The organism is Streptomyces sp. PTY087I2 (assembly GCF_001687325.1).
Classification (GTDB): Bacteria; Actinomycetota; Actinomycetes; order Streptomycetales; family Streptomycetaceae; genus Streptomyces.
In genome coordinates this window covers 57,672-169,168 of record NZ_LZRD01000015.1, presented here as the reverse complement: position 1 = coordinate 169,168, position 111,497 = coordinate 57,672, and the positions used below count along the sequence as shown (strand labels likewise).

106 protein-coding genes, 3 tRNA genes and 4 pseudogenes (2 of these 113 cut by a window edge) are annotated in these 111,497 nt (G+C 71.2%); 49 read left to right on the top strand and 64 right to left on the bottom strand.

All coding sequences use genetic code 11. The features are described 5' to 3' along the window. A protein-coding gene (locus A3Q37_RS18450; protein ID WP_176711450.1) for a glycosyltransferase family 8 protein crosses the window boundary here: on the bottom strand, window positions 1-465 show its 5' portion. It extends 426 nt beyond the left edge of the window; only the first 465 of its 891 coding nucleotides appear in the window; the start codon lies at window positions 463-465; its stop codon lies off the left edge, out of view. 203 nt (window positions 466-668) lie between these two features. On the opposite strand from A3Q37_RS18450, the gene A3Q37_RS18445 reads away from it, so the two are divergent. Beyond that, on the top strand, window positions 669-1,598 hold the full coding sequence (locus tag A3Q37_RS18445; protein ID WP_255311852.1) for an aminoglycoside phosphotransferase family protein: 930 nt from the start codon (window positions 669-671) through the stop codon (window positions 1,596-1,598). 53 nt (window positions 1,599-1,651) lie between these two features. Here A3Q37_RS18445 and A3Q37_RS18440 read toward each other — a convergent pair whose 3' ends face one another. Beyond that, window positions 1,652-2,596, bottom strand: coding sequence for a UDP-glucuronic acid decarboxylase family protein (locus A3Q37_RS18440; protein ID WP_065485823.1), 945 nt, complete (start codon window positions 2,594-2,596; stop codon window positions 1,652-1,654). 276 nt (window positions 2,597-2,872) lie between these two features. Between A3Q37_RS18440 and A3Q37_RS18435 the strand changes: the two genes are divergently transcribed. From A3Q37_RS18435 to A3Q37_RS18395, 9 genes are all read left to right on the top strand, one after another. Beyond that, complete coding sequence (locus tag A3Q37_RS18435; protein ID WP_079137855.1) at window positions 2,873-4,324, top strand: glycosyltransferase family A protein; 1,452 nt, start codon at window positions 2,873-2,875, stop codon at window positions 4,322-4,324. 73 nt (window positions 4,325-4,397) lie between these two features. Beyond that, the gene (locus tag A3Q37_RS18430) at window positions 4,398-5,603 is read left to right on the top strand and encodes a radical SAM protein (protein WP_065485818.1); all 1,206 of its coding nucleotides are present in this window, start codon (window positions 4,398-4,400) and stop codon (window positions 5,601-5,603) included. A gap of 9 nt (window positions 5,604-5,612) precedes the next feature. Continuing rightward, window positions 5,613-7,658 carry an aminotransferase class I/II-fold pyridoxal phosphate-dependent enzyme gene (locus tag A3Q37_RS18425; RefSeq protein WP_141693576.1) on the top strand — a complete coding sequence of 682 codons (2,046 nt, stop codon included), beginning with the start codon at window positions 5,613-5,615 and terminating at the stop codon, window positions 7,656-7,658. Window positions 7,659-7,696: 38 nt separating this feature from the next. Further along, window positions 7,697-9,175, top strand: coding sequence for a dTDP-4-amino-4,6-dideoxy-D-glucose ammonia-lyase (gene desII, locus A3Q37_RS18420; RefSeq protein ID WP_065485814.1), 1,479 nt, complete (start codon window positions 7,697-7,699; stop codon window positions 9,173-9,175). Beyond that, entirely contained in the window at window positions 9,172-10,065 is an 894-nt protein-coding gene (locus A3Q37_RS18415; RefSeq protein WP_065485812.1) for a phytanoyl-CoA dioxygenase family protein, read from the top strand. The genes desII and A3Q37_RS18415 overlap by 4 nt, the downstream gene beginning before the upstream one ends. A 15-nt stretch (window positions 10,066-10,080) precedes the next feature. After that, complete coding sequence (locus tag A3Q37_RS18410) at window positions 10,081-10,851, top strand: bifunctional 2-polyprenyl-6-hydroxyphenol methylase/3-demethylubiquinol 3-O-methyltransferase UbiG (RefSeq protein ID WP_065485807.1); 771 nt, start codon at window positions 10,081-10,083, stop codon at window positions 10,849-10,851. An 86-nt stretch (window positions 10,852-10,937) separates the two neighbouring features. Further along, window positions 10,938-11,735, top strand: a complete 798-nt coding sequence (locus A3Q37_RS18405; RefSeq protein WP_369691457.1) for an ABC transporter permease — start codon at window positions 10,938-10,940, stop codon at window positions 11,733-11,735. A gap of 45 nt (window positions 11,736-11,780) precedes the next feature. Further along, window positions 11,781-12,806, top strand: a complete 1,026-nt coding sequence (locus tag A3Q37_RS18400) for an ATP-binding cassette domain-containing protein (protein ID WP_065485903.1) — start codon at window positions 11,781-11,783, stop codon at window positions 12,804-12,806. 68 nt (window positions 12,807-12,874) lie between these two features. Further along, complete coding sequence (locus tag A3Q37_RS18395) at window positions 12,875-13,672, top strand: ABC-2 family transporter protein (RefSeq protein WP_065485805.1); 798 nt, start codon at window positions 12,875-12,877, stop codon at window positions 13,670-13,672. A gap of 146 nt (window positions 13,673-13,818) precedes the next feature. Here the strand turns inward: A3Q37_RS18395 and A3Q37_RS18390 are convergent. From A3Q37_RS18390 to A3Q37_RS18380, 3 genes are all read right to left on the bottom strand, one after another. Then, window positions 13,819-13,892: transfer RNA gene (locus tag A3Q37_RS18390), tRNA-Ile, on the bottom strand. A 235-nt stretch (window positions 13,893-14,127) separates the two neighbouring features. Next, window positions 14,128-14,200, bottom strand: a tRNA-Asn gene (locus tag A3Q37_RS18385). 5 nt (window positions 14,201-14,205) lie between these two features. Continuing rightward, window positions 14,206-14,278: transfer RNA gene (locus A3Q37_RS18380), tRNA-Asn, on the bottom strand. A 182-nt stretch (window positions 14,279-14,460) separates the two neighbouring features. Here A3Q37_RS18380 and A3Q37_RS18375 point away from each other — a divergent pair. The 4 genes from A3Q37_RS18375 to A3Q37_RS18360 all read left to right on the top strand — a co-directional run bounded on the left by A3Q37_RS18375 (window position 14,461) and on the right by A3Q37_RS18360 (window position 20,232). Continuing rightward, window positions 14,461-14,766: a hypothetical protein gene (locus tag A3Q37_RS18375; protein WP_006124242.1), complete on the top strand. Its 306-nt coding sequence runs from the start codon at window positions 14,461-14,463 to the stop codon at window positions 14,764-14,766. A gap of 59 nt (window positions 14,767-14,825) precedes the next feature. Further along, window positions 14,826-16,277 carry an FGGY family carbohydrate kinase gene (locus tag A3Q37_RS18370; RefSeq protein WP_065485803.1) on the top strand — a complete coding sequence of 484 codons (1,452 nt, stop codon included), beginning with the start codon at window positions 14,826-14,828 and terminating at the stop codon, window positions 16,275-16,277. 293 nt (window positions 16,278-16,570) lie between these two features. Further along, entirely contained in the window at window positions 16,571-18,304 is a 1,734-nt protein-coding gene (locus tag A3Q37_RS18365) for an ABC transporter ATP-binding protein (protein WP_065485802.1), read from the top strand. After that, window positions 18,304-20,232 carry an ABC transporter ATP-binding protein gene (locus tag A3Q37_RS18360; RefSeq protein ID WP_065485800.1) on the top strand — a complete coding sequence of 643 codons (1,929 nt, stop codon included), beginning with the start codon at window positions 18,304-18,306 and terminating at the stop codon, window positions 20,230-20,232. The genes A3Q37_RS18365 and A3Q37_RS18360 overlap by 1 nt, the downstream gene beginning before the upstream one ends. A 134-nt stretch (window positions 20,233-20,366) precedes the next feature. Here the strand turns inward: A3Q37_RS18360 and A3Q37_RS18355 are convergent, their stop codons facing one another. The 5 genes from A3Q37_RS18355 to A3Q37_RS18335 all read right to left on the bottom strand — a co-directional run bounded on the left by A3Q37_RS18355 (window position 20,367) and on the right by A3Q37_RS18335 (window position 27,432). Beyond that, window positions 20,367-21,458 (bottom strand): RNA polymerase sigma factor, encoded by a 1,092-nt coding sequence (locus A3Q37_RS18355; RefSeq protein ID WP_065485798.1) that lies wholly within the window; start codon window positions 21,456-21,458, stop codon window positions 20,367-20,369. Window positions 21,459-21,666: 208 nt separating this feature from the next. Continuing rightward, window positions 21,667-23,598: a DNA primase gene (dnaG, locus tag A3Q37_RS18350; protein WP_065485796.1), complete on the bottom strand. Its 1,932-nt coding sequence runs from the start codon at window positions 23,596-23,598 to the stop codon at window positions 21,667-21,669. Between the two features lie 93 nt (window positions 23,599-23,691). Then, entirely contained in the window at window positions 23,692-24,951 is a 1,260-nt protein-coding gene (locus A3Q37_RS18345; RefSeq protein ID WP_065485794.1) for an NAD(P)/FAD-dependent oxidoreductase, read from the bottom strand. Between the two features lie 145 nt (window positions 24,952-25,096). Then, complete coding sequence (locus A3Q37_RS18340; RefSeq protein WP_065485792.1) at window positions 25,097-26,455, bottom strand: deoxyguanosinetriphosphate triphosphohydrolase; 1,359 nt, start codon at window positions 26,453-26,455, stop codon at window positions 25,097-25,099. A 53-nt stretch (window positions 26,456-26,508) separates the two neighbouring features. Continuing rightward, complete coding sequence (locus A3Q37_RS18335) at window positions 26,509-27,432, bottom strand: sirohydrochlorin chelatase (RefSeq protein WP_065485790.1); 924 nt, start codon at window positions 27,430-27,432, stop codon at window positions 26,509-26,511. Between the two features lie 365 nt (window positions 27,433-27,797). On the opposite strand from A3Q37_RS18335, the gene A3Q37_RS18330 reads away from it, so the two are divergent. Continuing rightward, entirely contained in the window at window positions 27,798-28,484 is a 687-nt protein-coding gene (locus tag A3Q37_RS18330) for a vancomycin high temperature exclusion protein (protein ID WP_065485901.1), read from the top strand. A gap of 163 nt (window positions 28,485-28,647) precedes the next feature. Here the strand turns inward: A3Q37_RS18330 and A3Q37_RS18325 are convergent, their stop codons facing one another. From A3Q37_RS18325 to A3Q37_RS18315, 3 genes are all read right to left on the bottom strand, one after another. Continuing rightward, window positions 28,648-29,106: a gamma-glutamylcyclotransferase family protein gene (locus A3Q37_RS18325; RefSeq protein WP_065485899.1), complete on the bottom strand. Its 459-nt coding sequence runs from the start codon at window positions 29,104-29,106 to the stop codon at window positions 28,648-28,650. 11 nt (window positions 29,107-29,117) lie between these two features. After that, window positions 29,118-29,459 carry a divalent-cation tolerance protein CutA gene (gene cutA / locus A3Q37_RS18320; RefSeq protein WP_065485788.1) on the bottom strand — a complete coding sequence of 114 codons (342 nt, stop codon included), beginning with the start codon at window positions 29,457-29,459 and terminating at the stop codon, window positions 29,118-29,120. An 86-nt stretch (window positions 29,460-29,545) separates the two neighbouring features. Further along, complete coding sequence (locus A3Q37_RS18315) at window positions 29,546-30,196, bottom strand: NADPH-dependent FMN reductase (protein ID WP_065485785.1); 651 nt, start codon at window positions 30,194-30,196, stop codon at window positions 29,546-29,548. 75 nt (window positions 30,197-30,271) lie between these two features. On the opposite strand from A3Q37_RS18315, the gene A3Q37_RS18310 reads away from it, so the two are divergent. From A3Q37_RS18310 to A3Q37_RS18295, 4 genes are all read left to right on the top strand, one after another. Continuing rightward, window positions 30,272-31,075: an aminotransferase class IV family protein gene (locus tag A3Q37_RS18310; protein ID WP_065485783.1), complete on the top strand. Its 804-nt coding sequence runs from the start codon at window positions 30,272-30,274 to the stop codon at window positions 31,073-31,075. A gap of 42 nt (window positions 31,076-31,117) precedes the next feature. After that, the gene (locus A3Q37_RS18305) at window positions 31,118-31,582 is read left to right on the top strand and encodes a DUF5990 family protein (protein ID WP_065485781.1); all 465 of its coding nucleotides are present in this window, start codon (window positions 31,118-31,120) and stop codon (window positions 31,580-31,582) included. Between the two features lie 385 nt (window positions 31,583-31,967). Next, window positions 31,968-32,513, top strand: coding sequence for a hypothetical protein (locus A3Q37_RS18300; RefSeq protein ID WP_065485779.1), 546 nt, complete (start codon window positions 31,968-31,970; stop codon window positions 32,511-32,513). Between the two features lie 175 nt (window positions 32,514-32,688). After that, a complete protein-coding gene (locus A3Q37_RS18295) occupies window positions 32,689-33,321 on the top strand; it encodes a class F sortase (RefSeq protein WP_065485777.1) in 633 nt (210 codons plus the stop codon). 20 nt (window positions 33,322-33,341) lie between these two features. Here the strand turns inward: A3Q37_RS18295 and A3Q37_RS18290 are convergent, their stop codons facing one another. Continuing rightward, window positions 33,342-34,130 carry a TSUP family transporter gene (locus A3Q37_RS18290; RefSeq protein ID WP_065485775.1) on the bottom strand — a complete coding sequence of 263 codons (789 nt, stop codon included), beginning with the start codon at window positions 34,128-34,130 and terminating at the stop codon, window positions 33,342-33,344. Between the two features lie 167 nt (window positions 34,131-34,297). Between A3Q37_RS18290 and nirB the strand changes: the two genes are divergently transcribed. The 3 genes from nirB to A3Q37_RS18275 all read left to right on the top strand — a co-directional run bounded on the left by nirB (window position 34,298) and on the right by A3Q37_RS18275 (window position 38,649). Beyond that, window positions 34,298-36,925 carry a nitrite reductase large subunit NirB gene (nirB, locus tag A3Q37_RS18285; RefSeq protein ID WP_065485773.1) on the top strand — a complete coding sequence of 876 codons (2,628 nt, stop codon included), beginning with the start codon at window positions 34,298-34,300 and terminating at the stop codon, window positions 36,923-36,925. Beyond that, window positions 36,925-37,284, top strand: a complete 360-nt coding sequence (gene nirD / locus A3Q37_RS18280; RefSeq protein ID WP_065485771.1) for a nitrite reductase small subunit NirD — start codon at window positions 36,925-36,927, stop codon at window positions 37,282-37,284. Before nirB ends, nirD begins: the two co-directional genes overlap by 1 nt. A gap of 198 nt (window positions 37,285-37,482) precedes the next feature. Next, entirely contained in the window at window positions 37,483-38,649 is a 1,167-nt protein-coding gene (locus tag A3Q37_RS18275; RefSeq protein ID WP_065485897.1) for an alkaline phosphatase PhoX, read from the top strand. Window positions 38,650-38,747: 98 nt separating this feature from the next. Here the strand turns inward: A3Q37_RS18275 and A3Q37_RS18270 are convergent, their stop codons facing one another. From A3Q37_RS18270 to A3Q37_RS18235, 8 genes are all read right to left on the bottom strand, one after another. Then, the gene (locus tag A3Q37_RS18270; RefSeq protein WP_065485769.1) at window positions 38,748-39,158 is read right to left on the bottom strand and encodes a VOC family protein; all 411 of its coding nucleotides are present in this window, start codon (window positions 39,156-39,158) and stop codon (window positions 38,748-38,750) included. Window positions 39,159-39,308: 150 nt separating this feature from the next. Then, window positions 39,309-40,346: a helix-turn-helix transcriptional regulator gene (locus tag A3Q37_RS18265; protein WP_065485767.1), complete on the bottom strand. Its 1,038-nt coding sequence runs from the start codon at window positions 40,344-40,346 to the stop codon at window positions 39,309-39,311. Between the two features lie 704 nt (window positions 40,347-41,050). Continuing rightward, the gene (gene ppdK / locus A3Q37_RS18260; RefSeq protein WP_065485765.1) at window positions 41,051-43,762 is read right to left on the bottom strand and encodes a pyruvate, phosphate dikinase; all 2,712 of its coding nucleotides are present in this window, start codon (window positions 43,760-43,762) and stop codon (window positions 41,051-41,053) included. A gap of 365 nt (window positions 43,763-44,127) precedes the next feature. Next, the gene (locus tag A3Q37_RS18255; RefSeq protein WP_065485763.1) at window positions 44,128-44,805 is read right to left on the bottom strand and encodes an HAD family phosphatase; all 678 of its coding nucleotides are present in this window, start codon (window positions 44,803-44,805) and stop codon (window positions 44,128-44,130) included. Continuing rightward, window positions 44,802-45,980: an ABC transporter ATP-binding protein gene (locus A3Q37_RS18250; RefSeq protein WP_065485762.1), complete on the bottom strand. Its 1,179-nt coding sequence runs from the start codon at window positions 45,978-45,980 to the stop codon at window positions 44,802-44,804. The genes A3Q37_RS18255 and A3Q37_RS18250 overlap by 4 nt, the downstream gene beginning before the upstream one ends. 6 nt (window positions 45,981-45,986) lie before the next feature. Further along, window positions 45,987-46,988: an ABC transporter permease gene (locus A3Q37_RS18245; RefSeq protein ID WP_065485761.1), complete on the bottom strand. Its 1,002-nt coding sequence runs from the start codon at window positions 46,986-46,988 to the stop codon at window positions 45,987-45,989. After that, window positions 46,976-47,890, bottom strand: a complete 915-nt coding sequence (locus A3Q37_RS18240; RefSeq protein WP_065485759.1) for an ABC transporter permease subunit — start codon at window positions 47,888-47,890, stop codon at window positions 46,976-46,978. The genes A3Q37_RS18245 and A3Q37_RS18240 overlap by 13 nt, the downstream gene beginning before the upstream one ends. Then, a complete protein-coding gene (locus A3Q37_RS18235) occupies window positions 47,890-49,068 on the bottom strand; it encodes an ABC transporter substrate-binding protein (RefSeq protein ID WP_065485756.1) in 1,179 nt (392 codons plus the stop codon). Before A3Q37_RS18235 ends, A3Q37_RS18240 begins: the two co-directional genes overlap by 1 nt. 261 nt (window positions 49,069-49,329) lie before the next feature. On the opposite strand from A3Q37_RS18235, the gene A3Q37_RS18230 reads away from it, so the two are divergent. Next, window positions 49,330-50,085, top strand: a complete 756-nt coding sequence (locus tag A3Q37_RS18230; RefSeq protein WP_065485893.1) for a GntR family transcriptional regulator — start codon at window positions 49,330-49,332, stop codon at window positions 50,083-50,085. Window positions 50,086-50,184: 99 nt separating this feature from the next. Here A3Q37_RS18230 and dusB read toward each other — a convergent pair whose 3' ends face one another. Further along, the gene (gene dusB, locus A3Q37_RS18225; protein ID WP_065485751.1) at window positions 50,185-51,333 is read right to left on the bottom strand and encodes a tRNA dihydrouridine synthase DusB; all 1,149 of its coding nucleotides are present in this window, start codon (window positions 51,331-51,333) and stop codon (window positions 50,185-50,187) included. A 593-nt stretch (window positions 51,334-51,926) separates the two neighbouring features. On the opposite strand from dusB, the gene A3Q37_RS18215 reads away from it, so the two are divergent. Then, window positions 51,927-52,664 carry a class I SAM-dependent methyltransferase gene (locus A3Q37_RS18215; protein WP_065485745.1) on the top strand — a complete coding sequence of 246 codons (738 nt, stop codon included), beginning with the start codon at window positions 51,927-51,929 and terminating at the stop codon, window positions 52,662-52,664. A gap of 52 nt (window positions 52,665-52,716) precedes the next feature. Next, complete coding sequence (locus tag A3Q37_RS18210; protein WP_065485743.1) at window positions 52,717-53,250, top strand: pyridoxamine 5'-phosphate oxidase family protein; 534 nt, start codon at window positions 52,717-52,719, stop codon at window positions 53,248-53,250. Between the two features lie 222 nt (window positions 53,251-53,472). Here the strand turns inward: A3Q37_RS18210 and A3Q37_RS18205 are convergent, their stop codons facing one another. The 5 genes from A3Q37_RS18205 to A3Q37_RS18185 form a co-directional block, all read right to left on the bottom strand. Further along, complete coding sequence (locus A3Q37_RS18205; RefSeq protein ID WP_255311851.1) at window positions 53,473-55,866, bottom strand: ricin-type beta-trefoil lectin domain protein; 2,394 nt, start codon at window positions 55,864-55,866, stop codon at window positions 53,473-53,475. A 168-nt stretch (window positions 55,867-56,034) separates the two neighbouring features. Then, window positions 56,035-57,003, bottom strand: coding sequence for a glutaminase (locus A3Q37_RS18200; protein ID WP_065485737.1), 969 nt, complete (start codon window positions 57,001-57,003; stop codon window positions 56,035-56,037). A gap of 213 nt (window positions 57,004-57,216) precedes the next feature. Next, window positions 57,217-59,877 (bottom strand): rifamycin-inactivating phosphotransferase, encoded by a 2,661-nt coding sequence (gene rph / locus A3Q37_RS18195; RefSeq protein ID WP_065485887.1) that lies wholly within the window; start codon window positions 59,875-59,877, stop codon window positions 57,217-57,219. Window positions 59,878-60,120: 243 nt separating this feature from the next. Beyond that, window positions 60,121-61,143 (bottom strand): 3,4-dioxygenase subunit beta, encoded by a 1,023-nt coding sequence (locus A3Q37_RS18190; protein ID WP_255311850.1) that lies wholly within the window; start codon window positions 61,141-61,143, stop codon window positions 60,121-60,123. A 154-nt stretch (window positions 61,144-61,297) separates the two neighbouring features. Continuing rightward, window positions 61,298-62,098, bottom strand: coding sequence for an alpha/beta fold hydrolase (locus A3Q37_RS18185; protein ID WP_065485734.1), 801 nt, complete (start codon window positions 62,096-62,098; stop codon window positions 61,298-61,300). 191 nt (window positions 62,099-62,289) lie between these two features. Here A3Q37_RS18185 and A3Q37_RS18175 point away from each other — a divergent pair, with 191 nt between their 5' ends. After that, entirely contained in the window at window positions 62,290-63,054 is a 765-nt protein-coding gene (locus A3Q37_RS18175; RefSeq protein ID WP_176711448.1) for a hypothetical protein, read from the top strand. Window positions 63,055-63,139: 85 nt separating this feature from the next. Continuing rightward, window positions 63,140-63,541 (top strand): hypothetical protein, encoded by a 402-nt coding sequence (locus A3Q37_RS18170; protein ID WP_065485726.1) that lies wholly within the window; start codon window positions 63,140-63,142, stop codon window positions 63,539-63,541. Here the strand turns inward: A3Q37_RS18170 and A3Q37_RS18165 are convergent. The 3 genes from A3Q37_RS18165 to A3Q37_RS18155 form a co-directional block, all read right to left on the bottom strand. Continuing rightward, the gene (locus A3Q37_RS18165) at window positions 63,526-64,173 is read right to left on the bottom strand and encodes an ATP-binding protein (protein WP_255311849.1); all 648 of its coding nucleotides are present in this window, start codon (window positions 64,171-64,173) and stop codon (window positions 63,526-63,528) included. The genes A3Q37_RS18170 and A3Q37_RS18165 overlap by 16 nt on opposite strands. A gap of 505 nt (window positions 64,174-64,678) precedes the next feature. Beyond that, window positions 64,679-65,419 carry a HEAT repeat domain-containing protein gene (locus A3Q37_RS18160; protein WP_065485724.1) on the bottom strand — a complete coding sequence of 247 codons (741 nt, stop codon included), beginning with the start codon at window positions 65,417-65,419 and terminating at the stop codon, window positions 64,679-64,681. A 54-nt stretch (window positions 65,420-65,473) separates the two neighbouring features. Beyond that, entirely contained in the window at window positions 65,474-66,199 is a 726-nt protein-coding gene (locus A3Q37_RS18155; RefSeq protein ID WP_065485722.1) for a dienelactone hydrolase family protein, read from the bottom strand. Window positions 66,200-66,480: 281 nt separating this feature from the next. On the opposite strand from A3Q37_RS18155, the gene A3Q37_RS37855 reads away from it, so the two are divergent. After that, window positions 66,481-66,690 (top strand): hypothetical protein, encoded by a 210-nt coding sequence (locus tag A3Q37_RS37855; RefSeq protein ID WP_255311848.1) that lies wholly within the window; start codon window positions 66,481-66,483, stop codon window positions 66,688-66,690. Between the two features lie 108 nt (window positions 66,691-66,798). Further along, window positions 66,799-67,314: a hypothetical protein gene (locus tag A3Q37_RS18145; RefSeq protein ID WP_255311847.1), complete on the top strand. Its 516-nt coding sequence runs from the start codon at window positions 66,799-66,801 to the stop codon at window positions 67,312-67,314. Between the two features lie 133 nt (window positions 67,315-67,447). Here A3Q37_RS18145 and A3Q37_RS35785 read toward each other — a convergent pair. The 4 genes and pseudogenes from A3Q37_RS35785 to A3Q37_RS18130 all read right to left on the bottom strand — a co-directional run. Then, window positions 67,448-67,758: pseudogene (locus A3Q37_RS35785) on the bottom strand (UTRA domain-containing protein); the annotation flags it as partial. Beyond that, window positions 67,759-67,839: pseudogene (locus A3Q37_RS37850) on the bottom strand (dienelactone hydrolase family protein); the annotation flags it as partial. Window positions 67,840-67,882: 43 nt separating this feature from the next. Next, window positions 67,883-68,464, bottom strand: coding sequence for an HD family hydrolase (locus tag A3Q37_RS18135; protein WP_065485714.1), 582 nt, complete (start codon window positions 68,462-68,464; stop codon window positions 67,883-67,885). Window positions 68,465-68,484: 20 nt separating this feature from the next. Continuing rightward, the gene (locus tag A3Q37_RS18130; protein WP_255311846.1) at window positions 68,485-69,522 is read right to left on the bottom strand and encodes an XRE family transcriptional regulator; all 1,038 of its coding nucleotides are present in this window, start codon (window positions 69,520-69,522) and stop codon (window positions 68,485-68,487) included. 182 nt (window positions 69,523-69,704) lie between these two features. Here A3Q37_RS18130 and tgmA point away from each other — a divergent pair, with 182 nt between their 5' ends. The 3 genes and pseudogenes from tgmA (at window position 69,705) to tgmC (ending at window position 72,087) form a co-directional block, all read left to right on the top strand. Beyond that, window positions 69,705-69,959, top strand: a complete 255-nt coding sequence (gene tgmA, locus A3Q37_RS18125) for a putative ATP-grasp-modified RiPP (RefSeq protein ID WP_065485706.1) — start codon at window positions 69,705-69,707, stop codon at window positions 69,957-69,959. Window positions 69,960-69,962: 3 nt separating this feature from the next. After that, window positions 69,963-70,922 carry an ATP-grasp ribosomal peptide maturase gene (tgmB, locus tag A3Q37_RS18120; protein WP_065485704.1) on the top strand — a complete coding sequence of 320 codons (960 nt, stop codon included), beginning with the start codon at window positions 69,963-69,965 and terminating at the stop codon, window positions 70,920-70,922. Next, window positions 70,919-72,087: pseudogene (gene tgmC / locus A3Q37_RS18115) on the top strand (ATP-grasp peptide maturase system methyltransferase). Before tgmB ends, tgmC begins: the two are co-directional and overlap by 4 nt. A 55-nt stretch (window positions 72,088-72,142) precedes the next feature. Here tgmC and A3Q37_RS18110 read toward each other — a convergent pair. The 4 genes and pseudogenes from A3Q37_RS18110 to A3Q37_RS18095 form a co-directional block, all read right to left on the bottom strand. Next, window positions 72,143-72,352, bottom strand: a complete 210-nt coding sequence (locus A3Q37_RS18110; RefSeq protein WP_107471552.1) for a DUF397 domain-containing protein — start codon at window positions 72,350-72,352, stop codon at window positions 72,143-72,145. 80 nt (window positions 72,353-72,432) lie between these two features. Further along, window positions 72,433-72,960: pseudogene (locus A3Q37_RS18105) on the bottom strand (GntR family transcriptional regulator); the annotation flags it as partial. A gap of 109 nt (window positions 72,961-73,069) precedes the next feature. Then, window positions 73,070-73,279: a DUF397 domain-containing protein gene (locus A3Q37_RS18100; protein WP_065485690.1), complete on the bottom strand. Its 210-nt coding sequence runs from the start codon at window positions 73,277-73,279 to the stop codon at window positions 73,070-73,072. Further along, on the bottom strand, window positions 73,276-74,115 hold the full coding sequence (locus tag A3Q37_RS18095; RefSeq protein WP_065485878.1) for a helix-turn-helix transcriptional regulator: 840 nt from the start codon (window positions 74,113-74,115) through the stop codon (window positions 73,276-73,278). Before A3Q37_RS18095 ends, A3Q37_RS18100 begins: the two co-directional genes overlap by 4 nt. Window positions 74,116-74,208: 93 nt before the next feature. Between A3Q37_RS18095 and A3Q37_RS18090 the strand changes: the two genes are divergently transcribed. The 5 genes from A3Q37_RS18090 to A3Q37_RS18070 are packed head-to-tail and all read left to right on the top strand — an operon-like array spanning window position 74,209 to window position 75,862. Continuing rightward, window positions 74,209-74,469, top strand: coding sequence for a hypothetical protein (locus A3Q37_RS18090; protein ID WP_065485688.1), 261 nt, complete (start codon window positions 74,209-74,211; stop codon window positions 74,467-74,469). Beyond that, a complete protein-coding gene (locus A3Q37_RS18085; protein ID WP_065485687.1) occupies window positions 74,466-74,672 on the top strand; it encodes a hypothetical protein in 207 nt (68 codons plus the stop codon). The genes A3Q37_RS18090 and A3Q37_RS18085 overlap by 4 nt, the downstream gene beginning before the upstream one ends. Then, entirely contained in the window at window positions 74,669-75,052 is a 384-nt protein-coding gene (locus A3Q37_RS18080) for a hypothetical protein (protein ID WP_065485685.1), read from the top strand. Before A3Q37_RS18085 ends, A3Q37_RS18080 begins: the two co-directional genes overlap by 4 nt. A gap of 29 nt (window positions 75,053-75,081) precedes the next feature. Then, entirely contained in the window at window positions 75,082-75,480 is a 399-nt protein-coding gene (locus A3Q37_RS18075) for a hypothetical protein (protein WP_065485876.1), read from the top strand. A gap of 10 nt (window positions 75,481-75,490) precedes the next feature. Further along, on the top strand, window positions 75,491-75,862 hold the full coding sequence (locus A3Q37_RS18070) for a hypothetical protein (RefSeq protein ID WP_065485683.1): 372 nt from the start codon (window positions 75,491-75,493) through the stop codon (window positions 75,860-75,862). 30 nt (window positions 75,863-75,892) lie between these two features. On the opposite strand, the gene A3Q37_RS18065 is transcribed toward A3Q37_RS18070, so the two are convergent. Further along, the gene (locus A3Q37_RS18065; protein ID WP_255311845.1) at window positions 75,893-76,342 is read right to left on the bottom strand and encodes a hypothetical protein; all 450 of its coding nucleotides are present in this window, start codon (window positions 76,340-76,342) and stop codon (window positions 75,893-75,895) included. A 253-nt stretch (window positions 76,343-76,595) separates the two neighbouring features. Here A3Q37_RS18065 and A3Q37_RS18060 point away from each other — a divergent pair, with 253 nt between their 5' ends. Both A3Q37_RS18060 and A3Q37_RS18055 read left to right on the top strand, forming a co-directional pair. After that, window positions 76,596-77,363 carry a hypothetical protein gene (locus A3Q37_RS18060; protein ID WP_065485677.1) on the top strand — a complete coding sequence of 256 codons (768 nt, stop codon included), beginning with the start codon at window positions 76,596-76,598 and terminating at the stop codon, window positions 77,361-77,363. A gap of 112 nt (window positions 77,364-77,475) precedes the next feature. Then, window positions 77,476-78,762, top strand: a complete 1,287-nt coding sequence (locus A3Q37_RS18055) for a hypothetical protein (protein ID WP_107471551.1) — start codon at window positions 77,476-77,478, stop codon at window positions 78,760-78,762. 61 nt (window positions 78,763-78,823) lie between these two features. Here the strand turns inward: A3Q37_RS18055 and A3Q37_RS18050 are convergent, their stop codons facing one another. From A3Q37_RS18050 to A3Q37_RS18040, 3 genes are all read right to left on the bottom strand, one after another. Further along, window positions 78,824-79,051 (bottom strand): DUF6243 family protein, encoded by a 228-nt coding sequence (locus A3Q37_RS18050; protein ID WP_065485675.1) that lies wholly within the window; start codon window positions 79,049-79,051, stop codon window positions 78,824-78,826. A gap of 175 nt (window positions 79,052-79,226) precedes the next feature. Continuing rightward, window positions 79,227-79,430 carry a hypothetical protein gene (locus tag A3Q37_RS18045; protein WP_065485673.1) on the bottom strand — a complete coding sequence of 68 codons (204 nt, stop codon included), beginning with the start codon at window positions 79,428-79,430 and terminating at the stop codon, window positions 79,227-79,229. A 104-nt stretch (window positions 79,431-79,534) separates the two neighbouring features. Continuing rightward, complete coding sequence (locus A3Q37_RS18040) at window positions 79,535-80,917, bottom strand: glycine--tRNA ligase (protein WP_065485671.1); 1,383 nt, start codon at window positions 80,915-80,917, stop codon at window positions 79,535-79,537. Window positions 80,918-81,093: 176 nt separating this feature from the next. Between A3Q37_RS18040 and A3Q37_RS18035 the strand changes: the two genes are divergently transcribed. The 4 genes from A3Q37_RS18035 (at window position 81,094) to A3Q37_RS18020 (ending at window position 84,406) form a co-directional block, all read left to right on the top strand. Next, window positions 81,094-82,131 carry a metal ABC transporter substrate-binding protein gene (locus A3Q37_RS18035; RefSeq protein ID WP_065485669.1) on the top strand — a complete coding sequence of 346 codons (1,038 nt, stop codon included), beginning with the start codon at window positions 81,094-81,096 and terminating at the stop codon, window positions 82,129-82,131. 38 nt (window positions 82,132-82,169) lie between these two features. Next, complete coding sequence (locus A3Q37_RS18030) at window positions 82,170-82,952, top strand: metal ABC transporter ATP-binding protein (protein WP_065485872.1); 783 nt, start codon at window positions 82,170-82,172, stop codon at window positions 82,950-82,952. Next, window positions 82,952-83,851 (top strand): metal ABC transporter permease, encoded by a 900-nt coding sequence (locus A3Q37_RS18025; RefSeq protein ID WP_065485667.1) that lies wholly within the window; start codon window positions 82,952-82,954, stop codon window positions 83,849-83,851. Before A3Q37_RS18030 ends, A3Q37_RS18025 begins: the two co-directional genes overlap by 1 nt. Before the next feature lie 120 nt (window positions 83,852-83,971). Then, window positions 83,972-84,406 carry a Fur family transcriptional regulator gene (locus tag A3Q37_RS18020; RefSeq protein WP_006124317.1) on the top strand — a complete coding sequence of 145 codons (435 nt, stop codon included), beginning with the start codon at window positions 83,972-83,974 and terminating at the stop codon, window positions 84,404-84,406. Window positions 84,407-84,481: 75 nt separating this feature from the next. On the opposite strand, the gene A3Q37_RS18015 is transcribed toward A3Q37_RS18020, so the two are convergent. From A3Q37_RS18015 to leuA, 4 genes are all read right to left on the bottom strand, one after another. Next, complete coding sequence (locus tag A3Q37_RS18015) at window positions 84,482-85,297, bottom strand: isoprenyl transferase (protein WP_065485665.1); 816 nt, start codon at window positions 85,295-85,297, stop codon at window positions 84,482-84,484. Between the two features lie 21 nt (window positions 85,298-85,318). Next, window positions 85,319-86,065, bottom strand: coding sequence for a DNA repair protein RecO (gene recO / locus A3Q37_RS18010; protein ID WP_065485663.1), 747 nt, complete (start codon window positions 86,063-86,065; stop codon window positions 85,319-85,321). A gap of 98 nt (window positions 86,066-86,163) precedes the next feature. Beyond that, complete coding sequence (locus tag A3Q37_RS18005) at window positions 86,164-86,868, bottom strand: TerB family tellurite resistance protein (protein WP_065485657.1); 705 nt, start codon at window positions 86,866-86,868, stop codon at window positions 86,164-86,166. Window positions 86,869-87,032: 164 nt separating this feature from the next. Beyond that, entirely contained in the window at window positions 87,033-88,838 is a 1,806-nt protein-coding gene (leuA, locus tag A3Q37_RS18000; protein ID WP_065485655.1) for a 2-isopropylmalate synthase, read from the bottom strand. A 290-nt stretch (window positions 88,839-89,128) separates the two neighbouring features. On the opposite strand from leuA, the gene A3Q37_RS17995 reads away from it, so the two are divergent. Together A3Q37_RS17995 and A3Q37_RS17990 are read left to right on the top strand one after the other, a co-directional pair. Then, entirely contained in the window at window positions 89,129-90,205 is a 1,077-nt protein-coding gene (locus tag A3Q37_RS17995; RefSeq protein ID WP_065485653.1) for a M4 family metallopeptidase, read from the top strand. 101 nt (window positions 90,206-90,306) lie between these two features. Beyond that, window positions 90,307-90,573: a protealysin inhibitor emfourin gene (locus A3Q37_RS17990; protein ID WP_010070649.1), complete on the top strand. Its 267-nt coding sequence runs from the start codon at window positions 90,307-90,309 to the stop codon at window positions 90,571-90,573. Window positions 90,574-90,604: 31 nt separating this feature from the next. On the opposite strand, the gene era is transcribed toward A3Q37_RS17990, so the two are convergent. The 3 genes from era to A3Q37_RS17975 form a co-directional block, all read right to left on the bottom strand. Then, entirely contained in the window at window positions 90,605-91,579 is a 975-nt protein-coding gene (gene era / locus A3Q37_RS17985; RefSeq protein ID WP_175515969.1) for a GTPase Era, read from the bottom strand. Window positions 91,580-91,664: 85 nt separating this feature from the next. Beyond that, on the bottom strand, window positions 91,665-92,018 hold the full coding sequence (locus tag A3Q37_RS17980) for a cytidine deaminase (RefSeq protein WP_065485651.1): 354 nt from the start codon (window positions 92,016-92,018) through the stop codon (window positions 91,665-91,667). A gap of 83 nt (window positions 92,019-92,101) precedes the next feature. Next, a complete protein-coding gene (locus tag A3Q37_RS17975; protein WP_065485649.1) occupies window positions 92,102-92,995 on the bottom strand; it encodes a helix-turn-helix transcriptional regulator in 894 nt (297 codons plus the stop codon). A 101-nt stretch (window positions 92,996-93,096) separates the two neighbouring features. On the opposite strand from A3Q37_RS17975, the gene A3Q37_RS17970 reads away from it, so the two are divergent. Next, entirely contained in the window at window positions 93,097-94,533 is a 1,437-nt protein-coding gene (locus tag A3Q37_RS17970; RefSeq protein ID WP_065485647.1) for an MFS transporter, read from the top strand. Window positions 94,534-94,605: 72 nt separating this feature from the next. Here the strand turns inward: A3Q37_RS17970 and A3Q37_RS17965 are convergent, their stop codons facing one another. From A3Q37_RS17965 to A3Q37_RS17945, 5 genes are all read right to left on the bottom strand, one after another. Continuing rightward, window positions 94,606-94,959, bottom strand: coding sequence for an MmcQ/YjbR family DNA-binding protein (locus tag A3Q37_RS17965; RefSeq protein ID WP_006124328.1), 354 nt, complete (start codon window positions 94,957-94,959; stop codon window positions 94,606-94,608). Next, a complete protein-coding gene (locus A3Q37_RS17960) occupies window positions 94,956-96,254 on the bottom strand; it encodes a hemolysin family protein (RefSeq protein WP_065485645.1) in 1,299 nt (432 codons plus the stop codon). The genes A3Q37_RS17965 and A3Q37_RS17960 overlap by 4 nt, the downstream gene beginning before the upstream one ends. Beyond that, window positions 96,251-96,748, bottom strand: coding sequence for an rRNA maturation RNase YbeY (gene ybeY / locus A3Q37_RS17955; RefSeq protein ID WP_003969265.1), 498 nt, complete (start codon window positions 96,746-96,748; stop codon window positions 96,251-96,253). Before ybeY ends, A3Q37_RS17960 begins: the two co-directional genes overlap by 4 nt. A gap of 12 nt (window positions 96,749-96,760) precedes the next feature. Continuing rightward, window positions 96,761-97,825, bottom strand: coding sequence for a PhoH family protein (locus A3Q37_RS17950; protein ID WP_079134095.1), 1,065 nt, complete (start codon window positions 97,823-97,825; stop codon window positions 96,761-96,763). 188 nt (window positions 97,826-98,013) lie between these two features. Beyond that, window positions 98,014-99,156, bottom strand: a complete 1,143-nt coding sequence (locus A3Q37_RS17945; RefSeq protein WP_065485641.1) for a carbohydrate kinase family protein — start codon at window positions 99,154-99,156, stop codon at window positions 98,014-98,016. Between the two features lie 428 nt (window positions 99,157-99,584). On the opposite strand from A3Q37_RS17945, the gene A3Q37_RS17940 reads away from it, so the two are divergent. Then, window positions 99,585-100,940, top strand: coding sequence for an MFS transporter (locus A3Q37_RS17940; protein ID WP_065485638.1), 1,356 nt, complete (start codon window positions 99,585-99,587; stop codon window positions 100,938-100,940). Here the strand turns inward: A3Q37_RS17940 and A3Q37_RS17935 are convergent. From A3Q37_RS17935 to hrcA, 7 genes are all read right to left on the bottom strand, one after another. Then, window positions 100,904-101,896 (bottom strand): adenosine deaminase, encoded by a 993-nt coding sequence (locus A3Q37_RS17935; RefSeq protein WP_065485637.1) that lies wholly within the window; start codon window positions 101,894-101,896, stop codon window positions 100,904-100,906. The genes A3Q37_RS17940 and A3Q37_RS17935 overlap by 37 nt on opposite strands. A 50-nt stretch (window positions 101,897-101,946) precedes the next feature. Then, window positions 101,947-102,858 (bottom strand): ribonuclease Z, encoded by a 912-nt coding sequence (locus A3Q37_RS17930; RefSeq protein WP_065485632.1) that lies wholly within the window; start codon window positions 102,856-102,858, stop codon window positions 101,947-101,949. A 36-nt stretch (window positions 102,859-102,894) separates the two neighbouring features. Next, entirely contained in the window at window positions 102,895-103,254 is a 360-nt protein-coding gene (locus tag A3Q37_RS17925) for a histidine triad nucleotide-binding protein (protein ID WP_065485631.1), read from the bottom strand. A 150-nt stretch (window positions 103,255-103,404) separates the two neighbouring features. Continuing rightward, window positions 103,405-104,151 (bottom strand): 16S rRNA (uracil(1498)-N(3))-methyltransferase, encoded by a 747-nt coding sequence (locus A3Q37_RS17920; protein WP_065485629.1) that lies wholly within the window; start codon window positions 104,149-104,151, stop codon window positions 103,405-103,407. Then, a complete protein-coding gene (locus A3Q37_RS17915) occupies window positions 104,148-105,221 on the bottom strand; it encodes a nitronate monooxygenase (RefSeq protein ID WP_065485627.1) in 1,074 nt (357 codons plus the stop codon). The genes A3Q37_RS17920 and A3Q37_RS17915 overlap by 4 nt, the downstream gene beginning before the upstream one ends. Window positions 105,222-105,353: 132 nt before the next feature. Further along, window positions 105,354-106,496 carry a molecular chaperone DnaJ gene (dnaJ, locus tag A3Q37_RS17910; RefSeq protein ID WP_065485626.1) on the bottom strand — a complete coding sequence of 381 codons (1,143 nt, stop codon included), beginning with the start codon at window positions 106,494-106,496 and terminating at the stop codon, window positions 105,354-105,356. Continuing rightward, window positions 106,497-107,513, bottom strand: coding sequence for a heat-inducible transcriptional repressor HrcA (gene hrcA / locus A3Q37_RS17905; RefSeq protein ID WP_006124340.1), 1,017 nt, complete (start codon window positions 107,511-107,513; stop codon window positions 106,497-106,499). Between the two features lie 164 nt (window positions 107,514-107,677). On the opposite strand from hrcA, the gene A3Q37_RS17900 reads away from it, so the two are divergent. Continuing rightward, window positions 107,678-108,409, top strand: coding sequence for an MBL fold metallo-hydrolase (locus A3Q37_RS17900; protein WP_065485624.1), 732 nt, complete (start codon window positions 107,678-107,680; stop codon window positions 108,407-108,409). 76 nt (window positions 108,410-108,485) lie between these two features. Then, window positions 108,486-109,304, top strand: a complete 819-nt coding sequence (locus tag A3Q37_RS17895) for a DUF3097 domain-containing protein (RefSeq protein WP_065485623.1) — start codon at window positions 108,486-108,488, stop codon at window positions 109,302-109,304. Between the two features lie 54 nt (window positions 109,305-109,358). Here A3Q37_RS17895 and hemW read toward each other — a convergent pair whose 3' ends face one another. Next, on the bottom strand, window positions 109,359-110,600 hold the full coding sequence (gene hemW, locus A3Q37_RS17890; RefSeq protein ID WP_065485622.1) for a radical SAM family heme chaperone HemW: 1,242 nt from the start codon (window positions 110,598-110,600) through the stop codon (window positions 109,359-109,361). Window positions 110,601-110,695: 95 nt separating this feature from the next. Beyond that, window positions 110,696-111,497, bottom strand: the 3' portion of a protein-coding gene (locus tag A3Q37_RS17885) for an ATP-binding SpoIIE family protein phosphatase (protein ID WP_065485620.1). 1,220 nt of this gene lie beyond the right edge of the window; the window shows 802 of its 2,022 coding nt (coding positions 1,221-2,022); its start codon lies beyond the right edge, outside the window — the gene reads right to left on this strand; its stop codon occupies window positions 110,696-110,698.

The following is a 111,497-nucleotide window of genomic DNA, read 5'->3' as shown; positions in this document are numbered from 1 at the left end:
TTCCCGCTCCATGCCCAGGGCCGCCCAGTCCTGGATGCCGTGGTGGCTGGAGACGAACCGTATCTCGCGGTCCTGGACGGCGGCGACCGGTACGGTGCCGAGTTCGGTACCCCAGAGCGGGGCCAGCGAGGCGACCGTGAGCGTGTCGGCGTCGAGATACAGCACCCGGTCCCAGTCCGGCGGCAGCACCCGCGGCAGCAGGAGCCGCCCGTAGGTGGCCACCGTGGTGTACGGCGTGGCCCGCGAATTCTCCGGCAGTCCGGCGAGGAGGGGGGACCTTATGTCGACGAATCGGCACACGGCACCCCACTCCTCCCAGGAGCGGGTCAGCCGGTCGCGCGATTCTTCTGATATCCCGAAAGAGAGGACGTACAGCTCGACCTCGTCGAATGTGGAATTTTCCAGCAACGATCGCACCGATGCGGCCAGCGGCAGCACATATCTTTCATCGACCGCAAAGGCCACGCGAAGCGCTGTCGCCGAAAAATTACTCGAGGGTGGAAGATCCGTTCTGGGTCCGTTACGATGATCCTGATCCGCCATGACTCCCCACAGATGGGAATGAGATCTTGTCAGAAAACTCAAAGAATGACACCCCTGCCAACTCCGGGTCTTTACCTTCACAGATCGAATGGGTCTGCGCCGGATTCGGATTTCCCGACCAGGAGGTGTCCGTCACCCGGGCCGGCCGGGGTGCCATGGGCCAGATCTGGAGGATCGACACCGTTCGCGGCAGTTTCGCGGTCAAGGAGATGAGTTGGTCCGAAGGGTGGGAGCACGTCGAGACCGAGGTCGCTCTCCGTGACCTCGCCGCCGGGGCAGGGGTCACGGCCCCCGAGAACATCCCTACCGTCAACGGGGGGCACGTGCTGTCCGGACCGGACGGTGCCCGGCTCAGGGCGTACTCGTGGGTCGAGGGCAGCCCGGTCGCGGACGCGGAGACCCAGCGCGGGGCCGCGCGGTGGCTCGGCACCACGCTGGCCCGGCTGCACGGGCTGCGGGTGTCCGCGGCGGGCCTGCCCGTCGACCCCTGGTACGAGGCGGTGCCGGACGCCGGCGACTGGAAGGAACTGCTGTCGGCCGCCGCCGAGGCGAAGGCCCCGTGGTACGGCGAACTGGCCGCGAAGGCCGAGCAGATCTCGGCGCTCGGCGGATGGGTGGCCCCGGCCTCCCCGGACGCCATGATCCTCTGCCACCGGGACCTCCAGAGTTCCAACGTGCTGCGCCTCGGCGGCCAGGACCACGCCCTGCTCGACTGGGACGACGTGGGCCCCGCCGTGCCGGAGCGGGAGCTCGCGTCGGTTCTGCTGCGCTGGTACACGCACGGCTCGGACGTCGACAGCGGTGCCGTGTCCGAGGCTCTCGCCGCGTACGTCGCGCACGGTGGGAGCGTCGACCTGAGCGAGGAATCGATGAGCATGCAACTGGCCATCACCCTCAACCACATCTTCACCCAGGGCCATGTGGCGCTGGACGCGGACCACGCGTCGGATCTCCGCGACTTCGCGGGGGACCAGCTCGACACCACGCTCCGGTCGCTGCCGGAGCCGGAGGGCGTGCGCAAGGTCCTCGCCCTCGCCGCCGAAGCCGGGCGGTAGCGCGACGGAGGGTTCCGGCCGGCGGGCGCGGCGCCCGCCGGTCAGGACCCGCGTCATGCCGCAGGAGCCTGGGCCAGGTGGCGAAACCAGTCGATCGTCCGTCTGAGCCCGTCCTCTGCGGTGAATCTGGGCTCCCAGCCCAGCTCACCCCGCGCCTTCGAGATGTCCGGCCGACGGCGCTCGGGGTCGTCCGTCGGCCGGTCGACGAGTTCGATCCGCGACGTCGAGCGGGTCAGCTCGATGATCCGCCGGGCGATCTCGTCTATCCGGATCTCCTCGGGGTTGCCGAGGTTCACCGGCCCGACCAGTTTCGATTCGAGCATTCTGACGACGCCCTCGACCAGGTCGTCCACGTAGCAGAACGACCGGGTCTGACTGCCGTCCCCGGAGACGGTGATGGGGGCACCGGACAGCGCCTGGCTGATGAAGGTGGGCACGGCCCGGCCGTCGTCGTGACGCATGCGCGGGCCGAAGGTGTTGAAGATGCGGACGATGGCCACATCGGCATCGTGCTGCCGCCGGTAGGCCATGGTCAGCGCCTCACCGAACCTCTTCGCCTCGTCGTAGACGCTGCGGGGGCCGACCGGGTTCACATGCCCCCAGTAGCTCTCCTCCTGCGGGTGCACCTGCGGATCGCCGTACACCTCACTCGTCGACGCGAGCAGGAACCGCGCGCCCTTGCGGCGGGCCAGTTCGAGCGCGTTCAGCGTCCCCAGCGAGCCCGCCCGCATGGCGGCCAGCGGCGTCCGCAGGTAGTCGGCCGGGGAGGCCGGCGAGGCGAAGTGCAGTACCGCGTCGACCGGGCCCGCCACATCGCACTCGTCCGCGACATCGACAGGCTGGACTTCCAGTGCGCCGCTCCGTTGTGATTCCAGGTTCTCCCAGCGTCCTGAACTGAAATCGTCCAGGCAGACCACCCGGCTTCCGGAGCGCAGAAAATAATCCGCTAAATGAGATCCGACGAACCCGGCTCCGCCTGTGATGACCACGCACTTCATCGATACCTCTTGTCGAATCGACGATACGGATCGAACAAAGCCAGCACGCTAACAAGCGGCTCGCATAAGAGTCAAGGGTTTATAACGTGCACGCCAAGACCCCATAAAGCCTCCCTTTCACCCTATCAACCGGTCGATACCGGTCATCCCTGACATCGGGGCTTTCAATGACGCCCCGGGAGTCGAGCCCTTGACTGGATCTTCGGGCCGTGCCTAGGCTCACGACATCCCGAGAGAGCGCTATCTGGAATCGGGTCCTCAGCGACCCAGAACGAGATGCTGTGTCTGCTTGGAGGTATGCCCGAAGTGCCTGACGTCTCCGTCGTAATTCCGGCGCATAACCGACCCGATGAATTACTGAGGACTCTTCGGAGTCTCACATTCCAGTCTCTGCCCGCCGACGCATTCGAAGTCATCGTGGTGGACGACGGCTCACGCGACGACATGGCCGCACTCTGCGAGGCCGAGCGCGGCCTGGCCGACGCCATCGACCTGCGGGTCGTCAGGAATCCCGAGAGCCTCGGTGCGGCCGGCGCCAGGAACCGGGGTGCCGCGCTCGCCGCCGGAAAGGTGCTCGTCTTCCTGGACGTCGACTGCGTGGCGCACCCGGACCTCCTGACCGCTCACCTGGCGGCGCAGGCCACCCGGCCGATCGCCGCCTGCGGCTACACGTACGGACGTGAACTGACGCCCGAGACCTGGGCCCTGCGGGTCGGCGCCGCATGGGACTGGCACGCGATCGACGAGGTGTTCACCCGGGCGGAATCCCACGAGGTTCTGCGCGATCCCCTGGACGAGCTGCTGTCCCCGGACAGTCACGGCGCCTGGGCGTTCTTCTGGACGCACAACGTCAGCGTCCCGCGCGACGCCTTCCACACGGTCGGCGGCTTCGACGAAAGCTTCCCGGTCAAGGGCGTCGAGGACATGGAACTCGGCCTGCGGCTCGGGCTCGCGGGGCTTGCGACCCGGTTCGTCCCCACTGCCCGCGCCCTGCACCAGCCCCATGAGCGGGCCCGCCACCGCGACCTGCTGCGGGACCGCCGGAACGAGTTCCTGCTGTTCACCCGCCATCCGCTGTTCGAGGTCGAGGCCGTGTGCAGCTTCGACCTCCTGAACGCGCGGACCGTGATCCCGGCGCTCGACGCCTTCACCGCGCGGCTCGACCCCCGGTCGCTCGACACGGCGCGGCTGTCCGCGCTGCCCGCGGCGACGAAGGCCATCGCCGAGGCGGAGCGCACCGTTCTCATCGGCTCCTCGGCCGCCTGGCCCCGGGACCTGCCCCGGCCGGCCTGGACCGTCGGCCCCACCGAGGCGTCCTCGGCCGACACCTCCTACCGGCTGATCGGGACCCGGCTCCCACTGGCCGACCGGCAGGCCGACCTCGCCGTGATCACCGACTACTGGCGGGCGCTGCCGGAGGCCACGGCCTGCCGGGTTCTCGACGAGGCCCTGCGGTGCGCCGCCAGGGTGATGGTGCTCTGCGACGTCTCCACCGCACCCCACCGCTCGCCTGATCCCGAACTGTCGGCCGCTCTCGGCCCGGGAGACCGCCCGTACTGGGAACACACCGTCGCGGTGCCACGCGAGTTCCAGCAATTCCGCTTCATCGGGCTCGACCGCGCCGAACCACCGCAGGAACACGCCGGGGCATCCAGGTCCTTCGAGATCGAGGCGGTGGACTGGCCGCTGACCCGGCTGTCCGACCTCACCGCGCATCGCACGGAATGAAGGACAAAGACGAGCACGGACGGGAGAATGGTTTGACGTGCCCGAAACACAAGGCGGCGGCCGGGAAAATGCAATGCCTGAATTAACGTCTGCCTCGCGCAAGGCGAACCGCGAGCTGAATCTCCAAGAATTCGCAGCGGGCAGCACATCGCTCCTCAGCCGGCCTCGCGTACTCTTCGTCGAACTCACCGAGAACTGCAATCTTTCCTGCCCCATGTGCCGGTCGGGCGGTGCGTTCGACCGGTCGAAGAACATGTCCGTCGAGCTGTTCGACCACATCGCGGAAGAACTCTTCCCGACAGCCGAAATCGTCGACCTCCGCGGCTGGGGTGAGAGCACCGTACTGCGGAATTTTCCGGAGTACGTCGACAAGACGCTCGCGTACGGCTGCCGGGTCCGCCTGGTCACGAATCTGACGGTTCCGAACGAGCGGCTGTGGCGGCACCTCGTCCGCAACCGGTCCCTGATCACCGTGTCCTTCGACGCGGCGGAGGAGGCGACCTTCGCCGCCCTGCGAACGGGCGCGAAGCTCCGGACCATCCTCCGGAACCTCGAGATCCTCGCCGACGAGGCCCGTGTCAGCGGCGTCGGCACCGACGGCATCAACCTCAATGTGGTGGTGCAGGCCGCCGCGCTCGACGAACTCGACCGGATCATCGAGATCGCCGGAGGCCTCGGCTTCCGGGTGCACCTGGCACCGGTGACCCTCGGCTCCGACGACCCCGGCAACCTCCGCTTCCACCGGGAACGCCTCGCCCGTGCCGTACGGAAGGCCGCGGCCGTCGCCGAGGAGACCGGCGCCGACGTCAGGCTGGCGGCGGCACTCGACGAGGGATGGGCGGTGAGCGAGCACGCCGGGAAGACCTGCACGCATCCCTGGATGTACTGCTATGTCAACCACACCGGGAAGGTGGGCTTCTGCGACCACCTGATCGGTGCGCCGGGCTCCGCCTACTTGCTGGGCGACCTCACCACCACGCCCTTCGAGCAGATCTGGAACGGCGACGCCTACCAACGGCTCAGGGCGGAGCACGCCGCATGGGAGCGCGGCATCTCGCCCCGCTTCGAGGAATGCAACTGGTGCTACCGCAACCGGTACGTGGACTTCGACGAGGAGTCGAATCCCGACTACGCGCAGCACATCGTCCGGCTGACGGCCGCCTCGTGCCCGGCCGGCGTCCCCCGGAGCGATCCGGGTCCCGGCCTTCCCGCCGGCGCGCCGCCCGCCGCCCTGCTGCCCATCGCCGACGTCACGAGCCGTGCGGCCCACCCCGAATAGGAGCACCCCGTGAACGACGATACGACTTCCGGCCGCCCGGCCGTGCGACCGCGGTCCGGGTGGCCTGGGTGGCCCGTCACGGACGAGCGTTCGGCGCAGGCGCTGGTGCTGCCGCTGCTGAGCGGCCGGCTCGCCGTGAGCGGGGCTCGCAGCGCCTGGCCGTCGGCGAACCGGCGCGCGGCCCGTGCCCTGGCCGAGATGTCCGGCCGCGAGCACGCGGTGCTGACCACCAACGGATCCAGTGCGATCGTGGTCGCCCTGCACGCGCTCGGCATCGGGCCCGGCGACACCGTCGCCATGCCCGCGACGACCTGGGTGAGCTGCGCCACCGCGGTGTTCCGGGTCGGCGCACGGCCGGTGTACTTCGACGCCACCGAGCTGTCCCCGTGCGGTTCGGCCGACGCGCTCGACCAAGCGCCGAGCGCGATCCTCGCCGTCCACCTCTACGCCCAGACCTTCGACGTGGCCAGGGCCAGGGCCCGGTGGCCGGGAGTCCCCGTCATCGAGGACATGTCGCACTGCCAGTTCGGTCCGGCGGCGGACGGCAGCGCGCTCGGCGGGTCGAGCGACCTCTCCCTCATGAGCCTCCAGGCCACGAAGACCATCACCTGCGGTGAGGGCGGCGCCGTCCTCACCGACGACGCGGACCTCGCCGCGCGTCTGGAGTCGCTGGTGAAGGACTCCAGACGGCTGGCGGAGAGCCCGGAGCCCGCCGCGCCCAACGAACTGGAACCCGCCCGGCTCCTGCACGGCGCCAATCACGCGCTCGCCGAGACGTCGGCGTCCCTGCTCATCGACCAGCTGGCCCGGTTCCCGGAGCAGGCGGCCCGGCGGGCGAAGGCCGCGGACGGCTTCGTCGCCGCGCTGACCGGCCGGGGCTGGGAGGTTCCCGCTGATCCTGGCATCCTGGCCGCGGGCACCTTCTACGGGCTGGCGCTGCGGATCCCGCGGGGCACTCGCGGCCCCGCGGAACTGATCGACACCGTGTACGAACGCACAGGTGTGACCCTCGACCGGGTGTACCCGCCCGTACCGGAGGGTCCGCTGTATCTGCCGTCCACGGTCAAGCAGTACGCCGAGCTGCCGGCGGAGTCCTTCTCCGCGCCCCTCTCCCGCCGGTGGCACGAATCCGGCGTCGTCGTGCCACACCCGGTGTTCCTCGCCGAACCCGAACGGATCGAGGAACTGGCCCGCGTGCTCGACGAGGCGGCCACCACGTCGGGCCGCCCGGCGCGCCGGGGGCTCGACGGTGTGCCCCGCGCGGGCGAAGGTTCCTCCGAATCGCCCGCGCCGTCCCCGGTCACGGTCGACGTCGTCGTGATCACCAAGGGCGAACGCCCCACCCTGGGCAAGGCGTTGCGGAGCATCCTCGCGCAGGAGACCGACGCCGAAGTCCGGACCACCCTGTGGCTCGACGGCTTCGGCACCGCGCTCCCCCCGCTTCCCGAGGCGCTGAAAGCGCGCGTCATCCGGATCGACGAGCAGGACTCCTCCGTGGCGCATCCGTTCGACCGGATCGCGGTCCTGCGCGATCTGGCGGTACGCCGTACGAGCGCGGACTTCGTGGCGTTCCTGGACGATGACAACGAGTGGGAGCCCACCCATCTCGCCAGTCTGCTGGAGGCCGCCGAGCCGGGTCTTCCGGCGGTCCACTCCTGGCGCACCCTGATCGACGCGCAGAGTCGGCCGACCGGTGTCACCCGCTTCCCCTGGCTCCCGGGCGGGGAGCCTTCGCTGGCGCGGTTCGAGGACCTGAGGTCCGTCGGAGTCATGGACGACGGACCGGTCGTCCGCGACAGCACGGCCTTCACCCTGCCGGACGGCACCCGCGGGATGGTCGACATGGGCGAGTGGTTGTTCGATCGGCGGCTGTTGCGCCTGCTCAACTTCCACCGGACCCGCACGCCGCAGGAGATGGAGGACCGGATCACCGAGGACGACATCCTGCTGGAGCAGTTGATGGCGCTCGGTGTCCCCGTCGGCTGCACCTACCGGCCGACGCTGAGGTACCGGCTCGGCGGCATGACCACCAGGGAGTACGCGCAGCCGGTCTGAGGCCAGGCGCTCCGGAGCATCTCACGAAGGAGAAGAGGATGGGGCCGCACGGTTTGCACGAGAGCGCGGAAGCCGTCATCGACGGCACCATCGAGGACGCGATGTCCGCGTTCGCCCCCCACGTCGCGGATGCGCTGACGGCGCTGTACGTGGCAGGTTCGGGCGACGGACGGGCGACGGCGGAGAGCGTACGGCGCCGGACCGGGCAACTCATCGTGCTCGCACGGCACTTGCGCACCCATCCGTTCAGCACGCTGGAGGGGGCCCGGTCCCGGGTCGGGGCCGACCGGGCCGCGTTCGGGGAACTGCTGCGTCTGCTGCGTACGACGGACGCCGTCAGGGACACCGTGCTCGACGGCCCCGCCCGGAAGTACTGGAGGAACACGGTGCTCCCCATGGAGCGGGCGGGGGTCTTCGACGACATCCTGGGAAACCGACCGCGCTTCCCCTACCGGGTGGGTCTGTATCCCGGGCCCACCTGCATGTTCCGGTGCAGCTTCTGCGCCCGCATGAGCGGGGCGCGCTATGCGGCGTCGAGCCTGCCGGACGGGGAGAGGGCGCTGGCCGCCGTCGTGGACGAGGCGCCGGCCGACGACCCGTTCACCTTCTACATATCGGGCGGGCTGGAACCGCTGACCAATCCCGGGGCGGGTGCGCTCGTGCGGCGCATCGCGCGCCGGGGGATGAAGGCGAGCATGTACACGAACGGCTTCTCGCTCAATGCGGCGACCCTGCGCAGACAGCCGGGCCTGTGGGATCTGCACACCCTGCGGATCTCCCTCTACGGGACCAGTGAGAAGGAGTACGCGGCGGTCACGACCCGTACGGGCGCTTTCGCCCGCGTCAGGTCGAACGTGGCGGACTTCCTCCGTGAACGGGCCGAGCGCGCCGCGCCGGTGCGGGTCGGCTTCAACTACGTCATCCTGCCGGGCCGGGCGGCGCAACTGCCCGAGGTCGTCGCCTACCTGGCCGATCTCCGGCCGGACTCGGCCGGCCGGCCGGTGGACTTCCTGACGGTGCGGGAGGACTACAGCGGACGCGAGGGCGGAGCACTGTCGCCGCGCGACCGCGACGAGCTGGCCGACGCCATGCACACGGCGGAGAAGATCGCCGCCGAACGGCTGCCGGGCCTGGAGATCGACTACGGGTACGCGCTGCACGGCATCCGTCACGGCACCCTGCAAAGCCTTCCGCGGATCGACGCGGGCACCATGCGGCCCGCGGCCTACCCCCAGGCATCGGTCGTGGTCGATCTGCTGGGCGATGTCTACCTCTACCGGGAGGCGGCCTTCCCGGAACTGCCGGGGGCCGACCGGTATGTGATCGGCCGGGTCACCGCCGACAGGGGGCTGCTCGCGATCGTCGGCGACTTCGTGGCGAGCGGGCGCGAGATCGTGTCCGCACCCGGGGATCCGTATTTCCTCGATGCGTTCGACCAGGTGGTCACGGCGCGGCTCAACCAGGTGGAGGCCGATATCGGCGATGGCTGGGACCTGTTGCGGGGAGCACTGCGATGACCGGGACGGAGCAGCGCCCGGACGGCGGGCGGACGGACGACGCGCAGGCGGCACGGGGCGGCTCGCGCCCCGTGCCCTCGGACCAGGATCTGGCCTTCTTCCGGACGTACGGCTATCTCAGGCTGCCGGGGCTCCTGTCCGCCGAGACCGTCGACCGGCTCCGGGAGGAGGTGGTGGGCAACCTCTCCCGCGCCTACCGGATGCCGGACGCCCCCGCGTCCGAGGCGACCGGCTACGACGGGTTCTACCTGCCGCTGATGGGGGCCGCCTCTCCGGTGAGCCGCGCCCTGACCTCGGACCCGGTCCTGCTCGGGCTCGCCGAGAGGCTCCTGGAAAGCCCGGTGGTGCCCAAGCCCCCGAAGGGCGTGCGCTACCGGGACACCTCGCCCTGGCACCGCGACTCGGGCGATCCGCACCTCGAGGCCGTGAAACTCGTCTGCTACCTGGAGCCGCTCACCGGTGCCGACGGCGCCCTGCGCGTCCTGCCCGGTTCCCACCGGCCCGAATTCTCGGCGGCAGCGGACCGGTACCGGAAGACCGTGGCCGCGGCATCGCCCGTCGACGAGGAACGGGAGGCGCGGGTCTGGCCGGGCGTGGTGCTGGACACCGTCCCCGGTGATGTCCTGGTGTTCGACGTCCATCTCTGGCACGCCAGCCTCTTCGGCCGGGACCGCGACCAGTGGAGCCTGTCCTACGCGGCCCGCCCCCGGACCCCGGAGGCCACCGCCGCCGTGCACGCCTACATCGCCTCCTTCCTGGGGGCCGGCCACACGTACGACCGCGAGGAGTTCCCCTATTACGACCCCGACTGGCTCAGCCCCGGCCGGCCGACCTTCGCCACCGCGATGAGCGAGATCGGCCTCTTCGACCAGCTACGAACCGCCGATTGAGTGTGGAGGGCAGTCATGGGCCTGCACGATTTCTACGAGCCCACCCTGTACGAACGAAAAGTCGGCCTGGCTCCTCGGGTGGGTCCCGTCTACACCGCCGCGTTGGACCGGCTGCCGCCCGACTCGCTCGTACTGGAGCTGGGCAGCGGCATCGGTGACGTGCTGCTGCCGTTCGCCCGGCTCGGCCACCGGATCTGCGGTCTGGACAACTCGCCGAAGATGCTCGGACGTTTCCGGGAGCGCTTGGAGGAAGAAGGCCTGAGCGAACGTGCCGAGCTGCTGGACCGGATCCTGCCGGACATCCCCGCGGGCATCGGAGCCGATGTCGTCCTGATGCCGAACGAGATCGTCTCCCATGTGCTCGGCGACACGGATCTGCTCACACTCTTCTCGAACGCCCGCCGCGCCGGGGCGCCGCACGCCGAAGTGCTGCTGGACGTGCCGCGCTTCGACGTCACGTACCTCGGCTCACTCGCCGGAGCGGCCGGTCCGCTGACGAGGACGCACGGCCTCTTCGACTACGAGGACGGCCACCATCTGCGGGTCAGCGAGCAGACGACGTACACCCAGGAGTCGGGAGTCCTCTCCTGCACGTTCCAGTACGACGAACTGGACGGCAACGGTGAGCTGCTGTCGACGTGGTTCCGGCAGCTGAGCCTCTACCCCCGCCGGATCCGTGAGATCACCGCCACGCTGGAACTGGCCGGCTTCGAGGTGCTGGACGTGGACGACACCTGCTTCCCCGCCGGGTTCGACAGCGTGCTGATCCGGGCGAGGGCGCTCTGAACGGATCGCCGGGAGAGCTCCACGACCGGACGGCACCCGAGGCGGCCGGGAAGGATGGCCTGCCCCGTACCGACGAGGGGCGGGGGGTGACCCCGCTGCCCGCCGCCAAGGTGGTGTGGCGGATCGTCCGGGCGACCTTCCTGGCCCGGCTGGAGTACCGCGGCGAGTTCCTGCTCCAGGTCGGAGTGGGCATCATGTGGCAGGCGTCCGTCATCGTCTTCGCCACGGTCATCCTGGGCCGTTTCCCCGGCATGGGCGGCTGGTCCCGGGAAGCGGTGTTCCTCATCGTGGGCATGCGCATGCTCAGCCACGGACTGTTCGAGCTGGTGTTCGGCCGCATCGACGCTCTGGTGTTCCAGGTGCAGGAAGGACGCATCGACGCCTATCTGCTGCGCCCGATGCCCGTGTACCGGCAGGTCCAGCTCGCCTACTTCCCCGTCAACGCCATCGGGGACCTCGGCGTCGGGATCGTGCTGTTCCTCAACGCCGTCGTCCGCGCGCCCGTCGACTGGACCCTGGGCAAGGGCCTCTTCCTGGCCGCCGCGCTCATCGGCGCGGTCCTCCTGGAGGCCGCGATCGTCACCACGATCTCGTGCGCCGCGCTCCACCATCCGTCCGCATACGCCTGGGGCCAGTGGGTCATGGAACTCATCGCCACGTTCGGCAACTACCCGCTGAGCATCCTGCCGAAGTTCGCCCACCACCTCTTCGTGTTCGTCCTCCCGGTCGCGTTCATGGCGTACTTCCCGGCGGCCTATCTGACGGGAGAGGCCGCGTCGCCCGTCCTCGGTCTGCTCTCCCCCCTGGTCGGCGGGCTCGCCTTCGTCGCTGCCCGACTGCTGTGGAACCGCAGCCTGACGCGCTACAGCGGCGTCAACGGATGACCGGCCCGACCCGTACTTCGCCCTGAGGAGCCACAGTTGAGCGCGATCGTCACCGCCACCCGCATCGGCAAGACCTTCCGCACCACCGCCCGCCGGCCGGGCACCGCAGGGGCCCTGCGCTCCCTGATCAACCCGCAGCGGGTGAACAAAGTGGCGGTGCACGACGTCTCGTTCAGCGTGGCGGCCGGAGAGCTGGTGGCGCTGCTCGGGCCCAACGGCGCGGGAAAGTCCACCACCATCAAGATGCTCAGCGGAATACTCCGCCCCACATCGGGCGAGATCTCCGTGAACGGGCGCTCCCCGCACCGCGACCGGCAGCGCAACGCTCACGACATCGGCGCGGTGTTCGGGCAGCGCAGCCAGCTCTGGTGGGACCTGCCCGCCCGTGAGTCCTTCTCCATCCTGCGGGACATCTACGGAGTCACCGACAGCGACTTCCGCCGCCGGCTGAAGGAGTTCGACACCCTGCTCGAACTCTCCGAGTTCTGGGACACCCAGGTACGCCACCTCTCGCTGGGACAGCGGGTGCGCTGCGACCTGGCAGCCAGCCTCCTGCACGACCCGGTCGTGCTCTACCTGGACGAACCCACCATCGGCATGGACGTCGTCGTCAAGGAACAGGTGCGCGGCTTCCTGCGCCATCAGGCCGAGCAGCGCGGTCGCTCCATCGTCCTCACCACGCACGACATGACCGAGGTGGCCCGCCTGGCCGAGCGGGTCCTCCTCATCAACCACGGGCGGCTCGTCGTGGACGGCTCCCTGGCGGGGATACGGCGGCGCTTCGGCGAGGCATGGCAACTGCACGCAACCCTCGCCGACGGAACTCCCGGGCAGCGCCCGGCCGTGCGGATACCCGGGGTCAGGGTCGTACGGCAGGACGGCCCCCGCGTCATCCTCGGGCCCGAGGGGCAGGACCCGCCGACCGCGCACGTGGCGCTGCGCCACGTCGTACGGTCGCTCGACGTCGTCGACGTCTCCATCCAGGAGAACGATCTGGAGGACGTGATCCGGGCGGCCTACCTGGAAGAGGGCCCGGCCGCCGGCCACCCGGGCGGAAGCGGGGAGCGGTGACCGCCGTGCCCGGTGGCCCCGCGCCCGGCCGCGTCCCACCGGGCGCCAGGACGGACCCGCCCCTCCGGTTGCCGCGCGCGTGGCGCGTCGGCCGCATCACTCCGCTGGCCGAGCTGCTGTCCTCGCCGAGGCTCACCGCCACCGCCGTCCGGCTGGCCATCCAGATCGTCCTGGTCGTCGCCCTGTGGCGCGGCCTGTACGACTCGACGGGGACGAGCGCAGGCCTGAACGAAAGCCAGGCCGTCAGTTACGCGGTCCTGGCCGTCCTGGCCACCCGGATCCGCGGCCTCGACCGGCAGGCGGCCCGGGACACAGTGATGCAGCACATCAACCAGGGCACCATCGTCTACTGGTTCCTGCGCCCCCTCCCGCCCGCGCGGTACTACGCGTGGCGTGCCACGGGCGACCAGTTGTACGGCTACGTCTGGTTCGTGGCGGGGTACCTCATCTGCTGGCCCGCGGGCGTCCTGACCGCACCGCCCTCCACGGCGGCGGGCGCCCTGACCGCGACATCGCTCGTGCTCGGGCAGATCGTGCTGCACTACGTGACGCTGCTCATCGACCTGGTGTGCTTCTGGACCCTGCGCAACCACGCCGCGCAGACGTTCTTCCTTTTCATGCAGAACCTGCTCTCCGGTGTCTACGCGCCTTTGTGGTATTTCCCCGAGTGGTTCCGTGTCGCCAGCAACTTCCTGCCGTTCCAGAGCACGCTGAACACCCCGCTGTCGATCCACATCGGGCGTATTCCGGCGACCGAGACCGCACCGCACCTGGCCGCGCAGTTCCTCTGGATCGTCCTCCTCGCCCTCCTGACCCGGTGGCTGTGGGGGCGGGCCGCCGCCCGGGTGGTCGCCCAGGGCGGGTAGCGCGGAACGAACGGAGCAGGGCCGCTGGCGACGAGGCCGGGTCCCCTGTGGACGTATCGGTGCGTCAGCGGGTCGGCACCACACGGAAAACCGCCGCACCAAGCACGTTTCCCCAGGTCAGAACGATTCTGCCTGGGGAAACTGGGTGGGGCGGGTGGGACTCGAACCCACGGCCGACGGATTATGAGTCCGCTGCTCTAACCGGCTGAGCTACCGCCCCGTTTCGGCGTGGCGCGTACAAGTGTGCGCACCGTCTGCCGCAGCATAGCCGGTCATACGATCTCTCGCTTCGGTTGGCCGACTTCAGCTGATCTTGAGGACGTCGCTGCGTGCTGCCCGGTTGCGGGGAAGATCGAGGAGACCCGAAAGAGTCGCTCCGAGGGCCCAGCCGAGGCCCCGGAGGGCGGTGGGGCGTGCACGCGAAAGAGGACCCCGAAGGGTCCTCTCCCGTTCCGCTCCCCCGACTGGACTCGAACCAGTAACCCTCCGGTTAACAGCCGAATGCTCTGCCAATTGAGCTACAGGGGATCGCGCTCCCCCGACTGGACTCGAACCAGTAACCTGCCGGTTAACAGCCGGCTGCTCTGCCAATTGAGCTACAGGGGATTGCTGCGTTGCTTCGAAATCGTACCTGCCTGGCGGCTGCCGGGCGGCGCGCGTTCGCTGCGACACATACATTAGCGCAAGCAGGGGGGTGCTCCGCCAATCGGTATCGCCCGGGGTGATCTCGGGTGCTCGCGGGTAGGCGGGCTGCACACGTCGCACCAAGCGTAGGAAGGGTGGCAGCCATGCGGTACCGGCTCACGTTCATCGCCGGAGTGGCCCTCGGTTACGTGCTCGGCACGCGAGCCGGGCGCGAGCGTTACGAGCAGTTGAAGAAGTCGGCCCGGCAGTTCGCGGAGAACCCCGCCGTGCGCAACGCCGCCGAGAGCGCCGCCCACAGCGGGCGGGACATCGCGGGCAAGGCGTACCACTCGGTCAGCGACAAGGTCGGGGACAAGGTGCCCGCGTCCGTCGCCGAGCGGGTCCGGTCGCTGCGTGACCGCAGCAGCCAGAACGGGTTCGAGGACGACTGGGGGACGACCAATACCTAGGGGGCCCCTGAGGCGTCGGTGAGTTACGGGAAAGTCCCGCGGTGCGGCAGAATCTCCGTATGGGCATAGTCGCGGGGCTGGACAGTTCTTCCGCCTTCACTCACATCGTCGTCTGCGACACGGACTCGGGCGCCGTGCTCCGGGAGGGGTACGCCGCCCATCCGGTCGAGGCCAAGGCCGCCGAGGTCGATCCGCAGGCCTGGCTGCTCTCGCTCGGCGACGCGGCCTCCGGCGGGCTGCTCGAAGGTGTGCAGGCCATCGGGGTCTCCGCGCAGCAGCACGGGCTCGTCCCCCTGGACCAGCAGGGCAATCTCGTACGCCCCGCCCTGCTCGGCAACGACCGGCGGGCGCAGGTCGCCGCGGCCGATCTCGTCGACGGGCTGGGCGGGCGGCAGGCCTGGGCCGAAGCCGTCGGGGCCGTGCCGAGCGCCGCGCAGCCGGTGGCGAAGCTGCGCTGGCTGGCACGGACCGAGCCGGAGAACGCCCAGCGGGTGGCCGCCGTGCTCCAGCCGCACGACTGGCTCGTGTGGCAGCTGCTGGGCCGGCCCGCCCGGCGGACCACGGACCGGGGCGCGGCCTCGGGCACCGGGTACTGGTCGGCCGGGTCCGCCTCCTACCGGCCCGACCTCGTCGAGCTGGCCCTCGGGCACTCCGCCGCGCTGCCCGAGGTGCTCGGGCCCGCCGACTCCGCCGGGATGACCCCGGAAGGGCTGCTGATCTCCGCGGGCACCGGTGAGACCATGGCCGCCGCCTTCGGCCTCGGCGTCGCCGTGGGCGACGCCGTGGTGTCGTTGGGGGCCTCCGGGTCCGTGATGGCGGTGCACCACGAGGCGCTCGCCGATTCGAGCGGGATGATCACCTCGTTCGCCGACGCCACCGGGATGCATCTGCCGGTGGTGCACCTCTCCAATGCCGTGCGGGCGCTGCGCGGCACCGCCGAGATGCTGGGGCTGGACGGGCTGGAAGAGTTGTCCGCGTTGGCTCTCAAGTCGACGCCCGGCGCCTCTGGGCTCGTCCTGCTCCCCTATCTGGAAGGCGAGCGCACTCCTCAGCTTCCCCACACCGCCGGCACCCTCTGCGGGCTCCGGCGCGAGTCGATGAAGCCGGAGCACCTGGCGCGCGCCTCGTTCGAGGGCATGCTGTGCTCGCTCGCCGACGCCCTGGACGTCCTGCGCGGTCGGGGCGTGGAGGTCCGGCGGGTGTTCCTGCTGGGGGCCGCCGCCGAGCTCCCCGCCGTCCAGGCGCTGGCCCCGGCGGTGTTCGGCACCCAGGTCGTGGTGCCGCAGCCCGCCCAGTACGCGGCGATCGGCGCGGCCCGGCAGGCGGCCTGGGCCCTCGGGGTCTCGCAGGGCTCCCTCGACCCGCGCACTCCCCCGCCCTGGCAGGGCGCGGCGGCCCAGGTCCTGGAGCCCGGCGACGAGCTGGCGGTGGGCGGGGCGGTCCGGCAGCAGTACGCGGCTACCCGGGATCAGATCCACCCCGGGGCCTTCGGCGGCCGGCCTCCCGCGTAGGGGCCGTTTCTCACTCGGCTGCGCGCGCCCCGGAGCGCCCCCGCCCCGCGCCCGCGCCCCGCATAAGCCCGAGCGCCGGAGGGGCACCGCCCCCGCACCCCGCGTAGGGGTCGCCCCCCACTGCGCGGGCGCGCGCCCGGCGCCCGCCCGCGCCCCGCGTGAGCCCGAACGCCTTAGGGGCCCGCGCCCCGCCCCAGGTTTGACCCGGGCTTGGGGAAAACGGTTCGCCCGTGACGTACGGCGTACGCGAAACTGGGTCGGCCTCTGCCTGACGCCGATTCCGAGAGACGCGCGTGCTCATAAAACTCCTGCGGGCCCATCTGGGCCCGTACAAGAAACCCATCGTGCTGCTGGTCCTCCTCCAGCTGCTCCAGACCTGCGCCACCCTGTATCTGCCCAGCCTGAACGCCGACATCATTGACAACGGTGTCGTCACGGGTGACACCGGCTACATCCTGGAGTTCGGCGGTCTCATGATCGCCGTCAGTGTGCTCCAGGTGCTCTGCAATGTGGGGGCCGTCTACTACGGGGCCCGCACCGCCTCCGCTCTCGGGCGTGATGTGCGGGCCGCCGTCTTCGACCGGGTGCAGTCCTTCTCGGCCCGGGAGCTGGGGCGGTTCGGGGCACCCTCGTTGATCACCCGGACCACCAACGACGTCCAGCAGGTCCAGATGCTGGTACTGCTGGGGTTCACGCTGATGGTGTCGGCGCCGATCATGTGCTTCGGCGGGATCATCATGGCGCTCGGGCTCGATGTGCCGCTCTCCGCCGTGCTGCTGGCGGTCGTGCCGGTGCTCGGTGTCTCGGTCGGGCTCATCGTGATGAAGATGCGGCCGCTGTTCCGCACCATGCAGGAGCGGCTGGACTCGGTGAACCGGGTGCTGCGCGAGCAGATCACCGGCAACCGGGTCATCCGGGCGTTCGTCCGGGACGGGTACGAGGAGAAGCGCTTCCGGGGCGCGAACACCGAGCTGACCGATGTGTCGGTGGCGACCGGGCGGCTGATGGCGCTGATGTTCCCGACCGTCATGACGGTGGTGAACCTGTCGTCGATCGCGGTGGTGTGGTTCGGCGCGCACCGCATCGACAGCGGCGGGATGCAGATCGGCGCGCTGACCGCGTTCCTCGCCTATCTGATGCAGATCGTGATGGCCGTGATGATGGCCACCTTCATGTTCATGATGGTGCCGCGCGCCGAGGTGTGCGCCGAGCGCATCGAGGAGGTCCTCGGGACCGAGTCGAGTGTCGTGCCGCCCGTCGCGCCCGTCACCGAGCTGCGGCGGCACGGGCATCTGGAGGTGCGGGGGGCCGAGTTCCGGTATCCGGGGGCGGAGGAGCCGGTGCTGCGGAACGTCGATCTGGTGGCCCGGCCCGGGGAGACCACCGCGGTCATCGGGTCCACCGGCAGCGGGAAGTCCACGCTGCTCGGGCTCGTACCCCGGCTGTTCGATGTGACGGACGGCGAGGTGCTGGTCGACGGCGAGGACGTGCGGACGCTGGATCCGGCGCTGCTGGCGAAGACGGTGTCCCTGGTGCCGCAGAAGCCGTACCTCTTCTCGGGGACGGTCGCGACGAACCTGCGGTACGGGAATCCGGACGCGAGCGACGAGGAGCTGTGGCACGCGCTGGAGGTGGCGCAGGCCAAGGAGTTCGTGGAGGCCCTGGAGCACGGGCTCGACGCGCCGATCGCGCAGGGCGGCACCAATGTGTCCGGCGGTCAGCGGCAGCGGCTCGCGATCGCGCGGACGCTGGTGCAGCGGCCGGAGATCTATCTCTTCGACGACTCGTTCTCCGCGCTGGACTACGCGACCGACGCGGCGCTGCGGGCGGCGCTGGGCCGGGAGACGGCCGGGGCGACCGTGGTGATCGTGGCGCAGCGGGTGTCCACCATCCGTGACGCGGACCGGATCCTGGTGCTGGACGAGGGCCGGGTCGTGGGGGCCGGCACCCATCACGAGCTGATGGACGGCAATGAAACGTACCGGGAGATCGTGCTCTCCCAGCTGACGGAAGCGGAGGCCGCGTAATGGCCGGTCCGGGCGGACGGATGATGGCCGGGGGCGCGCCCACCGACCGGTCGATGGACTTCAAGGGGTCGAGCAAGCGGCTGCTGAAGCGGTTCGGGCGGGAGAAGGCCTCGCTCTGGCTGATGCTGGGCGCGGTGGCGGTGAGCGTCGGCCTCTCGGTGGCCGGGCCGAAGATCCTGGGCCGGGCGACCGACCTGATCTTCGCCGGTGTCGTCGGGCGGGAGATGGCCGAGGGCACGACGAAGGCGCAGGCGATCGAGGGGCTGCGGGCGGACGGCCGCGGGTCGGTGGCCGACATGCTGTCGGCCGTGGACTTCACCCCGGGCGAGGGCATCGACTTCGGCGCGGTGGGGAACGTCCTGCTGATCGCCCTGGTGGTCTACGTCGGGGCCGGGCTGCTGATGCTGGTGGCGACGCGGGTGTCGATCCGGGTGATCAACCGGATCGTGTTCCAGCTGCGCGAGGACCTCCAGACGAAGCTGGCGCGGCTGCCGCTGTCGTACTTCGACCGGGCCAAGCGCGGTGAGGTGCTGAGCCGGGCGACGAACGACATCGACAACATCTCGCAGACGCTCCAGCAGACGATGGGCCAGCTCATCAACTCGCTGCTGACGATCGTCGGCGTGCTGGTCGTGATGTTCTGGATCTCGCCGCTGCTGGCGCTGGTCGCGCTGGTGACGGTCCCGTTGTCGGTGGTCGTGGCGACGCAGGTCGGCAAGCGGTCGCAGCCGCAGTTCGTACGGCAGTGGGGGGTGACGGGGAAGCTCAACGCCCATATCGAGGAGATGTACACCGGGCACACCCTGGTGAAGGTCTTCGGCCGGCAGGAGGAGTCGGCGCGGGACTTCGCCGAGCAGAACGAGGCGCTGTACGAGGCGGGCTTCAAGGCCCAGTTCGCCAGCGGGGTCATGCAGCCGCTGATGTTCTTCATCTCGAACCTCAACTATGTGCTGGTCGCGGTGGTGGGCGGGCTGCGGGTCGCCTCGGGCGCGCTGTCGATCGGTGACGTGCAGGCGTTCATCCAGTACTCGCGGCAGTTCTCGATGCCGCTGACGCAGGTCGCCTCGATGGCCAACCTCATCCAGTCCGGTATCGCGTCGGCGGAGCGGGTCTTCGAACTGCTGGACGCCGAGGAGCAGGACGCGGACCCGGAGCACGGGGCGCGCCCGGAGCGGCTGGAGGGCCGGGTCTCGCTGGAGAAGGTGTCCTTCCGCTACGAGCCGGAGAAGCCGCTGATCGAGGATCTGTCGCTGAGCGTGGAGCCGGGGCAGACCGTCGCGATCGTCGGTCCGACCGGGGCGGGCAAGACGACGCTGGTCAATCTGCTGATGCGGTTCTACGAGGTGACCGGCGGGCGGATCGCGCTCGACGGGGTCGACGTGGCGAAGATGTCCCGGGACGAACTGCGGTCGTCGATAGGGATGGTGCTCCAGGACACCTGGCTGTTCGGCGGGACGATCGCGGAGAACATCGCGTACGGCGCTTCGCGCGAGGTCACCCGGGAGGAGATCGAGGAGGCGGCGAGGGCGGCGCATGCCGACCGGTTCATCCGGACGCTGCCCGACGGGTACGACTCGGTGATCGACGACGAGGGGACCGGGGTCAGCGCGGGCGAGAAGCAGCTGATCACCATCGCGCGGGCGTTCCTGTCCGACCCGGTGATCCTGGTGCTCGACGAGGCGACCAGTTCGGTGGACACCCGGACCGAGGTGCTGATCCAGAAGGCGATGGCGCGGCTGGCCCACGGGCGTACGTCGTTCGTGATCGCGCACCGGCTCTCCACGATCCGGGACGCGGACGTGATCCTGGTGATGGAGAACGGGTCGATCGTCGAACAGGGCACGCACGAGGAGCTGTTGGCGGCCGGTGGGGCCTATGCCCGGCTGTACGCCGCCCAGTTCGCGGAGGCGCTGGCCGAGGTGGACTGATTCCCCTCGCGCGGACCGGTCACGCCCCGGGCGGCGGAGGCGCCGGCCGGGGTGGGCCGGTTCCCGCACGCGGATCGGTCGCCCCCCGGTTCGCGGAGGCGCCGGCCGGGGTCGGCCGGTTCCTCCGGCGCGGATCAGTCGAGGTAGCCGCGGAGTTGGTCGGCGAAGGCGTGGTCCCGCAGCCTGCTGAGGGTCTTGGACTCGATCTGGCGGATGCGTTCGCGTGTCACGCCGAAGATGCGTCCTATCTCCTCCAGGGTGCGGGGCCGCCCGTCGTCCAGGCCGTACCGCAGCTGCACGACCTTGCGTTCGCGCTCGCCGAGGGTGGAGAGCACCGCCTCCAGGTGCTGGCGCAGCAGGAGGAAGGCGGCGGACTCGACGGGCGATGCGGCGTCGCCGTCCTCGATGAGGTCGCCGAAGGAGACGTCGTCCTCCTCGCCGACGGGGGCGTGCAGGGAGACCGGTTCCTGGGCCAGGCGGAGGACTTCCGTGACCCGCTCGGGCGTCAGGTCCAGCTCGACGGCGATGTCCTCGGCGGTCGGCTCGACGCCGCGCTCCTGGAGGAGCCGGCGCTGGACGCGCACCACGCGGTTGATCAGCTCCACGACGTGGACGGGGACGCGGATGGTGCGGGCCTGGTCGGCCAGGGCGCGGGACATGGCCTGGCGGATCCACCAGGTGGCGTACGTCGAGAACTTGTAGCCCCGGGCGTAGTCGAACTTCTCCACCGCCCGGATCAAGCCGAGGTTGCCCTCCTGGACGAGGTCGAGCATGGTCAGCCCGCGGCCCACATACCGCTTGGCGACGGAGACGACGAGGCGGAGGTTGGCCTCGATGAGGCGGCGTTTGGCGGTGCGGCCCATCACTACCAGCCGGTCCAGGTCCACGGCGAGGCGGGAGTCGAGGTCCGGGGTGCCCGCGAGGCGTTCCTCGGCGAAGAGTCCGGCCTCGACGCGGCGGGCGAGCTCGACCTCCTCGGCTGCGGTGAGCAGCGGGATGCGGCCGATCTCGCGCAGATACTGCCGGAACAGGTCGGAGGTGGGGCCGCCGGAGTCCGCCCGGTTCCTGGGGTCCGGCGGTTCGGGGAGATGCGTCGCTTCCACCATGACTGCCTCGGGTGCGTTTCCGGGCGGGCCGGCTGCGGTCTCCGGGTGGCGCAGGGCCCTGTTCTGCGCGGGGATGGCCGCCATGGGCGCGGTCGTGGTCGTCACGGTCCGGGTCTGCACGGGGGCGACCTCCAGGTGATCGCTGCCGGTTGACGGGGGTGGAGGCCTGTCCGGACCCGGGTGTTCCCCTGCGGACCGGCGTGCTCCGATGACTCAGACATTCCCCAGTGTGGGGTACGACACACGACTGTCACGAGGGGCGTGCGGGGACTTTCTGCTTCCGGTCCGTCACCGGGCGGTTACCGGCCCGCCCGGGCCGCGGACGGGATCAGAGCGCGGCGGCGCCGTGGGCGCGCAGGGTCTGGGCGTACTGCTGGAGCACCCAGACCTCGTTCTGCGCGGCGGCCAGGTCCTGGGGGGCGACGTGGTTGCCGAGGCGGGCGAGGCTGCTCTGTACGTCGGCGATGCGGCGGTCGACCGCGCGCAGCCGGACGTGGACGAGGTGCATGCCCGCGTAGGTCTCGTCGATGGTGCGGCCGTGGAAGACCTCGACGGCCAGTTCGGTGACGAGGTTGCGGACGGTGTTGTCGGGGGCGGCGTCCAGGACCGCGCCCAGATACGCCCGGTCGTCGGCGATGCCCTGCTCGGCGCCGCCCGCCTCCTCGATGCAGCGGCGCACGGCGGCGTAGGGCGGGGCGGTGAACTCGTCCACGCCGTACGCGTCGAAGGCCGGGGAGACCAGGGCGGGCTTCTGGAGGGCGAGCTTGAGCAGTTCGCGCTCGGTGCGGTGGGCGGGGCTACGGAGGTTGAGCGCCGGGCCGGAGAAGGCGGGTGCGGGAGCAGGGGCGGTCGGCTGGGGGGCGCCGCCGCGCGGGCCCCGGCCCTGGGGTCCGCCCCGGCCGCCGCGGTCCCCGTGGTCGCCGCCCTTGTCACGGGCCCAGCGGGCGAGCTGGGCGACGCGGTGGACCACGAACTCCTGGTCGAGGATGCCGACGAGACCGGCGAGCTGGACCGCGACCTCGCGCTGCACGCTGCTGGTCTTGATCTTGGCGACGACGGCGGCGGCCTCGTCGAGGGCGGCGGCGCGGCCGGCCGGGGTCTCCAGGTCGTAGCGGCCGACGATCTGGCGCAGCGCGAACTCGAAGAGCGGGGTGCGCGGCTCGACCAGGTCGCGCACGGCGTCGTCGCCCTTGACGAGCCGCAGGTCGCAGGGGTCCATGCCGTCCGGAGCGATGGCGATGTAGGTCTCGGCGGCGAACTTCTGGTCGTCCTCGAAGGCGCGCAGAGCGGCCTTCTGCCCGGCGGAGTCGCCGTCGAAGGTGAAGATCACGCGGGCGCTGCCGTTGTCCATGAGGAGGCGGCGCAGGATCTTGATGTGGTCGTTGCCGAAGGCGGTGCCACAGGTGGCGATGGCGGTGGTGACCCCGGCGAGGTGGCAGGCCATGACGTCGGTGTAGCCCTCGACGACGACGGCGCGGCTGGCCTTGGCGATGTCCTTCTTGGCCAGGTCGATGCCGTACAGCACCTGGGACTTCTTGTAGATCGGGGTCTCGGGGGTGTTCAGGTACTTCGGGCCGTTGTCGTCGTCGCGGAGCTTGCGGGCGCCGAAGCCGACGATGTCGCCCGCGGTGTCGCTGATCGGCCACATGAGGCGGCCGCGGAAGCGGTCGATGGGGCCGCGCCGGCCGTCCTGGGAGAGGCCGGAGGTGATCAGCTCCTTGTCGCTGAAGCCCTTGCCGCGGAGATAGCGGGTGAGGTGGTCCCAGCCGGCCGGGCTGTAGCCGACCCGGAAGTGGGCGGCGGCCTCCTGGTCGAAGCCGCGCTCGGCGAGGAACGCGCGGCCGATCTCGGCCTCGGGGCTCTCCAGGGCGCGGACGTAGAACTCGGCGGCGGCCTGGTGGGCCTCGATCAGCCGGATGCGTTCGCCGCGCTGGTGGGAGGGGTTGTAGCCGCCCTCCTCGTACCGCAGGGTGATGCCCGCCTTGGCGGCGAGGCGCTCGACCGTCTCCGAGAAGGAGAGGTGGTCGATCTTCATCACGAAGGCGATCGTGTCGCCGCCCTCCTGGCAGCCGAAGCAGTGGAACAGGCCCTTGGAGGGGCTGACCTGGAAGGAGGGGGACTTCTCGTCGTGGAAGGGGCAGAGGCCTTTGAGGTTTCCGCCGCCCGCGTTGCGCAGCTGGAGGTACTCGGACACGACGGCGTCGATCGGGACCGCGTCCCGTACCGCCTTCACGTCGTCGTCGTTGATCCTGCCAGCCACGTGTGAAGTCTACGGGGGGCCTCGGACAGTCCGGGTCGCGGCGGGCGTACGGCCGGGGCGCGGGCAGCGTGGCCCGCGCCCCGACCGTACGTCTCAGAGCAGGGAGTCCAGCGGGACCGACGGGTCGGCGAGGGCCTCCGGGTCGTGCTGCTGGCGGGCCCGGATCAGCTCCTGGACCGTCTCGGTGACATCCCACACGTTGACGTTCATCCCGGCGAGGATCCGGCGGTCCTTCAGCCAGAACGCGATGAACTCCCGCTTCCCGGCGTCGCCCCGGATGATCACCTCGTCGTAGGAGCCGGGCGGGGCCCAGCCGGAGTATTCGAGGCCCAGGTCGTACTGGTCGGAGAAGAAGTACGGGATCCGGTCGTACGTCACGTCCTGGCCGAGCATCGCGCGGGCGGCGGCAGGGCCGCCGTTCAGGGCGTTGGCCCAGTGCTCGACGCGCAGCCGGGTGCCGAGCAGCGGGTGGTGGGCCGCGGCGACGTCCCCGGCGGCGTAGATGTGCGGGTCGGAGGTGCGCAGCGAGGCGTCCACGGCGATGCCGCCGCCGTGGGCGCGCTCGGCCAGCTCCAGGCCCGCGGCCTCGGCGAGGGCGGCGCGCGGGGCGGCGCCGATCGCCGCGAGGACGTCGTGGGCGGGGTGCTCCTCGCCGTCGTCGGTGCGGGCGGTGAGCACCATGCCGTCCTGGCCGGTGATCTCGGTGAGGCGGGCGCCGAAGTGGAAGCGGACGCCGTGCGAGCTGTGCAGCTCGGTGAAGATCTGGCCCAGCTCGGGGCCGATGACCTGGTGCAGCGGGGTGGGCTCGGCCTCGACGACGGTCACCTCGGCGCCGTAGCCGCGGGCGGCGGCGGCGACCTCCAGGCCGATCCAGCCGGCTCCGGCGATGACCAGGTGGCCGTTGTCGCGGCCGAGGGCGGCGAGCACGTTGCGCAGCCGGTCGGCGTGGGCGAGGCGGCGCAGATGGTGGACGCCGGCCAGGTCGGTGCCGGGGATGTCGAGGCGGCGCGGTTCGGAGCCGGTGGCCAGCAGCAGCTTGTCGTAGTGGATGACGGTGTTGTCGCCGAGCTGCACGGTCTTCGCGTACCGGTCGAGGGCGGTGACCGGCTGGCCGAGGTGCAGTTCGATGTCGGCGCCCGCGTACCAGGGGCGTTCGTGGGTGAAGACGCTGTCCCGGTCGGCCTTGCCTTCCAGGTATCCCTTGGAGAGCGGCGGGCGTTCGTAGGGGTGGTCGCGCTCGTCGCCGATGAGGATCACCCGGCCGGTGAACCCTTCGGCCCGCAGTGTTTCGGCCGCCTTCGCCCCTGCGAGTCCCGCTCCGACGATGACGAACGTCTGGTGTGCGTCGACCACGTGATGCCTCCTCAGTGCTGTGCTGCGCGGCGCCCCCACAGCTGCGAGCGTCCCGCACGCAGCGTGATGGCGAAAGAGGGTGTGCCCCGGACAGGTCACACCCGGTGGTCGGAAGTCCGGCCCCTTCCGGGTTCCAGTCTGCCGGTCAGCCGCGACGGGCGGTGAGTGCGGCGTGCAGGGATCGTGCGGAGGCGTCGGTGAGGGCGGCGATCTGGTCGATCAGGACCCGCTTGCGGGCGTGGTCGTCGGGGGCCTGGTCGAACAGGGCGCGGAAGTGCGGCTCCAGGCCCTCGGGGGCGCGGGCGGTGAGGGCGGCGGCCAGCTCGGCGATGACGATGCGCTGGTCGGCGCGGAGGGTTTCCTGCTCGGCGCGCTGCATCACGTAACGGTCGGCGACCGCCTTGAGGACGGCGCACTCGTTGCGGATGGCGCGCGGGACGACCAGCTCCGCGCCGTACCGGCCGAGGCGGCCGGGGCCGTACACCGCGCGGGTGGCGGTCTCGGCCTCGGTGCAGAAGCGGCCGATGAGCTGGCTGGTGGCGTCCTTCAGGCGGGCCTGGGCCACGGCGGAGCCGTCGTAGCCGTGCGGCCACCAGTCCTGGTCGATCAGCCGGTCCAGGGCCTCGGCCAGCTCCTGCGGATCGGTGCCGGCGGGGACGTAACGGCCGATGGCGACCGCCCAGATCTCCTCGCGCTCGGGCTCGGCGTAGAGGCAGTTGGGGTCGATGTGCCCGGCGTGCAGCCCGTCCTCGAAGTCGTGGACGCTGTACGCGACGTCGTCGGACCAGTCCATGACCTGGGCCTCGAAGCAGGTGCGGTCCTCGGGGGCGCCCTCACGGGCCCAGGTGAAGACCGGGAGGTCGTCGGCGTACACCCCGAACTTCACCGAGTGCGGGTCGGTGGGGTGCGCGCCGCGCGGCCAGGGGTACTTGGTGGCGGCGTCCAGCGCGGCCCGGGTGAGGTTGAGGCCGACGCTGACGAGGTCGCCGGTGCGCGGGTCGTGGACGAACCGCTTGGGCTCCAGGCGGGTCAGCAGGCGCAGCGACTGGGCGTTGCCCTCGAAGCCGCCGCAGTCGGAGGCGAAGTCGTTGAGCGCCTGTTCGCCGTTGTGGCCGAACGGCGGGTGGCCCATGTCGTGGGCCAGGCACGCCGTCTCGACCAGGTCGGGGTCGCAGCCGAGGACGGCCCCCAGCTCGCGGCCGACCTGGGCGCACTCCAGGGAGTGGGTGAGCCGGGTGCGGGGGCTGGCGTCCCACTGGTGGGAGCGGGTGCCGGGGGTGACGACCTGGGTCTTCCCGGCGAGCCGGCGCAGGGCGGCGGAGTGCAGGACCCGGGCGCGGTCGCGCTGGAAGGCGGTGCGGCCGGGCCGCTTGTCCTCCTCGGTGTCGAAGCGCTCGGTGTCGGCGGGGCCGTAGGGACTCGACCCCGTGGTCCGGTGTGCGTTCTGCGTGCCTGGTGTGCCATGTGCCGGTTCTGCCCCGGGTGCGCCCTGTGTGCCGTCCATGGTTCCGACATTAGCGACCGGGACGGACAACGGGGCGCGAGCGGGCCGGGATGTCAGGCGGAAGCGAGCAAGGTCACCGCGTCGGCGGGGGCGCCCGCGGCGCGCGCCTGGTCGTAGCGGTGCAGGACGAGGCGGGCCATCGCCGGGTGGGCGCCGAGCGGGGCGGCGGCCCGGTGCGGTACGGCGTCGGCGCAGGCGCTCGCGAAGCGGCCGGGGGCGGTGAAGTACGAGGCGACGAAGGTCCGGTGGCGTCCGCGTGCGGCGAGTGCGCGCAGGGCGGCCGGGACGGTGGGCGTGGTGGCGGAGGCGTACGCGGGTACGACGGGCGCGCCGAGGCGTTCGGCGAGCAGGCGGGCGGTGCGCCGGGTGTCCTGGGCGGAGTCGGGGTCGCGGGACCCGGCGGCGGCGAGGACCACGGCGGCGCGCCGGCCGTCCCGGTCGGCCGGGTCCCAGCCCGCTTCGACGAGCCGCCCGTACAGCGCCTCCACCAGCAGGGGGTGCGGCCCGAGGGGCGCGGCGATCCGGGTCCGTACGGAAGGGGCTGCGGCGGTCGCGGCGGGCAGGTCGCGCTTGACGTGGTGGCCACGCCCGAGGAGCAGCGGTACGAGGACGGCTTCGGCCCCGCGCAGGCCGTCCAGGGTGTCCGGGAGCAGCGGCTCGTTGAGCTCGATGTGTCCGAGCCGGACGTCGAGGCCGGGGCGCAGGTCGCGGACCCGGTCCAGGAGGGCCAGCACGGTGCGCAGGGCCTGCGGATCGCGGCTGCCGTGCGCCACGGCGACGAGGGCCGGGGCGGGCGTGCCGCCGTCCGCTGCGGGGCGGTCGGGGTACCGGGTGCGGTGCATGGGTCTGCGGGTTCCGTTCCGGGAGACGAGGCTGAGCTGTGCGCCGAGCTGGTCGGTGATACGGGTGAGGAGCTGCGCGGTGCTGTCGATCGGCGGGGGTGGCTGCTGGGGCTGTTCCGGGGCCGGCTCCGTCATGGGCCGATGGTGCCGGGCGGAGGTTGCCGGGCCGTTGCGTGAGGGTCACCGGTGTTTTCCGCCGCCTCACGGCGGGGGCGGGGGCGGTGTGCGTACGCCGGTGTCGGATGCCACAACCGGGGCGGCGGGCGAACCTTTGCGGTGTTCCGGTCGTCAGGTGGGGTGGGGGCGCGGGTGCGCGCACGGCGCAGCCGACGGACGGACTGCGCGGGGACGAGTGGGGACGAGTGGGGGTTGCGGTGCGTGGGACGAGCGGGGAGAGAGGGAAGCGGCTGGGGCGGTCGACGGGCCCCCGGGGGCCGGAGGGGCTCGGGCTGCGGGAGCGGGTTGCCGGGCCGCGGCTGCCGGAACGGCCCGTGTCCCGGCTGCGGGAGCGGGTCGCCCGGCTGCGGCTGCCCCGTACCCGGCGTGGGCAGCGGCGGCTGGTGCAGGGGCTCATGGTCGTCTGTGTGCTGGCGCTCGTGCCCGCCACCTGGATGCGGCTGGGGGCCGGTGACCGGGTGGGCACGACGGCCGACGCCCCGGTCCGGGACGTCGCCGTCGTGTTCGGGGCCGGGCTGTGGAACGGGCGGCCGACCCCGTATCTCGCGCACCGGCTGGACGCGGCCGCCGAGCTCTACCGCACCGGGAAGGTCAAGGTCGTCCTCGTCACCGGGGACAACAGCCGCGTGGAGTACGACGAGCCGGACGCGATGCGTACGTACCTCACCGGGCGCGGGGTGCCCGACGAGCGGATCGTGAGCGACTACGCCGGATTCGACTCCTGGGACTCCTGCGTCCGGGCCAAGAAGATCTTCGGGGTCGACCGCGCCGTGCTGGTGAGCCAGGGCTTCCACATCCACCGGGCGGTCACGCTGTGCCGGTCCGCCGGGATCGACGCGTACGGCGTCGGGGTCGACGAACCCCGGGACTCCGTCTGGTACTACGGCGGCGTCCGGGAGCTGGCCGCCTCGGGCAAAGCGGCCCTGGACGCCCTGTTCCGGCCCGACCCGCGCTTCCTGGGGCCCGAGGAGCCGGGCGTGGCGGAGGCGCTGGCTTCCGGGGCGCGCTGACGGGCCGGCCCGGCGCGCGGAACCGTCGCTCGGGGCGGGCCCGGCACCATCACTCCCCACCACCAGGGTTCCGTCCTCAAGCGCCGGACGGGCTTGAACAGGGCCCGCCGGGAGTGCCGCCGGCGCGGCGTCGGCCGTGCGCCGAGCGAGTGAAGGACACCCCTCAGTCGCCCGGGGCGCGTCCGGTGATCCACCGCCCCTCGGGGATCAGCACGCCCCCGGTCCGCAGCGAGCGGGTGACGGCGGTCGCCGCGAGGTAGACCCACGCCCGCACGGAGTCCGCGCCCGGCAGCTCGACCTCGCGGACAACACGTTCGTACAGGTTGCGCGGGTGGCCGGGGCCGAGGAACTCCTCCAGGTGGTCCAGCAGCCCGAGCAGTTCCCCGTACACCCCCGGCGCGGCGACGAGCAGGGTGCCGTGGACGCGGCCGTGGCCCTCGATGGCGTACGGGTAGCCGGGGCCGTCGTAGAGCAGGGCCCGGGGCAGTACGGCCGGGCGCTCCCCCGACGTACGGCCCCGGAGGAACAGGTCGTGGTTGGGTTCGCCCGGCAGGAGCGTTCCGTACACGAAGAAGGGCAGTTCGGCGCCGTCGGGGCCGCCGCCCGGGTCGGGGGTGGTCATGACCGCCGCCGTCACAGGGCCGCCGGAGGAGCCGTCTCCGCCGTCACCCAGCCGAGGTAGCGCGCGCTGCCCCGGATGACCGGCAGGGCGATGATCTCCGGCGTGTCGTAGTCGTGCTCCCGCTGGATGTGCTCCTCCAGTTCGTCGTAGCGTTCCGCCGCCGTCTTGAAGAGCACCTGCCACTCCTCGGTCGTCTCGATGGCGTTCTGCCACCGGTAGACGGAGGTCACGGGTGCGGAGATCTGCGCGCAGGCCGCCAGCCTGGCCTCCACCGCCGACTGCGCCAGGGCGTGGGCCTTGTCCTCGCTGTCGGTCGTGGTCAGTACGGTCAGCCATGCCGGCGGCGCTGTCATCGTCGGTCTCCTCGGAATGCGGAATGCGGACTACGGCGGGCGCTCCTGCCCGTGGGCCTTCCCTGCGATTGTCGGCCCACAGGGGGTCAGGCGCCGTACGGACGGGAGTTTCTGGCGTCGCGCAGGGCCGTGCCCCACCAGACCACCTGGTCCAGCATGACCTTGGCGGCCGCGTCGGCGGGGCCCGGGTCCCGGTGGCGCCCCTCGTCGTCGAAGAGGGCGCCCGCGTTGTGGAAGGACACGGTGTCGCGGACGGTGACGGTGTGCAGTTCGGCGAAGACCTGCCGGAGCTGTTCGACGGCGCGCAGCCCGCCGGAGATGCCGCCGTACGACACGAAGGCGACGGGCTTGGCCTGCCATTCGGCGCTGTACCAGTCGATGAGGGTCTTCAGCGGGGCGGGGAACGAGTGGTTGTACTCGGGGGTGAGGACGACGAAGGCGTCGGCCGCCGCGAGCCGTTCGGAGACCGCCGCGAGCCGTGCCGCCTCCTCAGGCCCGGGGCTGAAGGTGATCGCGGTGGGCAGGTCGGCCTCGGCGACGTCGATCAGGTCGGTCTCGATGCCGGGGTGTCCGGCCGCGCGGCCCAGGAACCAGTCGGCGATGACCGGGCCGAAGCGGCCGTCGCGGTTGCTGCCGAGGATGACGGCGACCTTGAGGGGGCCGGCCGGGGTGGACGCGGCGTCCTCGGCGGACGAGGTGGATGACGTGGATGACATGGATGCTGCTGTGGTGTCCATGGCCTCGACCCTTCCCCCTCAACCATGGTTGAGGTCAAGCGGCCCGTATCCGCGCCCGCCGCATACGGTGGCCGCATGACGACACAGCCGCCCCCGCCCCACATCGAGTTCGACGGCCACCCGGCCACCGAGGAGACCCTGCGGATCCCCGCCCTGTACGGCTTCGGCCACTTCACCGCACTCCAGGTGCGGGACGGCCGGGCGCGGGGTCTGGGCCTGCATCTCGCGCGGCTGGACGCGGCGAACCGGGAGCTGTTCGCGCTGCCGGTGGACGGCGACCGGGTGCGGGAGCTGGTCCGGCACGCCCTGGACGGGGCGGGGCGGCGGGACGCCTCGGTGCGGGTGAACGGCTATCTGCCGCCCGGGGCGACGCGTACGACCCTGATGGTGACGGTCCGGGAGCCCGCCGTCATGCCGTCCGGGGCGCGGAGCCTGATGTCGGCGCCGTACGTCCGTACCGCCCCGCACATCAAGCGGCCCGGCGAGTTCGGGCAGACGTACTACGGGGTGCTGGCCGGGCGGGCGGGGTTCGACGACGCGCTGCTGACCGCGCCGGGCGGTGTGGTGACCGAGGGGGCGATCACCAACATCGGCTTCTGGGACGGGGACTCGGTGGTGTGGCCCGACGCCCCGGCGCTCACCGGCATCACGATGACCCTGCTGGAACAGGGCCTGGAGCGGGCGGGCCGGCCCTCGGTCCGCCGTCCGGTGACGCTGGACGGGCCGGACGGGGTGGGCCGCTTCCCCGCCGCGTTCGTCTGCAACTCGCAGGGCATCGCGCCGGTGCGGCGGATCGACGACACCCTGTTCGCGGTGGACGAGGAGCTGATGAAGGACCTGGGCGCGGTGTACGACAGCGCTCCGGAGGACCTCGTGTGACGGCCGGAGCCGTCGAGCTGTGCCGTGCCGGACCATAGGGATATGCAGATCCACATCGAGGCCTCGGCCCTTCCCGGCCGCGCCTGCGGCCCGGACAGCGACTTTCCCGGCCACGAGAACATCCACGTCGGCGTCCAGCGCAAGGACCGGCCGGGCGAGCTGCTCGGCCTGCACCCCGGGGACGCCCCCTCCGCGTCGTGGGTGCTCGACTGCGAGGCCACCGTGACGGAGGACGGGGTCGAGGTGTCGGGGCCGTACATCCAGAACCGGCTGGGCGGGCGGTTCGTCTATCTGTCGTGGGGCACGGTGGACGACGCCGGGGTCTTCACCATGTTCCGGCGCGCGAAGCTGATGTTCAGCGACATCGATCCGGACGTGCTCGCCGCCGCCGCGCGCTCCGGGCGGCTCACCGGGCGGCTCGGGCTCACCGACGCGAAGGGGCAGCCGCTGTGCGCCCGGGTGCGTCCGCCGCGGATCGTCTGGAGCGCCGCCACGGGCGGGGCCTGAGCACCCCGTACGACGGCCGGCCGGAGGCGGATCCGACACCGCCCCCACCGGTCCAGGGGGGAGTGGACCGGTGGGGGCGGGTGCCGTGGGGGGCGGGGATCCGTCCCGTGGGGGGTGTCTTGCGTGTGCCCGGGGTCCGCGAGGTCACACATGTGACCTGCGTCACACTTCGCGTACGCCCCTCACCCGATCGGCACCCGGCGCGGCAGCACGGACCGAACGGCCCAGCCGCACCGCCGCGACCTGCGGTGATCCATTCCGGCAAGGGTGCCGCGCCGGTCCGTACGGGTGAAAGCTGACTTCGCGTCAGAAGGCGTGGCGGGCCCGGTCCCCGTTGGCTCGGGTCAGGACACACCCGCTCGCGCCGTCTGCCCGGAGGATCCCCATGCGCAGTCCCGCCCGCCTCGTGACCGGCACCGTCGGTGCCGCGTTCACCGTCATCGCGTTCGGTCTCACCGCCGCCGCTCCGTCCGCGTACGCGGGTGACTCCGGCCGTCTGGAGATCACCCCGGCGACCGCGCCCCCCGGCGCCACCATCACCGTGAACACCACCGCCTGCGGCAAGAACGGCTCGGGCATCGGTGACGCGAACGAGCTGGACGCCGGGGACTTCGAGGTACGCCCCGGCACCCACAAGGAGGTCGTGGTCGGCCAGTTCACCGTGCCGCACGACACCCGGCCCGGTGTCTACGAGATCGTCGTCTCCTGCGACAACGGCAAGGACGCGGTCGGCGACCTCAAGGTGATCGGCGGCGGCAAGCACGACAAGCCGATCCACGACCGCCCGTCCGGCCATGTGCGGACCGGGGTCGGCGGCAGCGTCGAACCGAACTCCACGCAGGTCGCCCTCGGCGTCGGCGTGATCGGCCTGGCCGCCGTCGGCGGACTGTGGCTGCTGCGCCGCCGCTCCGAGGGCGCCGAAGGAAGCTGATCCGAGGGCGCCGCGGGAGCGCCCTTCCGAAGGCGTCGGCCGATCCGAGGGCGCCGCGGGAGCGCCCTCCCGAAGGCGCCACAGGAAGCCGAACCGCCGCTTCCCCTCCTGACCGGGCGGGGCGCGTCCCCGAGCGCGTCCCGCCCGCCCCGGACCACCGACCGAGGACGACGCCGTGTCACCGAGCGCGCAGAAGGCCAAGGGCTGGCTGGTGGGCATCGCCGTGCTGTGCGGCATCTGGCTCATCCAGAACGGGCCCGGCGGCCAGGTGATCCCGCCGCAGCCCTCCAGCGCCCAGGCCTTCGCCGCCGGGCCGCAGCTCCAGCCCGGCTCCCCGGTCGCCGAGCCGCTGAACCCCTCCGATCCGGTCCGTATCCGCATCCCCACCATCGAGGTGGACGCGCCGATGACGCCGCTGGGGCTGGCCGACGACGGCAGCCTCGACGTACCGCCGGACGAGGACCGCAACCTCGCGGGCTGGTACGAGGACGGCGTCCCGCCCGGTGCGAAGGGCACCGCGATCGTCGTGGGGCACGTGGACAACGCGAAGGGCCCGTCCGTCTTCTACGCCCTGGGCGCGCTGACCAAGGGGACCCGCGTCGAGGTCGACCGCAGGGACGGGCGCACCGCCGTGTTCTCGATCGACGCCATCGAGGTCTACGACAACGACGACTTCCCCGACCAGCGCGTCTACGGCGACGCGCCGCACGCCGCGCTCCGGCTGATCACCTGCGGCGGCGGCTTCTCCAAGGAAACCGGCTACCAGGGCAACGTGGTGGCGTACGCGCACCTCACGGACGTGCGCTGACCATCTGGCCCAAAAAAGCGCTAAGCGTTCCACTGGTCGAAGCCCAGCTTCGCGACCAGCGAGAACACCACCGTCAGCAGCACCGCCCGGACAAAGCCGCTCCCCCGGCTCAGCGCCATCCTCGCCCCGATCATCCCGCCCGCCAGGTTGAAGACCGCCATCACGGCCGCGAGCTGCCACAGCACCGTGCCCTGGTACGCGAACATCGCCAGCGCCCCCGCGTTGGTGCACACGTTGACGATCTTCGCGGTGGCCGACGCGGTCACCAGGTCGAGGTGGAGCACGGCGGTCAGGGCCAGCACCAGGAAGGTGCCGGTGCCCGGCCCGAACAGCCCGTCGTAGAAGCCGATCCCGCCGCCGACCAGCACGATCGCCGTGATGATCCGGGCCCGGGCGACCGGCCGGTCCGTGCCGTCGCCCGCCGCCGTGCCGAAGGACGGGCGCAGCATCACGAAGGCCGCGACCCCCAGCAGCACCACCATGATCACCGGGCGGAGCACCTCGCTGCTGATCCCGGCGGCGAAGAACGCCCCCGCCATCGACCCGGCGAGCGCCATCAGCCCGATCCGCACCGCAAGCCCCACCCGTACCGGCGCTTTGCGTACGTACGTCACCGCCGCCCCCGACGTGCCCACGATCGCGACGGCCTTGTTGGTGCCGAGGACATGGGCCGCCGAGACGTGCGGCAGGCCGAGCAGCAGCGCGGGCAGGAGCAGCAGTCCGCCGCCACCCACCACCGCGTCGATCCAGCCCGCGGCGGCCGCGGCGAGACAGAGGAGGATCAGGGTCGTCACTGTTATGTCAGGCACGAACCGACACTAGACGCCTGTCGCACCCGCCTCCTCACCCGGTCCCTCACAGGGCCCCCGCCCGGCCGCTGAGCGCAAGGTTCCGCCCGGGAAACAGCCGGGATGCGGCCGGGTAACACCTCCCGCCCAGGCTCGGGGCATGAGGACAACCGACGGAGGCCACTGAGATGCCGGAGCCCACCTTCGAGCCGCGCACCACCGCCGCCGCCTCGAACGCCACCCCGAACGCCCAGGCGCACACGGCCGTCCCGACGATCGTGGTCGTCGGCCACGGGATGGTCGGCCAGCGGTTCCTGGAGTTCCTGGCCGAGCGCGGGCTGACCCCGGCGGCCGGCGGCGCCCGCGTCGTCGTGCTCTGCGAGGAGCCCCGGCCCGCCTACGACCGGGTCCGGCTCACCTCGTACTTCGCCGGGCAGAGCCCCGAGGACCTCTCGCTGGTGGAGCCGGACTTCATGGCCCGGCACGGCATCGAGCTGTACGTCGGCGACCCGGCCGAGAGCGTCGACCGTACGGCCCGGACCGTGACCGCGCGGTCCAGGGCGGTGTTCCCGTACGACACGCTGGTGCTGGCGACGGGCTCGTACCCCTTCGTGCCGCCGGTGCCGGGGAAGGACGCCCAGGGCTGCTTCGTGTACCGGACGATCGAGGACCTGCTCGCGATCGAGGAGTACGCCAAGGGCGCGGCGACCGGTGCGGTGGTCGGCGGGGGGCTGCTGGGTCTGGAGGCGGCCGGGGCGCTGAAGGGGCTCGGGCTGGCCACCCATGTCGTGGAGTTCGCGCCCCGGCTGATGCCGGTCCAGGTGGACGAGGGCGGCGGTGCGGCGCTGCTGCGCACGATCCAGGACATGGGTCTGACCGTGCACACGGGGGTCAGTACGCAGGAGGTCACCGCGGGCGCGGACGGGGCGGTGACCGGGATGTCCCTCTCCGACGGGTCCTCGCTCGCCGTCGATCTGGTGGTCTTCTCGGCGGGCGTACGGCCCCGCGATCAGCTGGCCCGGGAGTGCGGCCTCGCGGTCGGGGAACGCGGCGGGATCGTCGTGGACGAGGAGTGCCGGACCTCCGACCCGGCGGTGTTCGCGATCGGCGAGTGCGCGCTGGCCGCCGACGGCCGGGTGTACGGGCTGGTCGCGCCGGGCTACGACATGGCCCGGACGGCGGCCGAGGTGATCGCGGGCGGCCGGTCCGCGTTCACGGGGGCCGACCTGTCGACGAAGCTGAAGCTGCTCGGCGTGGACGTGGCCTCGTTCGGCGACGCGCACGGGGCGGCCGAGGGCTCGCTCGACGTCGTGTACTCCGACGCCCGGGCGGGGGTCTACAAGAAGCTGGTGATCGGCCCGGACGGGACCCTGCTGGGCGGGGTGCTGGTCGGGGACGCCGAACAGTACGGCACGCTGCGGCCGCTGACGGGCACCGTACTGCCCGTCGCGCCCGAGCAGTTGGTGCTGCCGGCCGGGTCGGGCGGCGGCCCGGTGTCGCTCGGCCCTGGCGCGCTGCCCGACGAGGCGGTGATCTGCTCCTGCCACAACGTGACCAAGGGCGCGATCTGCGAGCACAGCACGCTGCCCGAGGTGAAGAAGTGCACCAAGGCCGGTACGGGCTGCGGCAGTTGCCTCAAGGTGATCGGGCAGCTGATGCCGCCGCCGGAGGACTCGGGGCTGTGCGGCTGCTTCCCGTACAGCCGCAGCGAGCTGTACGAGATCGTCCGCACCCTGGAAGTCACCTCGTTCGCCGAACTGCTCGACTCGCACGGCCGGGAGGAGGCGCGGGGCGGCGACGGCTGCGAGGTCTGCAAGCCGACGGTCGGCTCGGTCATCGCCTCGCTGGCGCCCACGGTCGGCGCGAGCGGCTATGTGCTGGACGGCGAGCAGGCGGCGCTCCAGGACACCAACGACCACTTCCTCGCCAACCTCCAGCGCAACGGGTCGTACTCGATCGTGCCGCGCATCCCGGGCGGCGAAATCACCCCGGAGAAGCTCATCGTCATCGGCGAGGTGGCCCGCGACTTCGGCCTCTACACGAAGATCACCGGCGGCCAGCGCATCGACCTCTTCGGCGCCCGGGTCGACCAACTCCCGCTGATCTGGACCCGGCTGGTGGACGCGGGCTTCGAGTCCGGGCACGCGTACGGGAAGTCGCTGCGGACGGTCAAGTCCTGTGTGGGGCAGACCTGGTGCCGCTACGGCGTGCAGGACTCGGTGAGGATGGCGATCGACCTGGAGCTGCGCTACCGGGGGCTGCGCTCCCCACACAAGCTGAAGTCGGCGGTCTCCGGCTGCGCCCGCGAGTGCGCGGAGGCCCGGGGCAAGGACTTCGGGATCATCGCCACCGCCCAGGGCTGGAATCTGTACGTCGGCGGCAACGGCGGGGCCACCCCGCGCCACGCCGATCTGCTGGCCCAGGATCTGTCGGACGCCGAACTGGTGCGGCTGATCGACCGGTTCCTGATGTTCTACATCCGTACCGCCGACCGTCTTGAGCGCACCTCCGCCTGGCTGGAGCGGATCGACGGCGGCCTGGACCACGTCCGGGACGTGGTCGTCCACGATTCGCTGGGGCTCTGCGAGGAGCTGGAGCGGCTGATGGCCGACCATGTCGCGGGCTACCGCGACGAGTGGGCGGAGACCATCAACGACCCGGAGCGGCTGCGCCGGTTCGTCACCTTCGTCAACGCCCCCGACGCCCCCGACCCCTCGGTGAGGTTCGTTCCGGAGAGGGATCAGATCAAGCCGGATCTGGATCTGCTCGCCGGTCCGGTGCTCGCCGTCCGCACCCTCGAAGGGACCGCATCCTGATGGCCATGGCAACGATCACGACAGCGCGGGACACCGGATCCGTCCGGCTCGCCCACGGCGAGGACTGGCTGACGGTCTGCGACCGGGGGCTGCTGATCCCCGGCCGGGGGGTGGCGGTGCTGCTGCCCGACGGGGACCAGGCGGCCGTCTTCATGGACCGGTCGGGTCAGGTGTACGCGATCGGTAACCGGGACCCGTTCACCGGGGCGTACGTCCTCTCGCGCGGGCTGCTCGGCTCGGCGGGCGGGCGGCCGTTCGTGGCCTCGCCACTGCTGAAGCAGCGCTTCGACCTGGCGACGGGGGCGTGCCTGGACGACGACGAGGCATCGGTGCCGGTGTTCGCCGTACGGGCGGACTGACGCGGTCCGCCAGGGGCGGATCGGCCCGGCCCGCCCGGGAGTTCGGCGCGCCCCACCGGGGGCGGCGTGGCCTGCGCAAGCCATCCGCCGCCCGTTCATCTTCACTTGCCGTTCCGTCAACTCCGTACTCCTACAGTCCTGACGCGCGACCCGCCGGTCCGTCCGGAGCGGCGGGCCACACTCATGCGTGGAGTGATCGTGGAACGTCGGACCTTCTTGCGCACCGCGGTGATCGGCAGCTCGGCGGCCGCTTTCGGCGGCACCCTGTGGCGGGGCGCCGCCTTCGCCGACCCGGCCCAGCCGGCCCCCGGCCCGTACGGCGCGCTCCAGGCGGCCAACGGGGATGGGATCCAGCTGCCGAGCGGCTTCACCAGCCGCGTGATCGCCCGCTCCGGGCAGACCGTGCCCGGCACCTCCTACCGCTGGCACAGCGCGCCCGACGGCGGCGCGACGTACGCCGACGGCTCGGGCTGGATCTATGTCTCCAACGCCGAGGTGTCCCCGAGCAGCGGGGGCGGGGCGAGCGCGGTGCGGTTCAACTCGTCGGGGACGGTGACCTCCGCGTACCGCATCCTGGGCGACACGAACAACAACTGCGCGGGCGGCGCCACCCCGTGGAAGACCTGGCTCTCCTGCGAGGAGGTCACCCGGGGCTACGTCTACGAGACCGACCCGTGGGGCGTGAACGCGGCGGTACGGCGGCCGGCGATGGGCCGCTTCAAGCACGAGGCGGCGGCAGCCGACCCGGACCACGGCTACATCTATCTGACCGAGGACGAGAGCGACGGCCGCTTCTACCGCTTCCGGCCCACGACCTGGGGGAATCTGTCGAGCGGCACCTTGCAGGTGCTGGTCGCGGGCACGGGCACCTCGGGGCCGGTGAGCTGGGCGAACGTACCGGATCCGGCCGCCTCGTCCACGCAGACGCGGCACCAGGTGTCCGGGGCGAAGGTGTTCAACGGCGGCGAGGGCTGCTTCTACGCGGCGGGCACCTGCTGGTTCACCACCAAGGGCGACAACCGGGTGTGGGCGTACGACGCGAACACCTCGTCGATCTCGCTCGCCTACGACGACTCGCTGGTGACGGGCGGCGCCGCCCCGCTGACCGGGGTGGACAACGTCACCCGGTCCGGGTCCGGCGACCTCTACGTCGCGGAGGACGGCGGGAACATGGAGATCTGCCTGATCACGCCGGACGACACGGTGGCCCCGTTCCTGCGGATCACCGGCCAGTCCGGTTCGGAGATCACCGGGCCCGCGTTCTCGCCGGACGGCAGCCGCCTCTACTTCTCCTCGCAGCGCGGGACGAGCGGAAGCTCCTCCGGCGGCATCACGTACGAGGTGAAGGGGCCGTTCCGCGGCTGACGCGGAGGCGGGGCAAGGGCGGGGGCGGACCCGGACGCCCGCGTGCGCCGGGGCTCCCCCGTGGCCCCGGCGCACGCCGTTGGGGGGTGTCTTGTCGATCAGGCCTGGCCCTCGACGGCGGCCGGGTCCATCCACATGACCTCCCAGATGTGGTGGTCGGGGTCCTGGAACGAGCGGCCGTACATGAAGCCCATGTCCTGCGTCTCACCCGCCGGGAACCCGCCGGAGGCCAGTGCCGCGTCGGCGAGCTCGTCGACCTTCTCGCGGCTGTCGGCGCTGAGGGCGAGGATGACCTCGGTCGCCGTCGAGGCGTCGACCACGTCCTTCTTGGTGAACTCCTTGAAGCGTTCCTCCGTCATCAGCATCGCGAAGATCGTGTCGCTGATCACCAGACACGCGGTCTTGTCGTCGGTGAACGCCGGGTTGGTCGTGAAGCCGAGCTTCCCGAAGAAGCCCACCGTCGTCTCCAGGTTCTTCACCGGCAGGTTCACGAAGATCATCTGAGCCATGGTCGTTCCCTTTTCGTCTGTCCCGGGCGCCCGCGGTGCTCCGTGTGCTCCGCGTACTCCGTCCGGCGCTTTCGATGGGTAGACGACGGGGCCGGACAGAACTCATCGACGTTCGGCGGACGGGTTTTCCGGGGCCGGTGGCGGAGGCGCCTAGTGGAGGGTGAGCGGGGCGCCGCCGCGCAGCAGGGAGCCGCCGAGCGGGGTCAGCGTGTGGAGGACCGAGCTGCCGTGGCGCAGCGTCAGGACGAGGCCCGCCTCGCGCAGCACGGAGGCGTGCTGGCTCGCGGAGGCCAGCGACACCCCGGCCCTGCGGGCGAGTTCGCTGGTGGTGCAGCCCGTCCCGATGGAGGAGAGGACGGCCGAGCGGGTGTGCCCGACGAGCCGGCCGAGCCAGGGGCCCGGCTCGGCGAAGACCGGGGCGCCGGGGTTGGTCACCGGATAGACGAGGACCGGCGGGAGGGAGGGGTCCCGGTAGACGACGGGCGTGCCCCGGCAGAAGAAGGACGGCTGGAGCAGCAGCCCGCGCCCGTCCAGGTGGAGATCGCGGTCGACCGGGTAGTCGGCCTCCAGCACGGGTGAGCGCCACCGGATCATCGGCGGCAGCGTGGCCAGCAGCTCGTCCGTGCCGCCGTCCAGCAGGGCCCGGCCGCGCACGGCCCGGTCCGCCTCGATGCTGGCCCGGATGTGCGGCCAGTAGGGCTCCACGGCCGCCTGGTGGTAGCTGCGGAGCGCCCCGATGAGCCGGGTGAGCGGTTCGGCGCGGCCCTCCATGAGCGCGGCGGGCAGCGCTGCGGCCGCCTTTCCCGCTCCGGCGGTCCGCTGACCGACCGGCCGGTCTGTCCGCTGCCGCGTCCGGTCGGCGGCCAGCAGCTCCAGCTCCGCGTGGACCCGCTCGGCGGGGGTGTCGCGCAGGGCCTCGATGCCGGCGTCGAGCCCGAAGGGTTCGGCGCCCTCCTGGCAGGGCGTCAGGAAATCCGGGAAATAGCCGCGGGGCGGAACGACCGCCGCCAGCAGCTGCGCCTCACCATTCAGCCGCGCCCGGGATTCCGTACGCCATTTACCGAACACCGTCGAAGCACGCCGGTCCCTGAGCCGGTGAAAACTCAGAATGGTTTCCCACAAGGCGTCCGGTCTCGTGGCCATCCGCACCCGCGAAAGGTCCAGCCCGGACACATGGATCCGCAGCACTACTCCCCCACCTGTTGCATCCGCAATTGCCCCCACCGAAGGGTATGCGGACCGTCACAGGAGGTCACCACGGGGTTTCGGCCAGAAGTGAAAGGGCTCGCCCCGTTCCGCTTCACCCGAAAGGCTGTACGACGTCGGGTACGCATCCGGTGCCCACCGGATGAGCACGTGAAGGCCGTGGGGGGCTTTGTGTGTTCGGCGGCGGTGGGCGACGGTGCGGCTCCGTACCCGACGGGGGTAAGCCGGGTGCGGTCCATGGGTGGGGATCCATGGACCGCACCCCGGTCCGGCTTCCCGGCCGCCACTCGAATTTCTTTGCGTATTAAACAAAGCAATGTGCTCTGCGCCACATTCTTCGCGCGGTATTCGGTGCGTGCTCCTGGCGGCTTCTCCGTACCGCCGGTCATTTCCGCGCACGCCCCTCCCGTACCGCCGGTCACTTCCGACCCGGCGAACCCCCTTACCACCGGTCACTTCCAGTCGGCGCACAGCGAAGCGGCGGCACCCCCGCACAGGGTGCCGCCGCTTCTGGGTGCTCCGGGTCCGCCGCCGGGCCGGTGCGCCCGGTGAGGGCCGGGCTCGGCTTCCGGGGCGGATCCCGGAGGGGCAGGCCGCTCGGCGGCCTTGGTCGGTGGGCAGGGCTGTTCGTGCAGCCCTGCCCCTGAGGTCCGGGGTGTTCGTGCACCCCGGACCGTGAGTCCGGGTCAGCGGCTGTCACTGCCCCGGGACTCGGCTGCGGCCCGGCCCGCCTCCAGGCGGGCTACGGGGATGCGGAACGGCGAGCAGGAGACGTAGTCCAGGCCCACCTCGTGGAAGAAGTGCACCGACTCCGGGTCTCCGCCGTGCTCGCCGCAGACGCCGAGCTTGAGGTCCGGGCGGGTGGCCCGGCCGGCCTCGACGGCGCTGCGGACCAGCGAGCCGACGCCGTCCTTGTCGATCGTCTCGAACGGGGAGACCCCGAAGATGCCCTTCTCCAGGTACGCGGTGAAGAACGAGGCCTCCACGTCGTCGCGGGAGAAGCCCCACACCGTCTGGGTCAGGTCGTTCGTGCCGAAGGAGAAGAACTGCGCGGCCTCGGCGATCTGGCCCGCCGTCAGCGCGGCGCGCGGCAGCTCGATCATGGTGCCGATGGTCAGCTTGAGGTCGGTGCCGGTGGCGGCCTGGACCTCCTCGATGACCCGGTCGGCCTCCTCGCGGACGATCTCCAGCTCCTGGACCGTACCGACGAGCGGGATCATGATCTCGGCGCGCGGGTCGCCCTTGGCGTTCTTGCGGTGGGCGGCGGCCTCGGCGATCGCCCGGACCTGCATGGCGAACAGACCGGGGATGACGAGGCCGAGGCGCACGCCGCGCAGGCCCAGCATCGGGTTCTGCTCGTGCAGCTTGTGCACCGCCTGGAGCAGGCGCAGGTCGTTCTCGTTGGCGTCCTTGCGGGACTCGGCGAGCGCGACACGCACCGACAGCTCGGTGATGTCGGGCAGGAACTCGTGCAGCGGCGGGTCCAGCAGCCGTACGGTCACGGGCAGCCCGTCCATCGACTCGAACAGCTCGATGAAGTCGGCCTTCTGGAGCGGCAGAAGAGCGGCGAGAGCGGTCTCGCGCTCCTCGTCGGTGTCCGCGAGGATCAGCTTCTCGACCATCTCGCGGCGCTCGCCGAGGAACATGTGCTCGGTGCGGCACAGGCCGATGCCCTGGGCGCCGAAGCGGCGGGCCCGCAGGGCGTCCTCGGCGTTGTCGGCGTTGGCCCGTACGCGCAGCCGGCGCACCCGGTCCGCGTACGCCATGATGCGGTGCACGGCGGCGACCAGCTCGTCGGCGTCGTCGGCCCCGGCGTGCATGCGGCCCTCGAAGTACTCGACGACCGGGGACGGTACGACGGGTACCTCGCCCCGGTAGACCTTGCCGGTGGAGCCGTCGATCGAGACGAGGTCGCCCTCCTCGATCACGGTGCCGCCGACCGTCATCCGGCGGCGCTTGGTGTCGACCTCCAGGTCCTCGGCGCCGCAGACACAGGTCTTGCCCATGCCGCGCGCCACGACCGCCGCGTGCGAGGTCTTGCCGCCGCGCGAGGTCAGGATGCCCTCGGCGGCGATCATGCCTTCGAGGTCGTCGGGGTTGGTCTCGCGGCGGATCAGGATGACCTTCTCGCCGGAGCGGGACCACTTGATCGCGGTGTACGAGTCGAAGACGGCCTTGCCGACGGCGGCGCCGGGGGACGCGGCGATGCCCCGGCCGAGCAGCTCGGTCTTCGCCTCGATGTCGAAGCGCGGGAACATCAGCTGGGCGAGCTGGGCGCCGTTGACCCGCTGAAGGGCCTCGGCCTCGTCGATCAGGCCCTGGTCCACCAGCTGGGTGGCGATGCGGAAGGCGGCACCGGCGGTGCGCTTGCCGACCCGGGTCTGGAGCATCCAGAGCTGGCCGCGCTCGATGGTGAACTCGATGTCGCAGAGATCCTTGTAGTGGTTCTCCAGCGTCTCCATGATGCCCATGAGCTGGTCGTACGACTTCTTGTCGATCGACTCCAGATCGGCGAGCGGCACCGTGTTGCGGATACCGGCGACGACGTCCTCGCCCTGCGCGTTCTGGAGGTAGTCGCCGTAGACGCCCTGGTGGCCGCTGGCCGGGTCGCGGGTGAAGGCGACGCCCGTACCGGAGTCGGGGCCCAGGTTGCCGAAGACCATCGAGCAGACGTTGACGGCCGTGCCGAGGTCGCCGGGGATGCGCTCCTGGCGGCGGTAGAGCTTGGCCCGGTCGGTGTTCCACGAGTCGAAGACCGCGTTTATGGCGAGGTCCATCTGCTCGCGCGCGTCCTGCGGGAACTCGCGTCCGGCCTCGGACTCGACGATCTTCTTGAACTGCTTGACCAGCTTCTTCAGGTCGGCCGCGGCGAGGTCGGTGTCGACCGTGATCTTCTTCGCGTGCTTGGCGGCCTCCAGGGCCTCCTCGAAGAGCTCGCCGTCGACCCCGAGGACGGTCTTGCCGAACATCTGGATGAGGCGGCGGTAGGAGTCCCAGGCGAAGCGCTCGTCGCCGGACTGGGTGGCGAGACCGGCCACCGAGGCGTCGGAGAGACCGATATTCAGGACCGTGTCCATCATGCCCGGCATGGAGAACTTGGCGCCGGAGCGGACGGAGACCAGCAGCGGGTCGTCGGCCTGGCCGAGCTGCTTGCCCATGCGCTCTTCCAGCGCCTTGAGGTGCGCACTCACCTCGTCGCGCAGCGCGGTCGGCGCGTCGCCGCTCTCCAGGTAGACCTTGCAGGCCTCGGTGGTGATCGTGAAGCCCGGAGGGACGGGCAACCCGAGGTTGGTCATCTCGGCGAGGTTGGCGCCCTTGCCGCCCAGAAGATCCTTCAGATCCTTGTTGCCCTCGGTGAAGTCGTAGACGAACTTCTGGGGATCTTTGTTTTCCGACACGGGTCTCGACTCCTCGAGGACGCGGTGGCTGCCCTGACGGCGAGGAACATACCCAGATCGAAGGTGTATGGGTACGTCCACTTGGTCGTCATGCGGCCGCAACCACCCGTCCGCCAGCAGATCGAAAGGGTCGCCCGGCCGAAGCGCAGGAATCCTTGCTTTCACCTCCTGAAGGCGACATGGCCGAAACTTGACCGTAGCCGCTCAATTGAGCGGAGAGTGGAGCAGGTGAGTCCACTTCTCGAAGACAAGAGAGTGGCACTGAGTGCCACGTCTTCCAGAAGTGCAGTCAGCCACTTTCCGCTCATCTGAGCGCAACCCCGATCAAGGGTGGCGTGAATCACGCCCGATTCGGACCCCGGATTTCAGGATCCGGACGCCCGGGGACGCCTCAGGCAGTCGCTGAGCACCCCGAGATCCACCTCTTCCAGGCTACGGGCGAAGGTCCTCCCCCGCGCGGGATCGACCGGCAGCAGCGAGGGCACCACCAGCACGGCACACCCCGCGGCGTGCGCGGATGCCGCGCCGTCCGGGGAGTCCTCGACGGCGACGCAGGCCGAGGCCGGGACCCCGAACCGGGTCGCGGCCGCCATGTACGGATCGGGATGCGGCTTGGTCCGTACGGTGTCGTCGGCCGAGAGCGTGAAGGCGAAGGCGGCCTTGGCCAGCGCCCCCGCCACCACCGCGTCCACGACGCTCCGGGGTGAGGCGCTGACCAGGGCGAACGGCACCCGGTGCCGCTCCAGTGCGGTCAGCAGGGCGGCGGCCCCGGGGCGCAGCGGGGCGCCCGCGTCGACCTTGCGCTGGAAGGAGCCGGTCAGCTCGGCGGCGACGGCGGGCAGCCTGTCCGCCGTTCCGCCCGTCACCGCGATCAGATGAGCGGCGGTGTCCGCGACGGCCCGGCCGACGACTTCGGGCGCGTCCGCGTCGGTGAGCCGGTGGCCGAGCCCGGCGGCGACCTCGCGGGCCGTCTCCCACCAGAGCACCTCGGTGTCGACGAGGGTGCCGTCCATGTCGAACAGCACGGCGGCGGGCGCGCTCATGCCGTCGCCGCCTTCCCGGCCGGCTCGTCCGTCACGGGGACGGCCGGGACGACCAGCACCGGGCGCGGTACGGGCGTGACCCGGGCACGTACGCCGGGCAGCAGGTCGGCGGCGTCCCGGGACGGCAGGTCGGCCTTGACCGCCACGCCGTCCGGGAGGTCGAGCAGGACCCGGGTGACCGAGCCGAGGAACGACGCGGAGACGACGGTGGCCGTGCCCTCGGGGTCGGCCTCGACGCGGACGCCCTCGGGCCGGATCAGCACCTCGACGGGCCCGCTGCCCGCCGGGACCTCGCCGTCGGCGGGCAGCACCGGCAGGGTGCAGCCGGCGACCTCGACGGAACCGGTGCCGGTCAGGCGGCCCGGCAGCCGGTTCATGGTGCCGACGAACTCGGCGACGAACGCGGTGGCGGGGCGTTCGTACAGCTCGGCCGGGGGCGCGCACTGCTCCAGGCGGCCCGCGTTGAGGACGGCGACCCGGTCGGCCATGGAGAGGGCCTCCTCCTGGTCGTGGGTGACGAAGATGGTGGTGATCCCGAGCGAGAGCTGAAGGCGGCGGATCTCCTCGCGGAGGGTGAGCCGGACCTTGGCGTCGAGCGCCGAGAGCGGCTCGTCCAGCAGCAGCACCCGGGGGCGCAGGGCGAGCGCGCGGGCCAGGGCGACGCGCTGCTGCTGGCCGCCGGACATCTGGTGCGGGAAGCGGCCGCCGTGGTCGGGCAGCCCGACCAGGTCGAGGAGTTCGGCGGCGGTGGCGTGCCGCTCGGCGGCGGACACCTTCCGTACGCGCAGACCGAAGGCCACGTTGTCGCGGGCGTTCAGGTGCGGGAAGAGGCTGTAGGACTGGAAGACCATGCCGGCGTCGCGCCGGTTGGCGGGGATACGGGTGATGTCCTCGCCGTCGACCAGGACCTCGCCGGAGTCCGGCTGCTCGAACCCGGCGAGCACCCGCAGCGCGGTGGTCTTGCCGCAGCCGGAGGGGCCGAGGAGGGCGAGCAGTTCACCGGGTTCGGCGGTGAGGTCGAGCCCGTCGAGGGCGACGGTCGGGCCGAACGCCCGGCGCAGCGAGCGGAACTCCACCCGGGCTCCGGCGGCGGCCGGCGCGCCCCCGGCGGCCCGCGCCGGATCGGGCAGGCGGTCGGCGGTGGCGGTGGTGGGCGGGACGGGCAGGGCGGACATGGGCGGCTACTCCTTGCCGGGTACGGGGGTGGGGGCGGCGGACGCGGTGATGGCGGGTCCGGAGGCGGCTCCTGAAGCGGCGGCTCCGGAGGCGGCGGCTCCCGATGCGGAACCGGCGGCCGGGACACCGGCGGACGGGCCGCTTCCGGCGCGGGAGAGGACGAGCAGCAGGGCCCAGGTGATCAGCAGGGAGAGCAGGGACACCGCGACCGACATCCGGGCCTCGGCGCCGGAGACGGAGACGATCCACACCGCGAACGGGCGGAAGCCCAGCAGCGAGGCGACGGTGTACTCGCCGAGCACCAGCGCCAGGGTGAGGAAGGAGGCCCCGGCGAGCGAGGAGCGCAGGTTGGGCAGGATGACGCGGAGGATCACGTACAGCCGTCCGGCCCCGCAGTTCCGGGCCGCCTCCACCAGCGTCGGCACGTCGACCGCGCGGAGCCCCGCGTCCAGCGAGCGGTGCACGAACGGCAGCGCCAGCACGGTGTAGGCGAGGACCAGCACCACCGGGAACGACTCGTTCTGCACGGCGAGGAAGGTCTGGTAGAGCGGGGTGCGGGAGAAGTGGTCGGGCCCCCAGCGCAGCACGGTGGCGATCCCGGTGACCAGCGCGATCGGCGGCACCACCAGCGGCAGCATGCAGACGATCTCGACGACGGCGCGCAGCCGGGGCGGCCCGAGCCGGACCGCGACGAGGGCGGGCACGACGAGCAGCAGGGCGAGCGCGATCGTGGCTGCGGCGAGGGAGAGCGAGAGGAACAGGCTCTCGGTGAAGCCGTCGGCCGACAGGATCCCGCTGTACGCGGCGAAGGTGAGGCCCTGCCCCGGGACGTGGACGGTGAAGACGAACGAGGAGATCAGCGGGGTGAGGAAGTACAGCCCGGCGACGGTGAGCACGGCCCCGCGCCAGTAACGGGGCCGGCGGCGCCGGACCGTAACGGGCACGGCTCCCGTGGAAACAGGGTCCGTGGAGGCGGGGTCCGTGGAGAGGGGGGTCAGCGCAGCCATCGGGAACTCCGTCGCTGGAGGGGCAGGTAGACCGCCATCACCAGTCCGGCGATCACGATCATGTCGAGGCTCAGCGCCAGGGCCACGTTCTCCTGGCCGACCAGGACGTTGCCCGAGAGCGCGTCGGCGATCTTCAGGGTGACCAGCGGGACGGAGCCGCCGACCAGGGCGGCGGCCGTGGCGTGGGCGGCGAAGGCGCTGCCGAAGAGCAGGACGAACCCGCCGAGCAGCGAGGGCGCGAGGACCGGCAGGCCGACGTGGCGCCAGAACTGCCAGGTGGAGGCCCCGGTGCTGAGCGCGGCCTCCCGCCACTGCGGGCGCAGCCCGTCGAGCGCGGGGACGACGACGAGGACCATGAGCGGGACGAGGAAGTAGAGGTAGATGACGGTGAGCCCGGTGAAGGAGTAGAGGTTCCAGCCGAGGGCGTCCAGGTGCCCGAGCTCCGTGACGACCCCGGAGATGCCGAGGGTGGCGACGAAGGCGAAGGCGAGCGGGATCCCGCCGAAGTTGGCGAGGACCCCGGAGGCGGTGAGGACCGCGCCGCGCAGGGCGCCGCGCCGGGAGGTGACGACGGCCTGGGCGATCAGCACCCCGAGCACGGTGGCGAGCGCCGCGGTCAGCGCGGAGAGCTGGACGCTGCCGGTGAGCGAGGTGAGGTAGGGCCCCTGGAGCGAGCGCGCGAGATGGTCACCGGTGAACTCGGTGGTCCCGGCGACCGGATCGGTGCGGGTGACGGCCCCGTACAGGAGGGCGCCGGCGGGCAGTCCGAAGCAGAGTCCGGCGAAGACGAGCAGCGGGAGCGCGCCGAGCCAGACGCGGGACGGGCGGCGGCGGACACGGCCGCCGCCCTGCGCGGCGGCCGCCCCGGGACCCGGGGCGGCGGACGGGTGCGGGACGGTCATCAGGAGACGGCCTTGTCCCAGTTCTCGGCGAGCGTGGCGTTGGCCTTGTCCAGCTCGTCGGAGGAGGGGAACGACGGGGTGCCCTCGACCTTGGGCAGCTTGGCGACGAAGCCCTTGTCTGCGGTGCCGTCCTCGGTCATGGCGGGCAGCAGCACGGGGCGGGCGTACCCCTTGAGCCAGAGGTTCTGGCCCTCGGCGCTGTAGAGGTACTCCATCCAGAGGCGGGCGGCGGCCGGGTGCGGGGCGTCCTTGTTGATGGCCTGCGAGTAGAACTGGGCGTACACGCCGTCGGCCGGCACAGAGACCTTCCAGTCGACGCCCTTGCCCTTGAACTGGTCGGCGTACCCGGCGTTCAGGTAGTCCCAGTCGATGCTGATGGGCGTCTCGCCCTTCTCGACGGTGGCCGGGGTGGACTCGACGGGGATGAAGTTGCCGCTCTTCTTCAGCTTGCCGAAGAAGTCGATGCCGGGCTGGATGTCGCCGAACGAGCCCTTGTTGGCGAGGGCGGCCGCGTACACGCCGCCGAACGCGGAGCCGGACTTGGTCGGGTTGCCGTTGAGAGCGACCTTGCCCTTGTACTCGGGCTTGAGCAGGTCCGCGAAGGTCTCGGGGCAGTTCTTGATGCGGGCGGCGTCGCAGCCGATGGAGACGTAGCCGCCGTAGTCGTTGTACCAGCGGCCGTCGGCCTCCTTCTGGCTGTCGGGGATCTTGTCCCAGGCGGTGACCTTGTACGGGGCGAAGAGGTTCTCGGCGGCGCCGCTGCGGGCGAAGGCGATGCCGAGGTCGAGGACGTCGGGGGCGCGCTTCTGGCCCTTGCGGGACTTGACGGCGGCTATCTCGTCGGAGCTGGAGGCGTCCGGGGTCTCGCTCTTGATCTTCACCTTGTACTTGGCCTGGAAGGCCTTGATGATCTCGCCGTAGTTCGCCCAGTCCGGCGGCAGGGCGATGACGTTCAGCTCGCCCTCCTTCTCGGCGGCGGCGACCAGCTTCTCCATCCCGCCGAAGTCGGCGACCGAGGTGGCCTCGGTGGACTTCACCCCGTTCACTCCGGTGGCGGCCTTCTCCTCGGGCGCGGCGCCGCACGCGGTGAGAGCGGTGAGGGCGGCGGTGGAGAGGGCGAGAGCGGCAACGGCACGGCCGGTGGCGCGTGTACGGGGGCGGGGTCGGGCTCTGTGCACGGTGTGTCTCCCGGGTGCGAAGTGAGGGCCACTTGTTCATACAAGCTGGCATCAGTTCGCCCGGCTCAGGTGTCCGGGGAGTTAACGTCCGATGACCGGTGCCGCAAGAGCCGAGGAAGAGGAAAGCCGGTGATATCGGGGTTGTGGTAGATACGGAAGCCGTGCGGGGCGGCGTACGGAGGGAGGGTTAAGCTGAGACCAGATCCATGCCCCGGACACGCACCTGTGCACAGCTCGGGGGTACTGACCGACGGGGGGCGCGTGGGCCGTTCACGCTACGAGGAGATCGCCGAGTCGCTGCGGCAGGCGATCCGGAGCGGCGTCCACCCGCCGGGCTCCCGGCTGCCGTCCGAGAGCGACCTCGCCGCACGGTGGGAGGCCTCGCGCGGCACGGTCCGCCAGGCGGTGGCGCTGCTGGCGTCCGAGGGCCTGATCGGCTCCCGGCAGGGGGCACGCAGGGTGGTCCTGCGCCAGGAGCGCCGGCAGAGCTTCGAGCAGCTCAACAGCTTCGCGCAGTGGGCGCGGGCGATGGGCTGCGAGGTCTCCAGCCGCATCCTGACCCGCACGACGCGCCCCGCGACCGACGAGGAGGCGGCCCGCCTGGACACCGAGCCGGGCGCCGAGATCCTGTACGTACTGCGGCTGCGGCACCTGGACGGCGAGCCGGTGATGGTGGAGCGGACGGTGTACGCGGACTGGGTGGCCCCGGTGGTCCGCGCGCTGCCCGAGGACTGCGTCTCGATCATGGACAGCATCGCGGAACACGCGGACATCGTGGCGCACTACGGCGAGCACCTGATCGACGCGGTGGCGGCGGGCAGCGAGGACGCCCGGCTGCTACGGATCCGCCGGGCGAGCCCGCTGCTGCGCCAGCGCCACCTGACGTACACGGCGGCGGGCCGGGCCATCGAGTGGACGGACGACCGCTACCGGGCGGGCAGCGTGGTCTTCAACGTGATGAACAGCGCGTCGGCGGCACCGTTGGAGCGGCGGGCGGGGCCGGGGGTGGCGGGGTGAGCCCGGGCCTTCGGTGGTTCAGCCCCGGGAGCGTACGGCAGGGGGATCGGGCCGCCGGGGCCCGTGACCCAGTGGCCCGGTGTGGCGTACGGGACCGCTTCAGCCGCCGGAGGTGTCCAGCTCGGCGTCGGCGCTGACGCCGGCGCAGTCGTACGGGTCCTTGAGCCAGCCGTCCGGGAGGACGACCCGGTTGTTGCCGGAGGTCCGGCCGCGGGGCCCGTCGGCGCCGTCGGGCCAGGGCTGGTCGAGGTCCAGCTCGTGCAGCTGGCCGCCCAGCTCCTCCAGCGAGGAGGTGATGGCGAGCTTCTTGCGCATCTCGGAGCCGACCGCGAAGCCCTTCAGATACCAGGCGACGTGCTTACGAAAGTCGATGACGCCCCGCGCCTCGTCGCCGATCCACTCCCCCAGCAGCGTCGCGTGGCGCACCATGACATCCGCGACCTCGCGCAGGGTGGGCGCGTGCCGCTCCGTACGTCCCTCCATGGCGCTGACCAGATCGGCGAAGAGCCAGGGCCGCCCGAGGCATCCGCGCCCGACGACGACCCCGTCGCACCCGGTCTCGCGCATCATCCGCAGGGCGTCGTCGGCACACCAGATGTCCCCATTCCCGAGAACGGGAATCTCCGGGACGTGCTCCTTGAGCCGGGCGATGGCGTCCCAGTCGGCGGTGCCGCCGTAGTGCTGGGCGGTGGTGCGCCCGTGCAGGGCGACGGCGGTCACGCCCTCCTCGACGGCGATGCGCCCGGCGTCGAGGAACGTGAGGTGGTCGTCGTCGATGCCCTTGCGCATCTTGATGGTGACGGGGAGGTCCCCGGCGCCCGAGACGGCTTCCCGGAGGATCGCCCGCAGCAGGGGCCGCTTGTACGGGAGCGCGGAGCCGCCGCCCTTGCGGGTGACCTTGGGAACGGGGCACCCGAAGTTGAGGTCGATGTGGTCGGCGAGATCCTCGTCCACGATCATGCGGACGGCCTTGCCGACGGTGACCGGGTCCACTCCGTACAGCTGGATCGAGCGCGGGGTCTCGGTCGCGTCGAAGTGGATGAGCTGCATGGTCTTCTCGTTGCGCTCGACCAGCGCCCGCGTGGTGATCATCTCGCTGACGAACAGCCCCTTGCCCGCGGAGAACTCCCGGCACAGCGTCCGGAAGGGGGCGTTGGTGATACCGGCCATCGGGGCCAGCACGACCGGCGGCTGCACGGTGTGCGGGCCGATACGGAGCTGCGGGAGGGCGGGGGCGAGCGTGGTCATTGCTCCATTGTCGCGTACGCCGGACGGGTGGCGGGCCGGGCGGGCCCGGCGGGGCGGAGCCAGGACGCAGGAGTGGGCCGCGGAGGTGGCGGCAAGGCGATCTCCACCTGGGGGCTCGCGGCCTTCGCCGGGTACGCCCTGATCATCGGGATCGTCGGCGGCCACCCCTTCCCTTCGAAAAGATCAAGCAGCTCGGGGCCTCCGCCGAGCGCTGAGAGCAGGAGGGGCACCATCCATGAGGGCCCGAGACGGATTATTCCCGCGCCTGGCCCTCACGTATGCGCGCTTTGCCTCTGCCGGTAGGCGTTGCTCGTGAACGTGCCGGTGACGGTGGTGGGCCTGATCCTGGCGGTCCGCGCGGTCCGCGCGGTCCCGGAGACCCGCTCCCCCGTGGACGTACAGGTACCCTGCTCCTGGCTCCCAGAGTTCACAAACCGTCTCGGGGCCGTGGCGTACCTCCGGGAGCGGCTGAGATCGCCATCCCCGTCCGGCCCGGCTCGGGACGCGCCGGTCGAGCGGGAGGCCGAGCAACTGGGCCACCCCACCAACCGGTGAGGCACAAGGCACACGAGACGCCGGGACGGGACAGACGCATGCTCGACTACGACGACGAGGCCCGGCACTACGACGCGACCCGAGGCGGGGAGCCGAGGGCCCGGGCCGCGGCGGACGCGGTGGAGCGGCTGCTGCCGCAAGGGCCTTGCGTGGTCCTGGACATCGCGTGCGGCACGGGCATCGTGACCGAGCGGCTGCCGCGTCCGGAGCGGACGGTGGTCGGTGTCGACCGTTCACCGGGGATGCTGGGCCTCGCCGCACGCCGGTTGCCGGGAGGCGTCGTACGCGGCGACGCCACGGCACTGCCCTTCGCGTCGAGGGCGGTGGACGCCGTCGTGATCGTATGGCTGCTGCATCTGCTCCCGGACCCGACGCCCGTACTGACCGAGGCGGCCAGGGTGCTGCGGCCCGGCGGGGTGCTGATCACCACGGTCGACAAGAACGACGCGTACTTCGTCGAGGACAGCGACATCGCCCAGGTCACGGCGGACCTGCGCCGCGCGTACGCGCCCCGGGTGCCCGACCGGTCCGCCTGGGTGCTCGACCGGGCGGCGGAGCTGGGGCTGAGAGTGGCCGGCCGGACGGTGTTCCCCGGTACGGGACAGGGCCGCAGCCCCCGCAGATGGCGCGAGGCGATCGACGCGGGCCACATCTCCTGGTGCACGCACGCACCCCAGGACCGGGTGGCCGAGGTGCGTCGACGGCTCGCCGCACTACCGGGCCAGGACACGGCCCGCCCGGACCCGCAGTACCGTCTCGTTGCCTTGAAGTCGTAACGCGGCAGGGGCAGATGGAGAGCGCCGCGATCCGGGCATGAGACACTCGCCCATGCCTGTGACCAACCCGTGGCTGGCCGGACCGGCGCCGAAGAGGCGGCTCGATCGCGAGCGGCTGGAAGAACGCATTCTCAACCTGCTGTCGACGCAGAACATGTGCGTGCTCGCGACGGCAGGACCGGAAGGCCCCCTCGCGACGCCGGTGCGCTACTACCACCTCGACTTCGCGGTGATGTTCAGCACCGCCCCCGGTTCCCCGAAGATGCGGAACCTCGCCGCCGACCCCCGCGTGTCGGTGGGAATCTTCGCCCCGCTCGTCGGGCAGGCCAGCAGCCGAGGGGCTCAACTCTTCGGGCGGGCCCGTGTGCTGGCCGAGGACGACCCCGACTTCGCGCACTACTGGCCGGCGTTCCGCTGGCAGTCCGATCACGTCGAGCGGTCCCGTTCGCTGGACGAGCCTCAGTCGGGTCCGCTGGTCGTGATCGAGGCCGAGCGGATCGTCTACACGGAGCACTGGCTGCGGCGCGAGGGCTTCTCGCCGCGCCAGTTCTGGACTCGTACGCCCCAGTCACCCCGTACGTCCTAGTCGTCCCGTCCGCCACCAGGGATACGGAGCACTGCGCCCAGGACCAGCGCCGCGCTGCCGGCCAGGCCGAGCCCCTTGCCCGCCCCTGTTCGAGCGCGCTCGCCAACTGTCGCACGTACGGACGTATGCGCGGACGTGTGCGCGGACGGGTGCGCGGACGTGTGCGCGGACGTTCCGGGAAGCCGGAGCTCCCCGGAACGTCCGCTTCAGTGCCGTGCCGCCTCAGTCGCAGTGTTCGCTCTGCGGCGGAGTGTCCGACGTACGCGGGACGAGGTAGGTGTCCACGCCGTTCGTGCCGTTCTTGGCGTACGAGACGTTGTGGCCGGGGACGGTCCACTTGTGGCCGTCCAGGGTGATCCTCCAGTACCCGATCGTCTCGCGCAGGACCGGTGAGATCTCCACCCAGCCGAACTGCTTCGGCGGCACGGGGGTCTGTACCTGTTCGGTCTTGGTGCTCTCCTGCAACCAGGTGAAGTTCAGGCTGAACTCAGTCGACAGGAACTCGATCGAGACGCCCACGGTCCGGCCGAAGGAGAACTGCGTGCCGGTCGTGTGCGCCCAGCTGATGTAGTACTGCGCGTCCCGGTCGGGGCTCTGGTTGTAGAGCACCTGACCGGCCACGCACCCCCCGGCGGCCTGGTACGCCTTCGGTGTCTCCAGCTCGACGAACTCGCACGTGTTGGTTTCCGGGTCCTCGGCGCACCGCTTGGCGGCCTGCTGGAGGACGATGTCCAGAACGCCGGGCGCGGTGGCCGTCACCTCCCCCGGAATCAGGGACTTGTTGCCGAACCGCCAGGTGTTGTGGTCGTTCTTCGCTTCGGTGTCGCAGTCGATCAGCTCCACCTTCCTCGCGGTGTGCGGCCAGACGTCCTCCGCCAGCGCGGTCAGACAGCCGTCGGGGTCCGCGCGGTGGCGCAGGCGGAACGTGGACGCGGTGTCCTTCCCGGCGTCGGAGCCCTTCGGCAGCACCGGCTCGATGTACCACATCTGCTCCTTCCGCTCCGGATCGCACGGGGCGATCACGAGGTGGTAGGGCGAGACGAGGTCGTCGTCCTCGTCGAGGCACCTGTCCTTGGTCTGGTTGACGATGGTGACCGCGCCGCGCGGGTCGTCCGTCCTCTTCAACGCCCACTTCTGCCCCGGCTGGTTGCGCTGCGGGTCGCGGGTGACGTTGCTGTCGGGCTTGAGCGAGTTCTCCAGGCCCAGGACCAGACCCAGGTCGGCGTTCTCGATGTTCAGGCACTCCAGCGAGCCGGGACCGGAGCACGGGCCCTCGCCGACCGGGGAGAGGTCGGCCCAGTCGAGCCAGACGTCCTCGCGGCTGCCGTCGCCCGTACCGGCGGACAGCCGGGACCGCTGGTGGAGCGTGGTCGTGCCCCTGCCGATGGCGAACACGTCGAACGCGGTGGTCGTGCCCTGCGGCGCGGAGCGCACCGCGACGGAGTCGACCTTCTGGTCCCCGAGGGGCTTCCAGCCGGCGGCCCAGATCCCGTTCGGGGCGGCCTGGGTGGAGGAGCTGGTCTGCGTCCGGTAGGCGACGTAACCGTCGGCGTTGATGCTGTGGACGGCGAGGCGGCCGTCGCTGTGGGCGATGACGACGGGCCGGCCGGGTGTGGCGGGGCCGATCCGCTGTGCGCTGTCCGTGGCCCAGGTCCCGGTCGGGTTCTGCGCCGTGCCGGGCGCGGACTGGGTGACGGTCCAGAGCCCGTTCTCGCCGCGGTTGCCGAAGACCTGGAGGAACGTGCCCTTCTTACGGTTGTTGAGGGCCACGGAGACGTTGCCGGTGTACCCGGTCCCGATCTCCTGCCAGGGCGCCCAGTTGTTCTCGGGCAGCAGATCGTCGGGCGTGCCCGGGGCCTTCTGCGCCGTCACGCGCAGGCGCCCGTCGGACTTGCGGGCGAAGACGCTGATGCGGCCGTTCCCCGCGACCGCGGCGGTCGGGTTGCCGCTCCACTCGCCCGGCAGCGCCTCCCAGCCGCTCCAGCTCGTCCCGTTGGGCGCCTTCTGGACGCGGTGCCAGATCCGGTTGTCGGCCCCTCGGACGAAGAGTTCCAGCCGCCCGTCGGTGTTGCCCCGGACGACCCCTTCCTTGTTCGGGGCGGGGCTGCTGTACGTGTTGTCGTTGGCGACGACGGCCGGGGCTCCGGCGGCGGTGGTGCCCGGAGGGGTCCCGAGGTCGCTCCACTCGCTCCACGCCCCGTCGGCCTGCTGTCTCTGGTACCAGAGGCGCCCGCTGTCACGCCGTACGAACACGACGGTCCGCTTGTTGAGGTTGCGGGCGGTCACCGGGTCACCGGCGGCCTTGCCGCCCGTGCTCTCCCAGGCGCTCCAGGTGTTCTTGTCCGGGTTGTGGGCGCGCCGGTGGACGATGCCGTCCGCACCGCGTACGAGGACCAGTGCCCCGCCGTTCGTCCCGGTGGCCACGACCGGGCCTCCGGTGGAAGCGGCGGCGGCCGGAGCGGTGGGGGCGGCCGGGGCTACGGGTGCCGCCGGGGCCGCATCGGCCGGTGCTTCGCCGAGCGGGACCAGCGCTCCCACGAGCAGAGCCGTCGCGACGAGTAACGCTCGGCGGGCCCGCATGCCCCGAAGCCGGGGCCGATTGAGCTTTTCAGCCATCAAATGCCTCCATGGAGGATTCTTTCGGTGAAACCACGCAGATGGGCGTGGCAGAGCGACTTTATGGTCATTCCGCTGGGCGTGGGGGCGGTTCCACCGATTCGGCGCGGTACGCATGACCCCGCGCCGGAGCCTTCGTCGGAGGCCGCTGAGGCCACTGAGGCCGCTTCAGAAGACGGACAGGCCCGTGAGCGTGGTGAACCGGTCGAGCGCCGCCACGCCCGCCACCGAGTTGCCGCGCCGGTCGAGCCCCGGGCTCCACACGCACAGGGTGCACTCCCCGGGCACGATGGCGATGATCCCGCCGCCGACGCCGCTCTTGCCCGGCAGCCCCACCCGGTAGGCGAACTCCCCTGCCGCGTCGTACGTCCCGCAGGTGAGCATCACCGCGTTGACCTGCTTCGCCTGGCTGCGGGTCAGCAGCGCGGACCCGTCGGCCCGGACTCCTCGCCGGGCGAGGAACCCGGCCGAGAGAGCCAGATCCGCGCACGATGCCTCGATCGAGCACTGCCGGAAGTAGGCGGCGAGCAGTTCGGGGACGGGGAGCGTGATGTTGCCGTAGGAGGACATGAAGTGGGCCAGCGCGGCGTTGCGGTCACCGTGGGCCGCCTCGGACGCGGCGACCTCCGGGACGAAGTCGATGGCGGGGTTGCCGCTCTCCGTACGCAGCAGCTCCCGCACCTGCCGGGCCGCGTCCCCGGTCAGCGCCTGGAGCCGGTCGGTCACCACCAGCGCGCCCGCGTTGATGAACGGGTTACGGGGGATCCCGTTCTCGTACTCCAGCTGCACCAGCGAGTTGAAGGGGTTGCCCGACGGCTCGCGTCCCACGCCCCGCCAGATCCGCTCGCCGTCCAGGGAGAGCGCCAGGGCCAGGGCGAACACCTTGGAGATGGACTGCGTCGAGAACGGCTGCCGCCAGTCCCCGACCCCGTACACGGTCCCGTCCGGCTCCGCGACGGCCATACCGAAGCGCCGGGGGTCGACGCCCGCGAGCATCGGTATGTAGTCGGCGGGGGCGCCGTGGTCGTCGCGGGCGGCCATCTCCTCGGCTATGCGGCCGATGACGGCGCTGAAGCGGTGCGCGTCGGTGCGCGGGGCGGCACTGCTCGCCGGGGTGGCGGCGGAGGTGTGGGACACGGCGATTCCTGACGAGGAGGGGAGCGGGGCCCTTCACCGGGCCGGGGAGCGGGGACGGGGAGACCGCCCACAGTCTGCCCGCCCACCGGGAGCAGCCCAAACGCCCCTCGTGCCTCGTGCCTCGTGCCTGGCGTTCCCGTCGATGCCGATGCCGATGCCGAGGAGGGCCAGGGCCCCGCCGGGGGGCACCATTCCCGTCAGCCGGCCGGCCCGTCAGCTCAGGATCTCGACGTACCCATCCGTTCCGTGTACGCGGATACGCTGCCCGTCCCGGATCAGCTGGGTCGCCCGGTCCACGCCGACGACGGCGGGCAGGCCGTACTCGCGGGCGATCACCGCGCCATGGGTCATCAGGCCGCCCACCTCCGTCACCAGCCCCGCGACGCCGAGGAACAGCGGGGACCAGCTGGGGTCGGTGAACCGCGTGACCAGGATGTCGCCCTCCTCCAGCTCGGCGTCGGCCAGGTCGAGGATGACGCGCGCCCGCCCCTCGACGCTCCCGGTGGAGACCGCGAGGCCGGCCAGGGCTCCCGCCGGTACGTCGTTTCGCCGGTACGCGCCGGTGACGGCCTCGCCGTCGGAGGTCAGCACCCGGGGCGGGGTGAGCGCCTCGTACGACCGGAACTCTTCCTTGCGCCGCGCGATGACCCGGTCGTCGACCCGGCGCGAACGGACGACGTCCTCCAGCTCCTGGAAGGTGAGGTAGTGGACGTCCTCCGGCTCGGCGAGCACACCGTCCCGCACGAGCCGCCCGGCCTCCGCCAACAGGGCCTGCTTGTAGAGGAGATAGCGGCAGACGATCCCGTACTTCGGGTACTCCCGGTATCCGGCGAACGCCCGTACCTGGTCGATCATCCGCTTCGTCTCGTCGGCCTTCCGCTCCCCGTCCGGCAGGACCCGCAGCCGGGACAGCACATCCCGCTCGGCCTGGAACGCCTTCTTCCGGCCCTGCTCGAAGCGGCGTTCGGCGGCGCCGGGCCCGAAGTTCCGTACGTTGTCGAGGATCAGCGGGACCAGCGTGGCGGGGCGCTCGCTCCACCGGGGCCGCGTGATGTCGATCTCGCCGACGCAGCGCATGCCGTAGCGGGCGAGGTACGTCTCGATGGCTTCGCGCGCCCCGGAGCCGCCGGGGAGTTTCACGAGCTCGTCCAGGAAGTCGTCGTCCTGTACGTCCACGTCGTTCAGGAACGCCACCACCTCAGGGTGCGGCCGGATCGCGTCCGCCACGTCGAGCAGGTCGAGACCCATCTCGGACGTGATGTTGCCGGGGGCGGAGAGCGTGAGCGTGTCCGCCGCGTTCTTCTCGCCCAGCCACTCCCCCAGCTTGTCGTTGAGCCACCACGTGGCCTCCATCCCCGCCATGATCGCCCGGATGCTCAACGGGTCGCTGAGCACGCGCTTGTGCTCGTCGAAGGCCTCCGCCAGGAAGTCGAACAGTGCCGGTCCGCTCTTCGTCCGGATGTCGCGTTCCAGGGCGGCGAGGGACGTCTCACTGCGTTCGACCAGCTCCGCGACGACGGCCGGATCGGCCTCGGTCACCGAGGCCTCGGTCACCGCCGCCTCGGGTGCGCCGCCCGCCGGAGGGCCGACGGGGCCCGCGGAGCCCATGGGGCCCGCGTCCGGAGCCGGTGCACCGAACTCGCCCCGCTCCAGGACCGTTTCCAGAGCGTCCCGGACCAGCGGGTCGCCCTTCCCCATGACGTCCAGGAGAGCGGCCCGGGACGCGGGCGAGGCGAGCCGCGGAGTCACGTCGACGAACAGCCGCCCGCCGGCCTCGTGCATCGGCACCATCGCGGTGCGCTGCCACATGGACCAGCCCAGCGGCTTCATGGCGTCGGTCATCATCTGCTGATGGCCCACGGAGACGTAGACGCTCGGGGTCCGGCCGCCCTCGGCAGCCTCCGGAAGGGGCACGGGGACGGGGAACAGCGTCGTGATCGGGCGGCTCTGCACGATCCGGAATCCGTCGTCGGTCAGGCACCACTCGATGTCCTGCGGAGACCCGAAGCGGGCCTCGATCCGCCGCCCGAGCCGTACGAGTTCCACCACCTGCGCATCGGTCAGCGCCGGTCGCTCCCGCTGCTCCGGTCCGACCGTCACCTCGCGCGTACCGCCGCCCGGCAGGGCATGAACGGCGCGCTCCTTGACGGCGATCGTCCTGGCGACGACCTCGCCGTCCCGCACGGTGAAGACGTCCGGGTTCAGCAGCCCGGAGACCAGCGCCTCGCCGAGCCCGAACCCGGCGTCCACGGTGGCGGTCCGCCGGTCGCCCGTGACCGGGTCGGCGGTGAACAGGACCCCGGACGCGTCCGGGAAGACCATGCGCTGGACGACCACGGCCATGTGGACCGTACGGTCGTCGATGCCGTTGCGCCGCCGGTAGATGACCGCCCGCTCGGTGAACAGCGAGGCCCAGCACCGGCCGATGTGCCGGAGAACCGCCTCGGGCCCCACGACGTTCAGGTACGAGTCCTGCTGCCCGGCGAACGAGGCCGTCGGCAGGTCCTCCGCCGTGGCGCTGGACCGTACGGCGTACGCGGCCCCCTCGCCGGACCGGGCGACCGCCCCGGTGATCCCGGCCGCGAGGTCGTCGGGGATCCCCGCCTCCTCGACGGCCCGCCGGACCTCCGCGCTGATCGCCCGGACCGCCTGCCGGTCGTCCGGGTCCGCGCCCGCCAGCCGGTCGAGCAGCGCGCCGACTTCCGGAGCCCGTGCCACGACCCGCCGGAAGGCGTCCGTCGTCACGCAGAAGCCGTCCGGTACCCGGGCACCGTCGATCCGGGAGAGCGCACCGAGATGGGCCGCCTTCCCGCCGACGAGCCCGGCCCGATCCTCGTCGACCTCGCCGAGACCGAGCACGTACGGCCCGCTCACGCCGCCGCCCCCTTCGCGTCCCTCGTCGAACCTCTTGTCGCGCACGTCGTCATTCCAGGTGTCTTCCGCAGGCTGTGGCATAGGCGGACATTCTGCGCCCGCCCCGGGGCCTTGCGGCAAGACCCCCTGTGCGCTATACGTTGAGAGTGGCGAGGAGAGGTGTCTCCTCGCCTTTGTGCTGTCTCCTCGTGTTGGCGTTACGTCCGGGCCTCAGGTCCTCAGCGCGCTCGGGAGACCAGGAGCTCAGCTGGGCGCCCCGCTGGGCGGCGGCCCGCCCGGTCCTCCGCCACTCCCGCCTTCCGGGCCTCCACCGCTTCCGCCCTCCGGGCCGCCTTCCGGACCTCCTCCCGGGGCGTTGCCCCCGGTGGGTTCGGTGCTGGTGTCGATGGGCACGGTGAGGGTCGCCGTGTAGCCGGCCTTCGGGGATCCGGTGGTGGCGGCGAGCTGGTGGACGCCGCCGTCGTCCCCGAAGACGTTGTCGGTCTTGAGGGTGAGCTGGGCGAGGTTGTTGACGGAAGCCTCGTAACCGGCCGTGGCGAAGACGGCGTCGCAGGCCTTCTTGGGGAGCGCCAGCTGTGAGGTCGACAGCCGTTTGTCGTAGTCGGTGACGGAGTCGAGGTCGGGGTAGACCTCGAAGTGCACATGCGGCCAGCGGCCCGGGTAGCAGGCGGGGAAGACGCTGACGAACTTCACCCGGCCCCGGCTGTCCGCCACTTGTACGCCGCGCAGATAGTTCTCGCTCTCGACCCCTTCGGAGTACAGCGAGTACTTGCCGTCCCGGTCGCACTGCCAGGCGTAGACGGCCGCACCGGCCATCGGCTCGCCGCCCTCGACGATGTCCAGCACGGTGAGTTCGAAGGTGAACGGGATCCCCTGGGCCGTGGCGTCGGCGTCTCCGAAGCTGGACCGGATGTCCTGGCGGACGATGCCGTCCTTGTCCAGGACGTTGACGCCGTTCGTCCCGTCCGCCGGGTAGGGGCCGTTGGTCTCGTCGGGGATCTCCGTCAGCGAGGAGTCCGCCGACGCGGAGGAGGAGGCGGAGGGGGAGGCCGAGGCGCGGTTCGCGGACGTGGAGCCCGAGCCGCACGCCGCCAGGGCGGCCATACCGCCGACCCCGCCGAGGAAGCCCAGGACCCTTCGGCGCGAGTGCAGGGTGCCGAGGTCGAACCCCAGGCCCTGGTCGACGACCTCTTCCTCCGGATGCGGCAGCGGACGCCCTTCGTAGGCGGGGCCTTCGGGCGTCATGCCGGGTTTCGGATTGCTCATCGCGTGCGTGCCTTCCGTCAGCGGTGCCGGACAGCGGGGTACGTCGTCCCCGCTGTCCACCATCGCCGCCGAACCCGTGTCCGGCCTCGCCATGAGCTATGAGCCCGCTGAGAAGGTTCCCGGGGCCGACTGCGTCCCAGAAGACCCCGGGGCTTCAGTTGCCTTCCGGCTCCCCGCCCAGGTCGCCCCGGTCCGCGAGCGCCGCCGCCGTGACGCGTACGAAGGCCTCAGGGTTGTCCAGCATGATGTTGTGGCCGCAGTCCGGGACGGGGACGACGGACACCCCGGCCCGGGCGAGCGCCTCGGCGCCCGGGAGCGGCCCGTCCGCCTCGGGCAGCAGATAGGTACGGGGAATCTTCAGCTCCACCAGCAGTTCGCGCATGGTGGGGACGGTCCCCCGGACGAGATGGGTGGCCGTACGGTGCAGGGCCTCGCGGCCGGTGAGGCGCATGGTGGACCACCAGCCGGGCCCCACCCGGTCCCGTACCTCTTCCCAGCCGCCGGCCAGGAACTCCTTCTCCCCGTACGCGGCGATGCCGCTGCTGCCGCCCGCCCCGGGTGTGGGCGTGAGCGGATCGAGGTTGGCGTCGACCAGGACCAGCCGGGAGACCAGGTGGGGGTGGCGGGCGGCGAGAACGATGGCCACCGAGCCGCCCATGCTGTGCGCGATCACCTCGGCGTCGCTGACACCCGCCGGCTCCAGGGCCCTGGCGAGGGCGTCGGCGTGCGATGCGAGGGTGTAGTCGAAGTCCGTCGGCCGGTCGCTCAGCCCGTGCCCCAGCAGATCGATGAGCAGCGAACGGCGTCCGGCCAGCAGCGGGTGCACCGCGACCTCGGTGAAGTAGGCGGGCGACGTGGCCCCCAGACCGTGTACGTAGACACGGGCCGGCTCCTCCCCCGGCAGCTCCACCCAGCGGATCCGGTCACCGCCCGCCGTCACCGTGGTCGCCCGCACAGTCCGCCCCCGCCTCGGTCGTCAACGTCATCGTCATCGTCAGACGATCGGGACGAGAGTAGCCCGTGACCACGCGCGAACGTACAACCCTGGATGGACGCCGGGTGTCTGTAAGGCGCTGGGGCATGAGCTCCGGCGCCTTTCCGTACAGGAAAGAAAACAGAGAACAGAGAACAGGGATCGGGGATCAGGTGGGGAAGCAGGTCTGGAGAGTCGTCGTGGCCGGTGGTGCGGCGGCGGTGTTCACAGCAGTGGCCGCGGTGCCGGCCGGGGCGGCCGAGGGCGGGGCCTCGTTCAGCCGTATCCAGGTGAACAGCGGCAAGCCGATCGTGATCGGGACGACGAAGGAGGTCGCGGTGCCCGCGTCCTTCCGGATGACGACCACGAAGCAGTGGAAGCAGCCGGGGCTGGTGTTCCTCCACCGCAATAAGGGCAAGGACGTGCTGTGGCACTCGATCGAGACGAGCGACTGCCCCAACCGGGTCGGCGTCTGCGACATCAACGAGACGATGTACTTCGACCCGAGCGTGTGGGACATGCGCAACAGCGAGGCCGGGGCCTGGAGGGTCGGGGCCGAGGTGCGCTTCAAGGACGGCAGCGGTGACGTCGACGACAAGGGCATGGCGGTGTACGTCAAGCGCAACTCCCGCCTGACCGTCAACGCCGCGCCCGAACCGGTGGCCAAGGGCAAGACCATCACCGTGACGGGGAAGGTCACGCGGGCCGACTGGCAGACCCGGAAGTACGCGGCCTACGGAGGCCGCCATGTGAGCTTGCAGTTCAAGCCTTCCGGCTCCGCCTCGTACAGCACGGTGAAGAAGGTGTACGCGGACGGCTCGGGCAAGCTCAGGACGACCGTGAAGGCGTCCAAGACGGGTACGTGGCGCTGGGTGTACTACGGCAACACGACCACCGGGGCGTCGAAGTCGTCCGGGGACAACGTCGTGGTGAAGTGAGGTCGCGGCGTCGGGTCCGGGGCCGGCCGCAAGCACGGCGGGCCCCGGCCCCGGCGCTGTACGTACACGGCCTAGGGTGCCCCTCATGGACCAGCACACCGATGACCTGCCGTTGCTGGAGTTGCTGTGCGCCGCCGACGAGGTGCGGGCCCCCGGCGAACTCGAGTCGTCAGTCCCGCACGAGAAGGCTCCCGACGCGGTCGTGGACGTCTACGCGGTCGACGGCGGCCGTCTGCTGCTCACTCTCTGGCGCGGCCGGCTCCATGAGGTGATCTACCAGACCCCGGCAGAGTCCGGAGAGGACGCGGCGCGGCGCAACGACCGGCTGTTCGCGCACTACGGGCAGGGCGACGGCTGGAACGAGATTCTCGACAACGGTTTCGGCAAGACTTACCGGAGTACCGATCAGCGGCGGTACGCGCTGTGGAGCTACGCGATGGACTTCACGACCTTCGGCACGATGGAGTTCCATCAGGTCAGGTGGTAGCCGGGCAGAACCTGGCCGAAGGTGAAGCGTGCGGCGGCTTCGGCGGGCGTGACCGACTGGCGGCGTCCCGGCACATCGTGGACGGCGGCCGCCCCCTCGGACCGGAGCTGGTCAACACCGGCGTCACGGCTCATCACGCCCGCGTAGGCGCGAACGTCCGCGGCCGTGAGATCCGCGCGGCCCCGCTCGGCGTACTGCTGGAGAAGATCGGCGACATCCGGAGCGAATCGCAGGACGGTCACTGGGGCGTCGAAGCGCCGGGCGAGGGCGATGAGCCGTTCCCGTGCCTGGGGCGTGACGTTCGTCGACTCGGCGATCACGCTGGACCCGGCGGCGAGCCGGGCGACGATCCGGCGGTCACGCTCTTCGAAGATCCGCGCGTCGACCGCGTCGGCCGTATCGGGGTCCGCCGGCTCGGACACGGCACCGAACAGCTCCGTACGAATCCCGTCGCTGGACACCACGGCCTCGGCGTCGACCTGCCGCCGCTCGACCACCGCCCGGACAAAGCTCGTCTTGCCGGAGGCGGGCGGCCCGACAAGGACGACGAGCCCGGCAGGAATCCGGATCGGCGGGGCGAGGTCCTCGGGGCGGGGGCCGCCGCCGGTACGGTCCGGTGATCTCTTGGGCACGGGCTCCATCTTGCCGGGTACGTCGACGGGTCGGCCATGTCCGGCGGAGAGGACCGCACCGCACCGCCCCTCCTGGCAGGATGACCTTGCTCCGGCCCACGGCGGCGGGCCGACGGCCGCGGTCCTCCTGCCGCGGCTTGGACAGGAACCCGGACGACGCGAGGAGCGCCTTGAAGTGACCGGTCCGCTCCGAGGACCCCGGGGTGTGGCCTCGTCCTCGCCAACCTGTTCAACGCCTACCTCGCGTACGGGTCCCTGCTGATTCCGCCGCAAGGAATCTGGGACGAAAACACCCTGACCGGTATCGAGTTGGCGTCCTGGCCGCTGATCGTGTCGGGCGCGCTCACAGCGCTGCTCACGGCGTTCCCCGTGTCGCGCCGAACTCTCGGCCGTTGGTGGCCGGCACTCCCGCTGCTCTTCCTCGTCGCGGGCGTGGCGCGCCCGCAGTACATCGTGTACGCCTACCCGATGGGGCCCGGAGGCTGAGCGGCAGAGCGCCTCGTGGTCATTCCGGATCGCGGACCGCTTCCACCGCCTCCCGGACATCTGGGTGCGGGTCGTCGGCCAGGCCGTCCAGCAGTTCGGTGACGCCTGGAGTGGACCAGCGGGCGACCGCCCACACCAACTCCTCCCGCACCCCCGGATCGGGGTGAGACGCGAGGCCCTTCAACCGGTCGACCGGGCCGCGCCGACGCATGCCGAACCAGTGCAGCGCCTCCCTCAGCACGGCCGGGTCCCCGGGGTCACCGGCTTCGACCCGGGCGAGCAGCACCTTGACGGGTGGCGGCGGACCGTCCAGCGGATGCGGCAACCGCTCGCGCAGGCGCCGTGCCCCGTACCCGCCGCGCACGCGGCACCCGAAACAGGTGCAGGGGCGCACACCGTGTGCGTCCGGCAGGTACCGCCAGCCCGCGACCTGCGGTGCGGTGCGGATCCGGTGCACCTCGCGCGGCCGGATCGCCCGGGGGACGAACACCTCCCAGCCCCGGGGGTCCTCCAGTGCCGCGATCCGTCGTACCGACTCCGCCGCCGAGACGGCGGTCCGGGCCCCGCGATCCCGATCGGTGTAGCGCCCGACCAGCACGTCCTCGGCGTCGTCGAGTCGCACGTGGACTGCCACGAGCCCGCCCCGACTGCCGAACCGGGCGAGCTCGCGCAGCCATTGGTGGGTGAGGGTGTACGACGGCAGAACCGGAAAGCAGTGGATCCCGCGCACGCTGCCCTGCCCATGGCCGGCCGCCCGGATCCCGGACCGCCGGACAGCGTCGAAGCCCCACCCCGGACGCCCGCGACGACTCGATCACTCCGTGACGGGCAGGCACTCCGCGAGCAGAGCGACGACGTCACGCCAGGCTCGCCGGGCGTGCCGTGGGTGGTGGCCGACGCCGGGGCGCACGGTGTGGTCGACCGGTGAATGGTGAAAGGCGTGCAGGGCTCCCCCGTACACCACGAGCCGCCAGTCGACGCCCGCGGCCTCCATCTCCGCGGTGAACGCGTCCCGTTGGGCGGCCGGCATGATCGGGTCTTCCGACCCGACCCCGGCCCACACCGGACAGCGAATGCGTGCCGCCTCGCCCGGCCGACCGGTGGTCAGTGCGTTGACCGTCGCGATCGCACGCAGGTCGACGCCGTCACGGCCGAGCTCCAGGGCGACCGCGCCCCCGGTGCCGTAGCCGACGGCGGCGGTCCGGTCGGGGTCGGCCCGTGGTTCGGCACGCAGCACGTCGAGCGCGGCGTGCCCGATTTCTCGCAGCCGTTCGGGATCGGCGAGCAGCGGCATGCAGCGGGCCAGCATGTCGTCCGGGTCTCCCAAGTAGCGCCCGCCGTGGATATCGAAGGCGAACGCCACGTACCCCAGCTCGGCCAGAGCCTCGGCCCGGCCGCGCTCGACGTCACTGAGCCCCACCCCCTCCGGCCCGATCAGAACGGCGGGCCGACGCCCGGCACCGGCCGGGAGCGCGAGGTGTCCGACCATCGTCAGGTTGTCGGCCGGGTATTCGACCGTGCGGGTCGTGATCGTCGTCATACAGCTGGACGGTAATGACTGCCGCGCCCACTCGGCGCGATATTCGCCGCTGGCAGAGCGGCCGGTGGTCAACGAATATCGGGGTGCGCACAGGCGCGGGAGAGTGTCAGAGTCGCTGCCGTGACCTTGATGAACGTGCTCGTCGACGTCGCCCGAACCGGCCGTATCGGGCCGCTGCACTGCGGAATGCCCCCGGCTATCCCTATGCGTGGGGAGGCCTTCGACTGGTCGTCACCCAGAGGGCCGTCAGCGGGATCTGGATCAACGTTCGGCCCGGATCGGTGGCGAGTCTCCCGCCGCTCGTCCTGCCTGATTCCGAGTCGTTCGAGGCCACGGTGGGCCGCGAGGACCTGATCACCTTCGGCGAACAGTCGAGCATCCTCACCCGGCCCGCCAAGGTCTGCGCCGTCTTCAGCCTGCCCGGCCGGGACCACGGTGTCCGGCACCGCGATCGGCACTACCTCGACGTGATGCACAAGCACACCGCTTAGATCCCTCTGCGGAATCTGCGGAATCTGCGGTGCCAAACGAGACTGAACAGGTCAGGTGCCAACGGGTTACCGCTTCCCTGAGAGATCACGGATAATCCCGGTGTTGTGATGATGGGCATCTCCGGCTTCGAGCCGACCTTCCTCGTCGGGCTCGAAGCCGTCCGCGAGAGCCACGGACCACGGTTGGCGACGCTGGGTGGGCGGCGCCTGACCGGGTACGCGCTCGTGCGCTTCGTCGAGGACGGGGAGTGGTTCGCCGATTGCCCGGTGGTGTTGGACTTCGAGGGCGTCCGGGTCGAGATCTGCCACGGGAAATTCGATGAGCTGTCGATCAGCTGGAACACCATCGACACCACAGCCGTGATCACCGGCTGGCAGGAGTCCGAGTTCACGCCGATGTGGTCCAGCGCCGACGAACGGCTCGAACCGTTCGTCGGCCGGAAACTCCGCGAAGTCTCGCTGCTTGAGTGGCGTTCGTCGGGCCAGGACCTGGCCGATGGCACCATCGCTGTCGAGTTCGCCTTCGACGCGGGTCGCTTCTGTATCGCCAACGGCCTCGACGAGAACAGCATCGAAGTGGGGGACCCTCACCCGGTTTTTGTGCGGCATCAGCTGGGCGCATGAGGGCCGACCGAGCACGTTGGCTTTCCGGATCCCTGGCTTCGCAGAGCCCGGGACAGTCCCCGCCGCGCGGCACGGCGGGGCATGTTGCCGCTCGGTTCCTCAGACGGTGTCGAACGTCCCGCCCCGGACGACGTTACGCGTCGAAGTCGTCCCCCCGGACGTAAGCGGCGGCATCGGGCACCATCTCGTTGCCCTCCACGACACGCCCCTCCTCCGCGAAGGCGGTCCGGCAGATGAGCACGACGGGCGTCCCGGCCGGAAGCCTGAGCTTCGCCACCTCCTCGGGCAACGGCACGCGCGAGCGGATCTCCCCCTGGAAGCGGACCGGGCCGTAACCCGGTTCGGCCAACCGGGCGTAGATCCCGCAGGCCCTATGTCCGGCTGGGTGATCGCCGCCCCCTCGACCAGAGGTGCCGGAAGGTACGACGTCGACAGGAGAACCGGCGCCCGGCGGCGCTCGACGTCACTGAGCCCCACCCCCTCCGGCCCGATCCGAACGACGGGCCGACGCCCGGCACCGGCCATGCCTACGACGTTGGCGCTGCGGACCCGTACCGCTTCCCCGGCCTCAGCGGAGATACGTCTGCTGCCACTCGATCGACGTCATGGTCAGCGCGGCCTCGGCGAGAGCCTGAGCAGAAGCGGTCTTGAGCTTGGCGATGCTGCTGTCGATCCAGGGCTGGACGTTGGAGCAGCCCTGTTCGCGGTATTCGACGGCTTGGAGGAGGCATTCGAGCTTGTCGGCGTCGTGCGCGCAGACGACTTCGAGGGAGTCGCCGTTCTCGTACTCCTCCACGATCCGCTGGGCGCCGGCCTTCACCGCCGGATGCGCGGCCGATACCTGGTCGGCGGTGACTTTCTCGTTGCCGGCGGCTTCGAGGTAGCGGCGGCCGATGTGCGGGATGTCGCTGACGCGGGTCTCCTGGGTGTCGTGCCACAGGCCGAGAAGCGCGGTCTTCGCCGGGTCGGCGCCCTCCATCATGGCGAGTACCGAACCGATGAGCGCGACTCTGAAGCTGTGCTCGGCAATGGTCTCGGGGTCCTTCACTCCTGCGATCCACCAGCCGGACCGCTTGGCGCGCTTGAGCATCCCCATTTCCAGCAGAAAGCCTGTAGTGCCCTTTACCTGCTCCTGCTCTGCGTCCGCCATGAAGTACGACCTCCGATGTGTCATGTCCGGTTCTCGCGTAGAACGTTATCCACCGCAATCAGTTCCCGCCTCGCCCGCAGGGAGATCCCGTCGTGGTCGAGGAGCCGGGCGGTATGTACGGCCAGACTCTCCGCGAGAACCGGGTCTGCCAGGGGCAGCCACCGGTTGGTGGTCAGCAGGGCCCATAGCGAGTGGACGTAGAGGTCCATGTACGCCGGAGCCTGGTGGAGGCCGGTGGCAAGTCCGCGAAGGAGTCGTACGGGCTCCCAGTTGGACGGACCGTGCCGCATGAAGCCGTCGTCCGGCTGCGCTTCACGGATCGAACCGAACCAGTAGGCCCAGTAGTTGAGGTTCGCGATCTCGGCGGAGTCGTCGCCTGCCAAACCTCTGTCGATGAAATCCAGCAGCGGCTGATGGTCGCCGAGCCTCACCAACGCGGTGGCCGTTGATCGTGCGGTGGCCCAGCGTGGGGTCCAGCCACGGACGGAGATGAGGTCTCGGCTGCTGTGCAGGGCCTGCGCCATCCACGATGTGGCCTCGGAGCCTTGGTCGTAGGAGCAGAGGTAGAGGCACTGGCGGTGGAGCAGTAGCCCGTCGTCTCCGGCGCGTAACGCGGATTCGGCGGTCTCACGGAGGTGCGCGAAGAACGCGCTCCGGTCGGGCGCCGACAAGAGCGGGGCCTTGGCCACAGGACCGCGACGCGCCGTCGCCGCTCTGCCGGCCAGAGCGGGCGGAACGGTCCCGTTCAGGGCCCAGGCGATCATGTGGGCCGTGTCGCGGGTGTGCACCCAGTTCCCGAGTGGATGGCGGGCGTCGGCCGCCGGATGGATCGTGGACGTGATGACACGGTCTGCGTCCATCGCCGGGTCGAGAAGGTGAAGGACAGCGGGGTCCGCGCCCAACGCGAGTAATCGGCGCCGGATGTCGAGCAGGGCACCGGCCTTCACACGGGCGAGCGGTCGTCGCCCGGTCTCCCAGCCCTGCCAAGTGGCAAGATCAACCCTCATCGCCTCTGCCATACCGGCCTGCGTGCGGATATCCGTGCTCTCCCGGGCCACGCGGAGAACGAACCCGGCGATCGTGCCCGCAGTCGCACGTCCTCGTCCGCATCCCTTCGTGGTCATGCCGCACCCCCGTTGTCCCTCGGTCCCCCAAACCCGTACCTCCGGTCAGTCCTACTCCATCGACGGTGACCGTAGCTTCTGGTTCGACAACAACCACCTTCGTCAAGGAGGCCGGAATGGCTACCGCAGTTGAGCCCCATGCGCGTCCCTGGGGAGCCGAGCGGCTCGCCCCGTACCCGACCGTCGCTCATCGTCCCCACGCTTCGGTCACGCTCGACCCCCACACCCAGCTCGGCGTCTTCACCGACCGCGCCGGCACGGTGATCGAGATGGGCAAGCACGGCACCAGCAGGGGCACCGAGACGAGCACGACGACAAACTCTGACTCCGCCCCCGACCAGGGGCACGACCAGGACTCCGAGCAGGACTGACCGGTGACCGACAGGAGGCCGGTGCTGGTGGCCACCGAGGCGGACGACCTCACCACCGACATGGTGATCAGCGAGCTGAATCGGCGTAACGTGCCGGTGACGAGGTTCGACCCCGCCGACATCGGAGCGGAACTGACGGTCTCCGCTCGGTTCGGGAGTTGCCCGGCCCCTGTGGCCGGGCGGCTTCGCACACCATCGCGGATCGTGGAGCTGGCCGAGATCCGGTCGGTGTACTGGCGCCGGCCGGTGTGGCCCGCCTTCGACCATCTCGAACCGGACGACGCACGGTTCGCGGCGGCCCAGACCCGCTACGGGCTCGGCGGCACCCTGTACGCCCTCGACGGACCGCTGTGGGTCAACCACCCCTTGCGCAACGCCGCAGCCGACTACAAGCCGGCCCAGCTCGCGGTTGCCCAGCGCCTCGGGCTGACGGTCCCGTCGACGCTGGTCACGAACGACCCGGACGAGGCGCGGTCCTTCGTCGGCGACCACGAACAGGTGATCTTCAAGACGCTCCGGTGGACGCCCTACCAGCGGGGTGGTGTTCCTGTCACCGGATGGGCCGACCCGGTGATGGCGTCAGAGGTCGACGCGCGCGTGGCTGTGGCGCCGCATCTCTTCCAGGCCGTGGTGAACAAGGTGGCCGACCTTCGCGTGTTGGTGGTCGGCCGCGAGGTGTTCGCCGTACGGATCGAGTCCGGGATGCTGGACTGGCGCAAGGATTACTCCGCCCTGACCTACCGCGTGGTGGACCTGCCCGACCTCGTGGAGAAGGCGCTCCTGGCGTACCTGGACCACTTCGGCCTGGCCTCGGGAAGCTTCGACTTCGCCGTCGACGAGGCCGGTGGCCTCTGGTGGCTGGAGCTGAACCCGAACGGACAGTGGGGGTGGCTGGAGGAGTCCACCGGCCTCGCGATGTCCGCCGCATTCGCTGAACTGCTGACGCAAGGAGCTGCCCCATGACCGACACCGCTCAGGAGCGGCGTGCACTCGCCGGACGTCTGGAGCAGGCGGGCGTTCTCATCAGCTCCCCATGGCGGGCGGCGGTGGAGTCCGTTCCCCGCGAGCTGTTCCTGAACCCTGGTGTGTTCCTGCCCGTGAGGGACGGCCGGTGGCAGCCGGTGACGGCTGCCGGGAGCGACCCGGCCGAGTGGGTACGGATCGCCTACCGCGACGAGTCCCTGACCACCCAGCTCGACGGACACCTCACCGCCGACCAGGTCAGCGGCCCCGTCCACGGCTCCCCGACCTCCTCGTCCACCACCCCGGTCACCGTCGTGGACATGCTGGAGAAGCTGGAACTGGAGGACGGCCACCAGGTTTTGGAGATCGGCACAGGAACCGGCTATTCCGCCGCTCTCATGTGCTTCCGCCTCGGCGAGGACGCCGTCACCACGGTCGAGGTGGACCCGGACGTCGCGGTCCGGGCGGACGATGCCCTGGAAACCGCTGGATACTCGACCTGGACCGTCACGGGCGACGGGCTCCTCGGCCAGCCTCGCCGCGCCCCGTACGACCGCGTCATCGCCACCTGTGCGGTGCGCCGCATCCCGTACGCCTGGATCAGGCAGACCAAGCCGGGCGGCGTCGTCCTCACCACGGTCGGCGGTTCCTGGCACTACGGCACCGGCCTGGCGAAAGTCACCGTGGCGGAGGACGGTACGGCCGAGGGCGCGATCATCGGCCGTAGCTCGTTCATGCAGGCCCGGTCCCAGGCGGAGGCCCCCATCGGTGGTGATCTGTCGGCCCGCACGGCCTACGCCGACAGTGAGCGCGAGACCAAGGTTTCCCCGCTCCTGCTGGAGGACTGGATGCCTGCGTTCCTCGCTCAACTCGCGGCTCCGGGGGCGCGCTTCACCCGCGCGACCTCGCCGGAGGGCGACCGGCTGCTCTACCTCTTCGACCCTGAGCGCGAGTCCTTCGCCTCCTTCGCGGAGGACAACGGCATCTGGACGGTCCGCCAGGGCGGCCCCACGGCCCTGTGGGACACGATCGAGCAGACCCTCACGGCCTGGCAGGACGCGGACCGCCCCGACATCACCGAGGTACGGCTTCGCATCACGAAGGAGGCTCACGCCTCTGGATCGACGGCCACCCCGCGCTCCGCTGGCAGCACGACCTCGCTTGATCAGCGGGATGCCCCGTCGCGCGCGGCACGGTGGGGCATCTTGCTGCTCTCTTCGTCAGACGGTGTCGAACGTCCCGCCCCGGACGCCCGTGACGAACGCCGCGAACGCGGCGACGGGGACCTCGACCACGGGCCCGCCCAAGACCTTGGAGTCACGGACCGGAACGATGCCGCGCACGGCGGCGAGGTTGGCGGCCACCTCGACGCAGTCGCCGCCATTCGAGCTGTACGAAGACTTGAACCACCGGGGAGATTCAGGCATCACGGGTGTCCCTTCGCCGCAGGAAGCAACCACCATGCACGACGGGACCGAACGGGCACCAGAGGGCCTCGCCCCGGGCGACGTTACGCGTCGAAGTCGTACTCCAGGACGTACGCGGCGGCGTCGAGCACCATCTCGTTGACCTCGACGACACGCCCCTTCTCCGCGAAGGCGGTCCGGCAGATGAGCATGACGGGCGTCCCGGCCGGAAGGCTGAGCTTCGCTGCCTCCTCGGGCAACGGCATGCGTGAGCGAACCTCTTCCCGGAAGTGGACCGGACCGTAACCCAGTTCGGCCAGCCGAGCGTAGATCCCGCCGGGCCCTGTGTCCGGCTGAGTGATCGCTGAACCCTCGACCAGAGGTGCCGGGAGGTACGACGTCGAGAGCAGTACGGGTTTGCCGTCCAACACGAACCGGCGGCTCCTGACACAGACGCTCTCCCCCTCGTCGAGGCCAAGCACGCGCGCCGCATTCTCCGAAGCGGTCCCCTCCTCGACTCGGACCTGGTCAACCACCAAGTTTCTGCCTGCGAGTTCCGCGTCCCAGACCGAATGACCGCTCCCCCACTGCTCGTGTGCCAGACGCTGAATCCCTCGACGCACGAGCAGTTGGCGTTCGGACTCGTGCCCGCTGGTGGACATCAAAGCGTGCCCCTTCCCTCCGAACAGCAGAATGCCCCACCATGCGCGGGCACGGCGGGGCGTCCTGCTGCTCTCTTCGTCAGACGGTGTCGAACGTCCCGCCCCGGACGCCCGCGACGAACGCCGCGAACGCGGTGACGGGGACGGCGACCACTGGGCCGTCGACGACCTTGGAGTCACGGACCGGGACGATGCCGCACACGGCGGCGAGGTTGGCGGCGACCTCGATGCATGCACCGCCGTTCGAGCTGTACGAAGACTTGAACCAACGAGGGGATTCGGTCGTCACGGGGTGCCCTTTCGCAACTGGCTGATCTTGGCCACAGAGGCCGCCTTCGACAGCGCCTCGCTCTGGAACTGATGGTAGGCCGTGAGCATCGGCACCACGAAAGAAGTTTCGCGCTCGACGTGGCCCTGCGCTTGCGATTCTGCGTACGCGACGATCGACCGGTCCGCAAGGGTGAGCAAATAGACCGGCAAGTTGAACGCTCTGCGCGCCCCCAGGCTGAACGGCGCCACCTGGATGATCCAGTTGGGCAGCGCAGCCATCTCCTCCAACCGTTGCAGTTGGGCGGCCATGACCTTCGGGCCGCCGACTGCCTGGTAGAGGCAACTTTCGTCCATGATGGCGAAAACCATAGGCGGGCGTGATCGCACCAGCGCCGCCTGACGCTGCTCCAGGACCGAGACTCGGTCGTTGGCCTGCTCGACCGTGATGGCCCCGCGCTCTACGTCTCCGTAGGCGACAGCCCGTGCGTACTCCGGTGTCTGCAACAGGCCGGGGATAAGACCGACCTCAAACAGCCGGATCTCCACCGCCCGGCCCTCGTACCCCACGTACTCCGGGAAGCCCTCCAGCAGGTTCCCGTGCTTCATCTCCTGCCACTGGCGCTCGAACGACTCGCTCGAACCGATGAGATCAAATAACCGGTCCGCTTTCCTCGCGAAAGGCAGAGTCGCCGGTTTGCGGCCAGTTTCGATCGCCGAGATGTGCCTGCCCGAGCAGCCGACCATGTCAGCCACGTGATCCTGGATCCAACCGCGCTCCTCCCGCATGCTGCGCAGACGCGCACCGAAGGCCGCCTGCGGGCTCGCCTCGGGGTTCAACTGCTTGATGTTTACCAACGTGCCCTCCCAGATCCCCACGTTGAAGACGCCACGACCCTAGGTCACGCTGAATCGCCCCGGTAGCCAAACGGCTACGGAGAGGAGCGATCGATGTACGGCGAGAACTTATGCCCGAATAACCAGGAACCCCCTGACCTCCCCGCCCCCGGAACCCTCATGGTCGACACCAGCCGCGCCGACCGCGTGGGCGAGTTCCGAGGGGTCGCCGGCCCCTACTGGTCGCTCCGGCCCGTCGGGGGCGGTGCGGAGTGGGAGGTCGAGCCGCGCCATGTACGTCCCGCGCTCCTGATAGAGCAGCTTCGCGCCCGTACAGCGCGGCTCAATGCCCGTAGCCGGGGTGAGGTCCTGTGAATCCGCAGCAGCCCTCACACCCCCTCGCCGAACTCGTGCGCATCGAGTCCGATCCCGCCTACCGGGCCCTGTTCTGCGCCGAGTTGGACGCGGCCATCCTGGATCGCTTCGCCAACCGCGCCGCCGTCGTGGCCGAGGTCCAGGCGGCGGCCGACCGGCTGCGATCGCTCGTTCTGCACGACGGACCCGGGCCGTCCGCATGAGGCGCGTGACGGAGTACGCCGCCGAGGTCACCGTCTCCGACGGGCAGCGGGTCGCCTCGCTCGGTGGGGTCGTCGTACGGAACCGGCGGCTCGTCCTCCTCTGGCTCCGGCGGCAGGCGCTCCGCCTGGCCAACAGCCATGGGCTGCCCCTCGCGCCCGAGCCCGTACGGATGTCGGCCGGCGACGACGTACGGCCGGTTCACTTCCACGGCTCGGGCGCGCCCGAAGAGTTGCGCCGCTGGGCCACCCACGGGCCGCACCAGGATCACGCGATACGGGCCCTGGAGGCCGGGTTCCCCGCGTTGTTCACCGTTCTCGATCCCGCCGTCGGGCTGAGCCTGACGCTCGCCGGGTGGCGTGGCCGCCCCGCCGACCGGTAGTCCCCCGACACGAACCGGAGGTGAACGTCGTGCTCCAGTGCACCGCCGTCACCCTTCTCCCTCCCGATGCCGTGCTGCGGCTCACCTCCCCCGGGGCGGACAGCTCCGAAGACCTCGAGCCGTACGTCCTGTGCGAACTCGGCGAGCACGACCACCAGCGCACCGAGCACGCCGCCTACCTCCGGCCGGGCCGGACGCCCGACTCACCGGCCCTGTGGTTCTTCTGGAACGGCAGCGGGCCCGAGCGCACCCACCGGGCCGAGTCCTCGCCCTGGTGCCCCGCCGTCCTCCGCCGGCTCGACTCCGGACTCGTACGGCGGTGCGCGCTCTTCGACCACCACACCGCAGCCCACTCCTGGGACGTGACCGACCCGCTCGGCGACCTGATCGCGGAGCAGCTCGTCTCCGGCGACTCTCCCGAAGGGTGACCCCGTAACCATGAACCAGTGCACCGCCGTCGTATTACTGCCGCCCCCGGAGCACGTCCTCGCCCTGTCCGTCCCCGGCGACCACCGCCCGGAGGCCGGGCACGTCCTCTGCGAACTCGGCGAGGACCACGACGGCGATCACTCCGCGATGCTGTGGGACGAAGGCGGACGCCCCGGAAGCGCCGTCTGGGTCCGGTGGGACGCGGAGCGCGCCCGGCTCCTGCCGCTCCCCTGGTGTCCCGACCGCGACCCCCGGAACGCCGACGACGCGTGCGGGCTGTTCGCCGGGCACCCCTCCGGACACAGCTGGGAAGTCACCGACCCCACCGACCAAGCCATCACGCGGGACCTGGCCCGGCTCCACCCGCACCTGTTCCGCTAGGGCGTGTCCGGCGGCCGGAAGCAAGCCGGGTCACAAGGGGTCAAGGCCCTCGTAGGGGTGCTGGGCGTCCCACCGTCGCTGTTCCAGCGTTCTCTCCACCGCTTGGCGCAGCGGGCTCTGCTCCTTCGCGCGTTCCGCCGCCGCCCGGGCCTCCAAGTCCCGCCGGGCGCGGTGCCCCGCCGCTTGCCGCCATCTGGTCACCGGCCACCACAGCAAATCGGTGGGGTGCGCGGTTCCGCCCGGCTTGACTCCCAGGTTCACCCACGCTTCCCGCGGGTACCCCTTGACCTGCCTCGACTCCTTCAGCTCCAGCAGCCGGCCGAGCACCGCCTCCCCCGTCACGCACGCCCCGGGGTCGTCGAACTCCGTCAGTCGCGGCCGCGCGCGTACCCGTACCGCTTCGACGGCGTCGGCGATCTCCTCCGGGGACGCCGGGCGCGCCAACGACTCGACCACGGCCAGGACTTCCTCCCTGCTCACGTCCACCGCGCCACCCCCGCTTCCACGGTCGCACCCGGTTCTGAAGGAATCGTGTACGGAACCTTCCCCGTGGGTGACGAAAACCCTTTGGTGGGCCACCGCGATCCTTGCTACGTTTTCGCGAGCCGTGCTGAAGACCGAGGAGGTGATACCCGTGAACGCAATGTCGACATGGGTGCTCCCCTTCGGGGTCACGGTCGGGCGATAGGTCGTCCGGGAGCGCCGTTCACGCGCACTCCCGAAAGGCACGACCGTGCATTTCTCTTCCGAAAAGCGACTCGACGACAACGTGGTCGAGCGTGCGTTCACCCTCGGCGAGATCCCCGGCATCCTGTGGACGCCCGCCGCCTCCCCCGATCCCGTACCCGCGCCGCTGATCCTGATCGGCCACCCCCCGCTGGGGCTCGGCCGGATGTATCCCCGGCTGGCGGGGCGGGCCCGGCACTACGTGGCGGAGTACGGGTTCGCCGCCGCCACCATCGAGCTTCCCGGCTGTGGTGAACGGCCCCGCTGGGCCGCCGCCGAACAGGCCCGGGCCGATCTGCGGCGGGCGATGGAGAGCGGTGGACCCGTCGGCGGCGAGATCGTCGACGCGCTCATCCTTCCGCTCGTCGACCGGGCGGTGCCGGAATGGCAGGCCGTCCTGGACGAACTCCTGGCGCTGCCCGGGATCGGCGGGCCGGTCGGATACGAGGGAGGCGTCATCTCCATCGGCGTCCGCCTGGCCGTGGTCGAACCGCGCATCGTCGCCGCCGGGTTCTTCGCCGGGAGCCTCGTGCCCGCCGCCATGTTCGAGGAGGCCCGCCGGGTCACCATCCCGCTGCATGTCCTGCTCCAGTGGGACGACGAGGGCAACGACCGGCAGGCGGCCCTGGATCTGTTCGACGCCTTCGGGTCCCGGGAGAAGACCCTGCACGCCAACCTCGGCGGGCACACCGGTGTTCCGGAGTTCGAACTCGACACGGGGGCCCGGTTCTTCGCCCGGCACCTGAAAGCGGAGCGAACGGCATCCGGGGCCTGACCCGGAAGTGATGTCATCTCCATCATGACAGGTCAGAGGGTGTTTTCGTAGGAGTAACGGCACAGCTGAACTTCCTTGTCCGGCCCTCTTCGAGACGCCCAGAATCTCCGTCATGAATCAGTGGGGGAACGTCGATCAGGACGACATCGTGCGGGCGAGAAATACGCTGCTGGCGTCGGGGCGCCGCACACCGTACGAGGAAGTCGACGCCTATCGGGTGCTCGCTCAGGTGAGCCCCGCCGCGTACCTGCCGCTCCTGGCCGGGGCGCTGCAACACCTCAGCTACGACACCGGCTCCGGCGAGTGGCGGCCGTCCTCGCTGGAGCTGTGCGAGGAGGCGGTCGCGGTGGCACGGCGCGTCGACCCGGCCGACCCCGGCCGGGTCGACGTCCTGTACAGGGCCCTCGACTCGTACCAGCACGAGCTGTACCGCGTGGGACGGCGTGCCGAAGGCCTCGCCCTGCGCGGTGAGATGCTCGCCATCAGCCGCGCTCAGGCCGAACGGTCCGGGAATCCCCTGGTCAAAGGGCTGGAGCAGTGGGCTGCCGGGCTCTCCGAGGAGGGGCGGTACGCCGAAGCCGCCGATGCCATGGATGAGGAGGTCGCGGCACTCCTGCCCGAGGGGTACCGAGATGGCGCTCTCGCCTGGTCACTCATGCAGTGGATCGCCGCTCTCCACGATGCCGGCCGATCCGCCGACGCCTGCGCCGCGTTCGAGCGGCTCGTGGCCCTGGAGGCGGCCGAAGCCGCGGGGGACCACGGTTGGGTGGCCTGCCATCTCCACGCGCTCATCGGGTACGCCCGGATGCTCGACCTCCACGGCCGGGGCGAACAGGCGGCCGCCGTGCGGCAGGACACCCTCGCCCGGTTGACCGAACTGGCCGCTTCGGGTGAGCGGATCTCCTGGGGTGGCTTCGAGGCGTCGTTCTGGGCGGTGCTGCTGACCGTCTTCGGCGGGGAGAGCGTGTGGCCCGTGTCCGACGGCGGGCCCCGTACGCCCTCGGGCACGGGGCCGACGTACTGGTCGCCCGATGCCCGACAGCGGTACTTCGACAGCCGTGATGCCCTGCGAGCGGAGGTGGACGACCGTGCCCGGCAAGCGGCCGGGGATCCGGCGGGGCACCTGGCCGAGCTGGTCCGGATCCATCGCGTCCTCACCGTCCGTTCCGCCGTCCACTGGGTGCACCGCACCCACCTGTTCGCGGAGCGGGTGCGACCGCTGTTCGACGAAGGGGTGGACCTGGGTCGGCGGCTGTCCCGGCACGAACCGGTGGAGGGGACGCGCGCCCTGGCCGGGGCGCTGATCGAACGCTCGGCCTTCGGCATCGCCGTCCGCGAGTTGGGCCCCGCCCTCGACGACTTCCGCGAAGCCCTGAGCCACCTGGGCGAGGCCATATGAGCGTGGGCCCGGATCAGTCCATGATCCGGGCCCACACCCTCGTACGGGTACTGCTCAGGCGTCAGCTCTGCTCCGCGGACGGCGACGCGTCCTGGTCGGTGCTCGGCTCCGCGGTCGTGGCCGTCCGGGCCTCGGCCCGCTCGCGCATCTTGCGGACCAGCTCCTGCTTCTTGTCCTCGGCCGCCTTGCGGTCGGCGACGCGTGCGGAGCCCGCGCCCTGCTGGTCGGCGCGGGACAGCTTCTTGCGCTGTCCGCCCACGCCGAGAAGGTTGTTGCGGCCCTTGGCCATGGTGTTCTCCCCTACGGAAGGTGAAGTGAGTCAGGTGAAGGTGATCGGGGGCCGTCGCGCCGGTCCCCGGGCTGCGGCGGGGTGTACGCACCCGCCGCGCTCTCACTCGTAGATCTGGAAGAACGAAGACATGCCGGAACCGTACCGCGCTCCCGGCGAGCGCCGCACCAGGTTTTCAGGCCGTCGGGTCGACCGTCGCCTGGTGGGCCTCCGCCAGGTGTTCCTCGGCCTTCAGCCAGGGCAGGAACTGCGCCGAGCGCCGCCAGGCGCACGTGGTGCAGGTCAGCTGGCGCGTCATGCCCGACTTCCTTACCTGCACGACGTGTTCACGGCCGTGCTGGTCCCATCTGCTGACCTTGCTGGTGGTGATCGACGGCATCGCATACCTCCCGGAACGGTGGCGGGGGCTCCGGTGGACTGTACGACGAAGCCCCCGGTTCCGTACCCGGAACCGGGGGCCTCACGCACTCAGACGGGTGTGTGTCAGCAGCCGAGCAGACGCGCGCCCAGGTACGCCTGGATCTGGTCCAGCGAGACGCGCTCCTGCTTCATCGTGTCGCGCTCGCGCACGGTCACCGCGTTGTCGTCGAGGGTGTCGAAGTCGACGGTGACGCAGAACGGAGTGCCGATCTCGTCCTGGCGGCGGTAGCGGCGGCCGATGGCGCCGGCGTCGTCGAACTCGATGTTCCAGTTCTTGCGCAGGTCCGCCGCCAGGCCCTTGGCCTTCGGCGAGAGCTGCGCGTTGCGGGACAGCGGCAGGACGGCGACCTTGACCGGGGCCAGGCGGTGGTCGAGACGCATCACGGTGCGCTTCTCCATGACGCCCTTGGCGTTGGGGGCCTCGTCCTCGACGTAGGCGTCGAGGAGGAACGCCAGCATCGCGCGGCCGACACCGGCCGCGGGCTCGATGACGTACGGCGTCCAGCGCTCCTGGGCCTCCTGGTCGTGGTAGCGCAGGTCGGTGCCGGAGGCCTCGGAGTGCGCCTTGAGGTCGTAGTCGGTGCGGTTGGCCACACCCTCCAGCTCGCCCCACTCGCTGCCGCCGAAGCGGAAGCGGTACTCGATGTCGGCGGTGCGCTTGGAGTAGTGGGAGAGCTTCTCCTTCGGGTGCTCGTACCAGCGCATGTTCTCCTCGCGCAGGCCGAGGTCCGTGTACCAGTTCCAGCGCTGGTCCATCCAGTACTGCTGCCACTCCTCGTCCTCGCCCGGCTTGACGAAGAACTCCATCTCCATCTGCTCGAACTCACGGGTCCGGAAGATGAAGTTGCCCGGAGTGATCTCGTTCCGGAAGGACTTGCCCATCTGCGCGATGCCGAACGGCGGCTTCTTGCGCGAGGTCTGGAGCACCTGGCCGAAGTTGGTGAAGATGCCCTGGGCGGTCTCGGGGCGCAGGTAGGCGACCGAGCCGGAGTCCTGGGTCGGGCCGAGGTGGGTGGAGAGCAGACCCGAGAACTGCTTGGGCTCGGTGAAGGTGCCCTTGTTGCCGCAGTTGGGGCAGTTGAGGTCGGCGAGGCCGTTGACCGGCGGCTTGCCGTGCTTCTCCTCGTACGCCTCTTCCAGGTGGTCGGCGCGGAAGCGCTTGTGACAGGAGGTGCACTCGGTCAGCGGGTCCGAGAAGGTGGCGACGTGGCCCGAGGCGACCCAGACGTCCGGCGCCAGGATGACCGACGAGTCGAGCCCGACCACGTCCTCGCGCGCGGTGACCATGTAGCGCCACCACTGACGCTTCAGGTTCTCCTTCATCTCGACGCCCAGCGGCCCGTAGTCCCAGGCGGCGCGCTGGCCACCGTAGATCTCACTACAGGGGTAGACGAAGCCACGGCGCTTGCTCAGGCTGACGATGGTGTCGATCTTGTCGGCGGCCACGGTGCTCTCTTCATACGACGATGACGAACGGCGAATGACTCAGGTTACCGGCGCGTGCACCCCCCGGATCAAATCGATAGGGCCCCAATGGGACCCCGGGATGTCGGCTCGTGATCTTCCGGGCATCTCATCAGCCTTGTTGACAATCGTTTCCACTTTTGTTGAAAATGACTGTCATGAACGTACGTCGCCTCATACCCACCACCGCCGTCGCCGGAGCAGTCGTCCTCGGTCTGACCGCTCTCTCCGCCTGCTCCACCTCCGACGCGGCGGACGGAGGAAACGGCGACAAGCTCAAGGTGACCGCGTCGTTCTACCCGATGCAGTTCCTGGCCGAGAAGATCGGCGGCGAGCACGTCGCCGTCACCAGCCTCACCAAGCCGGGCGTCGAGCCGCACGACCTGGAGCTCACCCCGCGCCAGATCGGCTCCATCAGCGAGTCGGACTACGTCCTGTACCTCAAGGGCATCCAGCCCGCCGTGGACGACGCGATCAAGCAGTCCGGTGTGAAGAACACCGTCGACGCCGCGACCCTCACCACGCTGGAGAACCACGGTTCCGAGGTCAGCGGTCATGATCACGACCACGAGGGCGAGGAAGAGCACGCGGACGAGCACGGCCACGAGGACGAGCACGGCCACGAGGAAGAAGCCCACGAAGAGGGCGACGGCCACAACCACGGCGAGGAAGGCGGCGCCGACCCGCACATCTGGCTGGACCCCGTGAAGTACGCCGAGGTCGCCAAGGGTGTCGGCAAGTCGCTGGAGAAGGCCGACCCCGACCACGCCGCCGACTACAAGAAGAACACCGACGCCCTCGTCGCCGAGCTGGGCGAGCTGAACACGGCGTACGAGACCGGGCTGAAGAACACCGCCACCAAGACCTTCATCACCACCCACTCCGCCTTCGGCTACCTCGCCGAGCGCTACGGGCTCACCCAGCAGGGCATCGCGGGCATCGACCCCGAGGCCGAGCCGAGCCCCGCGCGGATCCAGGAGATCCACACCATCGCGGAGAAGGAGAAGGTCACGACGGTCTTCTTCGAGACGCTCGCCAGCGACAAGACGGCGAAGACCCTCGCGAAGGACACCGGGCTGAAGACCGGCGTCCTGGACCCGCTGGAGGGAATCACGGAGAAGTCTCAGGGCGCTGACTACATCGAGGTCATGAAGTCCAACCTCGCCGCGCTGAAGAAGGCCCTCGGCGCGAAGTGACCCGCACCACCCGTACAGCCATCGGATCGGAGGCGCTCATGCCGGAGCGTGAGAGCACCACCCGCGAGGCCGTGGTCAGCCTGCGCGGCGCCACCGCCACCCTCGGCTCGCGCCCCGTGCTGCGCGGGGTCGACCTGACCGTGCGCCGCGGCGAGGTCGTCGCCCTGCTCGGCGCCAACGGTTCCGGCAAGTCCACCGCCGTACGGTCGGTCATCGGGCAGGTCCCGCTGACCGGCGGCAGCGTCGAGCTGTTCGGCACCGAGCTGCGCCGCTTCCGCCGGTGGGGCCGGATCGGGTACGTCCCGCAGCGCACCACGGCCGCGGGCGGGGTGCCCGCCACGATCCGCGAGGTCGTCGCCTCCGGCCGGCTGTCCCGTACCGGGCTGCGCTGGCCCGGGAAGGCGGACCGGGCGGCCGTGGAGCGCGCCATCGACCTGGTGGGCCTGGCCGACCGGGCGAAGGACTCCGTGAGCGCGCTGTCGGGCGGCCAGCACCAGCGCGTGCTGATCGCCCGCGCCCTGGCCTCCGAACCGGAGCTGCTGATCATGGACGAGCCGATGGCGGGGGTGGACCTGGCCAGCCAGGAGATCCTGGCCTCGACCCTGCGCGAGCAGGTGGCGCTCGGCGCCTCCGTGCTGCTGGTGCTGCACGAGCTGGGCCCGCTGGAGCCGCTGATCGACCGGGCCGTCGTCCTGCGCGACGGCTGCGTGACGCACGACGGGCCGCCGCCCGAGGCGCTCGGCCAGCACGCGCTGCCCGGCCACGACCACGTACACCCCCACGCGGCCGCCGAGCCCGTCCGGACGGGACTGCTGACCTGATGCTCTTCGAATTCCTCAACCCTCCCTTCATGCAGCGGGCACTCATCGCGGCCGTGCTGGTCGGGATCACCGCGCCCGCCATCGGCATCTATCTGGTGCAGCGGCGCCAGGCCCTGATGGGCGACGGCATCGGGCACATCGCGATGACCGGCGTCGGCCTCGGCTTCCTGCTCTCCACCAGCCCCGTGTGGATGGCGACCGCCGTCGCGGTGGCCGGTGCGGTCACCATGGAGCTGATCCGCTGGTACGGACACACGCGCGGCGACCTCGCCCTGGCGATGCTGTTCTACGGGGGCATGGCGGGCGGCGTCATGCTGATCAACCTGTCCGACTCCGGCTCCAACGCCAATCTGACCTCGTACCTCTTCGGCTCGCTCGCCACCGTCTCCGAGTCGGACGTCGTCGCGATCTGCGTCCTGGCGGCCTTCGTGGTGCTGGTCACGGTGGGGCTGCGGCGGCAGCTGTTCGCGGTCAGCCAGGACGAGGAGTTCGCCCGGGTCTCCGGGCTGCCCGTGCGGGTGCTGAACCTGCTGGTCGCGGTCACGGCCGCGGTGACCGTGACCGTCGCGATGCGGGTCGTCGGGCTGCTGCTGGTCAGCGCGCTGATGGTGGTGCCGGTGGCGGCCGCCCAGCAGATCACCAAGTCCTTCAAGGTCACGTTCGTGCTCTCCGTGGTGATCGGCACGGCCGTCACCCTCACCGGCACGGTGACCTCGTACTACCAGGACGTCCCGCCCGGCGCGACGATCGTGCTGCTGGCCATCGCGGTGTTCGTCGCGCTGACCGCGCTCGCCGCTCCGCTCGCGAGGCGGCGGGCCCGGGCGAGCGAAGCGAAGGGTGCCGAGTGCACCCTGGAAGTACCGCCCGCCCGGCGGGGCGCGGACGACGTGCGCGTGTGACCGTCCGTCCGCGCGCATGACCGTCCGTACGTGACCGGACGACGTGCGCGTTTGAATGCGGCGCCCGGCCGGGCTGGCACAATGGCCCGACACATGTACGGGCGACACGAGGAGGCACCTGTGGCCACGGCGCCGATCAGTGGCACGAACGCAGCGCCGGTACGCGGCCGGTCCACCCGGCAGCGGGCGGCGGTGGCGGCGGCGCTCGACGAGGTCGACGAGTTCCGCAGCGCCCAGGAGCTGCACGACGTCCTGAAACACCGCGGCGACTCCGTGGGCCTCACGACGGTCTACCGGACGCTTCAGTCCCTCGCCGACGCCGGTGAGGTCGATGTCCTGCGCACCACCGAGGGCGAGGCCGTCTACCGACGGTGCTCGACCGGCGACCATCACCACCACCTGGTCTGCCGGCTCTGCGGCAAGGCCGTGGAGGTCGAGGGCCCGGCCGTCGAGCAGTGGGCCGAGATGATCGCCGCGCAGCACGGCTATGTGAACGTCGCGCACACCGTCGAGATCTTCGGCACGTGCGCGGAGTGCGCCGAGAAGAAGGCGTAACGGACGTACGACGAAGGGGCGGGCCCGGTGCACCACGCACCGGGCCCGCCCCTTCTTCCGCTCACTTTCTTCCGCTCACTTGGCGGCTTCCGCCTCCTGCGCCCCGCCGAAGCGGCGGTCGCGCTGGGCGTACTCCAGGCAGGCCCGCCACAGGTCCCGGCGGTCGAAATCCGGCCAAAGAACGTCCTGGAAAACCATCTCGGCGTAGGCGCTCTGCCAGATCAGATAGTTCGAGGTGCGCTGCTCGCCGCTGGGGCGCACGAAGAGGTCCACGTCCGGCATGTCCGGGTAGTAGATGTACTTCTGGAACGTCTTCTCGTTGACCTTCGACGGGTCCAGCTTCCCGGCCGCCACGTCCTGGGCGATGCGCTGCGCGGCGTCCGCGATCTCGGCGCGGCCGCCGTAGTTCACGCAGAAGTACAGCGTCATCGCGTCGTTGTCCTTGGTCTGCTCCTGGGCGACCTGGAGCTCCTGGACGACGGACTTCCACAGCTTGGGCATACGGCCCACCCAGCGGATACGGATGCCGAGCTCGTCCATCTCGTCGCGGCGGCGGCGGATCACGTCCCGGTTGAAGTTCATCAGGAACTTCACCTCCTCCGGGGACCGCTTCCAGTTCTCCGTGGAGAAGGCGTACAGCGAGAGGTTCTTCACGCCCATCTCGATACAGCCCTTGAGCACGTCCATGACGACGCCCTCGCCGACCTTGTGGCCCTCGGTGCGGGGCAGCCCCCGCTCCTTGGCCCAGCGGCCGTTGCCGTCCATCACGACGGCGACGTGCTGGGGCACCAGCTCGCCGGGGATCTTCGGCGGCGTCGCGCCCGTGGGGTGCGGCTCGGGGGTCTTGTACGTGCGCCGGTTACGGCCGCCGAGGATCCCGCGTACTGCCATGAGCTTCTCAGTCTCCCTGTGTCACTTCTCTACGTACCGCAGCGAGCGCAGGCCGCGCTCCAGATGCCAGTGCAGATAGGCGGACACCAGCCCGCTCCCCTCCCTGACATGACGCGCCTCGCACGCGTCCGCCGTCGCCCAGTCGCCGCTGAGCAGCGCGCTCAGCAGTTCGATGGCCTGTGCCGAGGGTACGACGCTGCCGGGGACCCGGCAGTCACCGCATATGACGCCCCCCGCCGCGACGGAGAAGAACCGGTTCGGACCGGGCATCCCGCACTTGGCGCAGTCCTCGAAGCTGGGCGCGTACCCGTTGACCGCGAGCGAGCGCAGCAGGAACGCGTCCAGGATCAGATGGGGAGCGTGCTCGCCCCGGGCGAGGGTGCGCAGGCCGCCGACGAGCAGCAGATACTGCTGGACGGCCGGTTCGCCCTCGTGGTCGGTGAACCGCTCGGCGGTCTCCAGCATCGCGGTGCCGGCCGTGTAGCGGGCGTAGTCGGCGACGATCCCGCCGCCGTACGGGGCGATCGTCTCGCTCTGGGTGCAGAGCGGCAGCCCGCGGCCGACCAGCTCGCTGCCGCGCGCGAAGAACTGCACGTCGACGTGGGAGAAGGGCTCCAGGCGGGCGCCGAACTTGGACTTCGTACGGCGCACCCCGCGGGCGACGGCGCGGACCCGGCCGTGGCCGCGGGTCAGGATCGTGATGATCCGGTCGGCCTCGCCCAGTTTCTGCGTACGCAGCACGATGCCGTCGTCCCGGAACAAGCTCATGGGCCCATTGTCGCCCACGGGGGACGGCCTGCGGGGGCCCTGGGGCTCATTGCCGGTCCAGGCGGGCGTACGGAGGCCGGCCTGCGGCCTACGAACGCCTACGACGGCGTACGGGCCGCCTCGGCCAGCACCCGGGCGGTCTCCTCGGCGGGGATGCCGAGGGCGGTGCCGACCGTCGTCAGGACCTGGCGCTCGGCGGCGCAGTAGGGCCCGTCGGCCAACGCGATCCGGGCGCCCTGGAGGAGGACGGACGCGCGGCCGGCGGCGGCCAGGTGCGGGGCGAGCGGGGCCAGCACCTCGTGCAGCTCGATGGCGAGGGTCGGGCCGCACGCCTCGGCGGCCGGGTCGGTGCCGGAGCCCCGGCCGGTGTCGGCGGCGAGCACCGCGACGACGGTGAACAGCTGCTCCTGGGTGCAGTCGTCGAGCCCGGCGTCGCGCACGGTGGCGACGGCGGCCTCCAGGACCGTACGGGAGGTGGTGCCCCCGGCGGCGAGGACGGCCAGGGTGACGGTGTGGACGGCCTCGCGGAGCATCGCGGAGAACCGGGTCGTGGTGGGGTGGTCCAGCGCCTCGGGGGCGTAGTGGGCCAGGCAGGCCGCGCACTCGACGACGGGCTCGGCCTCGCCCCGGCGGACCAGCGGGACGCCGAGGACGGTGAGGCGGCGGCGGCCGGTGAGCCGGCGGTAGTTGCGGTCTCCCCCGCAGCCGGGGCAGAAGAAGGCGCCGTCGCCGACGGCGTCCCAGACGGTGCGAACGCCGCAGAGGACCGGCCTCAGAGCGCGTTGTCCTTTGGCTGACCGCACGTCGCACACCTCCGTAACGCTCCGGCAACATTGCCGTGTGTTGGACGTGATGTTAGCCACATCTGCGAGGGGACGTCAGCCTCTTGGACGTCACAACCCTCGGATATGGCCGAACCCCGACCTCCCGGAGCGGGCGGTCGGGGTTCGGAACGGGCCGTTCGGCGTCAGCGGGCCGCGCGGTTGACGGCGGAGACGACCGCCTTCAGCGAGGCGCGGGTGGTGTTGGCGTCGATGCCGATGCCCCACAGGACCTTGCCGTCGATCGCGCACTCGATGTACGAGGCGGCCTGGGCGCTGGCTCCCTCGCTCATCGTGTGCTCGGTGTAGTCCAGCAGCCGGGCGTCGATACCGATGGCCTGCAACGCTTCGAAGAACGCGGAGATCGGGCCGTTGCCGGACCCGGTCAGGACGGTGTCGACGCCGTCCACGACCGCCTCGACGGTCAGGGTGTCGGTCCCGTCGGTGTCGGAGGTGGTCTGGCCGGAGCGCAGCTGGACGCGGCCCCAACGCGCCCCCGCGTTCTCCGCGTTCGGCAGGTACTCGTCCTGGAAGGTGGACCAGATCTGCGTCGGGGTGACCTCGCCGCCCTCGGCGTCGGTCTTGGCCTGAATGATCCGCGAGAACTCGATCTGCATCCGGCGCGGCAGGTCCAGCTTGTGGTCGTTCTTCAGGACGTACGCGATACCGCCCTTGCCGGACTGCGAGTTGACCCGGATGACGGCCTCGTAGGAGCGGCCGACGTCCTTCGGGTCGATCGGCAGGTACGGCACGGCCCACTCGATGTCGTCGACCGTCTTGCCCTGGGCGGCCGCGTCCTTCTCCATCGCGTCGAAGCCCTTCTTGATGGCGTCCTGGTGGGAGCCGGAGAAGGCGGTGTAGACCAGATCGCCCGCGTAGGGGTGGCGCGGGTGGATCTCCATCTGGTTGCAGTACTCGCTGGTGCGGCGGATCTCGTCGATCTGCGAGAAGTCGATCTGCGGGTCGACGCCCTGGGAGAACAGGTTCATGCCCAGGGTGACCAGGTCGACGTTGCCGGTGCGCTCGCCCTGGCCGAACAGGCAGCCCTCGATGCGGTCGGCGCCGGCCATGATGGCCAGCTCGGCGGCGGCGACGGCGGTGCCCCGGTCGTTGTGCGGGTGGACGGAGAGGCAGACGTGCTCGCGGCGGGTCAGGTTGCGGGACATCCACTCGAAGCGGTCCGCGTGGGTGGAGGGCGTGGAGCGCTCCACGGTGGCGGGCAGGTTGAGGATGATCTCGCGGCCCTCCTCCGGCTGCCATACGTCGCAGACGGCCTCGCAGACCTCCAGGGCGAAGTCCAGCTCGGTGTCGGTGAAGATCTCCGGGCTGTACTGGTAGCCGAAGATCGTCTCCGGACCCAGGATCTTCTCGGCGTACTCCATGACCAGCCGGGTGCCGTCCACCGCGATCTGCTTGACCTCCTCGCGCGAGCCGCGGAAGACGACGCGGCGGAAGGTCGGGGCGGTGGCGTTGTACAGGTGGACGGTGGCCCGGCGGGCGCCGACCAGCGACTCGACCGTGCGCTCGATCAGCTCCTCGCGGGCCTGCGTCAGGACGGAGATCGTCACGTCCTCGGGGATCGCGCCCTCTTCGATGATGGAGCGGACGAACGCGAAGTCGGTCTCGCCGGAGGACGGGAAGCCGACCTCGATCTCCTTGTAACCCATCTTGACCAGCAGGTCGAACATCTCGCGCTTGCGGGCCGGGGACATCGGGTCGATCAGGGCCTGGTTGCCGTCGCGCAGATCGGTGGACAGCCAGCGGGGCGCCACGGTGATGCGGTTGTCGGGCCAGGTGCGGTCGGGGATGTCGACGGCCTCGTAGCGGCCGTACTTGTGGACCGGCATCCCGGAGGGTTTTTGCAGCTGCGTCGCGTTGGTGATCGGGGTGGGGCGGCCGACAGAATTACCGGAGGGGTTCACGGTGTTACCGGCGGGATTCACGGTGGTCATGGCGTAGGGCTCCTCGGTCCAGCGGGTGTCGGCCGACTGTGTCGCTGCAACACCAGACTCCGCGGGGAGGGGGTCGGCCTACGACTACAGGCCCTCGCCGCGGCAGCTAAGAAGAAGCAGCCCGAAACGCATGATGCGACGAGCGTAACCGAGTGTGGCCCGTGGTGTCGGTCCGTATCAGTATGCGGGACCGGACATCGATGACGGGTAAACAGTGACTCATCACTCCATTTCGTCAATCGTCGTCGCAACCAGTGACAGCACGGTGACGGAGTGCCACAGTCTTCTGTATGCACCTTCGAAACGACGGCGAGCTCAACCCCGTCTTCTGCACCATCGTTCCGCCCCACGTCCTCGATCACCTCTCCCGGTCCGCCGACGCCCGGCTCGCGGACCCGGCCCGTCGCACCCTGGCGGCCGACGCCCTGCGCCGTGACCACCGCCGGATCACCGCGCTCGCCGCGACACCGACCCGGCACACCGCCGGCGCGGTCCCCAGCAAGCCGCGGCGCATCCTGTACGACTGCGAAACGGGCACCACCCTGCCCGGCGTCAAGGTCCGCGAGGAGGGCGACAAGCCCACCTCCGACGCCAGCGTCAACCGCGCGTACGCCGGGCTCGGCGCCACTTTCGAGCTGCTGCTCTCGGCGTACGGGCGCAGCTCGATCGACGGCAAGGGCCTCCCGCTGATCGGCTCCGTGCACTACGGCCAGGAGTACAACAACGCGTTCTTCGACGGCGAGCAGATGGTCTTCGGGGACGGCGACGGCGAGATCTTCCTCGACTTCACCGTCGCGGTCGACGTGATCGCCCACGAACTGGCCCACGGCCTCACCCAGTACACCGCCAACCTGCGGTACGAGGGCCAGTCGGGCGCGCTCAACGAGTCCGTGTCCGACGTCATCGGCTCGCTGGTCAAGCAGTACTCGCTGGGCCAGAGCGCCGAGCAGGCCGACTGGCTGATCGGCGCCGGGCTGCTGGCGCCCCGGGTCAGCGGGGACGCCCTGCGTTCGATGAAGGCCCCGGGCACGGCGTACGACGACGACGTCCTCGGCAAGGACCCGCAGCCGGGCTCCATGGACGACTACATCGAGACGGAGGAGGACAACGGCGGCGTCCACCTCAACTCCGGCATCCCCAACCGCGCGTTCTACCTCCTGGCCACCGCGCTGGGCGGGAATTCCTGGGAGCGCGCCGGGCAGATCTGGTTCGACGTGCTGACCGGCGGCGAGCTGACGGCGAACGCGGACTTCGCGGAGTTCGCCCGGCTGACGGTCGCGGCGGCGGGCGCCCGCTTCGGCGAGGCGGACGAGCGGGAGGCGGTCCTCAAGGCCTGGTCGGAGGTGGGCGTCCCGACCCGGGCGTGACCCGGACCGCCGAGTGCCCGGCCGGGCGTGACCCGGGCCGTCGCATGCCCGACCGGCGGGCGGGGTTGAGCGCCCGTCCGGCCCCCGATAGACAGGACCCCATGCGCATTCAGGTCAGCCGGACCGGCGGCTTCGCCGGCATCGCCCGCCGCCATGAGGTCGACACGGAGGGCCGGGCGGACGCCGCCGAGTGGCGCTCCCTCGCCGAGGAGGCGCTCGGCGCGGCACGGGACACCCCGTCGGCCGGGGTGCCGGACGGCTTCCGGTACGCGATCACCGTCGACGGCCGCACCGTGTACTGCGCTGACCCCGATCTGACCGGGGCGCAGCGCACGCTGATCTCACGCGTCCTGAAGGAGGGCGCGTGAGATCGGCACCAGGGCCGGTGTCCAGGAAGGGCTAGAAGCCCAGCTTCCGCAGCTGCTTCGGATCGCGCTGCCAGTCCTTGGCGACCTTCACATGCAGGTCCAGGAAGACCGGCGTGCCGAGCAGCGCCTCGATGTGCTTGCGGGACTTGGTGCCGACGTCCTTCAGCCGCTTGCCCTTCGGGCCGATGATGATGCCCTTCTGGCTGGGGCGCTCGATGTAGACGTTGGCGTGGATGTCCAGCAGCGGCTTGTCCGCCGGGCGGTCGGTGCGCGGCAGCATCTCCTCGACGACGACCGCGATCGAGTGCGGCAGCTCGTCGCGTACGCCTTCCAGCGCGGCCTCGCGGATCAGCTCCGCGACCATGACCATCTCCGGCTCGTCGGTGAGGTCGCCCTCCGGGTAGAGCGGTGGGCTCTCGGGGAGCAGCGGGGCGATGAGGTCGGCGAGCAGGTCCACCTGCTTGTCCCCCACCGCCGAGACCGGCACGATCTCGGCCCACTCGAAGCCCAGCTCCTCCGCGAGCGCGGAGACGGCGAGGAGCTGTTCGGCGAGCGCCTTGGACTCGACCAGGTCGGTCTTGGTGATGATGGCGATCTTGGGGGTCTTCTTGATCCCCGCGAGCTCCTTGACGATGTACTTGTCGCCGGGGCCGAGCTTCTGGTCGGCGGGCAGGCAGAAGCCGATGACGTCGACCTCGGCCCAGGTGGTCCGCACGACGTCGTTGAGCCGCTCGCCCAGCAGCGTGCGCGGCTTGTGGAGGCCGGGGGTGTCGACCAGGATCAGCTGCGCGTCGTCTCGGTGGACGATGCCGCGCACCGTGTGCCGGGTGGTCTGGGGGCGGTTGGAGGTGATCGCCACCTTCTGACCGACGAGAGCGTTCGTGAGGGTGGACTTGCCCGCGTTGGGGCGGCCCACGAAGCAGGCGAAGCCGGCCCGGTGGGGGGAGGTGGTCTCCGCTTGCTGGGCAGCGGATTCTTGGTTCGGTCGAGCGCTCATGGCGACCATTCTCCCCGATCCCGGCGGCGCTCTCGTACAGCGGTACGCCGGGACGCGCCGGAGCGCCGGGGACAACGGCCGCCGGAGCGGTCGTTCAGCCCGCCGTGACGCGTACGCGCAGGGTGCCGTCCGGGCCCGCGAGGAACACCGGGGTGTCCGGTCCGCCCAGGTCGCGCACCGCGGCCCGGTCGTCGTCGGAGGGGGCCTCGGCGGCGGAGACGACGGCCGCCGCCTCCAGCGAGGTGGCGCCGCTGGCCACGGCCATGGCGACGGCGGTCTGGAGCGCGCTGAGCTTCAGCGACTCCAGTGCCACCGTGCCCGCGACATACGTACGTCCCGTCTCGTCGCGTACGGCCGCGCCCTCGGGCACCCCGTTGCGGGCGCGGGCGCTGCGCGCCAGGGTGACGATCTTGCGGTCCTCGGCGTCGAGGTCGGTGGTGTCGGTCATGGCACGAGCATACGAAGCGGGCGGCGGGCCGGCCGAGCGGGTCACCCCGGCGCCGGTCGCCCCGGGGGGTGTCGCGTCCCCGCTCACCCCGGCACCGGATACATCGAGCCGCGCCGGCCCTCGGGCGAGGCGAGCCACTGGAGCCTGGCCTCGCAGCCGGTGTCGGGCAGCGGGGTGTGCAGCACGATCGCCAGGTCCGGCCGGGCGGGGACCCGCAGTTGGGTGGCCTCCAGGCTGAGGCGGCCGACGAGCGGGTGCTCGACCTCCTTGCGGTTCTGCCCGGCGGGGGCGATGTCGTGCCGCTCCCACAGCTCGGCGAAGAGCGGGCTGACCGCCCTGGCCTCCTCGACGACCGCCCGGAACCCGTCGTCCTCCGGGCAGTCCGAGCAGGCCGCCCGGAACTGGGCCACCACCTGCGGGGCGAGCGCGTCCCAGCTCGCCCCGGTGCGGGAGCGGTAGACGGGGTCGGTGAAGAAGGCGATCAGGCAGTTCTGCCGGATGTCCGGGCGCATGCCGAGGACCGCGGCGGCCGCGTCGTTGTAGAGGACGGTGTTCCAGTACCGGTCCATGATGTGGGCCGGGTACGGCATCCAGGCGTCGATGAGCCGGGTCAGCCCCTCGCACATGTCGGCGTGCGCCGGATCGACCTCGGGCGGGGGCGCGTTCAGCCCGGCCAGGACGTAGAGGTGGCGGCGCTCGGCGCTGCTCAGGCGCAGGACGCGGGCGACGGAGTCCAGCACCTGCGGGGAGACGGTGATGTCGCGGCCCTGCTCCAGCCACTGGTACCAGGAGACGCCCACCCCGGCGAGGACGGCGACCTCCTCGCGGCGCAGGCCCGGGGTGCGGCGGCGGGCGCCGCCCGGCAGGCCCGCCTCGTCCGGGGTGACGCGGGCCCGGCGGCTGCGGAGGAACTCGCGTAGTTCGGCCAGGCGGTGCGCTTTCGTGTCGTCCGTCGCCTGCTGGGCCGGTGTGGCCACGTACTCCCCCTGGTGTCCGTGTGTGCGCCTGCCTGGTGGTGCGGGCACCAGGATAAGTTCCCGCTCCCCACGGTTATTCCGGTCGCCGCAGGGTGGGACGCATGGCGATCGAAACCCCTCCCACCTCTGATTCCGCTGCTTCCTCTGCTCCTTCTGCTTCCTCTGCTTCCGCTGTGGCTTCCGGGCCGCCCCGGCTGTCGGGCCGGGCCCGGCTGGTCCTCTTCGTGCTGTGCGCCGCCCAGTTCATGGTGGCCCTGGACTTCTCCGTACTGAACGTGGCGCTGCCGGTGCTCGGCAGGGACCTGGGGCTGAGCACCACGGGTCTCCAGTGGGCGGTGACCGCGTTCGCACTGCCGTCGGGGGGCTTCCTGCTGCTGTTCGGGAGGATCGCCGATCTGTACGGGCGGCGCAGGCTGTTCCTCGCCGGGCTCACCCTCTTCGGCGCCGCGTCCCTGCTGGCGACGCTGGCCTGGGACCCGGCCTCCTTCCTCGCCGGGCGGGCGCTCCAGGGGCTGGGCGCGGCGGTCATCGTGCCGACCGGGATGTCCCTGCTGACCACCACGTTCCCGGAGGGGCCGCTGCGTGACCGGGCGCTCGGGATCAGCGGGACGCTGCTGTCCCTCGGCTTCACGGTGGGGATGGTCGCGGGCGGCGTCCTGACCGACACGCTGGGCTGGCGCTCCACGATGGGTCTGCTGGCGGTGGCCTCGCTCGGGGTGCTGGCGGTGGCGCCGAGGGCGCTGGAGGAGTCGCGTACGGCGGACCGGCCGCGGCTGGACGTGCCGGGCGCGGTGAGCGTCACCGGCGGTCTGCTGGCACTGATCTACGCCCTGACCACGGCGGCGGAACGCGGCTTCGGCGGCGCGGATGTGATGGTGACGCTGGTCCTGGGGATCGTGCTGCTCGGCGCGTTCGTCGTCGTGGAGTCCCGTACGGCGGCCCCGCTGGTGTCGCTGCCGATGCTGCGGCGGCGGACGGTGGCGTTCGGCAACCTGGGCGGTCTGGTGACCTTCTCGATGATGAGCACGGTCGTCTTCGTCCTGACCCTGTACCTCCAGGAGGTCCTGGACCTCTCCCCCTTCGCCACCGGGCTGGTCTTCGGGGTCCAGGGGCTGCTGTCGGTGGTGGCGGGGATGTTCGCGCCTAGGGTGATCGGCCGGATCGGCGCCCGCCGGACGCTGGCCCTGTCCCTGCTCGGCCAGGGGCTGTTCATCGGCGTACTGCTCGGCCTGGGCGCGGAGTCGGGGGTGTGGCTGGCGACGGTCGCGGTGTCGCTGGCGAGCATGTGCCATCTGGGCGCGATCATCGCGTACGGGCTGACCGTGACGTCCGGCGTCCCGAACGAGGAGCAGGGCCTCGCGACCGGTCTGGTCACGACGACCCAGCAGGTGGGCCTGACGGTCGGCATCCCGCTGCTGGGGGTGCTGGCGACCACGCAGGACTCGCTGTTCGACGGCGTACGGACGGTGGTGGCGGTCGCCGCGGCGATCCTGCTGGCGGCGGGCGCGGCGGTGGCGGCGGGGCTGCGCCGGGGCTGATGTCCCTGGCGGTACGCCGACGGGCCCGCTCCCCACGGGGGAGGAGCGGGCCCGTCCTCGTACGTCTGCCCCCTACGGCCGGTCCAGGCGGAGTCGTTCCGCTTTGGGGAGTCCGGCGACCACCAGGTCGTAGGAGTCCTCGATCATCTCGCGCAGCAGCCGGTCCGGGACGCCGGAGACGGTGACCGTGTTCCAGTGCCGCTTGCTCATGTGCCAGCCGGGCACGATCGCGGTGTGCGTCTCGCGGAGCCGGATCGCCTCGTCGGGGTCGCACTTGAGGTTGACCGTGAGCGGGCGGGCGTCCAGCGCGGTGAGGGCGAACATCTTGCCGAGCACCTTGAAGACCGAGGTCTCCGGGCCGAACGGGAACTCCTCCACGCTCGCGTTGAACTCCAGACAGAAGGCCCTCAGCCGCTCCGGCGTCATTCCGCTTCCTTCTCCTCGGGTTCCTGGTGCTCGGGCTCCACGAGCACCGTGACGATCTTGTTCCGGCGGCCCGCCGGGGACTCCGCGGTGAGCCGGAGCCGGCGCCGGTCCGGCAGTTCGACGACGGCGGAGGCACCGGCGATCGGGACCCGGCCGAGCGCCTTGGCGAGCAGTCCGCCGACGGTCTCCACGTCCTCGTCGTCGTACTCGTCGAGCCCGAAGAGGTCGCCGAGGTCCCCGATGTCGAGGCGGGCGGTGACCCGGTAGCAGCCGTTCTCCAGCTCCTGGACGGGCGGCAGCTCCCGGTCGTACTCGTCGGTGATCTCGCCGACGATCTCCTCCAGGATGTCCTCGATGGTGACGATGCCCGCGGTGCCGCCGTACTCGTCGATGACGACGGCGACATGGCTGCGGTCCTGCTGCATCTCACGCAGCAGGTCCCCGGCGTTCTTGGTGTCGGGGACGAAGGCGGCGGGGCGCATCGCGGTGGAGACGGGGTCGGCCTCGGACTCGCGGTTGATGTGCGTCTTGCGGACGAGGTCCTTCAGATAGACGATCCCGACGACGTCGTCCTCGTTCTCGCCGGTGACCGGTATCCGGGAGAAGCCGGAGCGCAGGGCGAGGGTGAGGGCCTGGCGGATCGTCTTGTAGCGCTCGATGGAGACGAGGTCGGTGCGCGGCACCATGACCTCGCGGACCAGGGTGTCGCCCAGCTCGAAGACGGAGTGCACCATGCGGCGCTCGTCGTCCTCGATCAGCGACTCCGCCTCGGCGAGGTCGACCATCGCGCGCAGCTCGGCCTCACTGGCGAACGGGCCCTTGCGGAACCCCTTGCCGGGGGTGAGCGCGTTGCCGACGAGGATCAGCAGCTGCGGGATCGGGCCCATGATCCTGGCCAGCGGCAGCAGGACGTACGCCGAGGCCGTGGCCGTGTTCAGCGGGTGCTGGCGGCCGATGGTGCGCGGGGAGACGCCGATGGCGACGTAGGAGACGAGGACCATCACGCCCATGGCGACGGCCAGCGCCTCCCAGGTCTCGGGGAACTCCTGGAGGCAGACGTACGTGACGAGGACCCCGGCCGACATCTCGCAGGCGACCCGCACCAGCAGGGCGACGTTGAGATAGCGGGTCGGATCGGCGGCGATCTGCGCGAGCTTCGCACTGCCGCGCCGCCCGGACCGGACGGCTTCGTCCGCCCGGAAACTCGACGTACGGGCGATGCCCGCCTCGGCGCAGGCGGCCAGCCAGCCGACCATGACCAGCAGGACGGCGCCGACGATCAGCGGGGTGCTCACGAGACGGTGGGGGCGGGGGACGCGCCGGTGAGCCCGTGCTCCCCGCGCCAGCCGTCCACGATGGCGGCCTGAAGGCCGAACATCTCGGCCTTCTCGTCCGGCTCCTCGTGGTCGTACCCCAGCAGATGCAGCACCCCGTGGACGGTCAGGAGCTGGAGCTCCTCGTCCATGGAGTGCTGCGTCGGGGCCTCTTCGCCCTGCTTCTTCGCGACCTCCGGGCAGAGCACGATGTCACCGAGGAGCCCCTGCGGGGGCTCCTCGTCGTCCTTCGCCGGCGGCCGCAGCTCGTCCATCGGGAAGGACATGACATCGGTCGGACCGGGAAGGTCCATCCACTGGATGTGCAGCTGCTCCATGGCGTCGGTGTCCACCACGATCACCGAGAGCTCGGACAGCGGGTGGATCCGCATCCGGGCCAGTGCGTAGCGGGCGATGTCGAGGATCGCCTGCTCGTCGACCTCGGTTCCGGACTCGTTGTTGACGTCGATCGACATGGTGCGCTGCGGCTACTTCCCTTTTCGGCGGTCGCGCCGGCCGTCCTGGCGGCCTTCCGCCCGACCGTCCTGCTGACCGTTTCGGCTGTCGTACTTCTCGTACGCGTCGACGATACGGCCGACGAGCTTGTGCCGGACGACATCCTGCGAGGTGAGGCGGGAGAAGTGCACGTCCTCCACACCCTCCAGGATCTCCTGCACCTGCCGCAGCCCGCTCTTGGTGCCGCTCGGCAGGTCGACCTGAGTGATGTCACCGGTGATGACGATCTTGGAGTCGAAGCCGAGGCGGGTGAGGAACATCTTCATCTGCTCGGCGCTGGTGTTCTGCGCCTCGTCCAGGATGATGAAGGCGTCGTTCAGCGTGCGACCACGCATGTACGCCAGCGGTGCGACCTCGATCGTGCCCGCCGCCATCAGCCGCGGGATCGAGTCGGGGTCGAGCATGTCGTGCAGCGCGTCGTAGAGCGGACGCAGATACGGGTCGATCTTGTCGAACAGGGTGCCCGGCAGGAAGCCGAGCCGCTCCCCCGCCTCGACCGCGGGGCGGGTCAGGATGATCCGGCTGACCTGCTTGGACTGGAGCGCCTGGACCGCCTTGGCCATGGCGAGGTAGGTCTTACCCGTACCGGCGGGGCCGATGCCGAACACGATCGTGTGCTCGTCGATCGCGTCCACGTACCGCTTCTGGTTGAGCGTCTTGGGGCGGATGGTGCGGCCGCGGTTGGAGAGGATGTTCTGCGTGAGCACCTCGGCGGGCGTCTCGCCCTGGGGGTCTCCCTGTCCGTTGCCGGCCGCCCTGAGCATGGCGATCGACCGTTCCACTGCGTCCTCCGTCATCGGCGCTCCGGTGCGGAGCACGAGCATCATCTCGTCGAACAGGCGTTGGATGAGAGCGACGTCGGCGGCCTCGCCCGTGGCACTGATCTCGTTGCCCCGGACATGGATGTCGGCCGCCGGGAAAGCCTCTTCGATCACGCGCAACAGCGAGTCGCCCGATCCGAGGAGCATCACCATGGGGTGTGCGGCCGGGATCCTGATCTGGGCACGCGCCTGCGGCTGTGTGGGTGACTGAGTCATGGGCCGGCCCTATGGCCTGCGCATACCTCCCGTTGCAGGGTTCTCGCTGCTCGACAACCTCTGGGTTACCAAGCCTACGACCTGGCAGTGACAACACCGAGGGGTTTTACCGGCCGTGTGTGCGACCCGGCCCGGCGCCCCGTGTGCGACCCGCCCGGCACCGCCGTGTGCGGTCGGCCGCCGCCCGCTCACTGGCGGAAGCCGATCGTGGGCACGGCGCGCCGCAGCGGCCAGGCGCGGGCCGTGGCGGGCAGCAGGTCGTCCAGGAAGGCGTAGCGCTCCAGGGCGGCCGGGTCCTGGCGGTCGCAGGTGCGGATCAGCTGCCACCAGGCGGCGATCTCGGCCCAGCCGGGGGCGGAGAGCGAGCCGCCGAACTCCTGGACCGAGAGCGCGGCGGTGAGCCCGGCGAAGGCGAGCCGGTCGGCGAGCGGCCAGTCGGCGAGGGTGCCGGTCACGAAACCGGCCACGAAGACATCCCCCGCACCGGTCGGGTCGAGCGCCTCCACCTCGATGGCGGGCACCGCAGCGGCTGCGCCCGTGCGCCCGTCCACGGCGTACGCGCCCTCCGCGCCCAGGGTGACCACGGCGAGCGGGACGCGTTCGGCGAGCGCGTGCGCGGCGGCGCGGGGGCAGTCGGTACGGGTGTAGCGCATCGCCTCCTCCGCGTTGGGCAGGAACGCCTCGCAGTGCGCCAGGTCGGGCAGGGCGTCCAGGTCCCAGCGGCCGGTCTCGTCCCAGCCGACGTCGCCGAAGATCAGCGCACCGTCGCGGGCCGCGGTGGCCACCCAGGGCTCGCTCCGGCCCGGGGTGAGCGAGGCGACGGCGGCGCGGGCGCGCGGGGGGCACTGCGGGAAGACCGGGGCGGAGGTTCCGGTGGAGGTTCCGGTTCCGGTGGCCGCCGTCGCGGTTCCGGTTCCGGCGGGGGCAGGGGCCTCGTGGCCGTGCGAGACCATCGTGCGCTCGCCCTCGTACGCCATGGAGACGGTGACCGGGGAGTGCCAGCCGGGGACGGTGTGCGACATCGACAGGTCGATGCCCTCGCCCTGCTCCAGGGCGTCCCAGCAGTACTCCCCGTAGTGGTCGTCCCCGAAGGCGGCGGCGAGGGAGGTGCGCAGGCCGAGGCGGGCGAGCGCGGTGGCCATGTTGGCGACGCCGCCGGGGCTGGAGCCCATCCCCCGGGCCCAGGACTCGGTGCCGCGCACGGGGGCGCTGTCGAGCCCCGTGAAGATGATGTCGAGGAAGACCGGGCCCGTCAGGAAGACGTCGCAGGCGGGGTCGCGCGGGGCGCGCAGCGCCTCCAGCGGGTCGATGCCCGGAGTGTCTGTGCTCACCGTGCGCTCCCGGGGTCGTGCGGCGGATCGCGGCGGGATCCGGACCGTGTGAGGTGCGGCCAGTCTGCCCGATCCGCGGAGGGGAACGCAGTGTCCGCGCCCATGTGTTCGCAGCACGCCTGACCTGCATAAACATGCGCTAATACCCGGGGTTCGACTGCATAAACGCATAAGTGACCCAGATCACATCAGGGCGACTTTCGGGGAGCCGGAGGCGCTTGATACAAATTGCCCCGCGAGCACCTTCGGGGACGTTGTCCGACGAGAGCCGCAATCTCCTGGCATATCGCCATACCTCCGCAGCACCCCCATGCCTTCCCGCAGTACCCCCTGCCTTACCTCCCCCTTGCCTTTTCGCGGTACCCCACGCCTTTCGCAGTACCCCCTCCTCTCCCCCCGCCTGCTCAGGCATGTCTTCAGGAACGCCCATGTCCTCGCGCCCTGGTGCCGCGTGGCCCCTGGTGGCCGTGTTCACCGCCGGTTACCTCGCCTCCTACCTGCTGCCCACCGTCGTCGGCCGGCTCAGCGCCCATCTCGGGCTGAGTCCCGCTCAGGCCGGACTGGTCGGCAGCGCCCTGCTCCTCAGCTCGGCCGGTGCCGGCTTCGCCCTGGCGGGCCAGGTCGAGCGGTTCGGGGCCCGTACCCCCGCCCGCGCCGGACTGGTGCTGGCCGCCGTCGGTTACGGCTGTGCCGCGCTCGCCGGGTCCGTACCGCTGGTGGTGCTCGGTGTGATGGTCGGCGGCTTCGGCTCGGGCACGGCGACGGCCGTCGCGGCGTCCGGGATCGCCGCCCGGCGCGACCCGCACCGGACGTCCTCGCTCGGCCTGCTCACCGTCTCCGCCACGGCGGGCGTCCTCTACCTGACGATCCCTCATCTCGGCGGCGGCCACCGGCTTCCGTTCGCCGCGATCGCCCTGGTCGCCCTGCTCGTCTGGCCCGCGACCGCCCGGCTCGACGGCGTACGGACGGCGGAGGAGACCGCCTCGCCGGTCACCGGCCGGCTGCCGCACCGCCGCTCCGGGCTCGTCCTGGCGGGCGGCATGCTCGTCTGGTCCATGGCGCAGAACGCGCTGTGGGGCGTGAGCAGCCGCATCGGCCTCGACCAGGCGGGGCTGTCCGAGGTCACCGTCGGCGCGGTGTTCGCCGCCGCGCTCGGTGCGGGGCTGCTCGGGGTGACGGGCGCCGGGCTGCTCGGCGCGCGGCTCGGCCGGGCGGTGCCGATCGGGCTCGGGACCGTGGTCATCGCGGCGAGCATCGTGCTCAGCTCGTCGGCCCGGGATCTCGGCTCGTTCGCGACCGGCGAGATCCTGTGGAACACCGTCTACCCGGTGGTCCTGTCCTACCTGATCGGTCTGGCCGCCTCCCTGGACGTACGCGGCCGCTGGGCGGTGCTGGCGGGCTCGGCCTCCTCGGTGGGGGTGGCCTGCGGGCCGCTGCTGGGGAGCGTGCTCTCCGAGGAGGCCGGTTATCCGGCGATGGGGCTGATCCTGGGGGCGGCCACCCTGCTGGTCGCCGCGCCGGTGACCGCCGTGGCGCTGCACACCGGTGGCCGTCCGCTGGTGCCCGGTTCGGTGCGGCGTCGCGGTGGCGCCCCGGCCGCTCTGCTCGCCGCCACCACCGGCGGCGGCCTGTCCGGCGCGGTACCGAAGCTCGGTTCGCCGGAGCAGGCCGTCACGGAACTCCGCGTACGGCGCAGGCGGCTGGTGCGCAGCGCGATCCGGACGGCCGGTCCGGACGGCGGTTCCGGTCAGTCGAACGCGTACGCCTCGACCTCGGACAGGTAGCGCGCCCGGCGCTCCTCGTCGTGGTCGAGGAAGGCCGCCTCGAAGGAGTTGCGGGCCAGGGTGCGCAGCTGCTCCGGGTCCAGGGCGAGCGCGTCCCGTACGGCGTCGAAGTTGTCTCCGGCGTATCCGCCGAAGTAGGCGGGGTCGTCGGAGTTGACGGTGCAGTGGAGTCCGGCGGCCAGCATCGCGGGCAGCGGGTGGTCGGCGAGCTTGTCGACCGTGCGCAGCCGTACGTTGGAGAGCGGGCAGAGCGTCAGCGGCACCCGGTCCGCGACCAGGCGCGCCACCAGCTCCGGGTCCTCCATGCAGCGCAGCCCGTGGTCGATGCGCTCGACACCGAGGATGTCCAGGGCCTCCCGGATGTACTCCGGCGGGCCCTCCTCCCCCGCGTGGGCCACCTTGCGCAGGCCGAGCGCGGTGGCCGCCTCGTACACCTCGCGGAACTTGGCGGGCGGGTGGCCGACCTCGGCGGAGTCCAGGCCGATGGCGCTGATCCGGTGGAGGTACGGCTTGGCGGCGTCGAGGGTGCCGAGGGCCGATTCGGCGGACAGGTCGCGCAGGAAGCACAGGATGAGCTGGGTGGAGACGCCGTGGGTCTCCTCGCTGCGCTCCAGGGCGCGGCCGAGCCCTTCGATGACCGTGCCGATGGGGACGCCCCGGGCGGTGTGGGCCTGCGGGTCGAAGAAGATCTCCGCGTGCCGGACGCCCTGGGCGGCGGCGCGGGCGAGGTAGGCGTCGGCGAGTTCGGCGAAGTCGTCCTCGGTGCGCAGGACGGCCATCAGCGCGTAGTAGAGGTCCAGGAAGGACTGGAGGTCGTCGAACTCGTAGGCGGCGCGCAGCTCGTCGGTGGTGGCGTACGGCAGGGTCACCCCGTTGCGTTCCGCGAGGGCGAAGGCCAGTTCGGGTTCGAGGGTGCCTTCGATGTGGAGGTGGAGTTCTGCTTTGGGGAGGTGCACGGTGTCTCGCAAACGGGGGGTGGGGATTTCCAGGGGTGGTGCTGGTGGGGTCAGTGGTGCCGGGTGGGTACCGGGACGCGGATCAGGTCCTGGGCGACGGTGAGTTCGCCGTCGAACCCGGCGGCGCGTGCCTGGGTCTCGAAGAGCTCCGGGTCGCTGTAGCGCTGGGAGAAGTGGGTCAGCACGAGGTGGCGGACGCCCGCCTCCTTCGCGACCCGGGCGGCCTGTCCGGCGGTCAGGTGGCCGTGGTCGACAGCGAGTTTCTCGTCCTCGTCGAGGAAGGTCGACTCGATGACGAGCATGTCGCAGCCATCGGCGAGCGCGTACACCCCGTCGCAGAGGCGGGTGTCCATGACGAACGCGAACCGCTGCCCGCGCCGGTGCTCCGAGACCTGCTCCAGGGTGACGCCGCCGAGGGAGCCCTCGCGCTGGAGGCGGCCCACGTCCGGTCCGGCGATGCCGTGCTCCTTGAGGAGGGCGGGCAGCATGCGGCGGGTGTCGGGCTCGGTGAGGCGGTAGCCGTACGACTCGACGGGGTGCGAGAGCTTCCTGCTGTCCAGGGTGTACGCGGGGGTGGCGGCGAGGATTCCGCCGTCCCCGGCGACCGGGACCTGGGCCAACTCGACGGTCTCGCGGTAGGCCGTGGCGTACCGCAGCCGGTCGAAGAAGTGCTGCCCGCTCGCCGGGTAGTGGGCGGTGATCGGGTGCGGCACCTGGTCCAGGTTGATGCGCTGGATCACCCCGGCGAGCCCGAGGGAGTGGTCGCCGTGGAAGTGGGTGACACAGAGCCGGTGGATGTCGTGCGCGGCGACCCCGGCCCGCAGCATCTGGCGCTGGGTGCCCTCACCGGGGTCGAAGAGGATGCCCTCGCCGTCCCAGCGCAGCAGATAGCCGTTGTGGTTGCGGTGCCGGGTGGGGACCTGGCTGGCGGTGCCGAGCACCACCAGCTCGCGTACGGACATGGGGAAACGCTCCTGCGCTGTGCTTTACGGGAAGGGTTATCCGGGGGGCCACTGGAGGCCGCGGCCGCCCAGGACGTGGGCGTGCGCGTGGAACACCGTCTGGCCGGCGCCGGAGCCGGTGTTGAAGATGACCCGGTAGCCGGTGGAGTCGATCTTCTCGTAGGCGGCGACCGCTCCGGCCTCGGTCAGCACGTCGGCGGCGATCTGCGGTTCGGCGGCGGCGAGGGAGGCGGCGTCCGGGTAGTGGACCTTGGGGATGACCAGGACGTGGGTCGGGGCCTGCGGATTGATGTCGCGGAAGGCGACAGTGGTCGCGCTCTCGCGGACGATGGTCGCCGGGATGTCCCCCGAGACGATCTTGCAGAACAGGCAGTCGGACTGCGGCTCTCCCGCCATGACGCCGGGCCTCCTCGCTCGCTGATGATCAGTACGGCTCATGCTAAGCCTTCGTGCCGGGCGGCCGGGCGGCGTTCGGCCCGGACCCGGCCTCCGTCCAGCCCCTGCACCCCGTACGACCCCGGCGTCCGGTACGACGCCGGGCCGTGGTCAGCCCCAGCGCCCCGTGCGCCCCAGCAGCAACGCCGTCGCCGCCGTGCCCGCCGTTGACGTACGCAGCACACTGCGGCCGAGCCGGTAGGGGCGGGCGCCCGCCTCGGCGAAGGTGGTCAGTTCCTGCGGGGAGACACCGCCCTCGGGGCCGACGACGAGCACGATCGAGCCCTCGGCCGGGAGGTCGGCGGTGGCGAGCGGAGTGCTGTCGTGGTCGCGGTCCTCATGCAGGACGCCCGCGAAGTCGGCTCCGGCGAGCAGGGCCGCGACCTGCTTGGTCGTCATGGCCTCGGCCACCTCGGGGAAGCGCACCCGACGGGACTGCTTGCCCGCCTCCCGGGCCGTACTGCGCCACTTCGCCAGGGCCTTCGCGCCCCGGTCGCCCTTCCACTGGGTGATGCAGCGGGCGGCCTGCCAGGGCACGATCGCGTCGACGCCGGTCTCGGTCATCGTCTCGACGGCCAGCTCGCCCCGGTCGCCCTTGGGGAGGGCCTGGACGACGGTGATCCGGGGGGTGGGCTCCGGTTCCTCCGCCACGCCTGCGTGGAAGGTGACCGTCAGCCGGTCCTTGCCCTCGGCGGCGCGGACCACGCCCTCCGTCCAGTGGCCGAGTCCGTCGGTGAGGACGACGTCCTCACCGGGCTGGAGCCGCTTGACGGAGACGGCGTGCCGTCCTTCGGGTCCTTCCAGGACGAACTCCGTTCCGGTGGGCATCCGTTCGACGACGAAGACCGGTGCGGTCACCGGGGGCTCCTCATGCTCAGGGCCGCCCGGGCGGCCTCCAGTTCGGCGGCGAGCAGTTCGATCAGCTCGCCCGCGGGCAGTTCGCGGGCCATCCGGTGGCCCTGTCCGGCCCACAGGGCCATGCCCTGGGCGTCCCCGGCCTTGGCGGCGGCCTGACGCAGCCCGCTGGTGACGTAGTGGACCTGGGGGTAGGCGGCGGGGGCGTACGGTCCGTGTTCGCGGATGAAGCGGTTGACCAGGCCGCGGGCGGGCCGCCCGGAGAAGGCACGGGTCAGTTCGGTGCGGACGAACAGGGGGTTGGTCAGGGCCTGCTTGTGCAGCAGGTGCGCGCCCGACTCGGGGCAGACCAGGAAGGCGGTGCCGAGCTGGGCGGCGTCCGCGCCCGCCGCGAGGACGGCGGCGATCTGGGAGCCGCGCATCAGGCCGCCGGCGGCGACGATCGGGACCTGGACGGTCTCGCGGACCTGGGCGAGGAGGGAGAGCAGTCCGGTGCCGGTCTGGTCGAGCTGCGGGTCGTCGCGGTGGGTGGACTGGTGGCCGCCCGCCTCGACGCCCTGGACGCAGACGGTGTCGGCGCCCGCCCACTGGGCGCTCTGGGCCTCCTCGGCGGAGGTGACCGTGACGATGGTGTGCGTCCCCGCGCGGGCGAAGGCGTCCAGGGTGTCGCGGGTGGGGCAGCCGAAGGTGAAGGAGACGACCGGCACCGGATCGTCCAGGAGGATCGCGACCTTCGCCTCGTAGCCGTCGTCGCCGCTGCTGTCCGGGTCGCCGAGCGGGGTCTCGTACCAGGCGGCCTCGCCGGCGAGCTGGTGGCGGTAGACGTCGACGGCGCTGGGGTCGGCGAGTGCGGGCTGCGGCATGAAGAGGTTGACGCCGAACGGGCCGGCGGTGAGCCGGCGGAGCTGTTTGATCTCGTTGTACATCCCGTCCGCCGTTTTGTACCCGGCGGCCAGGAATCCGAGCCCGCCGGCTTCGGCGACGGCCGCGGCGAGCTGGGGTCCGGACGCGCCGCCCGCCATGGGGGCCTGCACGATCGGATACCGGCAGAGATCGGTCAACTCGGAGGACATGAGCGCATCGTGCCACGTCCCGTGCACGGGGCCGAATCAGCCAGCCGACGGCCTGACCGGTTCTCCCGCCGAACGCCGCACCGCCCGCCGGTGGAGAACCGGCGGGCGGTGCGGTGAAAGGCCAAAAGCGGTTCAGCGGCCGTTGAACGCGTCCTTCAGACGGGAGAAGAGGCCCTGCTGACCTGGCTGGAATTGACCCAGGGGCCGTTCCTCGCCGCGCAGCTTGGCCAGCTCCCGCAGCAGCCGCTCCTGCTCGGGGTCGAGCTTGGACGGGGTGATCACCTCGACGTGCACGATCAGGTCGCCCCGGCCACCGCCGCGCAGATGCGTGATCCCGCGTCCGTGCAGCGGGACGGACTGGCCGGACTGGGTGCCGGGCCGGATGTCGATCTCCTCCAGGCCGTCCAGCGTCTCCAGCGGGCACTTGGTGCCGAGGGCCGCGGCCGTCATGGGGATGGTGACCGTGCAGTGCAGATCGTCGCCGCGCCGCTGGAAGACGGAGTGCGGCAGCTCGTGGATCTCCACGTACAGGTCGCCGGGCGGGCCGCCGCCGGGGCCGACCTCGCCCTCTCCGGCGAGCTGGATCCGGGTGCCGTTGTCGACGCCCGCGGGGATCTTGACCGTGAGCGTGCGCCGCGAGCGGATGCGGCCGTCGCCGGCGCACTCCGGGCACGGGGTGGGCACGACCGTGCCGAAGCCCTGGCACTGCGGGCAGGGGCGCGAGGTCATGACCTGGCCCAGGAAGGACCGGGTGACCTGCGAGACCTCGCCGCGTCCGCGGCACATGTCACAGGTCTGGGCGGAGGTGCCGGGGGCCGCGCCCTCGCCGCTGCACGTGGTGCAGACGACGGCCGTGTCGACCTGGATGTCCTTGGTGGTGCCGAAGGCCGCCTCGTTGAGGTCGATCTCCAGGCGGATCATGGCGTCCTGGCCGCGCCGGGTCCGCGAACGGGGCCCGCGCTGCGCGGCGTTGCCGAAGAAGGCGTCCATGATGTCGGAGAAGTTGCCGAAGCCGCCGGCTCCGAAACCGCCCGCACCGCCGCCGCCCCCGCCGTTCGCGGAGAGCGGGTCGCCGCCGAGGTCGTAGACCTGCTTCTTCTGCGGGTCCGAGAGCACCTCGTAAGCGGCGTTGATCTCCTTGAACCGCTCCTGGGTCTTCGGGTCCGGGTTGACATCCGGGTGCAGCTCGCGGGCGAGCCGACGGAATGCCTTCTTGATCTCGTCCTGAGATGCGTCGCGGCGCACGCCGAGTACGGCGTAGTAGTCCGTGGCCACTTACGACTCCGCCAGGATCTGTCCGACGTAACGTGCCACTGCGCGTACCGCTCCCATCGTTCCGGGGTAGTCCATGCGGGTCGGTCCGACCACGCCGAGTTTGGCGACTGCCTCGTCGCCCGAACCGTAGCCGACCGCGACGACGGACGTGGAGTTGAGCCCCTCGTGGGCGTTCTCGTGCCCGATCCGTACGGTCATGCCGGAGTCCGTGGCCTCACCGAGCAGCTTCAGCAGGACGACCTGCTCCTCCAGTGCTTCCAGCACCGGCCGGATCATCACCGGGAAGTCGTGTCCGAAGCGGGTGAGGTTGGAGGTGCCGCCGATCATCAGCCGCTCCTCCGTCTCCTCGACCAGGGTTTCGAGGAGGGTGGAAAGAACCGTGGAAACCGTCCCCCGGTCCTCGCTGTCGAAGGATTCCGGCAGCTCCTGCACCAGCCGCGGGACATCCGCGAAGCGGCGTCCGACGACCCGGCTGTTGAGCCGGGCCCGCAGATCCGCGAGCGATGCCTCGCCGAACGGCGCAGGGCAGTCGATCATACGCTGTTCGACCCGGCCGGTGTCCGTGATCAGGACGAGCATCAGCCGGGCGGGGGCGAGCGAGAGCAGCTCCACGTGCCGCACCGTCGAGCGGGTCAGCGAGGGATACTGCACGACGGCGACCTGCCGGGTCAGCTGCGCGAGCAGCCGCACCGTCCGGCCGACCACGTCGTCGAGGTCGACCGCGCCGTCGAGGAAGTTCTGGATGGCCCGGCGCTCGGGCGAGGACAGCGGCTTGACGCCCGCGAGCTTGTCGACGAAGAGGCGGTACCCCTTGTCGGTGGGGATGCGCCCCGCGCTCGTGTGCGGCTGGGCGATGAAGCCCTCGTCCTCCAGCACCGCCATGTCGTTGCGGACGGTGGCCGGGGAGACCCCCAGCCGGTGCCGCTCGGTCAGCGCCTTGGAGCCGACGGGCTCCTCGGTGCCGACGTAGTCCTGGACGATGGCGCGCAGCACTTCGAGTCTGCGTTCGCTGAGCATCGCGCACACCTCCAGCTGTATGTCTCCGGTGTCTGTCTGGCACTCGGTGCGTACGAGTGCCAGCAATCCCGTCGTCAGTGTACGGGGGTGGGGTGGGGCCTGGGCAAGGGCGACCGGCCACCCTCCCACGGGACCGCGCAGGTCGTTGCCGATAGCGTCCTGGTATGGACGTCGCTTGGGAAGACTTCGGGTGGGAGCGGTTGGGCAACGGTGTGGGCCGGCGGCGGCTCCCGGGCTGGGACGCCACCGTCGCGCTGGTCGCCGGTGCGGAGGGGGCCCTGCTGTACGACACGGGCTCGACGCTGCGCGAGGGCGTCGAGCTGCGGCGGCAGGCGGAGGCTCTGCTCGGCCGCAGGGTGACGCATATCGCACTGAGCCACCCCCATTTCGATCATGTGCTGGGCACGGCGGCGTTCGCCGGGGTCCGGGTGTACGGCTCGGCGGGGCTCGCCGCGCTGCTGCGGGACGGGGAGCAGGGGCTGTACGCGTCGGCCGTGCGCCACGGCGTCCCCGAGGACGAGGCGGCCCGGTCGGCGGACACGCTGGTGGTCCCGCACGAGGAGGTGCGCGGCGAGCGGACGCTCGATCTGGGCGGCGGCCGCCGGGTGCTGCTGGCCGATCTGGGCCCCGCCCACAGCGGCCATGACCTCGCGGCGCTGGTGCCGGGCTCGGACGGCGAGCCTCCGGTGGTGCTCTGCGGCGATCTGGTCGAGGAGTCGGGCGAGCCGCAGGCGGGCCCGGACGCGGTCCCCGGACGCTGGCCGGCCGCGCTGGACCGGCTGCTGGAGCTGGGCGGCGAGGACGCGCTGTACGTGCCCGGGCACGGGGCGGTGGTGGACGCGGCGTTCGTCCGGAAGCAACGGGCGGCGCTGACGGAGCGGTTCGCGACGGCGTGAGGGTCGCCGCGACGGCCTGAGGATCTTCGTGGCGGCGTGAGGTTCTTCACGGCGGCGGGCCGATTATCGTCGGGCCATGCGTAGTTACCAGCCGGACCTGACCCCGCCGTGGAAGCGGTCCGCCCCCGTGCCCGAGGTGCCCGCCGAACCCGATCTGGTCGTGGAGGAGGTCGCCACCGGCTTCTGCGGGGCGGTGATCCGCTGCGAGAAGACGGCCCAGGGGCCGACGGTGACCCTGGAGGACCGGTTCGGCAAGCACCGGGTGTTCCCGATGGAGCCGCGCGGCTTCCTGCTGGAGGGCAAGGTCGTCACGCTGGTGCGCCCGGGCCCCGGCGGCCCGGTGCGTCCCACGCGTACGGCCTCCGGTTCGGTGGCGGTGCCCGGCGCGCGGGCCCGGGTGGCGCGGGCCGGGCGGATCTATGTGGAGGGCCGGCACGACGCGGAGCTGGTGGAGCGGGTGTGGGGCGACGACCTGCGCATCGAGGGCGTGGTCGTGGAGTACCTGGAGGGCATCGACGACCTTCCGGCGATCGTCGGGGAGTTCGGTCCGGGGCCGGATGCCCGGCTCGGGGTGCTGGTGGACCATCTGGTGCCCGGCTCCAAGGAGTCCCGGATCGCGGCGCAGGTGACCGGTGACCATGTGCTGGTGGTGGGGCACCCGTACATCGACGTGTGGGAGGCGGTGAAGCCGTCCTCGGTGGGGATCGACGCCTGGCCGGTGGTGCCGAGGGGGCAGGACTGGAAGACGGGGGTGTGCCGGGCGCTGGGGTGGCCGGAGAACACCGGGGCGGCCTGGCAGCACATTCTGTCGAAGGTCCGCAGCTACAAGGATCTGGAGCCCCAACTGCTGGGCAGGGTAGAGGAGTTGATCGACTTCGTGACGCTGCCGGAGTGACGTCACGGGTGCGGCCCCGGGCACCCCGGGGCGCCCGGCCCCTGTCCCCCGGGCTCAGTCCACCAGGTCCCGCACCACCGCGTCGGCGAGGAGCCGCCCGCGCAGGGTGAGGACCGCGCGGCCCTTCGCGTACGGTTCCGGATCCAGCAGCCCGTCGGTCAGGGCGCGGCGGGAGGCGGCGAGGCCGTCGGGTTTCAGGAGGTCCAGCGGGCAGCCCTCGCGCAGCCGGAGTTCCAGCAGGATGCGCTCGACGCGGCGGTCCTCCTCGGCGAGGATCTCGCGGCCCGCGCCCGGTGAGCGGCCCTCGGCGAGCGCCTGGGCGTACGCGCCGGGGTGCTTCACGTTCCACCAGCGCACGCCGCCGACGTGGCTGTGGGCGCCGGGGCCCGCGCCCCACCAGTCGGCGCCGCGCCAGTACAGCTCGTTGTGGAGGCAGCGGCCGGCTTCGGTGGTGGCCCAGTTGGAGACCTCGTACCAGTGGAACCCGGCGGCGGCGAAGGCCTCGTCCGCGATGAGGTAGCGGTCGGCGTGGGCGTCGTCGTCGGTCATCGGGATCTCGCCGCGCCGGATGCGGCGGGCGAGCTGGGTGCCCTCCTCGACGATGAGGGCGTACGCCGATACGTGGTCGGGGCCCGCGCCGATCGCCGCGTCCAGGGTGGCCCGCCAGTCGTCGTCGGACTCGCCGGGGGTGCCGTAGATCAGGTCGAGGTTGACGTGGTCGAAGCCCGCCGCGCGCGCCTCGGCGACACAGGCCTCGGGGCGGCCGGGGGTGTGCGTGCGGTCGAGGATCTTCAGGACGTGCTGCTTGGCGCTCTGCATCCCGAAGGAGACCCGGTTGAAGCCGCCCTCGCGCAGCGCTTCGAGGTAGGCCGGGTCGACGGACTCGGGGTTGGCCTCGGTGGTGATCTCCGCGTCGTCCGCGAGCCCGAACTCGTCCCGGATCGCCGCCAGCATCCGTACGAGATCGGCGGCGGGGAGGAGCGTGGGCGTCCCGCCGCCGACGAAGACAGTACGGACGGGGCGCGGGTCGTCGCCGAGGACCTTGCGGGCCTGGCGGACCTCCTCGATCAGGTGGACGGCGTAGTTGTCGCGGGAGGCCAGGGCCCCGCCGGAGCCGCGCAGCTCGGTGGCGGTGTAGGTGTTGAAGTCGCAGTAGCCGCAGCGGGTGGCGCAGTACGGAACGTGCAGGTAGAAGCCGAGCGGGCGGTCGGCTGCGCCTTCCAGGGCATGGCGGGGCAGCGCCCCGTCGTCGGGCACGGGCTCACCATCGGGCAGTACGGAAGGCATACGGACCATTGTCGCTCGCCGCCGGAGCTTCCCGGACCGGGCGGGCTCGGGGCCCGGACCGGGGCGGCTTCTCCTCGCCATGGAGGCTTCCCGGTCCGGGCCGTTCAGTCCGCGTGCAGGACCAGCAGGGCCACGTCGTCGTCCGGGGGCTGCTCGGCGAACTCGTGGACCGCGCGCCGGATCTTCTCGGCGGTGGCCTCGGCGGGCAGTCCTGCGCATCCGGCGAGCACCCGGGCCAGCCCGTCCCCATCGTCGAACATCAGCGGGCCCGACCTCCGCTCGGTCACCCCGTCGGTGACGCAGAGCAGGGTGTCCCCGGGCGCGAGGTGGAAGACCTGGCTCTCGTACGCCACGTCCTCGACGACCCCGAGCAGCACCTGCGGCTCGGCGGCCGGGCGTACGGAACCGTCGGGGCGCAGTAGCAGCGGCAGGGGGTGTCCGGCGCTGGCCACCGTGCAGCGGACCCCGCCGCCGGGGAGCGGCACGACCTCCCCGTACAGCAGGGAGAGGAACCGCGACTGGGTGCCGTCGTGGAGCTGCTGGCCCCCGGCGGCGGCGACCATCAGGGCGGCGGCCTCGGCGGCCTCCATGGCGTCGTCGAGAAGTAACCGGTTCAGCCGGTCCAGGACCTCGCCGACGCCGAAGCCCTCCCGGGAGAGCAGGCGGAGCCAGGGGCGGGCGAGGCCGGTGACGACGGCGGCCTCGGGGCCCGAGCCCTGGACGTCGCCGAGGACGAAGCACCAGCGGTCGCCGGGGCACGGGAAGATGTCGTAGAAGTCACCGCCGACCACCCCGTCGTCGCTCGGTTCGTAGACGAGGGAGCTGGTGACGCCGGGGATGTCCGCGACCTTGCTGGGGAGCAGGCCGCGCTGGAGGATCCGGCTGATGGTGGCCTGCCGGGTGTAG

Bases quoted from the DNA above. Each gene is read 5' to 3' on its own strand.
- A3Q37_RS18370 (WP_065485803.1), top strand. From the start codon at position 14,826: ATGGGCATAGTCGCGGGGCTGGACAGTTCTTCCGCCTTCACTCACATC.
- A3Q37_RS18255 (WP_065485763.1), bottom strand. From the start codon at position 44,805: ATGAGCGCGCCCGCCGCCGTGCTGTTCGACATGGACGGCACCCTCGTC.
- A3Q37_RS18360 (WP_065485800.1), top strand. From the start codon at position 18,304: ATGGCCGGTCCGGGCGGACGGATGATGGCCGGGGGCGCGCCCACCGAC.
- A3Q37_RS18050 (WP_065485675.1), bottom strand. From the start codon at position 79,051: ATGGCCAAGGGCCGCAACAACCTTCTCGGCGTGGGCGGACAGCGCAAG.
- A3Q37_RS18030 (WP_065485872.1), top strand. From the start codon at position 82,170: ATGCCGGAGCGTGAGAGCACCACCCGCGAGGCCGTGGTCAGCCTGCGC.
- A3Q37_RS17930 (WP_065485632.1), bottom strand. From the start codon at position 102,858: ATGTCCGTACGCGAGCTGGTGGTGCTCGGCACCGCCAGCCAGGTCCCC.
- A3Q37_RS17965 (WP_006124328.1), bottom strand. From the start codon at position 94,959: ATGACGCCGGAGCGGCTGAGGGCCTTCTGTCTGGAGTTCAACGCGAGC.
- A3Q37_RS18300 (WP_065485779.1), top strand. From the start codon at position 31,968: ATGCGCAGTCCCGCCCGCCTCGTGACCGGCACCGTCGGTGCCGCGTTC.
- A3Q37_RS18080 (WP_065485685.1), top strand. From the start codon at position 74,669: ATGAGGCGCGTGACGGAGTACGCCGCCGAGGTCACCGTCTCCGACGGG.
- era (WP_175515969.1), bottom strand. From the start codon at position 91,579: ATGGTCGCCATGAGCGCTCGACCGAACCAAGAATCCGCTGCCCAGCAA.
- A3Q37_RS17925 (WP_065485631.1), bottom strand. From the start codon at position 103,254: ATGGCGGGAGAGCCGCAGTCCGACTGCCTGTTCTGCAAGATCGTCTCG.
- A3Q37_RS18435 (WP_079137855.1), top strand. From the start codon at position 2,873: ATGCTGTGTCTGCTTGGAGGTATGCCCGAAGTGCCTGACGTCTCCGTC.
- A3Q37_RS18415 (WP_065485812.1), top strand. From the start codon at position 9,172: ATGACCGGGACGGAGCAGCGCCCGGACGGCGGGCGGACGGACGACGCG.
- A3Q37_RS18215 (WP_065485745.1), top strand. From the start codon at position 51,927: ATGCTCGACTACGACGACGAGGCCCGGCACTACGACGCGACCCGAGGC.
- cutA (WP_065485788.1), bottom strand. From the start codon at position 29,459: ATGACAGCGCCGCCGGCATGGCTGACCGTACTGACCACGACCGACAGC.
- A3Q37_RS18325 (WP_065485899.1), bottom strand. From the start codon at position 29,106: ATGACCACCCCCGACCCGGGCGGCGGCCCCGACGGCGCCGAACTGCCC.
- A3Q37_RS17950 (WP_079134095.1), bottom strand. From the start codon at position 97,825: ATGACTCAGTCACCCACACAGCCGCAGGCGCGTGCCCAGATCAGGATC.
- A3Q37_RS18135 (WP_065485714.1), bottom strand. From the start codon at position 68,464: ATGGCGGACGCAGAGCAGGAGCAGGTAAAGGGCACTACAGGCTTTCTG.
- A3Q37_RS18155 (WP_065485722.1), bottom strand. From the start codon at position 66,199: ATGACGACGATCACGACCCGCACGGTCGAATACCCGGCCGACAACCTG.
- A3Q37_RS17990 (WP_010070649.1), top strand. From the start codon at position 90,307: ATGCGCATTCAGGTCAGCCGGACCGGCGGCTTCGCCGGCATCGCCCGC.
- hemW (WP_065485622.1), bottom strand. From the start codon at position 110,600: ATGGTCCGTATGCCTTCCGTACTGCCCGATGGTGAGCCCGTGCCCGAC.
- A3Q37_RS18090 (WP_065485688.1), top strand. From the start codon at position 74,209: ATGTACGGCGAGAACTTATGCCCGAATAACCAGGAACCCCCTGACCTC.
- A3Q37_RS18410 (WP_065485807.1), top strand. From the start codon at position 10,081: ATGGGCCTGCACGATTTCTACGAGCCCACCCTGTACGAACGAAAAGTC.
- A3Q37_RS18025 (WP_065485667.1), top strand. From the start codon at position 82,952: ATGCTCTTCGAATTCCTCAACCCTCCCTTCATGCAGCGGGCACTCATC.
- A3Q37_RS18240 (WP_065485759.1), bottom strand. From the start codon at position 47,890: ATGACCGTCCCGCACCCGTCCGCCGCCCCGGGTCCCGGGGCGGCCGCC.
- A3Q37_RS18270 (WP_065485769.1), bottom strand. From the start codon at position 39,158: ATGGCTCAGATGATCTTCGTGAACCTGCCGGTGAAGAACCTGGAGACG.
- A3Q37_RS17995 (WP_065485653.1), top strand. From the start codon at position 89,129: ATGCACCTTCGAAACGACGGCGAGCTCAACCCCGTCTTCTGCACCATC.
- A3Q37_RS18315 (WP_065485785.1), bottom strand. From the start codon at position 30,196: ATGGACACCACAGCAGCATCCATGTCATCCACGTCATCCACCTCGTCC.
- desII (WP_065485814.1), top strand. From the start codon at position 7,697: ATGGGGCCGCACGGTTTGCACGAGAGCGCGGAAGCCGTCATCGACGGC.
- nirD (WP_065485771.1), top strand. From the start codon at position 36,925: ATGGCCATGGCAACGATCACGACAGCGCGGGACACCGGATCCGTCCGG.
- A3Q37_RS18440 (WP_065485823.1), bottom strand. From the start codon at position 2,596: ATGAAGTGCGTGGTCATCACAGGCGGAGCCGGGTTCGTCGGATCTCAT.
- recO (WP_065485663.1), bottom strand. From the start codon at position 86,065: ATGAGCTTGTTCCGGGACGACGGCATCGTGCTGCGTACGCAGAAACTG.
- hrcA (WP_006124340.1), bottom strand. From the start codon at position 107,513: ATGCTCAGCGAACGCAGACTCGAAGTGCTGCGCGCCATCGTCCAGGAC.
- A3Q37_RS18145 (WP_255311847.1), top strand. From the start codon at position 66,799: ATGATGGGCATCTCCGGCTTCGAGCCGACCTTCCTCGTCGGGCTCGAA.
- A3Q37_RS18015 (WP_065485665.1), bottom strand. From the start codon at position 85,297: ATGGCAGTACGCGGGATCCTCGGCGGCCGTAACCGGCGCACGTACAAG.
- A3Q37_RS17915 (WP_065485627.1), bottom strand. From the start codon at position 105,221: ATGTCCTCCGAGTTGACCGATCTCTGCCGGTATCCGATCGTGCAGGCC.
- dusB (WP_065485751.1), bottom strand. From the start codon at position 51,333: ATGACCACGCTCGCCCCCGCCCTCCCGCAGCTCCGTATCGGCCCGCAC.
- A3Q37_RS18170 (WP_065485726.1), top strand. From the start codon at position 63,140: ATGGACCAGCACACCGATGACCTGCCGTTGCTGGAGTTGCTGTGCGCC.
- A3Q37_RS18310 (WP_065485783.1), top strand. From the start codon at position 30,272: ATGACGACACAGCCGCCCCCGCCCCACATCGAGTTCGACGGCCACCCG.
- A3Q37_RS18205 (WP_255311851.1), bottom strand. From the start codon at position 55,866: ATGGCTGAAAAGCTCAATCGGCCCCGGCTTCGGGGCATGCGGGCCCGC.
- A3Q37_RS18375 (WP_006124242.1), top strand. From the start codon at position 14,461: ATGCGGTACCGGCTCACGTTCATCGCCGGAGTGGCCCTCGGTTACGTG.
- A3Q37_RS18335 (WP_065485790.1), bottom strand. From the start codon at position 27,432: ATGACGGAGCCGGCCCCGGAACAGCCCCAGCAGCCACCCCCGCCGATC.
- A3Q37_RS17940 (WP_065485638.1), top strand. From the start codon at position 99,585: ATGTCCTCGCGCCCTGGTGCCGCGTGGCCCCTGGTGGCCGTGTTCACC.
- tgmA (WP_065485706.1), top strand. From the start codon at position 69,705: ATGGCTACCGCAGTTGAGCCCCATGCGCGTCCCTGGGGAGCCGAGCGG.
- A3Q37_RS18055 (WP_107471551.1), top strand. From the start codon at position 77,476: ATGAATCAGTGGGGGAACGTCGATCAGGACGACATCGTGCGGGCGAGA.
- nirB (WP_065485773.1), top strand. From the start codon at position 34,298: ATGCCGGAGCCCACCTTCGAGCCGCGCACCACCGCCGCCGCCTCGAAC.
- A3Q37_RS17970 (WP_065485647.1), top strand. From the start codon at position 93,097: ATGGCGATCGAAACCCCTCCCACCTCTGATTCCGCTGCTTCCTCTGCT.
- A3Q37_RS18250 (WP_065485762.1), bottom strand. From the start codon at position 45,980: ATGTCCGCCCTGCCCGTCCCGCCCACCACCGCCACCGCCGACCGCCTG.
- A3Q37_RS17895 (WP_065485623.1), top strand. From the start codon at position 108,486: ATGCGTAGTTACCAGCCGGACCTGACCCCGCCGTGGAAGCGGTCCGCC.
- A3Q37_RS18045 (WP_065485673.1), bottom strand. From the start codon at position 79,430: ATGCCGTCGATCACCACCAGCAAGGTCAGCAGATGGGACCAGCACGGC.
- ybeY (WP_003969265.1), bottom strand. From the start codon at position 96,748: ATGTCGATCGACGTCAACAACGAGTCCGGAACCGAGGTCGACGAGCAG.
- A3Q37_RS18305 (WP_065485781.1), top strand. From the start codon at position 31,118: ATGCAGATCCACATCGAGGCCTCGGCCCTTCCCGGCCGCGCCTGCGGC.
- A3Q37_RS18245 (WP_065485761.1), bottom strand. From the start codon at position 46,988: ATGGCTGCGCTGACCCCCCTCTCCACGGACCCCGCCTCCACGGACCCT.
- A3Q37_RS18070 (WP_065485683.1), top strand. From the start codon at position 75,491: ATGAACCAGTGCACCGCCGTCGTATTACTGCCGCCCCCGGAGCACGTC.
- A3Q37_RS17900 (WP_065485624.1), top strand. From the start codon at position 107,678: ATGGACGTCGCTTGGGAAGACTTCGGGTGGGAGCGGTTGGGCAACGGT.
- A3Q37_RS17980 (WP_065485651.1), bottom strand. From the start codon at position 92,018: ATGACCGACACCACCGACCTCGACGCCGAGGACCGCAAGATCGTCACC.
- leuA (WP_065485655.1), bottom strand. From the start codon at position 88,838: ATGACCACCGTGAATCCCGCCGGTAACACCGTGAACCCCTCCGGTAAT.
- A3Q37_RS18035 (WP_065485669.1), top strand. From the start codon at position 81,094: ATGAACGTACGTCGCCTCATACCCACCACCGCCGTCGCCGGAGCAGTC.
- A3Q37_RS18340 (WP_065485792.1), bottom strand. From the start codon at position 26,455: ATGGACGGCACACAGGGCGCACCCGGGGCAGAACCGGCACATGGCACA.
- A3Q37_RS18430 (WP_065485818.1), top strand. From the start codon at position 4,398: ATGCCTGAATTAACGTCTGCCTCGCGCAAGGCGAACCGCGAGCTGAAT.
- A3Q37_RS18190 (WP_255311850.1), bottom strand. From the start codon at position 61,143: ATGAGCAATCCGAAACCCGGCATGACGCCCGAAGGCCCCGCCTACGAA.
- A3Q37_RS18210 (WP_065485743.1), top strand. From the start codon at position 52,717: ATGCCTGTGACCAACCCGTGGCTGGCCGGACCGGCGCCGAAGAGGCGG.